The organism is Atopobacter sp. AH10, assembly GCF_003664595.1.
GTDB lineage: Bacteria > Bacillota > Bacilli > Lactobacillales > Aerococcaceae > Atopobacter.
In genome coordinates this window covers 1-115,343 of record NZ_QXPZ01000001.1, presented here as the reverse complement: position 1 = coordinate 115,343, position 115,343 = coordinate 1, and the positions used below count along the sequence as shown (strand labels likewise).

94 protein-coding genes, 1 CRISPR repeat array and 2 other annotated features (1 of these 97 running past the window's edge) are annotated in these 115,343 nt (G+C 38.7%); of the genes, 76 read left to right on the top strand and 18 right to left on the bottom strand.

Going from position 1 to position 115,343, the window contains the following annotated elements; all coding sequences use genetic code 11:
• A CRISPR array of direct repeats spans window positions 1-395; the repeat unit is 28 nt; unit sequence CTTTTACCCGCACACGCGGGGGTGATCC; it reaches 975 nt to the left of the window's first position.
• 181 nt (window positions 396-576) lie between these two features.
• The 4 genes from D3H64_RS00475 to D3H64_RS00455 all read left to right on the top strand — a co-directional run bounded on the left by D3H64_RS00475 (window position 577) and on the right by D3H64_RS00455 (window position 4,544).
• The gene (locus D3H64_RS00475) at window positions 577-882 is read left to right on the top strand and encodes a type II toxin-antitoxin system RelB/DinJ family antitoxin (RefSeq protein ID WP_121563760.1); all 306 of its coding nucleotides are present in this window, start codon (window positions 577-579) and stop codon (window positions 880-882) included.
• The gene (locus D3H64_RS00470) at window positions 879-1,049 is read left to right on the top strand and encodes a hypothetical protein (RefSeq protein ID WP_233554850.1); all 171 of its coding nucleotides are present in this window, start codon (window positions 879-881) and stop codon (window positions 1,047-1,049) included. The genes D3H64_RS00475 and D3H64_RS00470 overlap by 4 nt, the downstream gene beginning before the upstream one ends.
• A 724-nt stretch (window positions 1,050-1,773) precedes the next feature.
• Window positions 1,774-3,000, top strand: a complete 1,227-nt coding sequence (gene pepT / locus D3H64_RS00460) for a peptidase T (protein WP_121563758.1) — start codon at window positions 1,774-1,776, stop codon at window positions 2,998-3,000.
• 23 nt (window positions 3,001-3,023) lie between these two features.
• Window positions 3,024-4,544: a YfcC family protein gene (locus tag D3H64_RS00455; RefSeq protein WP_121563756.1), complete on the top strand. Its 1,521-nt coding sequence runs from the start codon at window positions 3,024-3,026 to the stop codon at window positions 4,542-4,544.
• Between the two features lie 486 nt (window positions 4,545-5,030).
• Here D3H64_RS00455 and D3H64_RS00450 read toward each other — a convergent pair whose 3' ends face one another.
• Complete coding sequence (locus tag D3H64_RS00450) at window positions 5,031-5,729, bottom strand: glucosamine-6-phosphate deaminase (protein WP_121563754.1); 699 nt, start codon at window positions 5,727-5,729, stop codon at window positions 5,031-5,033.
• A gap of 438 nt (window positions 5,730-6,167) precedes the next feature.
• On the opposite strand from D3H64_RS00450, the gene D3H64_RS00445 reads away from it, so the two are divergent.
• The 8 genes from D3H64_RS00445 (at window position 6,168) to D3H64_RS00410 (ending at window position 21,016) form a co-directional block, all read left to right on the top strand.
• The gene (locus D3H64_RS00445) at window positions 6,168-6,605 is read left to right on the top strand and encodes a PTS sugar transporter subunit IIA (protein WP_121563752.1); all 438 of its coding nucleotides are present in this window, start codon (window positions 6,168-6,170) and stop codon (window positions 6,603-6,605) included.
• Window positions 6,606-6,909: 304 nt separating this feature from the next.
• Window positions 6,910-8,145, top strand: coding sequence for a shikimate kinase (locus D3H64_RS00440; RefSeq protein ID WP_121563750.1), 1,236 nt, complete (start codon window positions 6,910-6,912; stop codon window positions 8,143-8,145).
• A 475-nt stretch (window positions 8,146-8,620) separates the two neighbouring features.
• The gene (gene uvrC / locus D3H64_RS00435; protein WP_121563748.1) at window positions 8,621-10,453 is read left to right on the top strand and encodes an excinuclease ABC subunit UvrC; all 1,833 of its coding nucleotides are present in this window, start codon (window positions 8,621-8,623) and stop codon (window positions 10,451-10,453) included.
• A gap of 591 nt (window positions 10,454-11,044) precedes the next feature.
• Window positions 11,045-12,832 (top strand): oligopeptide ABC transporter substrate-binding protein, encoded by a 1,788-nt coding sequence (locus D3H64_RS00430; protein ID WP_121563746.1) that lies wholly within the window; start codon window positions 11,045-11,047, stop codon window positions 12,830-12,832.
• A gap of 490 nt (window positions 12,833-13,322) precedes the next feature.
• Window positions 13,323-15,110: an oligopeptide ABC transporter substrate-binding protein gene (locus tag D3H64_RS00425; protein ID WP_121563744.1), complete on the top strand. Its 1,788-nt coding sequence runs from the start codon at window positions 13,323-13,325 to the stop codon at window positions 15,108-15,110.
• Between the two features lie 445 nt (window positions 15,111-15,555).
• Entirely contained in the window at window positions 15,556-16,326 is a 771-nt protein-coding gene (locus D3H64_RS00420; RefSeq protein WP_121563742.1) for a hypothetical protein, read from the top strand.
• 339 nt (window positions 16,327-16,665) lie between these two features.
• Window positions 16,666-18,447 carry an oligopeptide ABC transporter substrate-binding protein gene (locus D3H64_RS00415; RefSeq protein WP_121563740.1) on the top strand — a complete coding sequence of 594 codons (1,782 nt, stop codon included), beginning with the start codon at window positions 16,666-16,668 and terminating at the stop codon, window positions 18,445-18,447.
• A 781-nt stretch (window positions 18,448-19,228) separates the two neighbouring features.
• A complete protein-coding gene (locus tag D3H64_RS00410; protein ID WP_158589179.1) occupies window positions 19,229-21,016 on the top strand; it encodes an oligopeptide ABC transporter substrate-binding protein in 1,788 nt (595 codons plus the stop codon).
• A 426-nt stretch (window positions 21,017-21,442) separates the two neighbouring features.
• On the opposite strand, the gene D3H64_RS00405 is transcribed toward D3H64_RS00410, so the two are convergent.
• The 3 genes from D3H64_RS00405 to D3H64_RS00395 all read right to left on the bottom strand — a co-directional run bounded on the left by D3H64_RS00405 (window position 21,443) and on the right by D3H64_RS00395 (window position 23,401).
• Window positions 21,443-21,919 carry a nucleoside 2-deoxyribosyltransferase gene (locus D3H64_RS00405; protein WP_121563735.1) on the bottom strand — a complete coding sequence of 159 codons (477 nt, stop codon included), beginning with the start codon at window positions 21,917-21,919 and terminating at the stop codon, window positions 21,443-21,445.
• Between the two features lie 289 nt (window positions 21,920-22,208).
• A complete protein-coding gene (locus D3H64_RS00400; protein ID WP_121563733.1) occupies window positions 22,209-22,379 on the bottom strand; it encodes a YvrJ family protein in 171 nt (56 codons plus the stop codon).
• A gap of 140 nt (window positions 22,380-22,519) precedes the next feature.
• The gene (locus D3H64_RS00395) at window positions 22,520-23,401 is read right to left on the bottom strand and encodes an HAD family hydrolase (RefSeq protein WP_158589178.1); all 882 of its coding nucleotides are present in this window, start codon (window positions 23,399-23,401) and stop codon (window positions 22,520-22,522) included.
• 260 nt (window positions 23,402-23,661) lie between these two features.
• Between D3H64_RS00395 and D3H64_RS00390 the strand changes: the two genes are divergently transcribed.
• Complete coding sequence (locus tag D3H64_RS00390) at window positions 23,662-24,336, top strand: uracil-DNA glycosylase (protein ID WP_121563729.1); 675 nt, start codon at window positions 23,662-23,664, stop codon at window positions 24,334-24,336.
• A 243-nt stretch (window positions 24,337-24,579) separates the two neighbouring features.
• Here the strand turns inward: D3H64_RS00390 and D3H64_RS00385 are convergent, their stop codons facing one another.
• Together D3H64_RS00385 and D3H64_RS00380 are read right to left on the bottom strand one after the other, a co-directional pair.
• Window positions 24,580-24,912 (bottom strand): YtxH domain-containing protein, encoded by a 333-nt coding sequence (locus tag D3H64_RS00385; RefSeq protein WP_121563727.1) that lies wholly within the window; start codon window positions 24,910-24,912, stop codon window positions 24,580-24,582.
• A 38-nt stretch (window positions 24,913-24,950) separates the two neighbouring features.
• On the bottom strand, window positions 24,951-25,379 hold the full coding sequence (locus D3H64_RS00380) for an HIT family protein (protein ID WP_121563725.1): 429 nt from the start codon (window positions 25,377-25,379) through the stop codon (window positions 24,951-24,953).
• 471 nt (window positions 25,380-25,850) lie between these two features.
• Between D3H64_RS00380 and D3H64_RS00375 the strand changes: the two genes are divergently transcribed.
• Both D3H64_RS00375 and D3H64_RS00370 read left to right on the top strand, forming a co-directional pair.
• The gene (locus D3H64_RS00375; protein ID WP_121563723.1) at window positions 25,851-26,051 is read left to right on the top strand and encodes a DUF1659 domain-containing protein; all 201 of its coding nucleotides are present in this window, start codon (window positions 25,851-25,853) and stop codon (window positions 26,049-26,051) included.
• 16 nt (window positions 26,052-26,067) lie between these two features.
• Window positions 26,068-26,289, top strand: a complete 222-nt coding sequence (locus tag D3H64_RS00370; RefSeq protein ID WP_158589177.1) for a DUF2922 domain-containing protein — start codon at window positions 26,068-26,070, stop codon at window positions 26,287-26,289.
• 154 nt (window positions 26,290-26,443) lie between these two features.
• Here the strand turns inward: D3H64_RS00370 and D3H64_RS00365 are convergent, their stop codons facing one another.
• The gene (locus tag D3H64_RS00365) at window positions 26,444-26,824 is read right to left on the bottom strand and encodes a Rid family detoxifying hydrolase (RefSeq protein WP_121563719.1); all 381 of its coding nucleotides are present in this window, start codon (window positions 26,822-26,824) and stop codon (window positions 26,444-26,446) included.
• A gap of 408 nt (window positions 26,825-27,232) precedes the next feature.
• Between D3H64_RS00365 and D3H64_RS00360 the strand changes: the two genes are divergently transcribed.
• The 4 genes from D3H64_RS00360 to D3H64_RS00345 all read left to right on the top strand — a co-directional run bounded on the left by D3H64_RS00360 (window position 27,233) and on the right by D3H64_RS00345 (window position 31,852).
• Window positions 27,233-28,372, top strand: coding sequence for an amidohydrolase (locus D3H64_RS00360; protein WP_121563717.1), 1,140 nt, complete (start codon window positions 27,233-27,235; stop codon window positions 28,370-28,372).
• A 565-nt stretch (window positions 28,373-28,937) separates the two neighbouring features.
• Complete coding sequence (locus tag D3H64_RS00355; protein ID WP_121563715.1) at window positions 28,938-30,143, top strand: galactokinase; 1,206 nt, start codon at window positions 28,938-28,940, stop codon at window positions 30,141-30,143.
• A gap of 3 nt (window positions 30,144-30,146) precedes the next feature.
• Window positions 30,147-31,217, top strand: coding sequence for an aldose epimerase family protein (locus tag D3H64_RS00350; protein WP_121563713.1), 1,071 nt, complete (start codon window positions 30,147-30,149; stop codon window positions 31,215-31,217).
• A gap of 221 nt (window positions 31,218-31,438) precedes the next feature.
• The gene (locus tag D3H64_RS00345; RefSeq protein ID WP_158589176.1) at window positions 31,439-31,852 is read left to right on the top strand and encodes an OsmC family protein; all 414 of its coding nucleotides are present in this window, start codon (window positions 31,439-31,441) and stop codon (window positions 31,850-31,852) included.
• 95 nt (window positions 31,853-31,947) lie between these two features.
• Here the strand turns inward: D3H64_RS00345 and D3H64_RS00340 are convergent, their stop codons facing one another.
• Window positions 31,948-32,511 carry a chromate transporter gene (locus tag D3H64_RS00340; protein ID WP_121563709.1) on the bottom strand — a complete coding sequence of 188 codons (564 nt, stop codon included), beginning with the start codon at window positions 32,509-32,511 and terminating at the stop codon, window positions 31,948-31,950.
• Window positions 32,512-32,684: 173 nt separating this feature from the next.
• Window positions 32,685-33,260 (bottom strand): chromate transporter, encoded by a 576-nt coding sequence (locus D3H64_RS00335; protein WP_121563707.1) that lies wholly within the window; start codon window positions 33,258-33,260, stop codon window positions 32,685-32,687.
• Window positions 33,261-33,835: 575 nt separating this feature from the next.
• On the opposite strand from D3H64_RS00335, the gene D3H64_RS00330 reads away from it, so the two are divergent.
• The 3 genes from D3H64_RS00330 to gpmA all read left to right on the top strand — a co-directional run bounded on the left by D3H64_RS00330 (window position 33,836) and on the right by gpmA (window position 37,015).
• Window positions 33,836-34,810: a dihydroorotate oxidase gene (locus tag D3H64_RS00330; protein WP_121563705.1), complete on the top strand. Its 975-nt coding sequence runs from the start codon at window positions 33,836-33,838 to the stop codon at window positions 34,808-34,810.
• A gap of 108 nt (window positions 34,811-34,918) precedes the next feature.
• Window positions 34,919-36,079, top strand: a complete 1,161-nt coding sequence (rlmN, locus tag D3H64_RS00325; RefSeq protein WP_121563703.1) for a 23S rRNA (adenine(2503)-C(2))-methyltransferase RlmN — start codon at window positions 34,919-34,921, stop codon at window positions 36,077-36,079.
• A gap of 186 nt (window positions 36,080-36,265) precedes the next feature.
• On the top strand, window positions 36,266-37,015 hold the full coding sequence (gpmA, locus tag D3H64_RS00320; RefSeq protein WP_199700106.1) for a 2,3-diphosphoglycerate-dependent phosphoglycerate mutase: 750 nt from the start codon (window positions 36,266-36,268) through the stop codon (window positions 37,013-37,015).
• 121 nt (window positions 37,016-37,136) lie between these two features.
• On the opposite strand, the gene D3H64_RS00315 is transcribed toward gpmA, so the two are convergent.
• Both D3H64_RS00315 and D3H64_RS00310 read right to left on the bottom strand, forming a co-directional pair.
• Entirely contained in the window at window positions 37,137-38,894 is a 1,758-nt protein-coding gene (locus D3H64_RS00315) for an ABC transporter ATP-binding protein (RefSeq protein WP_158589175.1), read from the bottom strand.
• Window positions 38,887-40,641: an ABC transporter ATP-binding protein gene (locus D3H64_RS00310; protein ID WP_121563697.1), complete on the bottom strand. Its 1,755-nt coding sequence runs from the start codon at window positions 40,639-40,641 to the stop codon at window positions 38,887-38,889. Before D3H64_RS00310 ends, D3H64_RS00315 begins: the two co-directional genes overlap by 8 nt.
• Before the next feature lie 94 nt (window positions 40,642-40,735).
• Between D3H64_RS00310 and D3H64_RS00305 the strand changes: the two genes are divergently transcribed.
• The 3 genes from D3H64_RS00305 to D3H64_RS00295 all read left to right on the top strand — a co-directional run bounded on the left by D3H64_RS00305 (window position 40,736) and on the right by D3H64_RS00295 (window position 44,228).
• Window positions 40,736-41,521 carry a DUF4931 domain-containing protein gene (locus D3H64_RS00305; RefSeq protein WP_121563695.1) on the top strand — a complete coding sequence of 262 codons (786 nt, stop codon included), beginning with the start codon at window positions 40,736-40,738 and terminating at the stop codon, window positions 41,519-41,521.
• Between the two features lie 146 nt (window positions 41,522-41,667).
• Window positions 41,668-43,212, top strand: a complete 1,545-nt coding sequence (locus D3H64_RS00300) for a UDP-glucose--hexose-1-phosphate uridylyltransferase (RefSeq protein ID WP_121563692.1) — start codon at window positions 41,668-41,670, stop codon at window positions 43,210-43,212.
• A gap of 32 nt (window positions 43,213-43,244) precedes the next feature.
• A complete protein-coding gene (locus tag D3H64_RS00295) occupies window positions 43,245-44,228 on the top strand; it encodes a CPBP family intramembrane glutamic endopeptidase (protein WP_121563690.1) in 984 nt (327 codons plus the stop codon).
• Window positions 44,229-44,439: 211 nt separating this feature from the next.
• Here D3H64_RS00295 and D3H64_RS00290 read toward each other — a convergent pair whose 3' ends face one another.
• A complete protein-coding gene (locus tag D3H64_RS00290; protein ID WP_121563688.1) occupies window positions 44,440-44,736 on the bottom strand; it encodes a helix-turn-helix transcriptional regulator in 297 nt (98 codons plus the stop codon).
• A gap of 1,258 nt (window positions 44,737-45,994) precedes the next feature.
• Between D3H64_RS00290 and nrdD the strand changes: the two genes are divergently transcribed.
• The 6 genes from nrdD to D3H64_RS00265 all read left to right on the top strand — a co-directional run bounded on the left by nrdD (window position 45,995) and on the right by D3H64_RS00265 (window position 52,370).
• Entirely contained in the window at window positions 45,995-48,217 is a 2,223-nt protein-coding gene (gene nrdD / locus D3H64_RS00285; protein WP_121563686.1) for an anaerobic ribonucleoside-triphosphate reductase, read from the top strand.
• The gene (gene nrdG, locus D3H64_RS00280) at window positions 48,183-48,767 is read left to right on the top strand and encodes an anaerobic ribonucleoside-triphosphate reductase activating protein (RefSeq protein WP_121563684.1); all 585 of its coding nucleotides are present in this window, start codon (window positions 48,183-48,185) and stop codon (window positions 48,765-48,767) included. The genes nrdD and nrdG overlap by 35 nt, the downstream gene beginning before the upstream one ends.
• A 333-nt stretch (window positions 48,768-49,100) precedes the next feature.
• Window positions 49,101-49,277 (top strand): hypothetical protein, encoded by a 177-nt coding sequence (locus tag D3H64_RS10160; RefSeq protein ID WP_158589174.1) that lies wholly within the window; start codon window positions 49,101-49,103, stop codon window positions 49,275-49,277.
• Entirely contained in the window at window positions 49,261-50,172 is a 912-nt protein-coding gene (locus D3H64_RS00275) for a hypothetical protein (protein ID WP_121563682.1), read from the top strand. Before D3H64_RS10160 ends, D3H64_RS00275 begins: the two co-directional genes overlap by 17 nt.
• Window positions 50,169-50,636, top strand: a complete 468-nt coding sequence (locus D3H64_RS00270; RefSeq protein WP_121563680.1) for a hypothetical protein — start codon at window positions 50,169-50,171, stop codon at window positions 50,634-50,636. The genes D3H64_RS00275 and D3H64_RS00270 overlap by 4 nt, the downstream gene beginning before the upstream one ends.
• A gap of 24 nt (window positions 50,637-50,660) precedes the next feature.
• The gene (locus D3H64_RS00265) at window positions 50,661-52,370 is read left to right on the top strand and encodes an ABC transporter ATP-binding protein (RefSeq protein ID WP_121563678.1); all 1,710 of its coding nucleotides are present in this window, start codon (window positions 50,661-50,663) and stop codon (window positions 52,368-52,370) included.
• A gap of 251 nt (window positions 52,371-52,621) precedes the next feature.
• Here the strand turns inward: D3H64_RS00265 and D3H64_RS00260 are convergent, their stop codons facing one another.
• Window positions 52,622-53,320: a GntR family transcriptional regulator gene (locus D3H64_RS00260; RefSeq protein WP_121563676.1), complete on the bottom strand. Its 699-nt coding sequence runs from the start codon at window positions 53,318-53,320 to the stop codon at window positions 52,622-52,624.
• A 393-nt stretch (window positions 53,321-53,713) separates the two neighbouring features.
• On the opposite strand from D3H64_RS00260, the gene D3H64_RS00255 reads away from it, so the two are divergent.
• From D3H64_RS00255 to D3H64_RS00235, 5 genes are all read left to right on the top strand, one after another.
• Window positions 53,714-55,495 carry a glycoside hydrolase family 35 protein gene (locus D3H64_RS00255; protein ID WP_121563673.1) on the top strand — a complete coding sequence of 594 codons (1,782 nt, stop codon included), beginning with the start codon at window positions 53,714-53,716 and terminating at the stop codon, window positions 55,493-55,495.
• A 4-nt stretch (window positions 55,496-55,499) separates the two neighbouring features.
• The gene (locus D3H64_RS00250; protein ID WP_121563671.1) at window positions 55,500-55,979 is read left to right on the top strand and encodes a PTS sugar transporter subunit IIB; all 480 of its coding nucleotides are present in this window, start codon (window positions 55,500-55,502) and stop codon (window positions 55,977-55,979) included.
• Window positions 55,980-55,995: 16 nt separating this feature from the next.
• Entirely contained in the window at window positions 55,996-56,892 is an 897-nt protein-coding gene (locus D3H64_RS00245) for a PTS sugar transporter subunit IIC (protein WP_121563669.1), read from the top strand.
• Entirely contained in the window at window positions 56,879-57,712 is an 834-nt protein-coding gene (locus tag D3H64_RS00240; protein ID WP_121563667.1) for a PTS system mannose/fructose/sorbose family transporter subunit IID, read from the top strand. Before D3H64_RS00245 ends, D3H64_RS00240 begins: the two co-directional genes overlap by 14 nt.
• Before the next feature lie 227 nt (window positions 57,713-57,939).
• Complete coding sequence (locus D3H64_RS00235; RefSeq protein WP_121563665.1) at window positions 57,940-58,344, top strand: PTS sugar transporter subunit IIA; 405 nt, start codon at window positions 57,940-57,942, stop codon at window positions 58,342-58,344.
• A 207-nt stretch (window positions 58,345-58,551) separates the two neighbouring features.
• Here the strand turns inward: D3H64_RS00235 and D3H64_RS00230 are convergent, their stop codons facing one another.
• On the bottom strand, window positions 58,552-58,761 hold the full coding sequence (locus D3H64_RS00230; RefSeq protein WP_121563663.1) for a hypothetical protein: 210 nt from the start codon (window positions 58,759-58,761) through the stop codon (window positions 58,552-58,554).
• Window positions 58,762-59,429: 668 nt separating this feature from the next.
• On the opposite strand from D3H64_RS00230, the gene fabG reads away from it, so the two are divergent.
• From fabG to D3H64_RS00185, 9 genes are all read left to right on the top strand, one after another.
• The gene (gene fabG, locus D3H64_RS00225) at window positions 59,430-60,185 is read left to right on the top strand and encodes a 3-oxoacyl-ACP reductase FabG (RefSeq protein ID WP_121563661.1); all 756 of its coding nucleotides are present in this window, start codon (window positions 59,430-59,432) and stop codon (window positions 60,183-60,185) included.
• 391 nt (window positions 60,186-60,576) lie between these two features.
• The gene (locus D3H64_RS00220; protein WP_121563659.1) at window positions 60,577-62,010 is read left to right on the top strand and encodes a C69 family dipeptidase; all 1,434 of its coding nucleotides are present in this window, start codon (window positions 60,577-60,579) and stop codon (window positions 62,008-62,010) included.
• Between the two features lie 137 nt (window positions 62,011-62,147).
• The gene (locus D3H64_RS00215; protein ID WP_158589173.1) at window positions 62,148-63,071 is read left to right on the top strand and encodes a thermonuclease family protein; all 924 of its coding nucleotides are present in this window, start codon (window positions 62,148-62,150) and stop codon (window positions 63,069-63,071) included.
• 77 nt (window positions 63,072-63,148) lie between these two features.
• Window positions 63,149-64,081, top strand: a complete 933-nt coding sequence (locus D3H64_RS00210; protein WP_121563655.1) for an esterase family protein — start codon at window positions 63,149-63,151, stop codon at window positions 64,079-64,081.
• A gap of 95 nt (window positions 64,082-64,176) precedes the next feature.
• Window positions 64,177-64,401 (top strand): hypothetical protein, encoded by a 225-nt coding sequence (locus D3H64_RS00205; protein ID WP_121563653.1) that lies wholly within the window; start codon window positions 64,177-64,179, stop codon window positions 64,399-64,401.
• A 114-nt stretch (window positions 64,402-64,515) separates the two neighbouring features.
• Window positions 64,516-65,541 (top strand): substrate-binding domain-containing protein, encoded by a 1,026-nt coding sequence (locus tag D3H64_RS00200; protein ID WP_233554849.1) that lies wholly within the window; start codon window positions 64,516-64,518, stop codon window positions 65,539-65,541.
• A 42-nt stretch (window positions 65,542-65,583) separates the two neighbouring features.
• A complete protein-coding gene (locus tag D3H64_RS00195; RefSeq protein WP_121563649.1) occupies window positions 65,584-66,885 on the top strand; it encodes a sensor histidine kinase in 1,302 nt (433 codons plus the stop codon).
• A 45-nt stretch (window positions 66,886-66,930) separates the two neighbouring features.
• On the top strand, window positions 66,931-67,632 hold the full coding sequence (locus D3H64_RS00190) for a response regulator transcription factor (RefSeq protein WP_121563647.1): 702 nt from the start codon (window positions 66,931-66,933) through the stop codon (window positions 67,630-67,632).
• Window positions 67,625-68,896 carry an ABC transporter substrate-binding protein gene (locus D3H64_RS00185; RefSeq protein ID WP_158589172.1) on the top strand — a complete coding sequence of 424 codons (1,272 nt, stop codon included), beginning with the start codon at window positions 67,625-67,627 and terminating at the stop codon, window positions 68,894-68,896. The genes D3H64_RS00190 and D3H64_RS00185 overlap by 8 nt, the downstream gene beginning before the upstream one ends.
• 360 nt (window positions 68,897-69,256) lie before the next feature.
• Here D3H64_RS00185 and D3H64_RS00180 read toward each other — a convergent pair whose 3' ends face one another.
• Window positions 69,257-70,564, bottom strand: a complete 1,308-nt coding sequence (locus D3H64_RS00180; protein ID WP_121563643.1) for an ISL3 family transposase — start codon at window positions 70,562-70,564, stop codon at window positions 69,257-69,259.
• 715 nt (window positions 70,565-71,279) lie between these two features.
• Window positions 71,280-71,521: a binding site (T-box leader), on the top strand.
• 61 nt (window positions 71,522-71,582) lie between these two features.
• Window positions 71,583-71,819, top strand: a binding site (T-box leader).
• 101 nt (window positions 71,820-71,920) lie between these two features.
• Between D3H64_RS00180 and D3H64_RS00170 the strand changes: the two genes are divergently transcribed.
• The 16 genes from D3H64_RS00170 (at window position 71,921) to D3H64_RS00095 (ending at window position 91,626) form a co-directional block, all read left to right on the top strand.
• Window positions 71,921-72,781: a MetQ/NlpA family ABC transporter substrate-binding protein gene (locus D3H64_RS00170; RefSeq protein ID WP_121563639.1), complete on the top strand. Its 861-nt coding sequence runs from the start codon at window positions 71,921-71,923 to the stop codon at window positions 72,779-72,781.
• Window positions 72,782-72,799: 18 nt separating this feature from the next.
• Window positions 72,800-74,035: a M20/M25/M40 family metallo-hydrolase gene (locus tag D3H64_RS00165; protein ID WP_121563637.1), complete on the top strand. Its 1,236-nt coding sequence runs from the start codon at window positions 72,800-72,802 to the stop codon at window positions 74,033-74,035.
• Between the two features lie 6 nt (window positions 74,036-74,041).
• Window positions 74,042-75,019 carry a methionine ABC transporter ATP-binding protein gene (locus D3H64_RS00160; protein WP_121563635.1) on the top strand — a complete coding sequence of 326 codons (978 nt, stop codon included), beginning with the start codon at window positions 74,042-74,044 and terminating at the stop codon, window positions 75,017-75,019.
• A complete protein-coding gene (locus tag D3H64_RS00155; RefSeq protein ID WP_121563627.1) occupies window positions 75,001-75,678 on the top strand; it encodes a methionine ABC transporter permease in 678 nt (225 codons plus the stop codon). Before D3H64_RS00160 ends, D3H64_RS00155 begins: the two co-directional genes overlap by 19 nt.
• 514 nt (window positions 75,679-76,192) lie before the next feature.
• Window positions 76,193-80,023, top strand: coding sequence for an SHIRT domain-containing protein (locus tag D3H64_RS10155; RefSeq protein ID WP_158589171.1), 3,831 nt, complete (start codon window positions 76,193-76,195; stop codon window positions 80,021-80,023).
• Between the two features lie 449 nt (window positions 80,024-80,472).
• Window positions 80,473-80,907 (top strand): PTS sugar transporter subunit IIA, encoded by a 435-nt coding sequence (locus D3H64_RS00145; RefSeq protein ID WP_121563625.1) that lies wholly within the window; start codon window positions 80,473-80,475, stop codon window positions 80,905-80,907.
• An 18-nt stretch (window positions 80,908-80,925) separates the two neighbouring features.
• The gene (locus tag D3H64_RS00140) at window positions 80,926-81,420 is read left to right on the top strand and encodes a PTS sugar transporter subunit IIB (RefSeq protein ID WP_121563623.1); all 495 of its coding nucleotides are present in this window, start codon (window positions 80,926-80,928) and stop codon (window positions 81,418-81,420) included.
• A 16-nt stretch (window positions 81,421-81,436) separates the two neighbouring features.
• Window positions 81,437-82,282, top strand: coding sequence for a PTS sugar transporter subunit IIC (locus tag D3H64_RS00135; protein ID WP_121563621.1), 846 nt, complete (start codon window positions 81,437-81,439; stop codon window positions 82,280-82,282).
• 1 nt (window position 82,283) lies between these two features.
• A complete protein-coding gene (locus D3H64_RS00130) occupies window positions 82,284-83,117 on the top strand; it encodes a PTS system mannose/fructose/sorbose family transporter subunit IID (protein WP_121563619.1) in 834 nt (277 codons plus the stop codon).
• A gap of 442 nt (window positions 83,118-83,559) precedes the next feature.
• Window positions 83,560-84,819, top strand: a complete 1,260-nt coding sequence (locus tag D3H64_RS00125) for an extracellular solute-binding protein (RefSeq protein WP_370448422.1) — start codon at window positions 83,560-83,562, stop codon at window positions 84,817-84,819.
• Window positions 84,820-84,891: 72 nt separating this feature from the next.
• A complete protein-coding gene (locus D3H64_RS00120; protein WP_121563615.1) occupies window positions 84,892-86,199 on the top strand; it encodes a sugar ABC transporter permease in 1,308 nt (435 codons plus the stop codon).
• Window positions 86,200-86,211: 12 nt separating this feature from the next.
• Window positions 86,212-87,063: a sugar ABC transporter permease gene (locus tag D3H64_RS00115; protein WP_121563613.1), complete on the top strand. Its 852-nt coding sequence runs from the start codon at window positions 86,212-86,214 to the stop codon at window positions 87,061-87,063.
• Window positions 87,064-87,110: 47 nt separating this feature from the next.
• A complete protein-coding gene (locus D3H64_RS00110) occupies window positions 87,111-87,956 on the top strand; it encodes a hypothetical protein (protein ID WP_121563611.1) in 846 nt (281 codons plus the stop codon).
• 110 nt (window positions 87,957-88,066) lie between these two features.
• Window positions 88,067-89,368 carry an alpha-amylase family glycosyl hydrolase gene (locus tag D3H64_RS00105; protein ID WP_121563609.1) on the top strand — a complete coding sequence of 434 codons (1,302 nt, stop codon included), beginning with the start codon at window positions 88,067-88,069 and terminating at the stop codon, window positions 89,366-89,368.
• A 35-nt stretch (window positions 89,369-89,403) separates the two neighbouring features.
• On the top strand, window positions 89,404-90,480 hold the full coding sequence (locus D3H64_RS00100; protein ID WP_121563607.1) for a LacI family DNA-binding transcriptional regulator: 1,077 nt from the start codon (window positions 89,404-89,406) through the stop codon (window positions 90,478-90,480).
• A gap of 39 nt (window positions 90,481-90,519) precedes the next feature.
• The gene (locus D3H64_RS00095) at window positions 90,520-91,626 is read left to right on the top strand and encodes an ABC transporter ATP-binding protein (RefSeq protein WP_121563605.1); all 1,107 of its coding nucleotides are present in this window, start codon (window positions 90,520-90,522) and stop codon (window positions 91,624-91,626) included.
• 125 nt (window positions 91,627-91,751) lie between these two features.
• Here D3H64_RS00095 and D3H64_RS00090 read toward each other — a convergent pair whose 3' ends face one another.
• A complete protein-coding gene (locus D3H64_RS00090) occupies window positions 91,752-92,762 on the bottom strand; it encodes a LacI family DNA-binding transcriptional regulator (protein WP_121563603.1) in 1,011 nt (336 codons plus the stop codon).
• Window positions 92,763-93,480: 718 nt separating this feature from the next.
• Here D3H64_RS00090 and malQ point away from each other — a divergent pair.
• From malQ to pepF, 8 genes are all read left to right on the top strand, one after another.
• Window positions 93,481-94,989, top strand: coding sequence for a 4-alpha-glucanotransferase (gene malQ / locus D3H64_RS00085; RefSeq protein ID WP_121563601.1), 1,509 nt, complete (start codon window positions 93,481-93,483; stop codon window positions 94,987-94,989).
• A 103-nt stretch (window positions 94,990-95,092) separates the two neighbouring features.
• Window positions 95,093-97,363 (top strand): glycogen/starch/alpha-glucan family phosphorylase, encoded by a 2,271-nt coding sequence (gene glgP / locus D3H64_RS00080; RefSeq protein WP_121563599.1) that lies wholly within the window; start codon window positions 95,093-95,095, stop codon window positions 97,361-97,363.
• A 481-nt stretch (window positions 97,364-97,844) separates the two neighbouring features.
• Window positions 97,845-98,873, top strand: coding sequence for a lipoate--protein ligase (locus D3H64_RS00075; protein WP_121563597.1), 1,029 nt, complete (start codon window positions 97,845-97,847; stop codon window positions 98,871-98,873).
• A gap of 24 nt (window positions 98,874-98,897) precedes the next feature.
• Window positions 98,898-99,932 (top strand): tryptophan--tRNA ligase, encoded by a 1,035-nt coding sequence (trpS, locus tag D3H64_RS00070; RefSeq protein ID WP_121563595.1) that lies wholly within the window; start codon window positions 98,898-98,900, stop codon window positions 99,930-99,932.
• A gap of 212 nt (window positions 99,933-100,144) precedes the next feature.
• Window positions 100,145-100,543: a transcriptional regulator Spx gene (gene spx, locus D3H64_RS00065; RefSeq protein ID WP_121563593.1), complete on the top strand. Its 399-nt coding sequence runs from the start codon at window positions 100,145-100,147 to the stop codon at window positions 100,541-100,543.
• 170 nt (window positions 100,544-100,713) lie between these two features.
• Complete coding sequence (locus D3H64_RS00060; RefSeq protein ID WP_121563590.1) at window positions 100,714-101,457, top strand: adaptor protein MecA; 744 nt, start codon at window positions 100,714-100,716, stop codon at window positions 101,455-101,457.
• A 184-nt stretch (window positions 101,458-101,641) separates the two neighbouring features.
• On the top strand, window positions 101,642-102,655 hold the full coding sequence (locus tag D3H64_RS00055; protein WP_121563589.1) for a competence protein CoiA: 1,014 nt from the start codon (window positions 101,642-101,644) through the stop codon (window positions 102,653-102,655).
• 71 nt (window positions 102,656-102,726) lie between these two features.
• Complete coding sequence (gene pepF, locus D3H64_RS00050; protein ID WP_121563587.1) at window positions 102,727-104,544, top strand: oligoendopeptidase F; 1,818 nt, start codon at window positions 102,727-102,729, stop codon at window positions 104,542-104,544.
• A gap of 176 nt (window positions 104,545-104,720) precedes the next feature.
• Here pepF and D3H64_RS00045 read toward each other — a convergent pair whose 3' ends face one another.
• Both D3H64_RS00045 and D3H64_RS00040 read right to left on the bottom strand, forming a co-directional pair.
• On the bottom strand, window positions 104,721-105,482 hold the full coding sequence (locus D3H64_RS00045; RefSeq protein WP_121563585.1) for a DsbA family protein: 762 nt from the start codon (window positions 105,480-105,482) through the stop codon (window positions 104,721-104,723).
• Window positions 105,483-105,516: 34 nt separating this feature from the next.
• Window positions 105,517-106,104 carry a CYTH domain-containing protein gene (locus tag D3H64_RS00040; RefSeq protein ID WP_158589170.1) on the bottom strand — a complete coding sequence of 196 codons (588 nt, stop codon included), beginning with the start codon at window positions 106,102-106,104 and terminating at the stop codon, window positions 105,517-105,519.
• 237 nt (window positions 106,105-106,341) lie between these two features.
• Between D3H64_RS00040 and D3H64_RS00035 the strand changes: the two genes are divergently transcribed.
• From D3H64_RS00035 to D3H64_RS00005, 7 genes are all read left to right on the top strand, one after another.
• Complete coding sequence (locus D3H64_RS00035; protein ID WP_121563782.1) at window positions 106,342-106,974, top strand: GTP pyrophosphokinase family protein; 633 nt, start codon at window positions 106,342-106,344, stop codon at window positions 106,972-106,974.
• Window positions 106,975-106,989: 15 nt separating this feature from the next.
• The gene (locus tag D3H64_RS00030) at window positions 106,990-107,814 is read left to right on the top strand and encodes an NAD kinase (protein WP_121563581.1); all 825 of its coding nucleotides are present in this window, start codon (window positions 106,990-106,992) and stop codon (window positions 107,812-107,814) included.
• A gap of 25 nt (window positions 107,815-107,839) precedes the next feature.
• Window positions 107,840-108,751: an RluA family pseudouridine synthase gene (locus tag D3H64_RS00025; RefSeq protein WP_121563579.1), complete on the top strand. Its 912-nt coding sequence runs from the start codon at window positions 107,840-107,842 to the stop codon at window positions 108,749-108,751.
• A 123-nt stretch (window positions 108,752-108,874) separates the two neighbouring features.
• The gene (mgtE, locus tag D3H64_RS00020; protein WP_121563577.1) at window positions 108,875-110,251 is read left to right on the top strand and encodes a magnesium transporter; all 1,377 of its coding nucleotides are present in this window, start codon (window positions 108,875-108,877) and stop codon (window positions 110,249-110,251) included.
• A gap of 373 nt (window positions 110,252-110,624) precedes the next feature.
• A complete protein-coding gene (locus D3H64_RS00015; protein WP_121563575.1) occupies window positions 110,625-111,377 on the top strand; it encodes a copper homeostasis protein CutC in 753 nt (250 codons plus the stop codon).
• Between the two features lie 138 nt (window positions 111,378-111,515).
• Window positions 111,516-112,856, top strand: coding sequence for an FAD-dependent oxidoreductase (locus tag D3H64_RS00010; RefSeq protein WP_121563573.1), 1,341 nt, complete (start codon window positions 111,516-111,518; stop codon window positions 112,854-112,856).
• Between the two features lie 264 nt (window positions 112,857-113,120).
• Window positions 113,121-114,695, top strand: a complete 1,575-nt coding sequence (locus tag D3H64_RS00005; RefSeq protein WP_121563571.1) for a peptide chain release factor 3 — start codon at window positions 113,121-113,123, stop codon at window positions 114,693-114,695.
• Window positions 114,696-115,343 lie beyond the last annotated feature (648 nt).

The following is a 115,343-nucleotide window of genomic DNA, read 5'->3' as shown; positions in this document are numbered from 1 at the left end:
ACTTTTACCCGCACACGCGGGGGTGATCCTTGGTGCGCCAAGGCAGTTGATGCTTTGGCGGACTTTTACCCGCACACGCGGGGGTGATCCTGTGAACTACATTGATGCAGATGCTTACGCTGACTTTTACCCGCACACGCGGGGGTGATCCCGTTGAGACGGCGGTCGCTACTGTTCGAGCGAGCTTTTACCCGCACACGCGGGGGTGATCCCTTTATTTGTCAAGTTTTTTTAGAATAATCGTACTTTTACCCGCACACGCGGGGGTGATCCCTCCTTAGCAATGTAAAAATAGGAAGCATCTGCCTTTTACCCGCACACGCGGGGGTGACGTGAGATTCATTTTCTTTACCTCCTTTTTCGTGGCCTTTTACCCGCACACGCGGGGGTGACCCCGGATGACAATCGTTCGTCCTCGGTCAAGTCTGACTTTTATCTTACATTCTGCATATTTTATGGGCTACTAAAATTTGAATACCATAATATCTGGCTTAAAAGGATCTTTCTCAACAATCTATTCAAATGCTAACAATTGCAAGCAAAAGCGAACATAATTAAGAAAAAGGAGGAGATACTATGGCAAAGACATCCGCTGTTTATGCAAGAATAGATAGTAATCTCAAGGATAATGCTGAGAGCATTCTGTCTCAGCTTGGCATTTCTCCATCCAGTGCAATTCAGATGCTTTATAGCCAGATTGTATTGAAGAGGGGTATGCCATTTGAATTGAAACTACCTTCTTCTAATCCATTAGCTGTTGGGGCAATGACAAGAGAACAGCTTGATATAGAACTCCAAAAGGGTGTTGATTCCATCAAAGCAGGAAAGGTATATTCTGCAGATGAAGTTGATGCGGAACTTGCAAAGGAGTTTGGCATATGATAGATAGCTATAAGGTTAGCTATTCTGTAGATGAACTTGATGACTTACGTGAGATCTATTCATACATTGCCAAGAACTCCTTGTTCCGGAAACTGCTAGCGCTCATCTGGGGCGTATTCGAAAAGAAGTTCGTTCATTGGATTTCATGCCAGCTCGCTATGTGTTAGTCGAATAGAAATAAAAATATCGTAAACGATATTTTATGTCAGCCCCATTTATTAAGCACGAAGAGCGCAGATAGATGGATGGCTGCCCTTCTGCAGGGAATAAAAAATGATGAGACGAATAGGAGCATCTTTTTTATGAGTCGCTGAATGGGAACCTTGGCATTCGATGAAAATGCATCAGCTTCCGCTAGATAACTTTATTGTGTATTATCTGCTTGATGATGACGAAAGGACTGTTACAGTAGCTCGAATTTTCAACGGTGGACGTGATATTGAAGGGATCATAAATTCAAATAAATAAACAGTAATGGAGCTTTTGTTATAAAAACAAGGGATCCATTTTTATATGAAGAAACTCCCTCTTTCATCGTAGATAGAAGTAGCGTTATTGCTTTTACTAAAACAAGATCAGATGCAATAAAGCAAAATCTACGGCACGAGAGTTGTATAAAGCGATACCACTTACTGAAATCTACAATTTATTTATAAGAAATTTCCTAGCTTTAATGAGAAAGTAGATGGATTTAAAGAGAGTTCATTCAGAATTGATTGGCTTATTTGTGTCTTTCTTACGAAAAGAGCAATAATCGATGAGAAACAGAAAACGCTTCTCATTTACATGAAGAAAGATGGCAGTAAGTCACATTTTCCTAATGCTTAACCGCTTTTTTGAAAGAATTTTAGATGTTAGAATGAAACCACAAAAAAGAAAGGGGTTACAATCATGGAAAAAGAACTACTCGAACGTTTTATTCGCTATGCTAAGATCGAAACAAGATCTGATCCTAATAGTGAAACGATTCCTTCCACCCCAACCCAAACCGCATTTTTGGAAAAGTTAGGGGAAGAGCTGAAGGCATTAGGTTTAGAAGAGGTAGCATTAGATCCTTTTAGTAAACATCTGACTGCTACTTTGCCTGCGACATGTGATAAAAATGTACCAGTTATTGGCTTTATTGCGCATGTGGACACAGCTGATTTTAATGCCCATAATGTTTCACCTCAAATTCATGAAAATTATGATGGAGAGGCCATTGTATTAAATGAAGAAGAACACATTGTCTTGGATCCTAAAGAATTTCCTCATTTGAAAAATTATGTGGGTCAAACGTTGATCACGACAGATGGAACGACCTTGCTAGGATCCGATGATAAATCTGGGGTCACTGAAATTGTGACAGCTATGCATTATTTATTAGATCATCCAGAAATCAAACACGGTAAAATTCGTATTGCCTTTACTCCTGATGAGGAAATTGGGGCAGGAGCAGAAAACTTTAATGTAGAGGCTTTTGGCGCAGAATTTGCCTATACGATGGATGGAGGTCCACTTGGCGAATTACAATATGAAAGCTTTAATGCTGCAGAAGCTAAGATAAAGATCAAGGGGAAGAATGTGCATCCTGGTTCAGCTAAAGACATTATGGTCAATGCCATGGAAGTGGGGATAGCTTTCCATAGCAAGTTGCCTCAAATGGATCTGCCTCAACTAACAGATGGACGGCATGGTTTTAGTCACTTGATTCACTTTAATGGGACGGTTGAAGAAGCTGAAATGATCTATATTATTCGTGACCACGATCGTACCCTCTTTGAAGCCAAGAAAGATTATTTCCAACGTTTAGCGGATCACATGAACAAAGAATTCAAAGAAGAACGCATTTTCTTGACCTTAAGAGACGAATACTACAATATGGCTGAAGTCATTGAAAAAGACAAACGGTCGATTGAAATTGCTCAAGAAGCTATGGAAGATTTAGGCATTACCCCAGTGATTGAACCTATTCGTGGGGGGACTGACGGCTCTGTTATTTCCTTTATGGGCTTACCAACGCCAAATATTTTCGCTGGAGGAGAAAATTTCCATGGGCGTTACGAATTTGTTTCACTAGAAGCTATGAAGAAGGCAACAGATTTCATTTTGCATATCGTTGAATTAGTAGCAAAGTAAATAGCGAGAAGGAGTGGAAGTTAATGGAAGTGACTGAAAGTAAGCTGCACAAGCCGAAAAAATCAGGAAAGAAAAAATTCACTATGCCGTCGTCCTTTACGGTTCTCTTCATATTGATTATTCTTTTAGCTATTTGTACTTGGTTTATACCAGCGGGTCAATATGATGTGAATGATGCAGGGCGTTATATTGCAGGAACTTACCACCAAGTAAAGGCAAATCCTCAAAGTGTTTATGATGTATTGATGGCGCCTATGTATGGGATGGTTGGGAATAAACTAACATCTGGTGCCATAGAAGTCGCCTATTTTATCCTAGTGATCGGTGGATTTTTGGGAGTGGTGAACAAGACAGGCGCCTTGGATGCAGGGATTGCTTCCGTCATTAAGAATAATAAGGGGAAGGAAAAGATCCTCATTCCTCTATTAATGATCCTCTTTGCTTTAGGGGGATCAACTTATGGGATGGCTGAAGAAACAATGGCCTTTTATCCGCTATTGATTCCAGTCATGATTAGTGTGGGTTTTGACTCTGTTACAGCAGTTTCCATTATTTTAGTGGGGACACAAGTGGGTTGCTTGGCTTCGACAGTTAATCCTTTTGCTACAGGGGTAGCTTCTGATACAGCAGGGATTTCTATCGGTGAAGGGCTCTTTTGGCGACTCGTCTTCTTAGTGGTTATGACTGGTGTATCTATTTTCTATACCTATCGTTATGCATCAAAAGTGGAAAAAGATCCGAAAAATTCTCTAGTGTATGACCATTTTGAAGAGGACAAGGCCTACTTTAAAGTTCGTGAAACTGGTGGTGAATTGACCAAGAAGCAACGTCGAGTACTGACGATTTTTATGTCGTCTTTTGCCTTAATGGTCATTAGTTTGATTCCTTGGGGTAAATTCAACATTCATATTTTTGAACAATTGAATGAATTCCTGAAGGGACTACCAGGTTTAAACATTTTGTTTAAAGATGCCAGTCCTTTAGGGGAATGGTACTTCCTAGAAATTACTATGCTTTTTATGGCGGTCTCTATTTTGATTGCGATTGTTTATGGAATGTCTGAAAAAGATTATATCGACTCCTTCATGAATGGGGCTGTTGATATGATCAGTGTAGCCTTGATTTGCGGTGTTTCTCGTGGGATTCAAGTCATAATGAATGATGGGTTGATTACGGCTACTGTTCTCCATTGGGGGGAATTGGGCTTAAGAGGTCTTCCACCACAACTCTTTATCTTGTTGACTTACATTTTCTACTTGCCAATGGCTTTTCTTATTCCAGGGACATCTAGTTTGGCAGGGGCTACTATGGGACTTTTAGCTCCACTTGGTGAATTTGTAGGGGTTAAAGCACATTTGGTGATCACAGCTTTCCAAGCAGCTTCTGGTGTATTAAATCTTCTGACGCCAACATCAGGAGTTATTATGGGAGCTTTAGCCATTTCGCACATTTCCTTAGCAGCATGGTGGAAATTTGTTTGGAAATTGTCGGCGATAATCATTATTCTTAGCGGTGCAATTTTAGTCTTGGCCTCTTGTTTTTAAATGATTGTTATTCGATCGATTAATCGAAAGACTTTTCTTGACGTCTTCCCTTAAAAGGGTGGAACAAGTGATTGATCGAGAACTAAGTCTATCCATCCAATAGAAAAGACCCTCACTTGCCAATTGGTGAGGGTCTTTTCGTCATGCGGGTGCAGAAAAGCAGCTCGAGCGTCCACTTCAGCTTTATCCAAGGAGTGTGGTTCACTCGCTTGAGAAAAGCTTCCAGTGATCTCGAGCTAAACGCTTTTCTTTACACATGATAGTTAGGTGTAGAAAAGCAGCTCGAGCGTCCACTTCAGCTTTCTCCAAGGAGTGTGGCTCACTCGCTTGTGAAAAAGCTTCCAGTGGTCTCGAGCTAAACGCTTTTCTTTACACATGATAGTTAGGTGTAGAAAAGCAGCTCGAGCGTCCACTTCAGCTTTATCCAAGGAGTGTGGTTCACTCTCTTAGAAAAGCTTCCAGTGGTCTCGAGCTAAACGCTTTTCTTTACACATTAGTGAGCTTTGCGGCGGCTGCTTTGTCAACAATTACTGTGACATCTGGGTGGTTTTGCAAAATAGTTGCAGGAATGTCAGTGCTTGCTTGGTCGTTGAAGAGGGAGTAGATAGCATCTTGCTTTGCTTCACCGAAAGCCATCAAAATGATGGATTTAGCAGACATAATCGAAGCAAGACCCATGGTGTAAGCGTAGCGTGGGACGTCTTCTTCTTTTTCAAAGAAACGTTTGTTAGCTTGGATAGTAGATTCTGTTAAGCTAACTTTATGTGTCCGGCTGTCAAAAGCTGTTCCAGGTTCGTTGAAAGCAATATGTCCATTGTTACCTATACCTAAAATTTGTAAATCGATAGGGTGAGCAGCAAGAATTTCTTCATAGCTACTAGGATCATCCGATAAACCATCTGGAAGATAGGAAGCTTTAAAAGGCTTATCATCGAAGAGGTGTTTTTTCATAAAGTAGTGGTAACTTTGTGGATTATCTGGAGCTAGGCCAACATATTCGTCTAAGTTAACGGAAACACAGTCAGAAAAATCTACATCACTTTCTCTTAAGAGTTGATAGACGCCTTCTGGAGTTGAACCTGTAGCTAATCCAAATACCTTAGCTCCAGAGTTTTTGGCGGCGATAATTTGTTCAAAAGCTTTTTTTGATCCTTCTGCTTTGTTGGATACGATAATTAATTCCATGATTTCTCCTCCTTTAGTCTTTTCATCCTTATTCTATAGGACTTCTTGATCAAAATGCAATCTGGTGAAGTCTTTTTATGAAAAAGAACCGCAAGAGAGCATGTTTTGCTAAAATACGGTGATATCAATAAATGAGAGGGCTTTTTTTTATGTGAAATGGTTTATCTAGGATGCTGAGAAGGATTTAAAGGCAAAAATAGAATATTTTAATGAGGTCGAATGGGGGAAGTAGAATTTCTAGGTCATAGAAGGTGTGTAGAAAAAACGATGATTTAGCGTAACTTTTATAAGCGGTAGGGTCAAGAAAGAGGAGGAGAAAAAAGAATTAAATCAAGCTAATTAAGTTGATAGATCAAGTTTTTTAAGGCTATACAAGTGGAAGAATCTGGGTAAATATGGTACGATTGCATAAGTGAAGCATGGAGGAGGTTCATAGCGATGATAGGTATTGTTGTAACTGGGCATGGTAATTTTCCATCCGGTCTGGCCCAAGCAACCGAGATGATTGCTGGATCCCAAAAAGCTTTTGAAGTGGTCGGTTTACAGGAAAGGGAGTCTTTAGAATCCTTAGAGAGTCGTCTTAATGAGGCGGTCAAGGGAGTTTGCGGAAGTGATGGCTGTGTAATTTTTGCTGATTTGATGGGTGGAAGTCCATCGAAAGAAGCCTTAGATATTGCCGCAAATAACGACAATATTGAAGTGGTTGTGGGGGTCAATTTACCTATTTTGATAGAGGCTACTCTTGCTAGGCAATTCATGAATAGTCCCCAAGAATTGGCCAAATTAGCCATACAATCTGGTCAAGCTGCGATAGCTTATATGAAAGAAATCATCAATAGGCAATCTCCAGCAGCTTTTTCTCTTGCTGATGATTAGGAGGCTCATTTTTCCGCTCATGTGACAGGTCAATTGAGAGACCAGCATGAGCGGTCGTTTTTCTAAAGGGAGAGCTAGCTGACTCTTCTACTAAAGAGGTTATTCTTTTCGGAGCTTGTTAAAGGGAATTCTTTCTACTAAAGAGGTTATTCTTTTTTAAGCTTGTTAAAGGGAATTCTTTCGTCTTTTAGCAATTGAAGCAAGAGCAAAGAATAGGTATGATAAGAAAAGCAATTTCCTTGTTCATCAAAAATTAATGCATAGGGGACATATTTTTCAGTGAGGAGGTGACGGATTGGCATCAATGTATTTTCCTGTTTTTTTGAAAAAAAGTGATGAAAGTAGATTGTTAGAGGGACTTTTACGGATTATTGGAGAAGTATCTGCTTTCCCTTTGGCAATTGAGATGAAAGACGAAAAATTTTTCAGAGAAATGCCTGAAGATGGGGCTTATGTGGAACGAGCGGATAAAATTTTTATCAAGCGAAGCGAGGAAAAGCGTGCCAATAAACTCCCAAATAGAGATCAGGCTATCCAACGATTTTTAGAGAATTTTAAGCCCTTATGTGCCAAAGAAGTTCATATCATTGGTAGAAGCTTTTTAGCGGAGGCCTTTGTTCGCGATTGTTGTGAGCAGAATGTCCGTCATTGCCATGTTTATCGGGAAGATTATCGGAGTAAAAAACATCCTAATGATCAAGTCCTTTATCAAGATATTAGTGAATTGAAGCCTAAAGTAGGAGACTTGTGCTTGTTTGTGGATAAGGCTGGATATAAGTCTTGGCAGTTGAATAAGCTTTTAGGTAAGGGTGAAAATGCTCTAGTAACCGCAAGTATTGCCCATTATCGGGAAGATTCTTTTCTTGGGGAATCTTTAAAAGCTGAACGTTTAGAGTGGCTAATGAATTTGTTGATTCCTCTATTAGAAGATTTGAAGAAAAAAAGAATGGTCAAGCCACTTAGAGACAAAATTTATGCGGAATTGCGGGAAATAGATTTAACATCCGCTCCAATTTTCTTAATTGGTTTACCTGCTGTTGGGAAGTCTTCTGTGGGGCAGGCTTTAGCGAAATTCTTAAATTATGGCTATTATGATTTAGATAAGGCTATGATGGCGAAAACAGGCCTATCCATTACGGAACTTTATGATCAAGATGAGAAGGCCTACAGGGATTTAGAGGCCAAGCTCCTTCAACAATTAGGGCAAAGGCGTAGAGCTATTATTTCGACTGGGAATGGCGCTATTTTGAGGCCGGAAAGTCGTGATTATTTGTTGGATAAATTCGTCGTTCATTTGGATCGCCCGCAAGAATGGTTGGATGAAGGAGTAAGTACACGTAATCGGCCACTTTTGCGTGGGAATCCTGGTTTAGTGAAACATTTGAGGAAGGAAAGGCACTTCTATTACCATTCGGTCAGCAATTGTCGTGTGGTAAATTATCACCGCATCAAAACAGCCAAACTTCTTCAAGAATTGATTCAGCAGCGGCAAAAATTACAAGCTTTGATTCATAGGGAAATTTCCCGTCTGAGTCGATAATAGCTGAATACATAGTTGCTAGATGGGTCTAGTAACCATTTAAGAAAGCAATTAGTCTTTTCTGAGTCGATGATAGTTGGATCAATGAGATGCTAGATAAAGCGAGAAACGATTAAAGGAAGCAATTAGTCTTTTCTGATGGGGTGCTTTTAAGTGAGCTAGTTTAGAATACTCACTTATAAGGCTCGATGGGGTCAGTTATAGTAGACTAGTTGCTTTATTTTTTTGATCAATTTCTTCTTGATCAATAGTTAAAGTCCTAATGCTTTCTAAGCTCTTGGTTGGAGAAGCAGGCTTGTCTGTGCTAGGATAAAAGTAAATTGACGGATGTTTTCATTGGATTATTAGGAGTAGGCTGTCTATAGTAGGATAAAAGGGCAGTTTAGAGAGAAGCATCTTGAGAAGATTAGGCTCCTTGCGTTAGAAGCTAAAGTAGAAATGTGAGGGCTAGATGAATGAAAAAAGGGGGGATGAGATGCCAGTTTATCTAAATAAAGAGTGGATGAATAATCAATTGGCTGTGTTACCTGAAAAGCCAGGTTGCTATATTATGCGTAATGAAGCTGATGAAATTATTTATATTGGGAAAGCCAAGAATCTAAAAAATAGAGTGCGTTCTTATTTCAGATCGCAACATACAGGTAAAACAGAACGTTTAGTGAAAGAAATTCATCATTTTTCGACCATTGTGACGCAGTCGGATAAAGAAGCTTTTTTATTGGAAATTTCTTTGATTCAACAGTACAAGCCTCGCTACAATATTCGTTTGAAGGATAGCTCCATGTATCCTTATCTAAAAATTACCAAGGAAAGGGATCCCCAATTATTCATCACTAGTCATGTGGAAAAAGATGGGGGGCTCTATTTTGGACCTTATCCAAATGTTTATGCGGCAAGTGATACTCTCCAATTTATCCAAAAGATTTACCCCCTTAGACGTTGTGGAAAGAATGAAACGAGGGCTTGCTTTTATTACCATCTGGGTCAATGTATTGGCTGTTGCGATCATGAGATCCCAGAAGAAGTTTATGCCGATAGGATTCGTAAAATTTCAGATTTTTTAAATGGCCAAACGGGTGAAATTAAGGCCTTGTTGATCGAAAAGATGGAAGAGGCTTCAGCAGAAATGAATTTTGAAAAGGCGGCAGAATATAGGGATCAAATCCGCCATATTGATGCTACTGTGGAACGGCAAGATATCCTGTCCCTTGATTATACCAATAGGGATGTTTTCCACTATGTCATTAAGCGGGGATATATGGCGGTTCAAGTCTTTCTTTTACGTCAATCAACTATTATTAAGCAAGAAGCGGCGATTTTCCCGATTTATGATACAGCTGAGGAAGAATTTTTGTCATTTATCCTGATGTTTTATCAAGATGATCAGCATATTTTACCTAAAGAGATTCTTTTACCTGAAGAGATTGATCCAAGTATTATAAAGGAGAGTTTATCTGTGGCGGTGGCTCAACCTAAACGTGGGAAGAAAAAGCGTCTAATGTCTTTAGCCGAGCAAAATGCAAGAATTGCTCTGGATCAACGGCTAACGATAGAGGATAAACGATATGAAAAAACATCGAAGGCTAGTGAGGATTTGGCTAAGGCTTTGGGAATTCCATCAGCTCATCTTATAGAGTCCTTTGACCACTCCCATATTCAGGGGGTTTATCCTGTGAGTGGTATGGTCGTTTACAAAGATGGGAAAGCTGATAAATCACAATATAGAAAATTTCATCTTAAAACGGTTGTGGGAGCCAATGAGTTTGAATCGACTAGAGAAGTCATTCGACGCCGTTATGGAAGATTGTTAAAGGAAGGGAAACGACTACCTGATTTGATCTTAATGGATGGAGGAATTATTGAAATTCGAGCAGCACTGGATGTTTTAGAAAATGAGTTGGGCTTGGACATTCCAGTGGCTGGAATGGTGAAAAATGATAAACACCAAACTGCTTCTTTAATTCTGGGGGAAGAAGGGCGACCGATCCCTCTTCAAACGTCTGATCCTGCCTTCCAGCTCTTGCAACGGATTCAGGATGAAGTGCATCGCTATGCTATCACTTTCCATCGTAAGACAAGGGATAGGGGGAGTTTAACCAGCCAAATTTTATCGATTGAAGGGGTAGGCAAGAAGACACAAATGAAACTATACCGGGAGTTCAAATCCATAGAGAAAATGGAAGAAGCTAGTGTAGAAGATTTTTGCCAATTAGGGATCCCAACTAAAGTAGCCCAACGTTTAAAAGAGTACTTTTCTTTGAAAAAAGCTAACCGTCAATTGAAAAAGATGACGAGTGAAGAGGAGTAAAGGGAGAATAGTTTTTTATGTCTTAGAAGGCAAAGGATTTATGGCATTAAAGCTTTTGTTAAAGTTAGCAATGGACTAAAAGATGAGATGATGGATGTTTGCAAACTGATGATGAATAATGAAAGGACTTTGAGGGCTCATTCAAGGTCCTTTTTATGCTTTAGGGGTGATATGTCTTGCTTCAATAGGGGCAGATAAGCGGAAGGCTGAAAAAGCTTGGCAGAAGCTAGGTCTTTATTAAAGACGAGATAGAAAGGCAAAAGCTGGGGAATGAAATAAAATTTTAATTGGTAATTTTGCTAAAATAAGGAGAGTTTGCCCGCTAGAAATAAAGAACTTTTTAATGAGGTATTTCTTTACCTATTCTAGAAATAATAAGAAAGCTTGATGTTATAAGCTAAAAAGTCTAACAGATTAATAAGAACAATAGGATTAATTCTCATATGGAAACTCTCTATATGGTCTATAAATTAAAGAAAATTGTAAGCGGTTAGAATTGATCTTTATGTGAGATTGCGCTTACATTTCTTTTGTGATAATCTTTAAGTGTCGTTAAAAATATTGCATAAGTATTAAACGGAGGCGACATGAATGAAAAAGGGATGGAAACTTGCGGTACCACTACTAGCATCTGTGACGTTATTAGCTTCTTGCGGTAATAATGGAAATAATTCAAATAAGAGTTCGTCAAATAAAGCAAGTACTACTAACGAGATGGTCAAAGTCAAAGATACCATTGAAAGAAAAGGAAAAGAAATTAAGGGTGGAACTTTAAAATATGCGATTGTTTCTGATTCTCCAATAAAAGGGATTTTGTGTCCTTCTCTATATCAAGATGGGACAGATGCAGACGTTTTACAATTCATGGAAGGGGAGTTGTTTACGAAGGGGGATGACCTTCACTGGACGAATGATGGGTTTGCTAAACAATATATTGATCCTGAAACGAAGACGGTTAAGGTAACTTTCCCTAAAGATGCAAAATGGAGCGATGGGAAACCAATGACCATCGATGACTATATCTTTACCCATGAATTTATTGCAAATAAGGATTATCCTGGTGTACGTTACCCTTCCTATGTTGGAGCAATTGAAGGGGCTGAAGAATATCACCAAGGAAAATCAGATCATATCTCCGGTATTGAAAAAGTGGATGATCAAACCGTCATTTTGCACTATAAAGAAATGACACCATCTATTAAGATTGCAGGTGGTTCACTTTTAGGTCAATGTATTCCTAAACATATTTTTGAAAAAATTCCAATGGATAAAGTGATGGAAAGCGATGCTGCTCGGAAGAATCCAGTCGGTTTTGGCCCATATAAGTTGGAATCGATGATCCCAGGGGAATCTTTTACTTTTGTGAGAAATGAATACTACTATGCTGGCAAGCCAACCTTAAATAAAGTGATCGCCGAAGTGGTTTCTTCTAAGAATATTGTTTCTGAAATGGAAAATGGGAACTATGATATAGCAGGGATGCCATCGGATAAATTTGATTCTTATCAAAATGCTAAGGCCTTTGATATTCTAGGGACTAAATCACAAGCTTGGAACTATATAGCCTTCAAGTTTGGGAAATGGGATAAAGATAAAGGCGAAGTGGCTCCTGATCCTGATGCTAAGATGAACAACAAGAGCTTACGTCAAGCTATGGCGATGGCTGTTGATAATGACTTGATTGCAGCTAAGTTCTATAAAGGAACTCGTACAGGTGGTAATTCCTTAATTCCGCCTTTCTTTGCAGAAAACAATGGGCAAGAACCTATTAAATTTGATCCAGAAGGGGCTAAGAAACTTTTAGATCAAGCTGGTTATAAAGATAAAGACGGAGATGGCTTCCGTGAAGATCCTAATGGGAAGAAATTGGTTATTCACTATGCAACCATGGCTGGTGGTGAAAATGATCAAACCTTATCTTTGGCTTATATAAAATGGTGGAATGAGATTGGTTTGGATGTGAAGTTGACTTCTGGACGTCCAATTGAATTGAATTCCTTCTACGATAAAGTAGAACATGACGATAAGGATATTGATCTATATGCAGCTGCTTGGGGCTCTGGGAATGACCCTGATCCTACTGGCTTCTGGGGACGTAGGAGTCAATTTAATATGTCTCGTTATGCCTCAGAAGAAAATGATCGCTTGCTAGCAGATATTTCTTCTCAAGCCTCTTTCGATGATAAACACCGGATGGAAGCTTTTGATAAATGGCAACGCTTTACCAAAGACGAATGCTATGCTTTCCCAACTGCCTATAAGATTTCTCTTACTGCAGTCAACAAACGGATCAAATACTTTGATGTGAAGAAGGATAACTATCCAGACAAGGGGTCATGGGAAAATATTACTTTCGTTCAAAAAGATCGGGTTAAATAAATCGTTTGCCCATCCATCTCATCAGTTAGTCGTCCAATCTTTTGGAGTCACAACTAATCAGTTGTGGCTCTTTTTTTGACTGGATAAGTAGCTTATCGACAGGGATGTTTCCTTTTTTGAGTGGATAAGTAGCTTGCTACAGGGATTTGTTCTCTATTTGACTGGATAAGTAGCTTACCGACAGGGATTTGTTCCCTATTTGAGTGGATAAGTAGCTTTCTACAGGGATTTTTTCCTCAGTAGTTTCCTAATGCGGAATGCTATAGGCAGCTTCTGGCCTATTTTATTGACGTAAGGGGCTAAAATTAGCTAAAAAACTTCTATAATCAGTAAGTGTATTTTAATCTGTTTTAATGATAAATTCATGAGAAATAAGAAGTTAATGAGTAATCAAATAAATACATACGATAAGATTGCGCTTACATTCTAATTGTGGTAACATTTTATGTAGTTAAAAAAGTCACACAAATGGTAAATGGAGGCGTGTTAAATGAAAAAAGGATGGAAGTATTCTTTGCCAATATTAGCGTCTGTAGCATTGCTGACGGCTTGCGGTAATGGTGGTAATAAAACGGATAGTAAATCTGCCGGAAAAACTCCTAGCCAAAACAAGCTAATCGAATTTAAAGATACAGTAGAAAGAAAGGGGAAAGAAATTAAGGGCGGAACTTTAAAATATGCTGTTGTGACTGACTCGCCAATTAAAGGGGTTTTGAATCCAGCTCTTTATACAGATGGGTTGGACGCAGAGGTGCTCCAATTCTTAGATGGGGATCTCTTTACTAAGGGTGAAGATTTGCGTTGGACGAATGATGGTTTTGCTAAGCAAGAAATCGATCCAAAGACAAAGACCGTAAAAGTGACTTTCCCTAAAGGAGCTAAATGGTCTGATGGTAAGCCGATGACTATTGACGATTATATTTTCACTCACGAATTCATTGCCAATAAGAACTATCCAGGGGTTCGCTATCCATTCTATGTGGGATCTATAGAAGGGGCGGAAGAATATCACGTGGGTAAAGCCGACCATATTTCTGGTATTGAAAAAGTTGATGATCAGACGGTTATCCTCCACTATAAAGAAATGACTCCTTCCATTAAAATTGCTGGGGGAACGCTTTTGGCCATGTGTATTCCTAAACACGTTTTTGAAAATATTCCAATGGATAAGGTTATGGAATGCGACCAAGTACGGAAAAATCCAGTTAGCTTTGGCCCATACAAATTAGTTTCCATGATCCCAGGTGAATCTTTCACTTTTGAACCAAATGAATATTTCTACGAAGGGAAACCTACTTTGAAGAAGGTTATTGCAGAAGTTGTTTCCTCTAATAATATCGTTTCAGAAATGGAAAATGGGAACTATGATATTGGGGCTATGCCAGCCGATAAGTTCGATTCTTATTCTAAATCACCTGCCTTTGATATTTTAGGTGGGAAGTCCTTTGGCTGGAACTATACAGCCTTTAAGTTTGGTAAATGGGATAAAGCCAAGGGTGAAGTGGCTCCAGATCCTAATGCTAAGATGAATAACAAGAGCTTACGTCAAGCTATGGCGATGGCTGTTGATAACGACTTGATTGCGGCTAAGTTCTATAAAGGAACTCGTACAGGTGGTAATTCCTTGATTCCACCAGTATTCGCTGAAAATAACGGACAAGATCCAATCAAGTTTGATCCAGCAGCTGCTAAGAAATTGTTGGACAAAGCAGGTTATAAAGACAAAGATGGTGACGGCTTCCGTGAAGATCCAAATGGTAAGAAGTTAGTCATTAATTATGCGACCATGGCAGGCGGGCAAAATGACCAAACAATGGCTTTGGCCTACATTAAATGGTGGAATGAAATCGGCTTGGATGTGAAATTAACCACTGGACGGCCAATCGAATTCAACTCCTTCTACGATAAGGTCGAACATGATGATCCGGAAATTGATGTCTATGCCGCCGCTTGGAACTCGGGGAATGATCCTGACCCACAAGAATTCTGGGGACGTAAGAACCAATTCAATATGGCACGTTATGCTTCTGAAGAAAACGACAAGTTGATTGCGGATATTTCTTCTGAAAAAGCCTTTGATGATAAATTCCGGATGGAAGCTTATGACAAGTGGCAACGTTTTGCTAAGGAAGAATGTTTTGCTTTCCCAACAGCTAACAAGATGTCTATTCTTGCTGTGAACAAACGGGTGAAATACTTTGATGTGAAACATGATAACTTCCCAGACAAAGGCTCATGGCAAAATATTACTTTTGTTCAAAAAGAACGGGTGAAATAAGCTGAATGCTGACTCGTAAGTTGAGTTTCCTTTAGCTAGTTGGATAAAAAAATAAGCCACGGTTTGGCGCCTTAGCTAGCTTGAAATAGCTAATAGCGCCTTGCTGTGGCTTTTTTGTCGTAACTTAAGTATAGAGCCTTTTTTTGTATGGTCTAGTCATAACTTTTCCAAATAACTAAAATAAATTATATTGCCTGCTCTCAATAGCGTTTAAACTATGATAGAATAAACTTGTAAGGGGCACTGGATTCATACTGCTTAAACTTCTGCTATAGAAAGCTAATAAATATTTTTAAGAAGTTGGGAATTTATGCCTGCTTAGGCCATAAATAGGAGGGCGGAGTCTGGTTGACCAGTGATGTAACAAGAATCGTTATTTTTTTCTAAAGTGCTTGCTTTAGAAGTAAGAGATAGATAAGGGATAATGGAAGGGGAGATGAGGAAAATGGAGAAGAAACTAACTTGTTTGTGGAGCAAAAAATGCATTATTTTATTGATAGCTTTTGTGGGCTTTTTACTGATGCCTCAAACGATTAGAGCTAAGTCGTCTGAAGCAGGTGAAAAGATTGTGTTCCAATGTCAAGGGATGAATATTCCAACGGTTATTGAAGTCTCTCCAAGTTCAAAAGAAATTAGCTTGAGGTCTAGTAATGGTGGGAAGGCTGTTTATGCCTATAGTGTTCAAAAAATTCCATCTACAAGTGTGCCGGTATGGATTGCAGGAAGCGAGGGGCAAATGCAAGCGTCTATTCAGCTGACTATTCTTGATCATCTAGATGGGAGAGAGATTGAGGATATTAAATCGGGGGAAACTCGCTTTTATATAGGGCAAAGTGGTGATGGAAAGACGGGCTTAGCTACTTTGAATTTTGCTGGGAATGTTGAGCCTGGTCAAGAGCATATTGATCTGTTCTATGATTTAACGAGTGGGTCTATTCAAGACCTTTCATTAGAACCAGTAGCTAAGGCCGAAGACAAAGAACAAGATAGCAAGACAAATACAAGAACTGATCAAAAGGAAGAGAGTAAATCCAAAACTATCAGTTCTGAGCCTGCTAAACAAAGTAAAACTAGTCCAGAGCAAGAAAAAGAAAAGAAGAAAAAAGGTTTTATTCCATCTAGTGGAGAACGCTTGCTACCCTATGCCAAAATGTTAGGGGGATGTTTAGTCTTGCTTGGTATAGCGTTAGCCTTGAAAAATCGTAACAAGCGCTAAAGGGAATCTTATGTTTAATAGGTCGAAAGTAAAAAAAGGAGAGTTAGCCTAAGCTAGCTCTTTTTTTATTAAGAGGAAAATCGGTCAGGTATTTTAAGAAAGATAGGAGAAAAATAAAGTTGAAAAGTTCAAGTTTTTATAGCTAGTATCCTATACTATGTGTCTATATAATAGAAATGTAAACGATTTAAATAATTTCACTATGTTCAAATTTGATTAATGATACAGTGATCGCTTTATTGGATGATAAAAATAAAAGTATAAAATAGTTTGAAATATCATGGTTGACGTGATAAAGTATTGATTATAATTTTATTTTTTCATTCAGGAGGCGTGTTTATGAAGATGACATTTGGGAAATATCTACCTTTAGTAGCTGCGGTTACTTTATTAGCTTCTTGCGGTAATAACAAAGCAAGTGCTGCAAATAAAAAAGATGAGTCAGCTAATAAACAGATGGTCTACAAGAAAGAAGTCAAACAAAAAGGTAAGGCAATTAAAGGGGGAGAATTAAAATATGCCCTCGTTTCTGATACGCCGATTAAGGGGATTTTTAATCCATACTTGAGTGTTGTGGCATCAGATTCAGTAGTTACCTCATTTTTCTCTGAGGATTTGTTTACAGTTGACAAAACGAAGCATTTCACAAATGATGGTTTTGCTAAATTTGATGTGGATGAAAAGAACAAAGTGGTGACAGTTAAATTCCCTAAAGACGTGAAATGGTCTGATGGTAAACCGATGTCTATTGACGACTACATCTTTACGCATGAATTTATTGCGAATAAAGACTATCCTGGTGTTCGTTATCCAGCTTTTGTTGGAGATATTGAAGGGGCAGAAGAATACCATGCTGGTAAAGCAGACCATATTTCTGGGATTGAAAAAGTAGATGATCAAACAGTTAAGTTGCATTACAAGAAATTGACTCCGGCTATTAATATTCCTGGTGGGCAATTAGTTTCTGGCTGCTTGCCAAAACACGTCTACAAGGATATCCCAATGTCTAAAGTAATGGAATCTGATGCCGTTCGTAAAAATCCTGTTAGCTTCGGTCCATTTAAGATCCAAAGTGTGATTCCAGGAGAATCAGTGACTTTGGTGGCTAATGAGCATTATTATCTTGGCCGTCCAAACTTGGACAAGGTGACGGTTGATGTTGTTTCTACTAAGAATATTGTTTCTGAAATGAAAAATGGGAATTATGATATTGCTTCTATGCCTGCTGATAGCTACGATAGTTACAAAGACGCCAAGAACTTTACTGTTTTGACGGCTCCTGAATTGTCTTATAACTATATTGCCTTTAAGTTTGGGAAGTGGAATCCTGAAAAGAAGGTCAACGAAAGCAATGAACATAGCAAGATGAACAATAAAAACTTGCGTCAAGCTATGGCTTACGCTATTGATACAGATAAGATTGCTAAAAAATTCTACAATGGCACACGGGCTCAAGCGAATAGCTTAATTCCACCTGTATTTGACGAACACGATGACAAGGTAAAGCCTTATCAATACAATCCGAAGAAAGCTAAACAATTATTGGACGAAGCTGGCTACAAAGATAAAGACGGGGATGGCTTCCGTGAAGATCCAAAAGGGAAGAAACTTGTTATCAATTACTTGACGCCTGCTGGTGGTGAAAACGACCAATCTATTGCATTAGCTTTGACGCAATGGTGGGAAAAAATTGGCTTGAAAGTGAAATTGGTATCTGGTCGTCCTGTAGAATTCAATTCTTACATTGACAAACTTCGTGGGGATGATCCTCAAATTGATGTTTATGCTGGGGCTTGGGCTTTATCTGGCGATCCAGATCCATCAGATATCTATGGCCGTCATGCCGAGTTAAATGTCGCTCGCTTCACTAGCGAAGAGAATGACAAACTTTTGGCAGATATTTCTTCTGAAAAGGCTTTTGATCAAAAATATCGTAAAGAAGCCCTACAAAAATGGCAAGAATATGCGGCAGAAGAAGCTTTCGTGGTTCCAACACTCTACCGGACTGGCATTACTGCTGTGAATAATCGTATCAAGTACTTCGATGTTAACGTGGATAGCTTGCAAGATGCAGGTTCTCTGAACAATTTAGCATTTGTGTCTAAAGATCGTGTGAAATAGCATTTTAAATGAATTGCTTTCTCAAACTTGATCATTAATCGTTGAATTAAATAATGAAAGAAGTGTCACTCAGACTTGCTCGAAAAAGTTGGACAAGAATCTAACTTTATCAAGATTTCTGCTGAAGTTGACACTTCTTTTTTGCTTTTTACTCTAGTCGTCTGCATTAAATAGATAGCCATTTTCTTGAGTGCTCTAATATCCTAGTCGTTTGCATTAAATAGAGCCCCATCTTTTTGAGCTAGCCCAATATCATAGTCGTATGCGTTAAATAGAAAGGGGAAAGAAAGACCTTGATTGCCTAGATAATAAGAAGAAACAGGGCAAGCAAGAATTTTGGAGTTAAAGGAGTAAAAGCATAAATCGCTTAGTCTTAAGGAAGAGATAAGAATGAAAAGAAGAATGAAATAAGGAAAATCTCATGTAAATGTTTATTTCGTATACTTTTAAGGAATAGATGTCATACATTTAGGGGCGTTCAAAGAGAATTCTAAATTTTTTATCAAGATGATATCTGTATTTAAAAAAGCTAATATTTTTTAGGTTCAGCTATTTTTATTTGAGAAAAGCTATTCTAGAAAGCCTATTAAACAACAAAAAAGAGGGATGCGATTTTACTACTAATAAAATATTTCGATATATAAAGATCTAAATAATGCTATTTGAAAAGGCTTTCTCAAAATAGATAATAAGAAAATAATTAAAAAATAATTGCCAAACTCATATAAAGGTGTTATGATAAATGCAAGAAATTCTTAGAAAAGGATTGGAGGAAATGATAATGAAAGAGGCGCTAAAAAAAGTACTTCCCCTAGTGGGTTCAGTGGCGATGCTTGCCGCTTGTGGTAACGGAGGAAATAAGGCCAATAAAGAGGCTGGTAAGACTGACCATAATGGTGTAGCTAAATTTAACATGAAAGTAGAGCATGAAGGTAAACCGATTAAGGGTGGCGAGTTGCGCTATGCACTTGTTTCAGATGACCCAATTAAAGGGCTTTTCAACCCAGCTCTATGCCAAGACCAAAGTGACCAAGATGTGGTTAACTTTATGTTTGATGATATCTTTATCGTGGATAGTAACAACCACTTGACTAATGATGGTTTAGCTAAATATAAAGTGGATAAAGATGCTCGCACTGTGACTGTAACCTTCCCTAAAGGGGCTAAATGGTCTGATGGTCAACCGTTAACAGTGGACGACTATATCTTCACACACGAATTTATTGCGAATAAGGATTACCCAGGTGTTCGCTACCCAAGTTCTGTAGGACCTCTTGTAGGGGCTGAAGAATACCACTCCGGTAAAGCAGCTAATATTTCCGGGATTGAAAAGAAAGATGACCAAACAGTTGTCCTTCATTATAAACAAATGAACCCATCCATCGAAATTTCTGGTGGGGATCTATTGAGCTACGTTATCCCTAAACACGTCTATGAAAACATTCCAATGAATAAGGTCATGTCTCATGATGCAAGCCGCAAGAATGTCGTAGGGAACGGGCCGTTCAAGATTGAATCTCTTATCCCAGGGGAATCCGTTACTTTAGTGGCTAACGAAAACTTCTACAAGGGTCGTCCAAAAGTTGATAAGATCACTATTGATGTTGTCTCTTCTAAGAATATCATTTCTGAAATGAAGAACGGGAACTATGATATTGCGGGTATGCCTGCTGACCAATATGATGCTTATAAAGATGCAGCTAACTTTAGTGTCATCGGAAAACCTGCTTACTCCTACTCCTACATTGGATTTAAATTAGGTAAATGGTCTAATGAAAAAGGCGCCAATGTCATGGATCCAAATGCTAAGATGAACAATAAGAAACTTCGTCAAGCGATGGCTTATGCTTTGGACAATGACCAAATTGCTAAGAAGTTCTATAAGGGGACACGTTTCTCTGCTAATAGTTTAATTCCTCCAGTATTTAAGGAATACAATAAAGACACTCCAGAATACAATTACAATCCTAAGAAAGCTAAGAAGTTATTGGATGAAGCTGGCTACAAAGATAAAGATGGGGACGGCTTCCGTGAAGATCCTAATGGTAAACCATTAGTGATCAAGTATGCAACGATGGCTGGTGGACAAAATGACCAAACTTTAGCTTTAGCTTATGTGCAATTCTGGGAAAAGATTGGATTGAAAGTTGAATTAACGACAGGTCGTCCAATCGAATTCCAAGCCTTTTATGATAAGGTAGAACATGATGACCCAGAAATTGATGTTTACTCTGCTGCTTGGGGGACAGGTACTGACCCAGACCCATCCGGCTTGTATGGGGAACATGAAAAATTCAATATGACCCGCTATGTGTCTGATGAACATACAGCTCTCTTAAAGGATATTTCATCTGACAAATCCTTTGATGAAGCACATCGTAAGGCAGCTTTCGATAAGTGGCAAAACTTTGCTCACGAAGAAGCTTTCGCTATTCCAACTCTATATCGTACCGGTATCACAGCTGTTAATAAACGGGTGAAATACTACGATTTAGTCTCAGGTTCAGAAGATACAAAAGCACGTTTATACAACTTACAATTGACACAGTCTAAACCTGTAGGTGAATAGTTTCTTTGACATGAGATACTAACTTAGCTCAGTCTAGAGCCTCTAAAAGGGGTATGGGAAATGATCTTGAGGAGCGCTTTCTCATCCAAGCTCCTGATTTGGTTACGCCTCTAAAATAAACTTTTGCCAATGGTTTATAGATTCTTTGCCATTTTTCTAGCATTGAGCCCTTCGTACGGCTAGCTAACTTTCAAGAGTAGCTAGCCGTTTTTTGTAAAAAAAGGGTATGGGACAAAAGTCAGGAAAATGAAAAAAGTACGTCAATCGAAGCTTTGATAAGCTTTAGATTGACGTACTTTTTATTGGGTTCACTCAATTGACAGACTTTTGTCAAAGTCCCCTGTAGTCTTAAACTAGTAAGAAAGCTAACTCATGCTAGTAAGAAAGCTAACTTATGCTAAGAAGATGGTTAACTTTTCCTCTTCATCACTTCAGGTAGTCACTTAGCCCTTCGATCAAACTTTGGGAACTGGAATAAATCTTTCCATTTGCTTTAATTAAGCCAACTGTATAAAGGTTGACATAAGCAAATTGAGATTCTGCGACTTCTTTTAAGGCGTCTATTTTTTTAGGGTTATCAGCCCCTTGTTGACGAGAGTCAGTGAATAGACCAATCACTTTAATACCCGCTTGATAAGCGACGCCGATCTCGCTAGCGACGCCTGCATCGATATGAATGCCGTCGAGTAGGGCAATCATGAGCTGGCTAGAAAGAAGTTCTTTTGTATCGTACATAGCGATAGCTTGGCTGTCAGCATAAGCGCTTTTATCGTTGATTTCGCCAGCTTCTTGTGGCAGGTAGACGGTTACTTCAGGATACTTATCTCGGATTTCTTTCACTAATTTGGCGTTATAGAGTTGGTCAGCTTCTGAAAAAAGAGGAGCTGCAAAATATATTTTCATCATGAAACCTCCTAAAATACTTTAAGCTTAGTATAGCAAGCTAGATGGTCTTTCCTCAATAGTTAAATAAAGGAAGGGCTTGACTTTAAAGAAGGGAGATTTAATGCGGTCGACTGTATATAGACTTTAAAAAGCAAAGGCTTTTGAATAGCTAACTGATTGTAGGTAAAAGCTAAATTCGCCAAAATTTAGACAATGCTTAAAATGGTGGACAAATTTTGGGGATTTTAGGGTAAAAAGGATAAAAGGCTCGCCCAATTGACTTAGGGTGAGCCTTTTTAGAGAAATGTTATGCAGGTGTTTTGGCTTGTAATAATGGAAAAAGTTGTTGAAGGCCGTCTTCTAATAAATGAATGATTTTATCGAGTCGTGTTTCAAAGCGAAAGATTAAGTAAAAAACAATCACTATTGGAAAACCCAAATTCCCGATTAAATCAATGTAGATACTTGGATCTGGCATCGCCTTACCTCCTTTCAATGATAAACACGTTAGAAGGCGGTAGACTGTGCCAGAGGATAGCTAGACCTTTTTCAAGGGATAATGTGGCTTTTCTTGATTGAGGCGTTTCATTTAAGTTGCGATAGTCAAATCATCAGCTACTAAGTGTTTTCAATTCTACTCAGGGCGTCTAAGATAGCGTAGGCTACACCATCTTCCTTATTACTTTTTGCGAGGAATTGAGCAGCTATTTTGGTTTCTTTAGCGCCGTTAGCCATTGCATAAGAATGACCGCTTACTTTTAGCATGGAGATGTCATTAAGGTTGTCACCAATGGTCAAGGTGTTTTCTAAGTCGTGCCCAAATTTCTTGGCAAAATAAGTCAGAGCCGCGCCTTTTTGGCCTTCTTTGGAGTTGATCTCTATATTACCGATGCCAGAACTCGTGACTGAGACCATCGAAAAGCGACTAGCCAAGTCCCTTTGTAGAGCTTTTAAGACAGCAATAGAATGTTGAGGGAAGACGGAAAGCTTTAAGAGGTTAAGGTCTTCTTGATCCAAGAGGGTATCAAAGTCAGCTTCATATTCAAGTCCAAAAGTTTGTTCGAGGTCTTTCAGAGAGTCTAAAAGTTGCTCATGGGGGATATGTTGGTTAGAAAATTTGAAGTAGGACTTGAAGGATTCTATTCGAGCTTCTCTAGTTCGCATATAGATACCTTTGTCGGTAATGAGTTCTACAAAACATAAAGAGCTCTCTATCTCTTTGATGAGCTCTCGGCCAATTTCTTTAGGAATAGTGCTTTGATGTAAGAGTTGATTGTTTTCATCGTAAATTTGAGCACCATTTAAAGCGATGATCGGGCAAGAAATACCCTGTTCATTTAGAGGTCCTCTAGCTTGCGCAAGGGTTCTTCCAGTGCAGGCTACAAAGCTGATGCCTTGCTTTTGGATACTTTTAATTGTTTCAGCGGAAAATTGGCTAATGGAATCACGATCTTTTAGTAGGGTGCCATCCATATCAGAGGCAATAAGGGTGATGGGCATAGGAAAGCCTCCTTGAATATTAAATAATTTTTGCATACACTAAATAAAGAAAATAGTGTGCAAATTGCCATAATATCTTGACTAGTTGCAAAAGAAATAACTAGCGATTGACTAGTTGCAAAAGAAATAACAATCGATAAGTTTCCTTGATGCAATAGTTCTTTTAGACGGTTTATAGATTCTTTTGGTTTTTGAACTCTTGCAATTAGTTTAGCATAATTGAGTGAAAAATAGCTATAGAAGGGTAAAGGAGTAGAAAAATGTCTATTGAAGTTCAAAATGATTGGCAAGCGATTTTGACGAGTTTGTCTGAAAGACCAAGTTATCAACAATTGAGACGATTTTTAGCCCATGAATATCAAACTGAAGTGGTATATCCTAGTATGGATCGTCTATTTAGAGCCTTTCAACTGACTTCTTATAAGGATGTAAAGGTCTGTATTTTGGGGCAGGATCCTTATCATGGTGAAGGTCAAGCGAATGGCCTAGCCTTTTCTGTTGCTAAAGATCAAGCCCTACCTCCTAGTTTGAAGAATATTTACAAAGAATTGGAGGATGATTTACATCAGGGGGTGCCTAAAGATGGAGATTTATCTCATTGGGCGAAACAAGGGGTTCTCCTGTTAAATACAGTTTTATCGGTACGAGCCCAAAAAGCGCATTCCCATCGTCAGCAAGGTTGGGAAGAATTTACAGACGGGGTAATCTGTGCCCTGAACGCTCGAATTGAACCGATTATCTTTGTCCTTTGGGGCAATCCTGCCAGAGCGAAAAAGAAATTGATCGATGGGCACCATTATATTATTGAAGCTCCCCATCCCAGCCCTTTATCAGCCCATAGAGGTTTCTTTGGTTCTAAACCTTTTTCCAAGGTGAATGCTATTTTAAAAGAATTGGGAGAAGAGCCCATTGACTGGGTGGGAGGAAAGAGCTAGATATTTTTTAGCATCTGTTGCTTTTTGAAAGTAATTGCTCTAAAAATCTAGAAAAGCCCACGAGCGATCTCTGATTAGGGATCTCGTGGGCAAATGGTCATTGACTATTAACAGAAAGAGTGGCTTAGGATATGCCTAGCCTTAGTATATAGCAAGCCTTGTTAGCTTATGAGCCTATATTTTCTAAGGCCTAGGCACTAAGGCTAAAATTGCCATGGATAAGTTTATGGCAAGGATTCTTTCCTATGGCAATTGATCTAGCCTATCTTGTAAGTTAGTGACGGCTGTTTTAAGGCGGTTGATTCGGCCCTTGTTTTCCAGCTGGAAGTTGATTAGGCTTTGCGAAAAATCTTCAGTAAAGAGACTGAGGCTTTTTAGTCCCTCTGTTTTGAGGCGATCTATAGAAGAGTGGAGGGTATGAGTTGATTCGTTCAAGTCATTGATAGTTGAATGGAGCTGATTTATTTTATCAAGCAAGACTTTTCGATTGCTCTTTCCATCACGAGGGTTGATTAAAAGAGTAATTGCACCACTTGTTAGGGCGCCAAATAAGAAGCCAGAAAAGAATTTTTTCATATTTAAAGCCTCCTTCTTTAATAGGTGATCGGGTAATTTTAGTCTTTGATGGAATTGTGAATCTGTTGAGCGATGCTAGCTAAATCTTCTTGGCTATAGTTTTCGCTGTTGTCTGCCCATTTGAGTCCAAAATCATCGCCCTCTGTGTAGCGTGGAATCAAGTGAATGTGGGAATGGAAGACTGTTTGAAAGGCTACTTCCCCGTTGTTGTTTAAAATGTTTAGTCCCTTCATATCAGGGAAAGCTTGACGTAAGCCACGAGCAATTTTAGGGATACGAGAGAAGACTTGACTAGCGAGTTCGTCAGAATAGTCAAAAATGGTGGCTTCATGGTGTTTAGGAATCACAAGTGTATGTCCCTTAGTTACTTGTGAAAGGTCTAGAAAAGCAAGAACATATTCATCTTCGTAAACGATGTGGGCAGGAATTTCACGGTCTATTATTTTTTCAAATACAGTTTTAGTCATAATAAGCCTCCTTAAATTTACTAGGCTTATTATATCACAAAAGAAGAATGACAGTAGTGGCTGGTCGATTCGTATATGTATAATGTTTGTCGCTAGCAGAAAAAAGTAGACAAAAAGAGAAGAGCCTTTACATTAGAAGTTGGTACAAATCTGAACGAAAGGTCTCTTCTCCATGAACATTATAGCAGACATCCTAGAATTAATAGATAAATCAATCTCTCTTCTTGAAATAGAAGAACAACTTGTCAAGGTTTTTACCACCACTGCTTGTTAATGAGCAATATTCAATAGTTTATCCCCAAAATAAAAAGAGTAGTTTGCTTGAAAGATCCCTTTCGTAGAGTCTAAAGCCAATGCCCCCAATGTTGGACGATATGGTCTAACTTTGGGGGATTTTTTTGGCACTTAATGAAAGACTGAAACGTTATTATAGTTGCCTTCCGGAAAGGCAATAACAAAGGAGGAAACAGAATGAAAACATATAAAAATGGCAAGTTATCTGTGGAATTAAGCAAAGATAAAAGTAAAGGAATTACGCAACAGGTGAAAGATATTAAGCTAACAGCGTCTGATCAAGATCTCTATGCTGTGGCTGAGGCGATAGGCACTTTATCGGCTTTACCACTTAAGAATGTGATCTTACATCAATATTATGCTATCGAAAAGGCCTAGCTAAAGGAGGATGAAAATGAAAAGAACAAAAAATTTGGTATTAAAATTTAAAAATGCTAAGGGAAAGCTGACAAATTATACCATTCGATCTCCCAAAGAGGGTCTAAGTGAACAAGTTGTTCGACAAGCTATGGAAAAAATTGTAAAAGCTAATATTTCAAGCAGTGAAGGACAGGCTGTGTTTCTAGGAACAGAAGGGGCACAATACACCGAAAGAATTGTTAGCAAAATTTTCTAAGCCTTTAATTAACTGCTAGGGTGTATTCTTGATCAAAGGAAGAGGAAAGTTATAAAAAAAGAGGCCAGTCTCTATGGGAGGGACTGGTCTCTTTTTTTATATTGACACGAAAAAAGAATAGTTGAAGTATATTGAGATCAAGTAGACGGAAAAACTAGATGATCTCTGCAATAACCTCGATTTCAACTAAGGCATCTTTTGGTAAGCGAGCGACTTCTACAGCAGAACGTGCTGGAACGGCATCTCCTTCAAAAAAAGTACCATATGCCTCGTTGAGTTTAGCAAAATCATTCATATCCTTGATGAAGATGTTGGCTTTTAAGACATGGGCGAGGTCTGAGCCATTTTCCTCTAAAATAGCTTTTATATTGCTCATTGATTGCTTAGTTTGAAGAACAATATCCGCTTCAACCAATTGATTACTTGTTGGATCAATGGGTAGTTGACCTGAAGTAAAGATGAGGCCATTCGCTTGTGTCGCAACGGCGTAAGGGCCAATGGCAGCGGGAGCATTTTTACAAGTTAATCGATTCATTTGATCAGTCCTTTCACAATTCTCTTTTAAGTATAAGCGCTTACAAATCTGAGGTCAAGTCTGTTAAAAGATTATTTTAATGACTGATAAAGCATTAAGTTAGAGAAGTTATTGCCCCTTAAAAGGACTAGATCTGACCGTGTTTTGAGATAAAATGCAGCTGACTTGTCAAATAAGATAGCCATTAATCACAAAAGGCACGTCTTGAGATTAAAAATTTAAATTGCTTCACAAATAGGAGAAAAAAATATTAATGAAGAAGAATATCTGTGAAATAATAGAAATTTCCAATAAAAGAGCTTGTAAGATCAATGATATCTCTTTATATTTCTTCAAAGTTATAGTAGAATGAGAATGTAAGCGTTTTAATAAGTTCATTCATCATTATGAAAGGGAAGGAAGTAAGTCATGAGAACATATCAGGATATAAAAGAACAAATCATCGCTTATCGCCATCATTTTCATCGCTATCCTGAATTAGGAAATGAAGAAATTGAAACCACTGCTTTTATCGAACAAGTTTTAAAAGAACATGCTATTCGTATTTTACCCAATCAACTCAAAACTGGTGTCTTAGCTAGTGTGGGTAAAGGGGAAAAAGTGATTGTTTTACGTTGCGATATTGACGCTATTGCGATTGACGAAGATCCTAATATGGAACTTGTGTCTTTAGTTCCTGGAGTTTCCCATGCTTGTGGCCATGATATGCATATGGCCGCACTTTTGGCAGCAGCTATTCTATTGAAAGAGAGGGAAGAAGAGTTAACTGTACGGATTCTTTTCCTTTTTCAACCTTCAGAGGAGAATAATGAAGGAGCACAGGAAGTTATAGATTCAGGTGTATTGAAGCAAGCGGATGTGCTGATTGGTTGGCACAATGAACCGGACTTACCATTAGGCGTATTGGGTTTGACGAATGATGTTTTTATGGCTGCTGTGGATCAACTCACTGTAGAAATTAATGGTGAAGGTGGCCATGCAGGTTATCCTCATATTACTAAAGATCCTACTATAACAGCGGCTTACGTCATGATAGAAGCTCAATCGATTATCTCTAGGAAGCTTAATCCGATTGAAGCAGCTGTTTTGAGTTTTACGACGGTGCATGGGGGAAGTAGTTGGAATTCTATCCCTACTCAAGTCAGATTGGAAGGGACGATTAGAACTTTCTCGGAATCGGCTCGTGAATTATTGAAAAGAGAAATTCGTCAATTAGTCATGCGTGTTGCTGCTAATTATGATTGTGAATCGGAAGTAGAAATTTTCAGTGGGCCAGCAGCTGTTAAGAATGATTCAGAAATGGTTGAATTACTCATGCCGGCCTTGGAGAAAAAGATGAGGGTAATTGAACCAGATAAGGTTTTTGCAGGGGATGACTTTGGCTTTTATCAAGAAGTCTTACCGACTTTGTATGCTTTTGTAGGAACTGGATGTGGAACAGATTGGCATAGTCCGAATTTCCTAGTGAATGATGAAGCGCTTGAAACAGCGGTTAATTATTACCTGACATGTGTGGAAACTTTACAAGAGTATTGGCAAAGCAACTAGCAGGTATTCATTAGTGGGAAAAAGGAGACATCTTTATAGATGGATAAAACTAGCGACTGGAGATGGGGAAAACTAGCGATTGGATGCTTAAAGCGTTATGAAAAGAATAGAGGCCAAAATAGCCGGTCTACTACTAGTAGTGAGTAGTGGATTGGTTATTTTTGTTCTTTAAATAGATCACAGAATAAGCTCCGATTGAAAGATAGATCTTAGGGCTACTTTATGAGCAATGAGTAATTTTGCATTAAAATGATCATCTTTTTCATTTAGAGTAAAAAGGCTTACATAAGATATAAAAGTGAAAAAGATACCAGCTTAATAGAGGATGTTGAAGGGGAATTTAAAAGTTTGCTTTTAAGAAGAAAGTTAATATACCAACGAAATTGGCTTTTATAGGGATAGCTAAAGCAAAATGAAAATAGGAAATCCTATAGCATTTGTTAAGGAGTGGTACTTTTTATCGAAAAGTGAAGGTTTTCACTTTTTGGCTTAGAAAGGAACAGGTATAATGGAAACGTGTGCGTTAGATGGAAAGTAGCTATCAAGAAAGCAGGTGACGTCCTAAATGAAAGATCAAACCAGTTTATTAGCAGGTATTCGTCAACGTTTAAGGGAATTATCTCATCATGAAGTCTGTGCGACCTATTTTGCCCCTGGACGAGTCAATTTGATAGGAGAACATACAGACTATAATGGAGGGCATGTCTTCCCTTGTGCCATTAGTCAAGGAACTTATGCGGTTATTGTCCCTAGAGAGGATAAAGAGATTCATTGCTATTCTGAAAACTTTGCTGATCAAGGGGTGCATGTTTTTGACCTAGAGAGTAACTTGATTTATCGAGAAGAAGACGATTGGTCGAATTTTGTCAAGGGTGTATTTCTTTACGTGATGCAGTTTTTAGGAAAAAGTCCAGCTGATCTGCCACATGGGTTAGATATTGTTCTGGAAGGGAATATTCCAAATGGAGCAGGTTTGTCTTCTTCAGCTTCTATTGAATTGTTGATAGCTTGCATGATGAATGATCACTATGCCTTAAATATAGACCGCTTGGATTTAATTAAGATCGGCCAAAAGGTAGAAAATAAGTTCATTGGTGTGAATTGTGGGATTATGGATCAATTTGCGGTTGGTATGGGGAGGATGGATCAGGCGATCTTTTTAGATACCAATTCATTGGCTTATGATTTAGTGCCTGCTCAATTTGGCGATTACTTGATTTTGATCATGAATACGAATAAGCAAAGGCGTTTGGTAGATTCTAAATATAATGAACGGCGTCATCAATGTGAACAAGCTCTTTCCTTGATACAAGAAAATATAGAGATTGAGAGTTTGGGCGATCTAACGCCAGAAATGTTCGAAGAAGTAAAGGGGAAACTGACGGATCCTCTTCTAGTCAAAAGGGCTAAACATGCGGTTTATGAAAATCAACGGACTATAGAAGCGAAAGAAGCCTTGTCGTCAGGAGATTTAAGAACTTTTGGCCAATTGATGAATGCTTCTCATATCAGTTTGCGTGATGATTATGAAGTGACAGGTATTGAATTGGATACTCTGGCTGAAACGGCTTGGACTTGCGAGGGTGTTCTTGGTGCAAGGATGACTGGAGCAGGCATGGGGGGCTGTGCCATTGCATTAGTTCATAAGGAAAAAGTGGAAGAAGCCATGAAGCGAATTGACAAGGTTTACATCGAAAAAATCGGCTATGCTCCAAGTTTCTATTTAGCTCAAATAGGGGATGGAGCCAAAAAGATGGATAAGGGAGTTTAGATAATGGATATTACGACAAGATCTTTTGGAAAGTATAAGGGTGTAGAATATACTGAAATTATTGTTAAAAATGATGTTGGAGATTGCCTTATTTTTTCTGATTTAGGCGCTCGGATTAATCAATGGTTAGCCAATGACACGATTAATCAACCTCGTTCCATAGTGATCGGTTATGATAATGCGGAACAAGTTTTTGAATTAGACAGTTATTATTATGGTGCAACAGTTGGACCTGTAGCCGGGCGGATTAAAGACGGCCGTTTTGATAACAATGGCGAAATGGTTCAATTGGATTGCAATGATGGTAAAAATCATCTACACGGAGGACGTAGTTCATGGGCTTTTCGAAAATGGGACTATTCCTATAAGGTTGAAAATGGAGAAGCTATTGTTATGTTTACCCTAGTAGACGACGATAAAGATTCGCCATATCCTGGGAATGTGAAAGCAGAAGTCACTTATCGTGTGACAAACATTCACGAATGGTTTATAACCTATCGAATTGTTAGTGATGCAAGAACTTTGATTAATCCAACTAATCATGTTTACTTTAACTTAAATGCGGCTTTAGACCGACCAATTGATAATCATTCATTATATGTTAATGCAGAACGTTATCTCCCAGTTGATGAAGAACATCTGCCAACTGGTGAAAAACTTCCTGTTGAAGGGACGCCATTTGACTATCGAACAGATCAAATTTTAGCGCCATGGTTAAATGCTAATCACCCTCAAACTAAAGGGGCTAATAATGGCTTGGATCATGCGTTTGAATTAGCTTCTGGTGACGGTGTTAAAGCATGGCTATATAGTCCAACTACTCATTGGTCTATTGAAGTCTTTACAGATCAACCTTACTTAGTGGTATATACGCACAATTATGTGGATCAAGAAGGAAAGATAGCAGGTATTCCACGTTTGAAACATGCTGGGATTACATTTGAAACGCAAGCGGCGCCAGATGCTATTCACCATAAAGATTTTGGGAAAGTAGTTTATGAGGCTGGAGAAGTTTATGAATCCACCACTTGCTATCGCCTCTATCGAAATGTGAAAGTTTTAGATGAAGATTAAGAAGATAAGCTTTAGCTAATAGGCATAGAATAGGGCAATTCAAATGAGAAGAAGCAAGTTTCTTGAACTTTATTTCGTTCAAGAGACTTGCTTTTTAAATATATAGGTAAATTTAGGGTATAAAACTTGCCAATAAGCCTACACTTTTCTTACAATAGTGTTATAAGGAGCTAGCTTTACGTTTTGCTATTGCTCAAATGCTTGACTGGGAGGGAATAGATATGTCAGAACAAAATGTGGATTTAACCATTAAACGTGAAGGGGAAGGCTTTGTCCTCCATGAAGAAGGCCGAGAAGAATGGCACTTGTTAAAAGATGCAGGGGGATATTCTCCAATGGAAGCCGTTGAAGCGGCTGCTGCTGTATGTGGATCATATGTTCTAACGAGTATTTTGAAGCGGTCGCGTTTAGAAGCTACAGTGACCTCTGTTTCTGTTAAAGCAGAGCGGGCTAATAAAGATGGGGTTTATGGCTTTGCGAGCCTCTCTATTTACTTCCTTGTGGATGCAGATGAGAAAGATCACGAACGTGTGCAACAACTTGTCCCAATGGTGAAGAAATATTGCCCTGTCATCCGTTCTTTGAATCCAGATATTGCTATTAAAGAACAGCTTGAATTTGTTTCCAAAAAATAAGTCGTGCCTTTTTAGGCCTATAGTATAAGTCAAAAGAGAAGCAAGTCACTCCATTTAGGAAGGGGCTTGCTTTTTTCCTTAGAGTCTAGTCTTCGTTAATGGACTAGGAGCTTAAAAAGAAGATTGGCCAAGCCGGTCAATACAATAATGCGGATGGCAGGGGCTTTCTTTTTGATAAGAAAGTAGAGGGCGACTAAGAAAAGGGAGAGTAAGAAAAAGTTAGCTTGGAGCCAGTGGAAATTTGTGTTTGACCCATATAAAGCCTGCTGGAGAATGATGGCGCCAGAGCTAGCTATCATGGCGACTACGGCAGGTCGTAAAGTTTTGAGGAGAATTTGTAGGGCGGGAATTTTTCGGAAACGTTTATAGAGATAAGCCAAAAAGCTTACTAAGATACAAGAAGGGAGGATACAAGCAAAAGTAGCGACACTTGCTCCAGCTATTCCAGCAATCTTATGACCGACGAAGCTAGCAGAGTTGATAGCGATAGGCCCTGGTGTCATTTGAGAGATGGTTATCAAGTGGGTAAATTCTTCCATACTGAGCCAATGGTGCTGAATGACCGCTTCTTGTTGGATTAAAGGCAAAGTGGCGTATCCTCCACCGAAAGAGAAAGCACCGATAAGGAAAAAACTTTGAAAAAGTTGCCAGTAAATCATATTCAGACCTCCAAGGGTATAAAAGATTAGTGGACAAGAAAGCTATAAAAGACGGATAGATCTACAAGTCTCAAGGGTTAACCCATGCGTGGCGTTCTGGACAAGAAAGCCATAAAAGACGGATAGATCTAAAAGGCTATAAAAGATTAGCAGGATAGGATAGGCATAAACTTTTATGGCAGCGTATGGCTTTTTTCTTTCCAATAGAGGATAAGGGAAAGGCCTAGACAAGACAGGAGAATAAAGACGAGAGAAATATTGAAGCAATAGTTGGCAAGAAAGGCTAATAGCATAAGTATTTTTAAAAGGAGACTATCCGAATGTAAGATAGAAGATCCCATGTCGAAAACGACTGAGGCAATGACGGCGGCGACTCCAGCTTGCATCCCCTCTAGGAGCCAGTTGATATAGATACAGCGACTGAAACTTTGGTAGCTAAGGGCGATCAGATTGAGTAAGGTAAAAGGGGGAAGAATCGTCCCAGCTATGCTAACAAAAATACCTAAGATGCCGTAGACTTGATAGCCTAGAACAATAGCTCCATTGATGGCTATAGCTCCTGGAGATGATTGGGCGATGGCGACCAAGTCTAACATTTCCTCCTCTTCTAACCAATGCCAGTCATCGACAAAACGTTTCTTCATTAAAGAAACAATGACATACCCGCCTCCAAAGGTGAAAGCACTTAAGCAAAAAGAAGCGAGAAAGAGGTTAGTGAGAGACTTTCTTTTGTGAAGGGACTGACCCATTTTTTCACAGCCTTTCCAAAATGAAATGAGCTTATGACAAGATTGATGTGGTTAAAGAAAAAGAGCAAGGGTAATTTTTGAAGAATAGAGCCTGAACTACTTTGAGATGTAGGACTAATTAGTTCTAGTGAAGCAAAGATCGAACGATGAGGATCTTTCCCGCAAGAATGAAAAGATACTTCTCCTATAATGATAAGCAAGATGTAGGGAAAACACAAATGACCTTAGGATACTTTATAATGATATAAAAGATGATTAGGAGACTTTTAGTATTTTTTAGGGGAAAGAGGGGATTGCCCATGTGTTTGGGGGCTTTTGCTTTCTTGTGCGCTTAGCCCGCCAGCTTGTACCAGACTTGCCCCTATATTTGGGGATTTTTCTTGTCTTTGCAAGCTTTTTATGCCTTTCCCCTACCATATTGCCTGTAAGTTTGGTACAATAAATCAGGTTTCATGGGATTCTTTCACACTTTTAAGATTAGTGAAATAGACTGCTTATTAAAGTGCAATATAGGAAGATGCCCGTCTTGATGGAAGAATCTGTTATAAAGATAGTGACTGAAAAGGAGAGAGAACATGGATTTTACAACACGCTTTCATGGACAAGAGTTTGCGAATCCTTTGATGAACGCATCAGGGGTTTGGTGTTATGATGACGAAGAATTAGATGCCATGGGGTCTAGTGCTAGTGGGGCAGTTGTGACCAAAAGTGCGACAACGAATTTTAGAGAGGGTAATCCAGAACCTCGCTATCAAAGTCTGCCTTTGGGGAGTATTAATTCCATGGGCTTACCTAATAAAGGCCTTGACTTTTATTTGGATTATGTGATTCGTCAACAGGAATCATCGGCAACAAATGCTCAAAAATTTCAATTTGTATCTATCGCAGGGACTAGTCCAGAAGAAGATATTCTCTTGCTGAAGAAAATTCAAGCGAGTGACTATAAGGGCTTTGTGGAATTAAACTTATCTTGTCCGAACGTTCCAGGTAAACCACAAATGGCTTATGATATCGATGCAACTAGAGCTTTATTGGAAGAAATTTTCAGTTTCTTTGATCAACCTTTAGGGATTAAATTGCCACCATTCTTTGATCTAGTGCATTTTGATTTAATGGCTGATGTATTGAATGATTTTCCTTTAGCTTTTGTGAACTGCATTAACAGTGTAGGGAATGGCTTAATTGTAGATGTTCATACAGAACGGGTCGTTATTCATCCAAAAAATGGATTTGGCGGTATTGGGGGACCATATGTCTTGCCGACTGCTTTAGCTAATGTTCGTGCTTATGCCGAACGCTTAAAACCTTCTATCCGTATTATCGGAACGGGTGGTGTTGAAAGTGGTGAAGAAGTTTTCTTACACTTATTATGTGGGGCTGACATGGTTCAAGTTGGCACACAGTTACAAAAAGAAGGGCCAGCTGTTTTTGATCGTCTCTTGAAAGAATTGGGTCAAATCATGGAAGAAAAAGGCTATAAATCCATTGATGAATTTAGAGGTAAAGTAAGAAATTATGCTGGGGAAAGCAATCCACGTCCTTTGGCATAAATGGAATGAATAGGCAAGGCTTCTTGGCTTTCTCTTTTTTGGGAGAGGCTAGTTGAGTGTAAAGGCGTCCATTGATTTGGCGCCTTTCTTCTATGGAAGGGAGATAATATGGAAGAAAAAGAGCAACATAAGGGAAGGCGGTTAACTCCTGCTGAACGCCCGTTAGAAGTGGATGAGCGGCAATCCATTTATGGCTTAACACGTCAACAAATGGAAAAATTCTTTATTAGTCATGGGCATAAAGCTTTTCGGGCTAAACAAGTGTGGGATTGGTTGTACCGAAAACGTGTCAGATCTTTTGATGAAATGACTAATTTGTCGAAAGATTTAATTCATTTCTTGAACGAGACCTTCCAGTTCAATCCATTAAAGGAAATCATTGTTCAACGAGCAGCAGATAAAACAACCAAGTACCTCTTCCAATTAGGGGACAACTTGATGATTGAAACCGTCTTGATGTATCAAGAGTACGGCTTGTCAGTTTGTGTGACTTCTCAGGTAGGTTGTAACATTGGTTGTACTTTTTGCGCGAGTGGCTTGATTAAGAAACAAAGGGACTTAACAGCCGGAGAAATTGTGGCTCAAATCATGCAAGTGCAACACTATCTCGATGAACGTGGAGAGGGCGAAAGAGTAAGTCATGTAGTCGTTATGGGGATTGGAGAGCCTTTTGATAATTATGACAATGTGATGAGCTTTTTAAGGGTCATCAATGACGACTTAGGTTTAGCTATTGGGGCACGACACATTACCGTGTCCACATCTGGCTTAGTGCCAAAGATTCGGGAATTTGCCGATAATGGGCTTCAAGTCAACTTAGCGATTTCTCTTCATGCTCCAAATAACGAAGTAAGGTCAGCTATCATGCGGATTAACCGGCGCTATCCTATCGAAGAACTTATGGCGGCGATAGATGACTATATTAAGAAAACCAATAGACGGGTTACTTTTGAGTACATCATGTTACGTGGAGTGAATGATCAATTAGAGCATGCTGACCAACTAGCCAATCTTTTAGCCAATAAACGTAAATTAGCCTACGTGAATTTGATCCCTTATAATCCTGTTGATGATAATGACTACCAACGTAGCCGTCCAGAAGATGTATCGGCCTTTTTTGATCGCTTGATGAAACGGGGAATTAATTGCGTCGTTCGCAAGGAACATGGAACAGAAATCGATGCAGCTTGTGGTCAATTAAGAAGTAATGAAATGAAACGTAGAAAAAGAGAGAAGAAGGCTAAGAACACAGGTAAAGTAGAAGAATAATGAGCCTTTATGGATAAGTAGGATCCTTACTTTTTAAGTGAGGGTCAGTCCTACTTTTGTTAAGAAAACGTTTACGCTATAAAAAAACCTTTATGTTAGCGTTTTTATACACAAGCTAGTGTAAATATTCTATACAGGGCAAGCAAAATAGTGTAAAGTAATAGAGTACAATAAAAGGAGGTTTCAGTGATGCAATTAGTATTGATTCGTCATGGTGAAAGTGAATGGAATCGTTTGAACTTATTTACAGGTTGGACAGATGTTCCATTGTCTGATAAAGGTAGAGAAGAAGCTAAGCAAGGGGGCCAACTCTTAAAAGAAGAAGGCTTCGACTTTGATATTTGCTACACCTCTTATTTGAAACGTGCTATCAACACATTGGATCTCGTTCTTAGTGAAATGGATCGTACATGGTTGCCAGTTATTAAAGATTGGCGCTTAAACGAACGTCATTATGGGGCTTTGCAAGGCCTTAACAAAGCTGATACAGCTGCTAAATACGGTGAAGAACAAGTTCTCGTATGGCGTCGTTCTTTCGATGTAACTCCTCCAGCTTTGGATCCAAGTGATGAACGTAACCCTCAAAATCAAGCACAATATCGTGCTGTGGAAGACAAATCAGTTCTTCCTTTGACAGAAAGTCTAGAATTGACCATTAAACGGACAGTTCCTTTCTTTGAACAAGAAATCAAACCTCGTATGGAAAAAGGTGAACGCGTATTAATCGCCGCTCATGGGAACTCTTTACGGGCTTTGGTGAAATACTTCGAAGGTCTTTCTGCTGAAGAAATCATGGGTGTTAACCTACCAACTGGTGTGCCATTGGTTTATGACTTCGATGACAACTTCAAAGTAATTGGCAAACGCTACTTAGGCGACCAAGCTGCTATTGAAGCTAAAATGAACGCAGTTAAGAACCAAGGGAAAGCTAAATAGTTTTCTGACTAAAAATTTGAACATCATAAAAAAGTCCAATCCTTCAGATGAAGGGTTGGACTTTTTACTTTTTCAATTCCTATCGTGCCATTTTGACTTGTAGCTATAGGACTTGAGTCAGTTAGGCTTCGTTCGCTTTCTCTTGCCGGCTAGTGTACATTTTATAGTAATGCCCTTTTTGAGATAAGAGATCTTGGTGATTCCCGGATTCGATTATTTTCCCTTTTTCTAAAACGATGATCCGATCGGCTTTTTCAATGGTAGATAGGCGGTGGGCGATGACAATGCTGGTTCTGTTTTTGGTAAGTTGATCAAAGGCTTTTTGAATAATAAGCTCTGTTCTCGTGTCGATAGATGAAGTAGCTTCGTCTAAGATGAGGATAGCAGGATTACGCAAGATCAGACGAGCGATGGAAATAAGCTGATCTTGTCCTTTTGAAAGACTAGTTTCTCCCTGTCCTATTTGGCTGTCATAGCCATGCGGAAGTTGGCGGATAAAATCATCAACATTTAGTGATTTTGTTACTTTAAGTAGGTCTTCATCGCTGATTTCTTGACCCATACATAAATTGTCCCGAATACTGCTTTCTTTGATCCAGGTATCTTGTAAAACCATGCCGACTGTTTGGTAGAGTTCTTTTCGCTTGATATCGCGAATATCTATCCCATCAATAGTGATTTGCCCACTGGAAACTTCGTAGAAGCGCATCAATAAATTGATTAAGGTGGTTTTCCCAGATCCGGTTGATCCGACAATAGCAATAGATTGACCGGGCAAAATGTCTAGGCTGAAGTGGTCGATAACATTTGGACCAGAAGGATAGGCGAAAGAAACATCTTTGAATTGGATGTGGCCAGCTAGAGGCCTTTTGAGTTGCTTTCTACCTTGATCGGCTATCGGACTTTCTTCAATTAAACGATAGATCCTCTCGGCAGAAGCTAGAGCGTTTTGCCCTTCTGTTAATACTTCGGACAAATCATTGAAAGGTTTTGTATATTGGCTGGCATAGGCTAAGAAGCTGGTCAGACTGCCTATGCTTAAAGGACCAGAAAGGCTATCAGTAGATTGTTCTAGGACTAGGTAGGCACCTATACAGGCTACTAAGGTATAAATGCAAGAATTAATGAAACGAGTGACAGGCATTGCGGCGGAAGAAACGAAGATGGCACGAGTCCAGGAGCGATTGAGTTCTTGCAAAATGCTTTTTAGGCGGTCAGAGGCTGGCTTTTCTTCTTCCTGACTTTTGACTGTTTCGGCCTCGTAGAAAATTTCTTCACTTAAGTTGCTCATCTTACTTCGTAGGCTAGCAGTTTCTTTAAAATAGTGGAAACTCCATTTAGCGATAAAACGGGCACTTAAAAGAGAGAGTGGGGTTAATAAAAGAACAATTAGGCTTAATTTGTAGTTGATTTTCATCATAAAAACAAGGGTCACTAAAATGGTGAGACTGCTTCTGAAAGCTTGACTTAAGCCTAATAAAAGTCCATCAGTGAATTGGTCACAATCGGTAATAAGAGTAGAGATGAGCCCGCCGTTCCCTATTTTATCGATAAAAGCAATGGGTACTTTTGTGATGGCGTCCATTGTATTTAGACGTAGATCTCTGCTGACTTGTATGCTGACCCTTTGGAAAATTAGAGACATAGCCCATTCTAGGATAACGGTTAAGCTAACTATTAGACCCATTTTTTGGAGTTGTTTAAGGAGTAGTGGCCAATGAATAGAGTGAGGGCCAAGGAAAAGATCGACGGCTTGACCGATCAGAATGGGTAGATAAAGAGTGAGTCCTACCGTTAGAATGGTGATGGAGAAGGCTAAAAGGAGTTGAAAGGTGTAAGGTCGTAGGTTATGTCCGATACGCTGGTATAACTTAGGCATAAGACATCTCCTTTCGATGTTGACTCGCATAGATTTCTTGGTAGAGAGGACAAGTTGCTAATAGGTCTTCGTGGCGGCCACTGGCAATGAGTTGCCCATGATCCATGACTAAGATGATATCGCTATCTTCGATCACTTGAAGGCGTTGAGAAATACGGATGATGAGTTTTTTACTTGGCCATTGCTGTAAACGACTGTTCACTTGGCTAGCTGTTTTATAGTCTAAAGCAGATAAGGCATCATCAAGGATAAGGATGGGCTTTTCTTGGCAAAGACTTCTAGCAATGGAAAGACGTTGACGTTGACCACCGGAAAAATTTTTTCCGGATTGGCTAACAGGAAGCTTGAGCCCATCTATCGTTAAGGGGATAAAGGAGTCTGCAGCTGCAGCTTTTAGGGCCGAAAAGGCTCTAGTCAGTCTATCTTCTTTATTTAAAAGGAGATCTTCTTTTGTTACATGCAGTTGCTCGGCTAGGATACCTTGGAATAGGACGGATTTTTGTAGTACGATGCTAGTGTAATGGGATAAACTTTTTGGATGGTAGTGACTAAGATCGTGGCCATTGATTAAAATTTTCCCACTTGTAGGATGTAGGAGATTAGCTAGAAGATGAGCGATAGTAGATTTACCAGCTCCAGTCCCCCCAATGATGCCTACTGATTGGCCTGCTTTTAAGCTGAAAGATACTTGATGCAAGGCAGGCTGACTAGATGCAGTATAGCTGTAGCTAACTTTCTCAAATGTGATAGTATGGAAATCTTCCTCTAGAAGGCTACGTTCTGATGGCTGATTGGAATTGGGGCTTGCTTGACTTGTTAAAACTTCTTTTACACGTTTAGAAGCACTAATTCCTCTAGCTATGCCCATGACACAGGTAACTATCTTCATCAGTTCGATAAGGAGTTGACTTAAATAGTTCACTATGGCGACTACTTGCCCTTGAGTCATATGCCCTTGATCGACCAAAAAACCAGAGCGATAGAGGAGGAGTAGTAAGCCTGCGTTTAAAAGAAGATAGGAAGAAGGATTGAGCAAGGCGTTGATTTGGCTAAGATGGAATTGGATGTTAGTGAGTTTGCTTTGAGATAGCTTAAAAGCATCTGCTTGTTTTTTTTCTTGCCCAAAACTCCTTAAGACACGAACCCCGGAAAGGCTGTCTGTTGCTAAGCTAGTCAGTCGATCTAATTTAGCTTGGACTTTCTCATAAAAGGGGAGGGTTGAAGCGAGTAAAGCAAAAATGAGGGTTAAAAGCAAACAGGATAAAATGAAGAAAGAAAGCCCAGTTTGGGGATGAATTTGGTAGCAGGCAAAAATTGTGCCAAGTACGAGGAAGGGACTCCTTAAGAAGAGACGGAGGAACATATTTAGACCCGTTTGCATTTGGTTGATATCATTGTTTAGGCGTGTGACTAAACTAGCTGGGGTAAAGGACCTTCTCTCTTCTAAGCTTAAGTTATTGATGTGTTGAAATAAGGCCAAACGGATAGCAGAAGCAAAGGAGAGGGCAGTTCTTGCAGAAAAGGCCTGGGCTATAACGGAGAAAAACACACCAAGGACAGCAAAAAGCAATAAAAGGCCTCCCTGATAGATAATGATATGGACTTGCTCTTGTCTTATCCCCTGATCAATGATTCGGGCGATGAAGAGAGGAACAACAAGTTGGGTGAGAGCCTCGAACCACTTGAATAAAGGAGCGAGAAAGGCTTCTTTTTTGTAAGGTTTAAGGAAAGACCAAAATATTCCCATACTTTTCTCCTTTCAGACGATATTATTGTATTTTGTGTTAGTATTACTATATTACCACTATTAGACAGAACTAATCACCCAAGGAGGGGATTAGATGGAAAAAGCTTGTTTAACTTTTTTACCAAATGTATCTCTTTTAAAACCCAATGACGTTTTAGGGCAGTCAGCTTGTCCATTTTGTCAGTTGACTGCTCTAGAAAAGATACTTCTAGAAGAAGGGGATGCTTTATGGGTTGAAAATAAGTATCGCACCCTAGAAGAGACCTATCAAACAGTCTTAATAGAATCTAAGGCTCATGACTTTAATCTAGCCTACTGCTCTTTAGAAAAGCTAAAAGATTTATTGGAGTTTATCTTTGCTTGTTGGGAAAAATTAGCGGCAGATAGTCGCTTTTCTTCGACACTTTTTTTGAAAAATTACGGGCCATGGAGTGGGGCAAGTTTAAGACATTCCCATAGTCAATTAGTCGCTTTAAAAAAATGGGATGTGACAAAACAAGCGGATCCTATCCATTTCGCTGGACTGGATCTTTATCAAGGAGAAGGGGTATCCGCTACTCTTTCTACTCAGCCAATTATGGGCTATACCGAGTTAAATATCTCTTTTGAACCCAAGGGATCGGTTGAGGAATTAGCCGAACTCTTGCAAGCTTTAGTCATCTTTATTTTAAATCAACAAGCCGATAGAAAAGAAGGCTCTTATAATCTGTTTGGCTGGAGATATTTAGACCATTACCAATTTAAACTCGTCCCACGTTATATTGATTCAGCCTATTTTGTAGGTTTTGGGATTGCCCAAGTTTTCCCCATGGATAAGTTAGAAAAAATGGCTGAAGATATTCGTTCCCATTATTTGAAGGAACTACTGAATAGGCAATAGAGGGGATTTAGAAATTAGTTGAAAGCTAGTTTTGAAATGACTAAGAGGGGATTTAGAAATTAGCCGAAAGCTAGCTTTGAAATGACTAAGGGGAATAAAGAAAACGATAACGAGACAGAAGGCAAGTCATCATAATGGAGGAAAGTATGGAAGAGATTGTAGAGAAGTATCTTAAAACTTTTGTTTGGAAAGCTATTGATCTAGGATTGTTGAGAGAGATGGATCGAGTCTACTGCTTGAATCGTTTAATGGATAGACTAGCTTTGGATGTCTTAAGTGATAGGGTTAAAAGTTTTCAAAATAGAGAGAAATATCGTTTGAAAGATTTAGCAGAGTTTTTGATAGAGAATGCCAAAAAAAGGGGTTTATTGGAAGATTCTCAAGTTGAAGCTGATATATTATTAGGGCAGTTGATGGATAGCGTAATGGATCGTCCCTCTCTAATCGATGAAACCTTTTGGCAATTATATAGAGAAGATCCTAAAAAGGCGACAGATTGGTTTTATGATTTCAGTCAAACGGTAGACTATATTAAGACAGATCGGATTGCTCAAAACATCAGTTATAAGCATCAATCGAAATATGGAGAAATTGATTTGACGATCAACCTGTCTAAGCCGGAGAAAGACCCTAAGAAGATAGCGGAACTTCAGAAAATAAAGAGTATGGACTATCCTAAATGTCCCCTATGTATTGAAAATGAAGGATTTCGTGGTAATGCTGGGCATGCCCCTCGTGCGAACCACCGAGTCATTCGTCTAAAAGTATTGGAAGAAGATTGGGGCTTTCAATATTCTCCTTATAGTTACTTTAATGAACATTGTATCTTCCTTTCACAGACTCACCATCCTATGCTGGTTAATGGGAGGTGTTTAGCTAAATTGCTGTCGATTGTTGAACAAATGCCTCATTATTTTGTGGGATCTAATGCAGGTTTACCAATTGTCGGAGGGTCTATCTTAAGCCACGATCATTACCAAGGAGGACGTTATCACTTTGCCATGGAAAAAGCTAAAGTGTTAAAAAGCTACACTTGGCCAAATTATCCTGAAGTATCTGTGGAACAACTTTATTGGCCTTTATCTGTTGTGCGTTTGCGTTCTGTTCATAAGGAGCAACTTCTCGAAGCTTCCGAAAAAGTAATGACAGACTGGTCGAATTACTCAGATCCAAGTCAACATATTTTTTCCAAGACAGATGGTGTTGACCATAATGCTATTACGCCAATTGTTCGTAAAAAAGGAGAGGCCTTTGAAATGGATCTTGTCTTGCGCAATAATTTAACGACTTCGGAATTCCCAGATGGTTATTTCCATCCGCATCCAGATGTGCAACATATTAAGAAGGAAAATATTGGCCTGATTGAAGTCATGGGTTTAGCTGTTTTGCCGGCTCGCTTGAAGAGAGAAATAAAAGCTCTGACAAAAGCTTTATATCAAGGGACTGAAGAAGTGGACGCCAAGCATCTTAACTGGTTAAAGGATTTAAAAGCAAGTTACCAGCCTGAAAGCTTGGAAGAGGCAGAGGCAATAGTTAAAAATTCAATGGGGGATATTTTTATACGGGTCTTGGAAGATGCAGGGGTATTTAAGCAGACTAATGAAGGACAGCTAGCTATGCAGGAGTTCGTTGAAAGTTTAGGAGCACATTTATTAGATCTGGATCAAGAGACTGATGAAGAGGCTATTTAAGTTCATAAATCGTTGGAAGAGGAGGGGGAACTATGCAGGAAGAACATATAGAGAAGGCGAAAAAAGAAGGCATAGAAGGCCAGTCTAAGAAAGAGGGGGAAGACTTATTATGCCAAGAGGGAGATAGTCATCAGCCTGAAGTTATTAAAGGCAAGGGTCTCCAGTCTTCAGACGACTCGATTAGAAAAGACTTGGATAAAAAAGAGTCAATAAGAGATGAAGAGCTAGACAACTTAGGGGAAAATTGTCATAAAATGAGTGGGAAAGAGTCTATCCCCTTAGAAAGAAGACTTTCTTTTCAAGAAGACCCATCCATTAAAAATGGCCTGAAAAAGCTGCTCAAATGGTTGTTTATGTTTTTCCTGTCTCAACTACCAATGATTGGAATCATCATGTTGATGAAGCTAGTGGGTAAGATTTCAGGGGGCGTCTTATTTTTATTAACGGCTAGTTTAATTTTACTAGCTTTTTTACTAATGAAGTTTATGTGGAAAGGCTATGTAAAAGAAACAAGAAATAAGGACAATTTTGCCCCTTTGACATTTAGAGACTTCAAAGCAATTCTTGTCTATTTTCTTCTGATGAGGGTATACGTCCTTGCTCTTTCTAGTTTTAATCAGTTGATTTTTAAACAAGGCGTATCAGCAAATGATCAGGCTATTTATGCGATCAGTGGTCAAAATAACCCAGTATTTTTGCAAGTTACCTTTTTCTTTTTTATTGGACTTGTGGCTCCTTTAATGGAGGAAATGGTTTTTCGTGGGTATTTGACAGGTCTTTTCTTTAAAGTGGATGCTTTTTTATTGCCCTTAGTGGTCAGCTCGTTTATATTTGGACAACTTCATGCTAGTCACAATATAGTGGAAGTTTTGATGTATTTCGGCCTTGGTGTAGGATTATTTCTGGCTTATCATAGAAGGCGAAATTTAAAGGACGCTATGCTACTTCATTTCTTGAATAATGGGACGGCTGTCTTAGTTCTTTTATGGGTTTATTTAAAAGGCCTTTTGATGTAGAGATAGATCATTTAAGGGGATTGTTTAAAGTTCTTAAGCAATAGTTTAGAGTGAATTTGTGTTTTTCAAAAAAGAATAGGCATAAGAAAAATTAGGCAACAAAAAAAGTAGCAGCTCTATGATCTGCTACTTTTTTTAAAAGATTCTTGTCACCTCCCCAGTAACAAGAATCTAAATAAGTCAGTTGCTATTTGATGGCTTCGGAGAGGAATTAAGATGGAAACAATTCCGTTCTGCGACTGTGACGTTTGCGTACTTTCACACGAATGTCAATAGTGCCACCAGCAGCTGTTACAATTTGATGTAAAGTTTTCAAGCTGATATTTTGCTTACCTGTTTCGATCTTAGCAATGTAAGATTGGTTTTTGTTGCAGGCTTTCGCTAGTTCTTGTTGAGTAAGACGTTTTTTACTGCGAAGTTCTAATAAAACATTGGCAGCTAGTTGATTAGCATAAGCTTCGTCATCCATAGCTGTGTTAGTGATGTTGTTTGGATCAACTGTTGTCATTTGTTATCGTCCTTTCTTTTGTTAGCAGACTTTCTAGTTAGTTTTTGATAGGATAGCACTATCAATTTTCTAACTATTCATCTGTGTCCATCTAAAGCAACTACCATATCACTTATATAATAGAACGAGAGAGTGAAAATTTCAACACCTATTTAAGAAATATGATAGAAAAATTCCATAACTTTACTCTTAAAGAAAAGAAAACGCTATAAAAAGCTTTCTTCTCTATTCGTATTATAACAGAACAAGTATACAAAGGCGACAATTTTTAAAAAAATTAACTAATTAATCGTCTAATCTAGTTGGGCATAGGGATTAAGCATGCTGAAGTCATGTTTCCTTTTAAAAAAAATCATCAAAAATTCAACGAATGGGTCTATTCGGAAAAGACTAGTTCAAATGGATTTTGACTTTAAGGAAGCTTTTATAGGAGATATAGCTGTAACAAAAAAGTAACTTGCGTTTGTATTGTTCGCTCAAAATGTTATATAAGGTCATATGAGTGATGGGAGAAGTAAATCTTTTAGCAATAGCTCCTGTAGAAGGGGAGTAAAAATAGCGTAAGCGATATTTTTACGTCAGCCCCATCTATAAGTTCGAAGTGCACAGATAGATGGATGGCTGCCCTTCTGAAGGGAAAAATGATGGGACGAATAGGAGCATCTTTTTTATGAGTCGCTGAAGCACAAGTTTTATCTAACTCGACCAGCTCTAATTGGTCTAGTTGAAACTGGTAAGCATGCCGTTTTGTTTCTATAAAAGCGCATTCTTCCATCAAGCGGACTTATGTATTCTAACAGTCTGATTACTACTAATGCAAGTTAAATGATGAATTGAGCGGATTACTTTTATCACCTGCTGGATGAAAGGACTTTTGATAGATAAATAAGACTTAGTTGAAGAAAGGGAGCTAGTTGCCAGCAGAATTCGTTGCATGACATGGATCAATTGATATGGTCCTGTCGTCTTTCTACTCTATCTAGGGGCAAATGTGGGGGAGGACTTTGTGAGAATAAAGAAATTCTTTGTGTTCGGTAAAAAAAATCTAAAATGTGCTTAGCTCTTGTAAAAGCTATTGGGACGCTAAAAATGAAAGATTTGATTTGAAGGTTTTAAACAGCTCGAAAATAAAGATAGCGATTAAAAGCCCATGCCTAAAGGGTTTTCACAATATCTAGTGGTTTTAAAATAATTATAGCCCTAGATATTGTGTTACACCTATAAACTTGCTACAATGGCACTATAGGAGGCTGAGTTTATGGAACAAACCTTAAGCAATTATACACGTGAAACGAATTCTCATCTGGCGGTCATCAAAAGAGATGGTCGGATGGTTCCTTTTAATGATGAAAAAATTTATAACGCAATTATAAAGGCAGCTCAACAGCTTTATCCACGAATCGATGCTATTTTGATGAATGAAATTAACGACGTGATGGATGATGTTAATGAAGAAATTGCCTCAAGATTCCACGAAGATATTAAAATTTACGAAATTCAAAATATTGTTGAACACACCCTTTTGGAGCATGGCAAGACCACTTTAGCAGAAAGTTATGTGGGTTATCGCTTGAAACGTGATGTTGAACGAGCCAAGGCTACGGATGTCCGTTACACTATTCAAAAGCTCTTAAAGAAGGACGCTACTGTTGTGAATGAAAATGCTAATAAGGACTCCAAGGTCTTCAATACCCAACGAGACCTTACAGCAGGGACAGTAGCTAAGGCTATGGGCTTGAAGATGATGCCTAAGCATGTGGCCAATGCTCACTTAAAAGGGGATATTCACTACCACGATTTAGACTATCAACCTTATATGCCTTTAACCAATTGTTGCTTGATTGACTTTAAGGGGATGTTTGAGAAGGGCTTTAAGATTGGGAATGCTGAAGTTGAATCTCCACGTTCTATTCAAACTGCAACGGCTCAAATGGCGCAAATTATTGCCAACGTGGCTTCTAGTCAATATGGAGGCTGTTCTGCTAACCGTATTGATGAAGTTCTAGCTCCTTATGCACAAATTAACTACGAAAAACATTTAAAAGACGCTAAAGAATGGGTTGATGGCGAAGAAAAGCAAAAAGCCTACGCTAAGAAGAAAACACAAAAAGATATTTATGATGCGATGCAATCCTTAGAATATGAAATTAACACCTTGTATTCGAGTCAGGGGCAAACACCATTCACAACATTGGGTTTTGGCTTAGGTACATCTGAAATCGAACGTGAGATTCAAAAATCTATCTTAAAGGTTCGGATTAAAGGGATTGGTAAAGAAGAGCGTACAGCCATCTTCCCTAAATTGATCTTTACTTTAAAGAGAGGATTGAACTTAGAGCCAGGTGATCCTAACTATGATGTCAAAGAATTAGCCTTAGAATGTGCAACCAAACGCATGTATCCAGATGTGCTTTCGTATGATAAAATCGTTGAATTGACTGGAAGTTTCAAAGTGCCTATGGGTTGTCGTTCTTTCTTGCAAGGTTGGAAAGATGAAAATGGCAAGGAAGTTAATTCTGGTCGGATGAATTTAGGGGTAGTGACCCTTAATTTGCCACGGATTGCCTTAGAATCTAAGGGGGATAAAGAAAAATTCTGGTCTATTTTTGAAAGCAAGATGAAAATATGCCACGATGCCCTTGTTTATAAGGTGAATCGCACCAAGGAAGCTACACCATCTAACGCACCGATTCTTTATCAATATGGAGCTTTTGGGAAACGACTTGCTCCAACAGACGATGTGGATGAATTATTTAAGAATGGGCGGGCGACAGTTTCATTAGGCTATATTGGTCTTTATGAAGTAGCGACAGTTTTTTATGGTCCGGAATGGGAGCATAATGCAGAAGCTAAACAATTTACTTTGGATATTGTCAAGTCTATGAAGGAACAATGCGATGAATGGAGCGAAGAATATGGCTACCATTTCAGTATATATTCCACACCAAGTGAAAGTTTGACCGATCGTTTCTGCCGTTTGGACACGAAGAAATTTGGATTGGTTCCAGATATTACTGACAAAGAATATTACACGAACTCCTTCCACTATGACGTTCGGAAACAACCTACTCCATTTGAAAAATTGGATTTTGAAAAAGATTATCCGAAATATTGCAGTGGTGGCTTCATTCATTACTGTGAATATCCGGTTTTAAGGACAAATCCAAAAGCTTTGGAAGCTGTCTGGGATTATGCCTATGATCGTGTGGGATATTTGGGAACCAATACGCCTATTGATAGATGTTACAAATGTGGATTCCAAGGGGAGTTCAATCCAACTGAACGTGGCTTTGAATGCCCTAAGTGTGGTAACAATGATCCAAAGACTTGCGATGTGGTTAAACGGACTTGCGGTTATTTAGGTAACCCTCAAGCTCGTCCTATGGTTCACGGTCGCCATGAAGAAATTCGCCATCGGAAGAAACATATGAAGGGCCTGGAAAATAATGATACGCAATCCCTTGCCACAGGAATGGCTTAGTAAAGATTATTCTCAACATAAAATAGCGGATTACAAACCTTACAATTTTGTTGATGGAGAGGGTGTCCGCTGTAGCCTGTATGTTTCAGGTTGCCTATTTGCCTGCCCTGGCTGTTACAACAAGGTAGCGCAAAATTTTAACTACGGTCATCTCTATACAAAAGAATTAGAAGATCAAATTATTGAGGATTTGAAAGCCCCATACTGTCAAGGTTTGACCCTCTTAGGTGGAGAGCCATTCATGAATACAGAGGTTTGTATTTCCTTATGTCAAAGGATTCGGAAAGAATTTGGGAGAGACAAGGATATCTGGTCATGGACGGGTTATACCTGGGAAGAAATGATGTTAGAATCTGAGGATAAGTTACAACTTTTATCCTTGATTGATATTCTTGTGGATGGGCGATTCGCCTTGGAATTGAAGGATTTAACGCTTCAATTCAGAGGATCTGCCAACCAACGAATTATTGATGTCCCAAAGTCCCTTGAAAAAGGTGAAGTTGTGATATGGGACAAATGTGTCGATAGTCAGAGGTACTTTAAATTATAAGCAATTTATCAACTTTTATTGTTGGTAAATTCTTCAGAAAAAAGAAAGGGCGATGAAACTTAATCGCCTTTTCTTTTTTTAATAAAAACCTAATAAAAAGAAGGACGCTATGGACTAAATTGCTTTTTTCTACGACGATAACTAGAAGAATATTTTACAGATATATAAAAGGTTTATCGGGATAGAGAATCGGCGTATTAAACATGGTTATAGTGACACTTATTTTATGATAATCTAGTTAAAAATAGAATGGATATTTTTTATAAATCCATTGACAATATAAAAAAAGAAGAGTAACATATCATTGAAATCAAATATGGAGGAGGAATATTTATGATTAAATTTGATAAAGAAAAGAAATTGATAACAATTGGCTTGGAAGATGAAGAAAAAGAAAAGAGCCTTGAAAAATGGACCTTTATTCAAATATACAAATCTTCTTCAAATAGATATATAGATGTTAATCTAGGGAAAAAGAAAGAAAATATACAGCATGTGGCTTTCGAATAGAAAAGAAAAAAAGAAATGGGGGGAAGAGCTAGAACAATTATTGGATACTTTTTTACCCCTATTTTCTCGTATGGATGACAAAGACTATGAAAAAATGAATGCTGAATTAGTTTTTGCTAGTATTTTCTCGAAAAAGCCATCTGAAGACGAGCAAGGGACGATAGAAGAATTTTTTGAAGAAGTAAATGGTCGTTCGATTAGTGAACTTGATCCAGCTATTCTTATGCTTCTCAGCCTTTATCGGCAAAGGTTTAAGTCAACTGGAATCGACCAGGGAGCCGATAACCCAAACGGACAAGAGACTTATAAGCAAGTTATTCCATCTGATGGGCGATCTTTTCAAGATAAATTCTCTCTAGACGGACAGGAGCGTTATAGTTTAGATATTTCTGTAAAAAACTCCTTCAATCAAGTGGAATTAATGACCTATCAGTCTATGCTTGAGAAGAAATATGCGTCTAGAGTAGAAGAGTTTTTAAGATCCGATATCTATGATCGAGTGAAAGATGGTCTTATAGATAGAGAAGAAATGTATATCCTGACGCATTGGGTCTTTTATTTATCTTATTTAAATGAGTTTCCTGAATTTTTCTCTTACTTCCCTGAAAAAGGGCAGAAACTGCTGGAGCAACGTTTATCTAGCTACACTGTCTCATGCTTAATTAAGGAAGATTATGACTTATTGGCTGAACTATTGCTCTGCTATCTTTTAATGGGACAGTCAGTAAAAATGACATATGATTCCATTTTTAAAAAAGCGTTTCGTCAGTTATACCATTTCATGAAAAAGTTGGAAGAAACTACCAAATCGCATGAGTTGAGTGAGATAAGTGGTTATTACCATACGGTTCTCGTCTTAAAAATGGTCAAGGACTTAATAGAGGTAAGTGAATGAACGACTATTGGGGAAAAAACTTAAGAGAAAATAGCTGTCATCTTTTAAAGAGAGCGCTAAAGGAACATACAGTAGAAAGTTTACTCTTAGCGTATTTTTTTTACTCTTTAAAAGAGAAAAGGGAGCAATTGAAGGCACATTGGGAGCCACTCACCTACAAGATAAATAAGTTATCGGTGAATGTGGTGGATATTGATCCACTGGAATATCAAAGCATCGTGGAGGAACTCCTTAAAAACTATATTGTTTATGACTATCGGCCAAGTGAAATAGAGTGCCGGCTATTAGAGGGCATGGCGCTGAGCCTCTTGAGTCAAGAGGATGACAGATGCTTTTTTAATATTGCCTTGCTTTTACTGTTTGAAAAAAATTCGAGTATCAACTGGAAGTCATATGTAAGGAATAGAAAGAAAGAAGACGATCTTGTGGCACTTGCGCAAGGGATTCTGCAAATTATTGGCTAAGGCCAAGCTGTAAGGAGGGGTTTCATGAATTCGTACCGTCAGTATAGAAAGTTATTTTTTAAAAATAATCGTTTAGTGGTTTTTTTAACAGTTGTGATCTATATTTTTACCGCACTTATTAATTTAGGGATTTCTGTAGGGCTACAACTTGTTTTTGATTATATGGCTGGGAAAAGTAGCTATAGTTTTTTAATGATTTTATTAGCTTTTGTGGGTTTGCTTTTTGTGACAGGAGTGAAGGCTATAGGGGAATATCACTTCTATCCTAGATTTTTGGAAAAAGCAATGAATCAGTACAAGGAAGTCTTTATTCGACAATTGTTAGAGAAAAATTTAGCAGACTATAACGCTGCTAATTCTGCGACCTATTTGTCTATTTTTACGAACGATTGTGAGAGAATTCAGGAGAATTACCTCAAGAAAATTTTTGATGCGATCCTCCAAGTTGTGATGTTAGTGGGATCTTTATCTTTAATGCTTTACTACAGTCCTTTATTAACCTTAATAGCTATCCTGATTTCGATGGTTCCAGTCTTTGCTTCTGTTTCCATGGCTAATCAGTTAGCTGAAAGAGAAGAAACGGTTGCAAGAAATAACGAAAATTATGTATCCCTTACGAAAGATATTCTCAATGGGATGTCAGTGGTGAAAAGCTTTAAAGCAGAAGAGGAAGTAGCAGGCTTATATGAAGATCGGTCCAAAACACTTGAAAAGGTGAAAAAGAATCGAGAACAAAGTCGAATTCTTGTCAATAGCTTAGGGGAAGGGGCAGGTTTAATTGCCCAATTTGGTGTTTTGCTGGCTGGGGCTTGGTTAGTGCATCAGCAATCCTCTACTTTAACAGCAGGTATGGTCTTAGCTTTCACGAATTTAATGAATTTTGTTTTGCAACCTATTTCTGTCTTGCCACAATTGATCGGACAAATGAAGGGCGCTCAAAAGCTCATAGTTAAAATGGCTGATCAAATTGGCTCTACTAAAAGAGATGAGGATAAAACAGATTTATTAGAACTAGGAGAAGGAATACGTTTAGAGAATGTGTCTTTTGCTTATACAAAAGACGAGCATTTGGCTGTAGATAGTTTGAATTTAAATTTACTGGCGGGGAAATCTTACGCGATTGTTGGGGGATCTGGTTCAGGGAAGAGTAGCTTGATTCATTTGCTAATGGGTTATTATACTGATTATCAAGGGCAAATTCTGGTTAATGGTAAGGAACTACGTCAAGTGAGCAAAGAATCTCTTTATGATAAATTGACCTTGATACAACAATCCGTCTTTATTTTTGATTCTAGTATAAAAGACAATATTACTCTGTTTAAAGATTTTCCGGCATCGGAGATCGATCGTGTCGTTGAATTGGCTGGGCTATCCCCATTAGTTGAAGAAAAAGGATTAGCTTATAGCTGTGGTGAAAATGGGAACCGACTATCTGGTGGTGAAAAGCAACGTATCGCGATTGCTAGAAGTCTACTCAAACATGCTGAAGTTTTGCTAGTTGATGAAGCCACCTCAGCTCTTGATAATGAGACAGCTGCTACTATTAATCAATCTATTTTGGATTTGAAGGATATGTTACGTGTGGTGATTACCCACCGTTTGGACGAACAAAGTCTCAAGCAATACGATCAAATTCTCGTCATGAAAAAAGGGCGCTTGATTGAAGTGGGTAGTTATGAAGAATTAATGGCAGAAAAAGGCTACTTCTATTCCTTATATACTGTGTCGAAGTAGTATGGTTAGAAGCATTTAAGAAGATGTTAATGGAAATCTGGGCTACATATCTTGTGTGGTTTAAAGTGTCTTGGATACTTAAACGGCAAGTGTAAGCTAGAGATAAATAAGTTATATAGGGAAAGCCAGGGATTAGGAAAGCTTTAGTCACTAATCTTTGGCTTTTTTGGCACTTTGTCAAATTCACCAACAACAAAAAGTATAGAGCCCAAAAAGTATAGAGACGAAAAAAGGCTAGGTTCAAGCTGAACCTAGCCTTTTACTTTGAATTTGTAATAATCCCAACGTTTATGGGTGATGATATATTCAAGGGGTTTGTCATTAAAGGATGAACGGGTGAGTTTGACTTGTTTAACAATAGGGTCATTTGAGGGGAGGTCTAAAAGAGTAGCGACTTCTTTAGGTGCAGGGTAAAGAATTTCATTAGTTTCCTCGTAAGGTTCTTCAGACATATGGATGCCGAAGTCAACTTTGATCCGATTGTAAATAGATGAGTAAGCATTTTTTGGAAGATTGGTATTGACCAAATGACTGTTGAGGTAGGTCTTGTGGTAAATGAAAGGAGTGCCATTCACTGACCGAATACGACGGATGCAGTAGTAGTGATCTTTAGCTGTTAATTCTAATAATTGGAGGATTTTTGGGTCGTCTCCCTTGTCAATAGACAGAACGGTTACTTTTTCTTTTTCAAGGGGGTAAACTTCAAGATCCGAAAACTCGACAAGGCGTCCTTTCCTTGAGCGAGAAATAAAAGTACCTTTCCCTTGATAGCGGACGAGATAACCTTCTTGAACCAATTCGTTTAGAGCTCGAATGACCGTAATGGAGCTCACTTGGTAGAGGTGAACTAGCTCAGCCTCAGTGTAGAACCGGTCTCCACTCTCAAATTTTCCCGATATAATCTCACTTTTGAGCTTGTTTCTGATAATTTGGTATTTTGGTAATCGCATTATTTGACTCTCTTTTCCTATGGTTGCTTAAAATAGTTTATATTCGCGTTTTTTTGTAAAAAAGTTTACTTCATTATGGCTTGCGTATAATCGAACAAAGGACTTGATAAAAAATAAATTTAAAAGTTGGGAAAAAGCTTTAAATATCAATAAAATCAAGCTTCTTTAATGGCTCTTGCTTTTTTGATCTAGGAATATTTCACAAGGTTTGATATACTAAATAAGTGGACATCAATAGGTATTTTTCCTGTTTTTGTGGCTTGTAATTTCTTTGCCTCTTGTCCCGTCTAGTCCTATTCTAGCATATTTTACCTGCTAAAAAATCCTTGACTTGTCAAAAAAAACAACTTAATATATTAATATAATGAAAGCGGTTTACAAGGAGGGGTGATAGTGGATAAATTTGAAATCCGAGAAGATTTTCTTATGAATGGAAAAGCTTTTAAGATTCTCTCTGGAGCTATTCATTATTTTCGAGTGCCGAGAGATGATTGGCAGCATTCTCTGTATAATTTGAAGGCACTTGGCTTTAACTGTGTGGAGACTTATGTGCCATGGAATCTTCATGAAGCAGAAAAAGGGCACTTTGATTTTGAAGGAGCTTTAGATCTGCCGGCGTTTCTAAGTCTAGCAAAAGATATGGGGCTTTATGCCATTGTAAGACCTTCGCCTTATATTTGTGCAGAATGGGAATTTGGTGGCTTTCCAGCTTGGTTATTACAAGAAGATTGTCACATTCGTTCTTCTGATCCCAAGTATCTAGCTCATGTTTCTGCTTATTATGATGAGCTACTTCCACGTTTAGTAAAACATCAGCTAGACCATGGAGGCAATATTCTCCTCTTTCAAGTGGAAAATGAGTATGGATCCTATGGGGAAGATAAAAAATATCTCCGCCTTTTAAGTCAAATGATGAGGGATAAGGGATTGACGATGCCCTTTGTCACATCAGATGGCCCCTGGAAAGCTTGTCTAAGAGCGGGTAGCTTAGTGGAGGATAATATTCTTGCTACTGGAAACTTTGGCTCTAGGGCAGCTGAGAATTTTAGAGAGCTGAGAAATTATTTAGAAGAACATGGGAAAAAGTGGCCTTTGATGTGCATGGAATTTTGGGATGGCTGGTTTAATCGATGGAATGAACCACTTGTCACAAGAGATAAACATGAATTGGTGGATGCCGTGCGAGAAGCTATTAGCCTTGGTTCGATTAATCTCTATATGTTTCATGGAGGGACAAACTTTGCTTTTATGAATGGTTGTTCAGCTCGAGGGAATCACGATTTACCACAAGTGACTTCCTATGATTATGGGGCACCATTGGACGAACAAGGTAATCCAACGGCCAGCTACTATGCTTTGCAGGAGATGATGAAGAAAGACTTTCCTGAATATCCTACTATGGAGCCACGGGTGAAAACTTGCCTATCGCCTAGGACATGGTCTTTAACTGGCAAAGTTAATCTCTTTTCTACATTAGACAAGATTTCTCAACCGATTCATTGCCTTTATCCCAAAACGATGGAAGAGTTAGGACAAGGCTATGGTTATCATCTCTATAGAACTCATTTTCAAAAGGACGCTGATCAAGAAAAATTACGCTTGATCGACGGAAGAGATCGAGCCCAAGTCTTTCTTAATGGCAAGAAAGTCGCTACACAGTATCAGGAAGAAATTGGCCAAGAAATTGTATTGGATCTTATTCAGGAAGAGAACCAATTAGATGTCCTCATTGAAAATATGGGACGGGTCAATTATGGAGCTAAACTTTTAGCAGATACTCAGCGAAAAGGGCTCAGACAAGGAGTGATGTTAGACTTGCACTTCTTGCAAAATTGGCAACAATATAAACTACCCTTTACTGATGATTCTCAGATTGATTTTGATGGCGAATGGACAGTTGGTCAGCCTGCTTTTTATCGTTTCGAAGGAGATCTTGAAGAAGTAGCTGATGCCTATCTTGACCTATCAGAATTTGGAAAGGGATTTGTTTGGGTGAATGGCATCAATATTGGACGTTTTTGCCAACTAGGGCCGACCTTGTCCCTGTATGTTGCTAAAGGATTTTTGAAAGAAGGGAGAAATGCGATCGTTATATGTGAGACAGAGGGAATTGCTTCAGATGTCTTAAGATTTTTAGACAAGCCCTTATTAAAAGACATGCATAAAGGAGAATGATTTTATGGCTATTATTGGTGTACGTATCGATGGACGATTGATTCATGGACAAGTGGCAAACTTGTGGACAACAAAATTAGAAATTAGCCGCATCATGGTGGTGGATAACCAAGTAGCAGAATCCGCTGTAGAAAAATCCGGTTTGAAACTCGCTACTCCAGCTGGGGTTAAATTGTCTGTCCTGCCAGTGGAAAAAGCTGCAACGAATATTTTAGCGGGCAAATATGACTCTCAACGATTACTCATTATTGCTAAGCGCCCACAAGTATTGTATGAATTAGTAGAAAAAGGCGTTCCTATAGACACGATCAATGTGGGTAATATGTCTCAAACAGATCAAACAAAGCATATTTCTCAATCGATCAATGTTTTACCTGAAGATGTTGAAACTTTCCAAAAATTACGGGACAAGGGTGTTAAATTAACAGCACAAATGGTTCCAAGTGACGATATTAAAGATTTATGGACTTTATTAGAAAAATAGATAGGAGGATGGAATCATGAGTATTCAATGGTGGCAGATCTTATTACTTTCTTTATACGCCGGCTATCAAATTTTAGATGAATTACAAATTTACTCCTCACTTAGCGCTCCAGTCTTTGCTGGTTTGTTTGCGGGTTTGGTAATGGGCGATGTCAAAACAGGACTTTTTATTGGCGGTAGCATGCAATTAACCGTTTTAGGGGTTGGGACATTTGGTGGTGCTTCCCGTATTGATGCCAACTCTGGTACAGTACTCGCTACGGCCTTTGCAGTAGCGACAGGCATGGATCCACAACAAGCCATTGCTGCCATTGCCGTTCCAGTAGCTGCCTTGATGATTCAATTGGATATCTTGGCTCGTTTTGCTAATACGTATTTTGCTCACAAAATTGATAAAAATGTTGAAAACTTTGAATACAAGGCTATTGAACGCAATTTCTTGCTAGGGGCTTTACCATGGAGCTTGTCACGTTTAATTCCTGTATTCTTAGCCCTTGCTATTGGTGGACCATTCGTTCAAAAAATTGTAGATGTTTTGAATGGACCGTTAGCTTGGTTAGGGAATGGATTAACGGTTGCTGGGGCTACTTTACCAGCTGTTGGGTTTGCTATTTTACTACGTTATTTACCAGTCAAAAAACACTTGCCATATTTAATTCTAGGCTTTACCCTAACAGCTTTGCTCACAACTGTATTCGGAAATATTCAAGTGCTTGGTTCTGGTGTCGCTTCTGTTGCTAAGGATTTCCATCATGTCTTTAATGGTATGCCAATGCTTGGGGTGACTTTGCTAGGTTTTGCTTTAGCCTTTATTAGCTATAAGAGATCTATTGAAAACAAACAAGCTGCGGCATTTAAGCCAAGTCAAGCTCAAGTCTCTGAGGAAGGAGAGATTGAAGATGATGAACTCTAATCCTAATACTAGACCAACAACTGGTTATAAACTCACTAAAGAAGACTTTAAGCAAATTAACCGCAGAAGTTTGTTCGGCTTCCAATTAGGTTGGAACTATGAACGGATGCAAGCTTCTGGTTATCTCTACACGATTTTGCCACAATTGCGTAAAATTTATGGGGATGGCACACCTGAATTGAAGGAAATGATGAAGACCCATACACAATTCTTCAATACTTCCAACTTCTTCAATACTCTTGTGACAGGGATTGACTTAGCTATTGAAGAAGATAAGGGGATATCTGGTAAAGAAACTGTCGCTGGTTTAAAAGCTGGTTTGATGGGGCCTTTCGCCGCTATTGGGGACTGTATCTTTGCAGCCTTGATTCCTGCTATTTTTGGTGCCATTGCTGCTAATATGGCTACACAAGGGAACCCATTCGGTATTTTCTTGTGGATTGCCGCTCAAATCGCTGTAATGGCCTTTCGTTGGAAACAACTAGAATATGCCTACCATGAAGGGGTAGATTTGGTGACCAATATGCAAGACCGCTTGCATGCGATTACCGATGCGGCTACTTTGTTAGGGGTATTCATGGTTGGGGCTTTGGTTGCAACGATGGTTAATGTGCACTTTGCCTTCACTCCAAAGATTGGGGATGTCACCATTGACTTCCAAAACTATCTGGATATGATTATGCCTCGCCTTTTACCTGCAGCTATTGTAGCTTCTATCTACTGGTTGCTTGGGAAGAAGAACATGACTTCAACAAAAGCTATCTTTATTGTTTTGATCGTATGTATCGTTTTAGGTGGCTTGGGCATTATTAGTAAATAAGCTTTGAAATTGGAGAAAAGGGGGGAATAGGAGTTCCTCCCTTTCTTTATCTTAGTTATAGTAAGTCTTGGGGGAAAACTGACAGATTTTAAAAATAATTGGAGAAGCTATGGGCTTAAAAAATGGTAAAATAAAAGAGCGGAAATATTAACCGCCCGTCTAATGTATACAGGATTTCAAAAAAATAAGCATTAGTCGATTATAAAAGATAGAAAAGAGGAAATAATATGAGTCGTTCTCTCGTTTTAATCAGCCACGGTCGTTTTTGCGAAGGTTTGAAAGAAAGCACTGAAATGATTATGGGGCCACAAGACAATATTTATACCGTGGCTTTACTTCCTTCAGAAGGTCAAGATGATTTCCGTAAGAAATTTGAAGATGTGACCAAAGATTTGGACGATTATGTTGTTTTTGCGGACTTGATGGGTGGAACCCCTTGCAATGTGGTTTCTCGCTTGATTTTAGAAGGTAAAAATATTCCTCTTTATGCGGGTATGAACATGCCAATGGTTATTGGTTTCATTAATGCTGAGCTCATTGGGGAAGAAAAAGATTATATCAAGGCAGCTACTAATAATGTCGCCTATGTCAATGAAGTGATTTCCAATGTAGATGATGACGAAGATGAGTAGGAGCAATAAGTCTAGCAAGTCCTACTTTATAAAGATAGCTATAAAAAGAAACCCGAGATCCAGCAGATGGATTTGGGGTTTCTTTTTCATGGAAAAGTTTAAAAGGAGCCAAGAAAGCTATCAGTCTCGTCCCTTAAGTATAGAGGACTCTTTATGTAAAAGTTAGGACGAGAAAAGGAAGCTATAGAGAAAGGGATCTTGAGAAGATTAGCGCTTGTTATAAAATACCAATACAAGAAAGATCCCGAAAATGATTAGTTCAAAGATGGCTGCAAGGATTAAATAATGACGGAATTGCTGAACAATTCTTTGCTGAGCTTTGGCGTTTTCTGCTTTAGCCATTTGAACAACATAGTAGAGAGAAAGGAAAAGAGGCAGTAGAGCTAGGAGAGGGAGGAGAATAAGGTAGGAAAGCATAGAAGACCTTCTTTCTTTAGATATAGTGTTGGCTACTTGTAGAAAAATACTTAGCTAGAAATGACTGGCTACTAAAGTCTGGCACTGAATTTGTCAATGGCTTTTGCTGGATAGAAGGAAATAAATTATTGTGCTGCTTACACTAGGGAAGAACAGCTATAGAAAAAAATGTGCTGTTGACACTAGGAGAGAATAGCTATCGAAAAATGTGCTGTTGACACTAGGAAAGAACAGCTATCGAAAAATGTGCTGTTGACACTAGGAGAGAATAGCTATCGAAATATGTACACTTAGAGGATAGAAGAAAGGGAAACTACAAAAAATGCTCAAGTTAGACGATAAAAGAAAGGGAAACTACAGAAAATTCTCAAGTTAGACGATAAAAGAAAGGGAAACTACAAAAAATGCTTAAGTTAGTCGATAGATGAAGGGGATCTTTAGAAAAATCTAAAGTTAGTTGACAGTAGAAGAGGGAATCTATCAAAAAACATACTGATAGTATACTTCATCTGACAAAAGACCACAATTCTATGTCTATATAAAGTTCATTAGTTCACAAAGTAACTTTTTTGTGCCATAATAATAGAAGAGGAAGAAAAGAAGCTAAAGGCATCAGAAATTCTTGTTGAGCTCTGACAGGCTAAATCAAATATTAGAGAGGTGTTAGCATGTTTGATTTAAAAGGACAAATTGCTATTGTTACAGGTGGCGCGAATGGTATAGGAAGAGGGATTGTGAATTGCCTCAATCAAGCTGGAGCTAAAGTGGTGATTGCTGACCTTGACCAGTATAAAGGCAAAAAAGTGGCTGAAGAAGTAGATGGTGATTTTATTTCAGTTGATGTGACAGTGGAAGAAGAGATGAAGCATCTTTTCAAAACTGTTAACGAGCGATATGGCAAGATAGATATATTGTGTGCCAATGCAGGCATTTTTCCTCAAGTAGCTCTTAGCGATATGACGGTAGAAGACTTTGATAAAGTATTGAATGTGAACTTAAAAAGTACTTTTTTCAGCGTGAAATATGTTGCGCCTTATATGAAAGAAAGAGGCTATGGTCGTATTGTGGTGACTAGCTCTATTACAGGTCCAATCACCGGCTACCCAGGATGGGCTCATTATGCGGCAAGTAAAGCTGGGCAATTAGGCTTTATTCATTCAGCTGCTTTGGAATTAGCTCAATATGGCATTACGATCAATGCTGTTCAACCAGGCAATATAAAAACTGAAGGCTTGATTGCGCAAGGGCAAGCCTATATGGATGGGATGAGAGCTAACATACCTCTTCATGAATTAGGTGAGCCAGAAGATATTGGTGTGGCTGCTTGTTTCTTTGCTAGTAGAGAGGCTAAATTTATTACGGGGCAAAATTTAGTGATTGATGGGGGACAAATTCTTCCTGAAGATCCAGGAGCTATTCTATAAAAGTAGGAGAGATTTTTTGACTGACGTGTTCAAAAAAGATGATGGATGGTTATATGTTAGCTACTTTGGACTAGGATTTTGCCTAGTCCATTTTTTCAACAGGAGTAGGAAAAATATTGCTAGAAATTTTAGGGAAAGAGTGCCAAAAATCCCGAAATATTAATCTTTAATGAGAGTTTTAAGTTGACTTAAAAAGCTATTGATTTTTGAAAGTAAGCGTTTTACAATGGGGTTGGTGAGCCGGACTAGCTTCTAGTGAGAAGAGTTCTCTTTAGAGTGGGACGGCCAAATACCTATCCTACTGCTAAGAAAGACGTTGCTTGATTTAGATGAGGTCTAAGGATGGGCTAACGGAAATCTTACAGGGGATGAAATGAATGGAGGAAATGGAATGGAAAAAAGTTCATGCACGACGATTTTAGTAGGTAAGAATGCCTCTTTGGATGGGTCAACTATCATTTCTCGTAATGAAGATGGTAGCGACCAACCAAATCCTCAACGTTTTGTGGTAGTGAATCCAGAAGACCAACCTAAAGTCTTCTATACCTGCCAAGGGAAAACAGAAATTCCTTTGCCAGATAACCCATTGCGCTATACCTCTACTCCAGATGCTAACCCTCATGGGGTTTGGGCTGGTGCTGGTATCAACAGTGAAAACATTGCTATGTCGGCTACTGAAACAATCACAAGCAACGCACGTGTATTAGGGGCTGACCCATATGTTGAAAATGGTATTGGTGAAGGGGATATCCCAACACTAGTTTTACCTTACATTCATTCTCCTAGAGAAGGGGTTTTACGTTTAGGGGAATTGCTTGAAACTTATGGGACTTATGAACCAAATGGGATTGCTTTCTCTGACGTGAACGAAATTTGGTATATGGAAACTTATGGCGGTCACCACTGGGCTGCTGTTCGTATTCCTGATGACGCCTTTGTTGTGGCACCAAACCGTTTGAATATTGATACCTTCGACTTTGATTCTGAAGATGTGCTTTACTCTAAGGATTTGCCAGACTTCATTGAAAGAAATAATTTGAACCCTGACTTTAAGGGCTTGAATTTCCGTCATACACTTGGTAGTTCTGATTATAAAGACCAACAATACAACAACTGCCGGACTTGGTATGTTCAAAAAGCTTTATCAGACACTAGCCGTCCATTCAATGAAGAATATCCATTTGTGGACTGCCCAGATTGCCCAGATTTGCCATTCCTCTGCTATCCAAAACGCAAGATTTCTATCGAAGATATCAAATGGGCACAATCCTCTCACTATGAAGGAACTAAGTGGGACGTTTATGGGAAATCTTCAGAAGCTGATCGCAAGAAATATCGTGCTATTGGCTTGAACCGGAACATGGAATTACACATTATCCAATTACGTCCAAATGTTCCAGAAGAAATTCAAGGGATCCATTGGTTAGCCTTTGCTTCTAACCCTTATAACAATGTTGTTCCATTCTACGCTAATGTTACGGATACTCCAGTATCTTATCGTGACACGAAGGGAACATATGACCCTAACTATTACTACTGGGTAGTTCAAACTTTAGCAGTTATTGGTGACCACAACTTTGATTTATATGGTAGCTTCTGCTATGACTTCACTAACGATATTGCACCTAAGATGCGTGAACAATTGATCGCAACAGATAAACGCATTATTGAAGAAAAATTGACTGGTCGTGAAGCACAAAAAGTTTTGGAAGAAGCTAATGAAAAGATGGCTGACGAAATGTTCAAGAAGACAGTTGATCTCTTGGGTAAATTCGTTTGCACCGCAAGCCACAAGATGGAATTACGTTACTCTTTGGCTGACTAAGCTAGTCCTTAAGGAAAATATTTAATAGTAAAAAGACAGGTGGACTGAAGAAAAGCCACCTGTCTTTTTGGCTTTTGAAGAATAAAGTCAAGTCGGTTATACTATATTCAAAAGATTTAAAGAAAAGGGGTGAGCTAGTGAAGAAAATTCAACAGACCTGTCTTTTAGGCTTTTTAGCCCTATTTTTATGGGGGAGCAATTCTATTGTAGCCAAGGAAAAGGTTAGCAACTTTCGGAATGGAAAAGAGAGTATAATTTATGGCGTTAAGTCTCTTCAGCTAGAAAAAGGTCTTCAATCGCATGTCAAAAGGGATCTTAAATCTGGGGGAAAAAGAAGATTTGTAGCAGGTCTTGAGCAAAACCATAAAACTCTTAAATCTGGGGAAAAAAGAAGATTTGTAGCAGGTCTTGAACAAGCCCATGTAACTCGAGTAGTTGATGGGGATACCATTGTCGTTGATCGAGGGCAGGGCCAAGAAAAAGTTCGTCTAATTCTTGTGAATACGCCAGAAACTGTCCATCCTAATAAACCAGTGGAATATTATGGTAAAGAGGCTTCTGATTTTACGAAAGCTCAATTAACGGATAAAGAGATCTATTTGGAAAAAGATGTGTCCGACAGAGATCGTTATGGGCGATTATTGCGCTATGTTTGGCTAGATAGACCTGAAAATAAAGAGGATTTAGAAAAGAAATGTTTTAATGCTATTTTACTCAAAGAGGGTTATGCCCAATTATCTACCTTTCCACCTGATGTGAAATATGAGCATGAGTTTTTGACTTATCAACGACAAGCTCGTGAAGCTGAAAAAGGTTTATGGTCGACTAAAAAAGAAAGCTCAAAGACAGAAGATAGAATTTCTAATGCAGAGGCTGAAGAGGGTTCTGGCTATGGCTTAGCATATGAACAAGCTAATGGGCGAATTATTGCCAATAAACGGTCAATGATTTACCATACAGCAAATGATCAAGGCTATCAGAAAGTTAAAGCTAAAAATGCTGTCTATTTTACTTCAGAGGAGGCAGCGAGACAAGCTGGATTTCGACCAGCTAAACGATAAAAAGCAGAGGGATATTTTCTCATTTTAGCCAAGGGGTTGGTGAATGGGGGAATAATGAGCGGAAAGTAGGCACATCGATGAAACGAATGGAGAAAAAATGGGGACTTGTCATAGCCTTTGCCCTCATCATAAATCTTTTTTTACCAGGAAGAGTATATGGAGAAGGTAACAGTCAGGTCTTGAAGCAAAAAATATATTCCTCCTATTTAGAAAGGTATTGGCCTTATAAAGTCTATCTTCCAGCTTCATATGGGTTAAATAAAAAAGAGCGCTATCCAGTGCTCTTCCTTTTGCATGGTTTATATGGAGATGATAAGAGCCTTTTAAATCAAGTGGCCGCAAAAGAACAGTTGGATCGTTTGTCTGAAGAAATCGGTCAAGATAGTATTGTGGTATTTGTGAACGGCTATGATAGTTTCTACTTAAATCAACCGCTTGGCTATCAAATGGAAACAGCCTTAATGAAGGAACTTTTACCTCAGATTGAAAAAGACTATCGGATTGATCCACGAGTGACCATGCATGGATTAGGTGGTTATTCGATGGGAGGCTATGGATCTGCTCGCTTAGTCTTGCGCTATCCGGATTATTTTCAAAAAGCACTTCTCATTTCGCCAGCAGTTTGGGATGATCAAGCCTCTAAAAGTCAAATTGGGAAAAACTTCCGTGTAATTAGTAGAGATTATCTGAAACTATCGAAGCTTGCTTATGAAAGCTATCTGCCAACTGTTGATATGGATAAAGATCCCTTGCATCGGGCTAGTTTTTATATAGAAAGTGGCGACAAGGATCCAATTATTCCTATTCAAGATGTAGAGGATTATGCGCTGGCTCTAGAAAGAACGGGCTATGATGTGACCTTTTTGCAAGAAGCTGAAGCAAAGCACAATTGGACTTATTGGCGAAAAGCGTTTCCGAGAGCTTTTCGTTGGTTCTTAGAACGAATCAAGGAGGATAAGGATTCGTGTCTAGAAGTTGCCACCAGGACTCCTCTTAAATCAATAAAATAAAGGATCGCCCATTATTAGGAAGGATAGGCCAAGTTGAAATGGATTTTTCATAGCTTTCAAGCTGTAAGCCTTGTTTCCTAGGGGAGTAAGAGAAAATGGATGACTTGCCTTTTGATAAGATGGAAAGTATCCCTGTAGATAGATTTGAAGGGGTACTTTTTTTGAGGAAAAATAAAAATAAACTTGGAAGGGTAAGTGATCAATTCTGGACGGGAATATACGATAAGAAATATCTTACAACTAAGGGAATTAGAATTTTAATGCGACTATCAGCTTTTTTCTATTGCTTGACTGACTTATCTTTACTAAAATGGAATTAAAGGTCTGATATGTTATGTTTCAGTTAATGCAAGTTTTTTATATCGTAGAGAAGCCGTTCTTAAAACGCTGACCTTTAAGCAAGGAAAATAATGAATCTCAGGGGGCAGAATACCGTGTCAACGAGATGGACCAAGATATTGATCTCTCTTTTGTTACTTTTATCTCTAAGTTTTATTATTGGGATTTTTTCAGATCATCTGATTCCCAAACATCGGTCGATCAAAATTGGGGCAAGCTATATGACCATGAACAATGAGTTTTATAAGATTTTAAATGCGGAAATCGAAAAGTTTGCTCAGGAAGAAAATTATAAATTATTAGTTCGTGATCCCGAATTAAATGAAGAAAAGCAAGCCCAGCAAATTGAAAGTTTTATCGAAGAAGGGGTTTCCCTTATTGTTTTAAATCCGGTGAAAAATAAAAGCCAATTAGTAGACAAGGCTTTAAAAAAAGCAGGAAAGGCAAATGTTCCTGTTGTCGTGGTTGATGCTCCTGTTGAAACAAAGGAAAAGATTGCTACTACAGTGATGTCTGATAATTATCAAGCAGGTAGATTGCTTGCTCAGCATTTGTTAAAGACTAGAAAGAATGCCCAAATTCTTATTTTAGAACATAAAGATGCGGCTTCTGGTCGAGATAGAATTCAAGGTTTTGAAGATGGGTTAAAGGGCAAGACTAATTACCGGATAGTTGGGCGTTTGGAAACTTTTGGTCAAACAGAAATAGCGATGCCACAGGTGGAAAAAGCCATAGATGAAGTTAGGCGAGTACGAAGGTTTGCATCGGAAGTGGGGCCAGATAGACCGGATTATCGGCAGATTTCTGATGAGTTCGATATGATCATGTCATTGAATGATCGAGCAGCTATAGGGGCTTTAGCTGCTATTGAAGATCGGAAGGCCAGCGAAAAAATAGGTATTTATGGAGTGGATGGATCACCGGAATTTAAACATTTCTTAGGGGAGAATCCCCATGTGCTTGCTACAGCTGCTCAATCTCCAGTTAAAATGGGAAGACAAACGGCTAAGGTGATGCAAAAAATATTGGATGGAGAAAAAGTAAAAGATTTGTATAAAATACCTGTCCAACTCGTCACTGCCACGAATGTCCAAAAAGTAGGAAAGTTGGAATGGCAATAATTTTGATAGATTCCCTATGCAAAATAATAGAAAGGAGAAGCTATGGTCGATCAAAAAAATGTATTTTATAGTCAGGTTGCCTTAGCTTTGATTAATTTCATAGCCATTTGCTATTATGGAGGCATTTTCTATTTTGGGACACAGTTGGCAGCAGATTTAGGCATGAGTCAGACTTTATTGGAAAATCTAGCTGTAGTACCAATGGATCCTCATGTGGTTTTATCAGGTGCCTTGTTGAGTTATTTTTTCTTATTATATGTCATCTACAGAAGAGAAAATCGTCCCAATGCTTGTTCGGTCTACTCTTTTGAAACCATTTTAGAACTTGTATTAATGTTTGCAAATTTGTATTTCTTGCAATTTTCATATAATGGGGTCATTTTACTGGTCATGATGGATGTTATTTATGGCGCTAAAGAATTTAAAGTGGTTGTGGGTGGGCAAAAGAATTGGGCTATATTCGTACTTTTGAGTCTATTGACCTTTTTCTTAAGCGAGGAAACGTCTATGGTTTCCTTTGTTCGTTTGCCATCTATTGAGGCCTACATTCATATGTATCCTAAAGATTCTCAAGCATTTTTGTCTTTTGGGAGGCAGATGATTTTTTCGATTAATTTAATTGCTTTTATGATATGTTTACTTTTGTATATTCTTTTGTCGGTTAAACAAAGGCACGAAATTGAGCAACAATTACAAATGGCTTCTCAAGCGAATCGCGATTTGGAAAGTTACTTGGCTCTATCGGAAAAAATTGCAGAAGATCGGGAAAGGAAGAGGATAGCTCGAGAAATCCATGATACCTTGGGGCATGCTTTAACGGGTATTTCTGCTGGGATTGATGCGGTGACTGTTTTGATGGATAGAGATGTGGACTTGGCCAAGCAACAATTAGGGAAAATATCAAGAGCTGTTCGAGAGGGGATTCGCGATGTTAGACGCTCCTTAGCCAAGATGCGGCCGGGAGTATTAGAAAATGCTAGTTTAGAAGATGCTTTGAAACAAATATGTGAAGAATACCAAGCTTTATCTTATTTAGACATCCATCTCCTTTATGAGTGGGGGGATGTCGATTTTGATGTGGTGAAAGAGGATGCTCTCTTTAGGGTGATTCAAGAAACCATTACCAATTCAGTGCGTCATGGGCATGGGAAAAATTTGTGGATCCATTGTTATCTAGATAATGATTATCATTTGTTAATGCGTGATGATGGCGTGGGCTGTGACCATTTGAAAGCGGGTTTTGGCTTGAAACAAATGGAAGAACGGGTGATGGCTTTTGGGGGCAAGATTAAATTTTATATGGATAAGGGTTTTGTCACTGATATTTCCCTACCGAAAGACTAAAAGACGCTCATCAATTTTGGGATAGGGATAGTGGAGGATTAATGAATGAAAGTAATAATTGCTGACGACCAAACGCTCGTTAGGGAATCTTTAAGTATTATTTTAGCTGCTCATGAAGATATTGATGTGATTGGGACAGCAAGTAATGGGAAAGAAGTATTGAAGCTTTTATCCAAAAAATTACCCGATGTGATCTTGATGGATATCAGAATGCCAGAAATGGATGGTGTCTTGTGTACAAAAGAGGTGAAAGAACGCTATCCATCGGTAAAAATTATCATTTTAACGACTTTTGATGATGATGAGTATATTTATTCGGCTTTGAAATATGGGGCATCTGGCTATGTTCTTAAAGGGGTTTCAACAGAAGAACTCTATCATGCAATATTGACCGTTAATAAGGGTGGAGCCATGATTAACCCTAATGTTGCTACAAAAGTGGTCAAACTTTTTTCACAAATGGCTCAATCTAACTATACGATCAGCGTGCCGAAAGATATCGTGGATTCTCTCTCTGAAGTGGAATGGAAGTTAATCCAACAGGTTAGCTGTGGCTATACGAACAAGGAAATCGCAAACAACATGTACTTGTCTGAAGGGACGATTCGGAACTATCTTTCTATTGTTTTATCCAAGTTGCATTTACGTGATCGTACCCAATTAGCGATATGGGCGGTTCAAACTGGCGTTAATCTCAGCGACTATCCAAATGTGGAGGAAAAAGAAGGGGAAGTTGGATATGATTAAGTGGAAAGATCGTCTATTCCAATATGTTATAGCTTTTTTTCTCCTCTTTGCCCTTGTATGGCATTTTCCTTTTCAGCAAAGAAAGACAAGGCTTTATTTTGGCGTTATTTCTGGGAATAAATGGAATGTGCCAAATTCTTCGACCCAACAGGTTTTAGACCAAGCGATTAAAAATTTTGAAAAAGATCATCCAAATGTGCAAATTGTTTATGAGTCAGGTATTCAGCAAAAAGATTATGGGGAATGGCTATCCAGGCAGTTGTTACGGGGGAAGTCTCCGGATATTTTTTGGGTTCCTGAAGAAAACTTTACACGTTTAGCGAATCAGGGAGCTTTGAAAGACATCTCTTCCTATTTGAAAAAAGACCAGATCAATGATTACTATCCAGTAGCCATACAGGCGGGTTGCTATAGAGACAAAGTTTATGCTTTACCACTTACAATTAATCCTGTCATGATGTGTGTGAATAAAGACTTGTTAAAAGAGTCCAATATTGATGTCCCGCAGACGAATTGGACGGTTGAAGATTTTTCTAAAATTTGTCAACAAGTGAATGATCTAAAACGAGAACGTTATGCTGTAACAGATTATAACTGGGAGCATGCCTTTATAGCCTATGGAGGTGTTTTAGAAGGCCCTAATGGGATGAAGGTGGATACGAAAGAAATGCATGAGGCGCTCAAGTTGATTAATTTCTTACATAGTTTGACCCCTAGTCAGCATATTAGACCAGAGGATTTTGATGAAGGGAAGGTAGCCTTTTATCCAATGACTTTGGCGCAGTATCGCACCTATCGACCTTATCCTTATCGAGTGACCAAATATTCTAATTTGAATTGGACCTGTATTCCTATGCCAAGTAAAGACAGTAAACATCCAGCCACGCAAATACGAACTTCTTTGTTAGCAGTATCGCCAACTAGTAGGCAAGTCGATTTGGCTTGTGAATTTGCGCTTTACCTTTCGCAAGATCCTAACGTTCAAAAACAGTTAATGATTAAATCTCCAGAGGCCTCTGTTCTCAGGTCTGTGGTCAAAAGTAGAGCCATTCAAGACCAACTCAAAAAAGAGGGAACAGGGCTGGATGTATTAACGACAGAGCGTTTAGATGAGATGCTCTTACATGGAGAGTTAACGGTTGATGACAGATATGATCGACAAAAAATTGAACGCCTAGATTATTTGATTCAAAGAGCCTTAGAGAGTAAGGAAATCAGTAGTGTTTTACCATCTATTCAAAAAGAAATGAATGAAAAGTGGTAAAAAATCTCGGCACTTTGAAAAGTCTTTTAGTGTAGCTAGTAAATATTTGGAGACTATTTGTTTCTTAGGATCTTAAATCCCCTGCCTTATAACCATGTTATTGGTCGGGGAATTCAGGATCTATGAGAGACAAGTCGTCTCCTTTTGGCACTTTGTCAAATTTTTTTGTTGGTAAATTTTGGCACTTTGTCAAATTTTGTTGTTGGTAAATTTTTTAGAGAAAATCACTCTTCTTCGGGGGAGTGGTTTTTTATATTACAGATAGTATTTCCCCTACTTTTCCCTAAACAAGCTCTATGCCTATTAGAGTTAGTCTGGATATAGAGCATTCATTGGAAATAGTAGCAGTGCGTGAGAGATTTACACAGCTACTGACAAGCGATTCATCTTTAGAAAGCATCTCTTCTTCAAGTGTTCGAAATTGCGAAAGCCATAGGCGGTCTTCTTGATGGTTTTTATTTGATTGTTCCACGCCTCTAAATGACCGTTGTTATAAGAGTAACTATAGGCGTTGAGAATGAATTCCTTATACTTATTAAATGTCTTTAAAGGCCTGTTAAAGTGTCTAAGAGCTCCTTCGAGTTTGTAAGAAAATAAATGATCCAACGGATATTTTGACAATCGTTTGAAAATGAAGAGACCTTCTTGATAAATATCATAAGCCTTCTTTAAGGTATCAGAATAGCTTAATAGCTGGTCAACGACTTGAGATTGATTGAGTAAACCTTCAAATAATGAATAATTTTTATATTCACTTTGCTTGAGTTCAAAACGATTTTTGATCAGTAATTTCCAATAACGCTTAATCCTTCTATAGCCTTTCTTATCTTCTGAATTTCCTTTATTTAATTGATTCATTATTTCTATTCTGACTTTAGTAAAGGCTCTTGCCCAATGCTGAATAATATGGAATCTATCTAAGATAATTTTGGCATTGGGGAAAACTTTGCTCACTAAAATCATATAAGGTGAGTAGATGTCCATCGTTACTGTTTTAACTTGTAGCCTGACAGATTCTGGATATTGAAGGAAATAATGTGTAAGAAACTGTAGTTTTCTATCTGGTAATATATCCATTGGTCGATGAGTTTTGGCATCGCTAAAGATAAAACTCATCGCATTAGGTGAACCATTACCTGCGTTGAATTCATCAAAGGACAAATGATGAGGGAGATAAGATTTGTGTTTTCTAGGTGTAGGTAAATCCTTATCTAGCACCCTAACAACCGTTGAAGGTGAAACATTGACTTGTTGAGCAAGGTCTTTCGTGGAAATGTTTTTAGTTAGCTCCATCAAAATTTTACGACGAATATTTTCTGATATATTACAGCCTTTTTTAATGAAGGATAGCTGAGGAAGAGCAGTATGCTGACAACCTTTGCAAAGAATACGTTGTTTAGTCGCACGAAGTGCCGTTTTATAGCCATTGGTTTCTAAAAGACGTATAGTAGAGACACTTGTCCCATGCTTTATCATATTCTCTCCACCACAAGAAGGGCATTTAGTTTCGTTGAAAGGAGCATATCCCTGCAATAAAATTAATTGATGCCCGAACTTGTCTTTTGTAATGGTCTTAAACCCTGTAGACGGAAATTGAATTTCATTTGGGTCTATTCCAAAAAGTTGATTTATTTCTAAAGATTGAGTATTATTGGTGTCACAAGGCATATCTAAATTCCTCCCTTTTAGTGTCGTAACTTAAGTATAGAGGAATTTGGATGTGCCTTTCTATCTATACTTAGTTGTTGGTGAATGTAACAAGCACTGATGAATAAAAGCTCAGTATGACCGAACTGGAGGAAAGAGTCCTTCATCGGGAGCAGCGTAAAAGGAAGTCAAGCGAATTACTTGCTGTGCCGAAAGGCTTACAGCAAGTTTCGATGAGTTTCTTTGCGAGGAACGAGCATTAGAAACTTATGTGCGTAACAAAGTGGAGCTGAGACTGACTAGCTGGGAGACCAAGGCTCCCAGTGGTCCCGCTGCATTTTCCCGGATGAAGGTAACTCTTATCCGAAAGAATCGGTCATTTTTGTGCTTTATATGGCATAGACAGACTACAGTCTGTCTCTTTCACCAACATCAAAAAGTATAGAGCCCTCCTTTTTTAGTGACTGTTGACAGGAAAGAATGATCCTTTTAGGACAAGTATGAAAAGGAATGACTAGTTTTTATTTTGGCACTGCTTTACTAAAATAGGGCGGATGTTGATATAACTGGTATATTCATATTTCCTTAATTTGCCGTTAAAATAGCATTTTATCCTTGTTAAAGTATTATTTATAAAATAATATCTCTAGACAGGAAAAAGTGTTTTCTTCAAAATAATGTTTTAAAAAGTGCATTGACAAGAGTTTTTTGTTTAGTATAATAAGCATTAATTCAATAGTTGACGTAGAGAAGTAGAGTAACTGATGAATACTATCTTAGAGAGTCTTCGTTTGGTGAAAGAAGATATAGTCTTTATGAGTGAAAATGAGCTTTGAGTATCTAAATTGTGCAAGCAATTTGGACGGCAGGTGACCGTTAATGTACCGAGTTTCCATGAATTCATGGGTACTGACAGAGGTCTTGTCTGAGAAGGCAAGATGAAAAAGGGTGGTAACGCGGAAAAACTTCGTCCCTTTACTAATGAATAGTGTCATTGGTAAAGGGAGGAAGTTTTTTGTTTTCTCTTGAATTAAATAATCATATTGCTTTGAAAAGTAGAGTAACTAGGGGATCGCCTTACAGAGAGGCTTGGGTGCTGAGAAAAGCTGGTGGAGAACTTAGTGAAAATGAGCTAGGAGCTTTTGTCTTGTTGACGCAAGGCAAACGGTCGTCCCCGTTATCGGACACAGTCTCCAATAGTTTGGGTACTGGCAGAGGTTTTTCTAGTGATGGAAAGATAAAAAAGGGTGGTAGCACGGAGCGATTCGTCCCTTAATGTAGTGGATTAACATTAAGGGAGGGGTCGGTCTTTTTTTAGAATAAGGGATAAATAGTTTAAAGAATGAAACAAAGGATAAAAGGAAAGGAAGATAGAATATGAACAAACAAATTAAAAAATGGGTATGGACCTTAAGTGCTCTTGCTTTGCTAGGATTAGCTTTCGGGGGAAGTGTAGAGGCAAGTGCTAAAGCATCAAAAGGAAAAGTAGAAGACAAAAAAACAATTACGGTTGGGGTAAATCCATTAAGAGATCAAATATTTGAAGCAGTGAGACCTTATTTTAAAAAGGCTGGTTACCAATTAGATATAAAAGTTGTGGCGGATCCAGCTCAATTAAATGAGGCAACTAATGATGGAAGAATTGATATTAATTTCCAACAACATGAAATTTATTTAAAGCAGTTTAATAAGAATCGTCAGGGAGACTTGGTGGTAGCCGGCGATAAACTGTATAACCAAGCTGTGGGTTTGTTTTCAAAGAAATACCATGATTTGAAAGACATTCCAAATGGGGGAGTCATTACCTTACAGAATGATCCGACTAACCGTGATCGTGGCTTAAAAGTTTTAGTAGATGCAGGCTTGGTTTCTGTTCCAAAAGATAAATTAAAGGGGGATGCGCCACTAACTTTATTGGATATCACGGATAATCCCAAGAATTTGAAGTTCGTAGAAGTTTCAGGGGAAAATTTGGTGAAAAGTCTACAAGATACAGATGGGGCGGTCTTAAATGGTTTCAATATTGCTAAAGCTGGCTTGAAAGCGAAAGATGCTCTTGCTCTATATAAACGGAAAGATAATGAAAAATACGCCATCATTTTAGCGACGAAAAAGGGCAATGAAAAGCAAAAATGGGTGAAAGTTGTAGAAGACTCGCTTAAAACAAAAGAAGCCGTGAAGACAGTCGATAAAATATCTAATGGGGCAGTTACTCCTCTATTTGAAGGCAAAAAGTAAGGAAGAAGGGGGGATTATATGGGGATTAGGGATAGGATCAGTGAAGTGGAAAGTCGTTATCATCAAGAATTTGTGGATGCTCTAGAATATTTAACGGAGCATCCAGAAGTCGGTTTGGATGAGCCTTTAGCCGTTTCGTATTTAACTAACTTGCTTAAAGCACATGATTTTGATCTTCAACGACCTTTTGAGGGACTAGACTCCGCCTTTACTGCAGAATTTCGGACAGGGGAAGGGCCTAAAATTGCTTTTTTAGCGAAATATGATGCTTTGCCTCATTTTGATAAAGATGGGAAAGATGCTCATGGCTGTGGACATAACTGGGTAGCTGCTTGGGCAGTTGGGACAGCCATTTGTTTAAGTCAATTGGCTGACTATTTTAAAGGAACCATTGCAGTCGTAGGATCTCCTGCTGAAAATTTTTATGGCCCAGAAGTGAAATCTTTACGATCGGATTATTATAAGACTTGCGATTTGGTTTGTTCGACCCATCTGGCTGAAGAAACGCTTCTGCATTCTTTTGCCCGTCCGATTACAGCCTTGACTTTAAGGATTGGTGGCTTGGCTAAACAAGCTTTTTCTTGGCCGGAAGAGGGGATTAATTCGGTAGATATTTTAGTGGAAATTCTTTCTCGTTTTAAAGACATCAAGGACAAAGGGCAAGAGGATGACCGGATTAACTATCTTATTTTGAATGATGAGACGAATATAAGTATGCTTCCATCTAGATCCAAATTACGTTTAGCTATTGGTGCTGTGGATCAAGCTAGAACGGATAGTTTAACAGAAGAATTGCTGATTGAAGCTCAAAAAATATGTGATAAATATGGGGTTGATTTTACCTATGAAGTCAATAATCGTTTTGAAGCCTTGCATAATATCACTGATTTACAGGAAGTCATCCAGTCTAGTTTTGAAGACTTTCAGTTAGATTATCAGCTTTTACCTAAAAAGTTGGGTAGAACACAATTGGATAATGCAGCTATTGGGCGTATAACGCCACTACTATATTTTTTCTTTGGAGTTCCTCACTTTAGCTCACACCAACCTAATGTCGGTAGAATAGCAGCTTCTCACTCCAAAGAAGCCAAGGAACAACTGGCTAAGGCCATAAAGATTTTTGCGGATACAAGCATTAAAATATCAGAGGATAAGGCACTTAGACAAAGAATAAGGAAAAAGTTTGAAGCGAAAGATTTTTATCATTATACGGATGTGCACCAGTTTAAACCTTATAAAAGGGAGGAAGGATAGAAGGAAATGTCAGATGCGATTGTATCGATACAGAATTTAAAGAAAAGTTACGGAGATTTAGAGATCCTTTCTGATATCAATCTAGAGATAGAAGCGGGGAAAATTTATGGTCTTATTGGCTTAAGTGGAGCAGGGAAGTCTACCCTATTACGTTGCATTAATGGCTTAACAGATTTTCAAGAAGGTCGGCTGCTTGTTAATGGGCAAGATATGACCCGTTTAAGTGAAAAAGACTTACGCCAGTTAAGAAAAAATATTGGGATGATTTTTCAGAATTTTTCCTTAGTTGATCGTCTGTCCGTCTATGATAATATTGCTTTGCCTTTAAGATTGTGGGGCGTGGAGGCTAATCAAATAAAGGAACGGGTCAATAAGCTGTCCGATTTAGTGGGCATAGGGGATAAGCTCTTTGTTTATCCTAGACAACTATCAGGAGGTCAAAAACAAAGAGTAGGTATAGCACGTGCTTTAGCCTTGGAACCTCAAATTTTGCTGTCGGATGAGGCGACTTCAGCCTTGGATCCCTTGACCACTCAGCAAATATTAAAGCTATTAAGAAAGATCAATCAGGAACTTGGCATCACTATTATCGTGGTGACGCATGAATTAGATGTGGTTAAAACGATCTGCCATAAAACGGTTTTGCTTGAAAAAGGACGTATTTTGCTCAATGGAGAGACCGAGAAGGTATTTTTTGATCAACCGAAAGATTTGCAGACTTTAACTGCTGATCAAAGGCACTATCAAAAGGCAGATAATACTGACTTAATCAGTCTTCATTTTTACGATTATCAAGAGGAAGAAAATTTCTTATCAAAGCTTGCTTTTTCAACAGGGATAAATTATAAGCTTAAAGATTGCAAAATTGAAGAAATAAATGGGAAAATAGTCGGTTTTTATGTGCTAGAAATTCCGAGAGATCAAGTAGTTTTGTTAAAGAATTTTTCCGAAAAAAGAAAGATAGAATGGAGGTTATTGCAGTGAATGTGGAGAGTTTAGAAAAACTCAGTCGAATTGTATGGCCGGCTTTAACCGAAAGTATTTACATGGTAGGGATTACCGTTCTTTCGTCTATTATTATCGGAGCTATTTTAGCGACCCTACTTTATCTAACGGACGCCAAGGGATTGCATCCTAACCTTCTAGTCAATCGCTTTTTAAATATTGCCGTTAATGTGGTGAGATCATTCCCTTTTGTTATCCTTATTGTGGCTTTGATGCCATTAACCAGAAAATTGACAGGGACTGTTATTGGCAGTACGGCAGCTTTAGTGCCCTTGATTATTTCTAGTAGCTCACTAGTTGCAAGAATGATCGAGGCCTCTTTTAGAAATGTTCCTTATGAAACGATTGAGGCGATTAAATCGTTCGGAGCCAGCAATTGGCAAATTATGACACGAGTTGTGTTGAAAGAAGCCGTTCCTTCTATGGTTTCTGGGCTTACAGTAGCTGTGATTGCGATATTAGGATCTAGTGCAGCAGCAGGAGCTGTGGGAGCAGGAGGTTTAGGTGCAGTAGCTATTAATTATGGTTATTCCAGTTTTGACGATACTATCATGTATGGAACGGTATTGATTTTAATCCTTCTAGTTCAGGGGATTCAAGCTGTTGGTAATCAGCTGTTTAAGAAAAGTTTACGATAAGAATGGACTGTATTGGCAAAAGAAAAAATCTAGAAAAGTTGTTTCACTGTATAGATAGCAGGAGAATGGACGGATGCGTAAAGAAAATATCTAGACTTTAGTTTATCTCTACTTTCATCCTGCTATAAATCTTTTACATATCAATTGAAGATAGATCCCCCTTGAGTACTGGCAAAAAAAGACTGAGGGGGATTTTTTATAGGTGATTTGATACGAAAAATAATGGATAAACTTTTGATAAAAGTTTATATTACTCCTGTAAGATACAGGTGATTAGTTCATATGTGAGCTTGAATAAATAAAAAAAGCACAAAAAAGCGAATCGTGTTAAAATTTAATGAATTCTAATTTTAAAAAGCTAGAATATTTTCTCGATAATTATTATAATGAAAGCGCTAGCCCAACTTGATTAAGTAAGAGTCTAGAAGGATGCTGCTAGCCTTTATTTAAGTCTAAGAGAGGCGTCAGTCAGAGTTCAGTTGTAAATGTAGAGGAAATTAAGGGGAGTGAAGTCGTGTATAACAAAAAAAGATTAGCTGGATTGGTTTTATCGTCGATGGTAGTCATGTCTGTTCTCAGTAGCCGAGAGCTACATGCTTCAGAAAAAGGCTTGGTTAAAAATGAAAGCGATAAGCTAATAGAGGAAGTTGTGCTCAAAGAAAAGGTAGAGAAAAATGGAAAAAATGAAGTTATAAAAGAAGATGGGAGCACGACAAATTTAGAGAGAGCTACAGAGCAAGAGGATAAGAAGAATGTTCCAGACTCCCTTTTTTCTAGCAATAATGAAAGGGTTAACAATCAGTCTGAACGCCCGACGGAAGCTGTAGAACGATCAGCTCAAGATGATCAAGAAGAAACAGTTCAAATTAACTACCAATTCGTTGGGACAAAGGGAGAAGATGCTTCGGAGCTTTATCCCTATCTGCCGAGGACCTATGCAGTTAAGAAAGGGGAGAAAGTATCAGCACCTCATCTCTATGAGGGAACGGTTGAGGGAAAAGAGAACTTATGGATTTTTGAGGGCTGGGATAAATCGGAAGAGACAGCTAGTGATTCTCCTGTGACTTTCCAAGGTAAATGGAAGAAATTTCCCAAGTATGTTAAAGATTATTTAGCGGATAAAAGAAAAATAACTTATGATTTTTATTCGATAGATGCAAGCAAAACTTTACCCCAAAAAGTACGGGATCAATTGCCAACAAATCAGAGTGCTATTGGCTTCTATGAAGAGGATCATCGCTATTTTAACTATCATGAAGTAGAGGATGAGGCAGGAATATGGACTTTTACGGGTTGGAAAAAGACTACATATACGCCTAGTCAGGAAGAAATTGAGAAAGATGAGGGGAAAGAATGTGCTCAATATATAAGTTACAAGGGAGGGTGGACCTATAGACCTTATAATCACTTGCCTGTCTTAGAGCTAGATAAGAGAAAGGACATATCTTTAGATGAAAACTTTGATCCTAAGAGTTTAATTGTGACCGCTAAGGATCAAGAAGATGGCACTGATCTTAAGGATAGGGTGGAGATCATAGGCTTAGTTAATAGAGGGAAAATAGGGACATATCAACTAACTTTTCGCCTGAGAGATAGTAAGGGAGCTGTGATTGAAAAGCTAGCGACAATCGCTGTGACAGAGCAGGGGCTAAAATTAGTAGGATCTGCTCCTGATTCGAATCGAACCGCTACTGTAAATCAGCCAAGTAAAGCAATAGACGAGCCTAAAAAAGAGAGAAGTAAGCTGTACAAGAAAAAGGAGTTTCCATCTTTTAAAGCTGAGGGAATGAATAGATCGGAGATTGACAGAAGCTTATCGACTGCTGATCAAGAAGAATATGTTACTGTCCGTTATAAATTTGTAGCACAATTAGGCATTGATCAAGATCACTTACCGCTTAATTACTTGCCTCAGTCTTATCGGGTTAAAAAAGGGACGATTGTCAGACCGCCTAAAATGTATCAAGGCGATGTAAGAGTATGGTCTGAGTATGGACATGTGTATGGTTTTCTATTCCAATTGTGGGATAGAGAATCTGCTGTGGCTGATAGGGATATTGTTTTTGTAGGGCAATGGAGGCACTACCCTGTTAATGTGATTAGACCTTCTCTATATACAAAAGCATATACAGAGTATCGTTTTAAGTCGAGTGATTCTAGTCGTGTCTTACCAGAAGAAATAATGAAGCAAAAGCCTAAGGATGAAATGCTCGATATAGGTGTTATGCCAGACCGTCCCAACACTTTTTTTAAAAAACGCTTGAAAGTGACTGGAGGAACATGGACTTTTGAAGGATGGAAACCATTAATTTCTATGCAAGATAGGTTAGGCTTACTCATTAGAAATCAAGAAGGAAAGAGAGTCGAAGTAGAGGTAGATCTTGAGAACGGTGTCACTTATTTTTATGATGAGGCAACTGAATCATATGAAATAGTGGATAAAGAGGGCAATCGTTATAATCTGAATGACGAGCTTCTTGGAACGATAGATGAAAAGGGGAATCGTTACGATAAGAATGGTACATGGATAAGTAAAGATCTAGTAACCGTCAAACAATTACATGAATACTATGAAAAAAAGATACAGATGATGTACGAAAATCCGGATGTCGGTAACGCTGTTTGCTATGAGGGAGTATGGACCTTTACTCCTGATCAAATGAGTCCCCGAAACGCTAGTCCAATTCTTAAAGTTAAAGATAAAAATATAACCGTTGGAGAAGTTTTTGATCCAAAAGAATTGATTGAAGAGGCATCAGATCAAGAGGATGGAACAAATCTCGTTAAAGATGTCAACGCCTTTGCAGTGATTAATACGGAAAAAGTGGGAAGTTATCAAATTCATTATCGGTTGACGGATAAAGAGGGCGCTAGTGTGTATAAAACAGCAAGCTTATTTGTCAATCCAAAAGCCTCGTCGATCAATAAAGCGCCAAATCTTTTGCTCAAGGATCTTGAAATTAAAGAAGGCGAGTCTATAAATTTAATGGATATGATTGAAAGTGCCAATGATCCAGAAGACGGGGACTTAAAAGAAAAAGTTAAAGTAGTTGATCAGTCTGGCTTAGATACGAATAAAGTGGGAAGTTATATAGTAACCTTTAAGTTGGTAGACAGTAAAGGAGCGAGTGTAAGTAAAACGGCTACTGTAAATGTGAAGGAAAGGGTAAGCTATCACATTACTTATGTTTTCAAGTCTCTAACAAAAGAAAAAGAGTTACCTGATGTCGTGACTAAGTTAAGACCAACAGATGGCAAAGCCAAAGAAGGCGATAAAGTTAGCCCAGTTGAAGACAAATTTAACGATGTTGCTGTTCAAGGTGGCAAGTGGCACTTTAAAGGCTGGACACCATCTAGCGAGCAAACAGTAGCTGATAAGGATCTGACTTTTGTTGGTCAATGGGAATTTATAGCAAATGAACGCAAGGTGATTTATGTCTTTAAATCTGCCACAGCAGGCAAAGAATTGCCAAAAGAAGTGACCGAGCAAAAACCAACAGATGGCAAAGCCAAAGAAGGCGATAAAGTTAGCCCAGTTGAAGACAAATTTAACGATGTTGCTGTTCAAGGTGGCAAGTGGCACTTTAAAGGCTGGACACCATCTAGCGAGCAAACAGTAGCTGATAAGGATCTGACTTTTGTTGGTCAATGGGAATTTATAGCAAATGAACGCAAGGTGATTTATGCCTTTAAATCTGCCACAGCAGGCAAAGAATTGCCAAAAGAAGTGACCGAGCAAAAACCAACAGATGGCAAAGTCAAAGAAGGCGATAAAGTTAGCCCAGTTGAAGACAAATTTAACGATGTTGCTGTTCAAGGTGGCAAGTGGCACTTTAAAGGCTGGACACCATCTAGCGCACAAACAGTAGGCAAAACGGTTCTGACATTTACAGGGGAATGGGAATTTGTAGCGACAGCAAAACCAGATCCAGCACCAAAACCAAACCCAGCACCAAACCCAACTCCAGAGCCAAAACCAGATCCAGCTCCAAAACCAGAGCCTAAGCCAGAACCTAAGCCAGAACCTAAGCCAGAACCTAAGCCAGAACCAAAACCAGATCCAAAGCCAGAACCAAAACCAGAGCCAAAACCAGATCCAGCTCCAAAACCAGATCCAGCTCCAAAACCAGAGCCAGCTCCGAAACCTAACCCAACTCCAGAACCAAAACCAGAGCCAAAACCAGAACCAAAACCAAATCCAAAATCTGAAACACTGAGTTCTCATCATGATGGACATAAATTGCCTCAAACAGGTGATAATCACAGAGTAGCTTCATGGTTAGCTCCGATCTTGATGTCCTTGGGCTTAATAGCGCCATTAGCTAAAAAGGACAAAGAAGACTGATAGAATGAGAATTTTGTAAGAGATCCTGAACGCTGGAAATGTTTAGGGAGATCTGTCGATTTAATAAGTCTTTATCTAGTTAGCAATGATAGCTAGGCAAAAGTTAGAAATACAATATATAAAACTTTGTTAATAGTCGTCAAAAAAAGGACTTAGTTTAATCAAACGAGGTCTTTTTTCGTTAAAGGGAATGTGAGGGACAGTTGATGATGGAAAGACTTTTGAAAATGGAAATTTCATTTGCTTTAAGATGCTGTAAAGTTTAAGGAATAAAGCTGAGCGATAGGAGGGTTCTATGAAAAAAAGATAGGATTCGGACGGTTTATTTTCATAAGAATATGAAAATTTTCATAATGTGACAAATGTCATTTCGAATTTGTGACAATGGGCAATTTTGAAAACGTTCGCAATTATATAAGCTGAAATCATCCAATGAAAGGGGTGACGATATGACACATGTATTGTTAGTAAGTCACGGTAAACTTGCTGAAGGTTTATTGGATACCTTGAGCTTGTTCGCAAAAGATAGTGTTAGTGATGTCTTGGCAATTGGTTTAAGAGATGGTGAAGACGTCAGTTCATTTAGTCAGCGAGCAGAAAAAGAGCTTATTCCTTCTATTCGAGAAGATGAGCGTCTTATCGTCTTGGCGGATATTGTGGGAGGAAGTCCGTTAACAACGGTATCTGATCTTCTAAATCGTGAGGGGTTATTGGATCGGACAATCGTTATTGGTGGGATGAATTTATCGACTGCCTTAACGGTTTTGTTGCAAAAGGATGGCCTAGACCATCAAAGTTTAGTTTCTACAGCCTTGACAGAGGGGAAAGCAGCTTTACAAGAATTAAAGCTTCTTGAATCTGATGAGGATGAGGAAGATTTATAGGGGAGAGGAGGATAAAAGATGAGTGTAACTTTTGTACGGATTGATGACCGGATGATTCATGGGCAAACTGTCACTCGTTGGGCCAAAGAACACCCTTGTGATGGTTTAATTGCAGTGAATGATCAAGCTGCTGGAAATCCTGTTTTAAAAAATGCTTACAAAGCTGCTTCAGATAAAAAAACTTTTGTATGGACGAAAGAACATTTTTACGAAAAAATCGATCAGGTCTTAGCTTCAGAAAAACGCTATTTTCTCATTACTAAAAACCCAATAGACATGAAAGAAATTTTAGTCGATCATGGGTTGAAATTAAATAATATTCAAGAAGTTATAGTCGGACCTGCGAATGATCGTCCTGGTTCAGTGAAATTGGGCAATAATCAATCGATTACACAAGAAGAAGCAAAAGCAATTCAAGCCATTGAAGATGCTGGTTATAAGGTGAAATTCCAATTATTACCAGATGTATCAATTGGCTACTGGGATTCTTTCAAGGGAAAATTTAACCTTTAATTGAGGAGGAAAAATCATGAGTATTTCATGGCTACAGGCCGCTATTTTAGGGCTCTTTGCATGTTTGTCTTCCATGCCAGGTTTAGGTGGTACGAGTATTGGGAACTATACTTTAGGGCGACCACTTGTTGGGGGCTTGGTATGTGGCTTGGTATTAGGTGATCTCAAGTTAGGGATTATTTGTGGTATTGCCATGCAATTAGTGTATATTGCTTTGGTTACACCTGGTGGTACCGTTTCTGCTGATGTTCGAGCTGTTTCTTACATTGGTATTCCTTTAGCAATGGTGGCGATTCGTTCTCAAGGGATTGATATTCATTCTGCGGCCGCAGCCGACTTAGCGAAATCCATGGGGACTTTGGTAGGGACTGTTGGGACAGTTCTCTTCTATGGAACAGCAACGATGAACTTGCTATGGCAACATATTGGTTGGAAAGCCGTTGAAAAAGGCGACTTCCGTAAGATTTACACAGTTGATTTTGGCTTACCTTGGATTTCTCATTTTATTTTTTCATTCTTACCAACTTTAATCATGTGTAAACTTGGTGCAGATGCCGTTACAGCTTTGAAAACAGCTTTACCTTTAGATGGTATTCCAATGAAGACTTTGTTCACAGTTGGTTCTCTTCTTCCTTGTGTGGGGATCGCCATCTTGTTGAAACAAATTGTTGAAAACTTAGCTGACTTTATTCCATTCTTTGTTGGGTTTACATTGGCGGCATCCTTGGGCTTGAACTTAGTGTCTTGTGCAGTTGTATCCCTCATCTTTGCTGTACTCATTTACGAAATCAAACTCGCTCAAACGAATAGTGCAACGGCAGGAGCAGCTCTATCGGATGACGATGACGAGGAGGATATCTAAAATGGCTAACAAAATTTCTCGCAAAACTTTAATGAAATCGTTTCATCATTGGTATTATGGGAACTTGACATGCTTCTCTCAAGAACACATGCAAACGTTCGGTTACCTTTCTGCCATGTTACCAATTGTGGAAGAATTGTATCCTAAAAAAGAAGACCAAGCAAAGGCGATGAATACCTATACAGCTTTCTTTAATACAGAACCTCAAATTGGGGCTATGGTGGTAGGGATTACTGCCGGCTTGGAAGAAGCTCGCTCTAATGGGGCTTCTGGAGTGACTGCTGAAACCATTAACGGCTTACGGGCAGGTTTAATGGGACCTTTAGCGGGTATTGGGGATTCCTTAATCGTTGGTACCTTGATTCCGATTATTTTAGGGATTGGGATTGGTTTATCTAAGGGTGGATCTCCTCTTGGGGCAATCTTTTATATCCTTGTTTGGAACTTATTAGCCTACTTTGGTATGAAATTCGCTTACTTCAAAGGCTATACTTTAGGGGATAAAGCTGTTGAATTCCTTGTTGGAGCTCAAGGTCAAGCGATTCGTAAAGCTGTCTCGGTTGTTGGTGGGATGGTCATCGGTGCCGTTGCAGCAACTTGGGTACCAGTAACGACTGCTTTTCAATTGAAAAATGCTTCTGGGAAACCTTTCTTAGTTCTTCAAGATCAATTGAACGGGGTCTATCCTGGATTCCTAACGGCTTTCTTTGTGGTTTTCTGCTGGTGGTTAATGGCTAAGAAGAATCTTTCACCATTGAAAGTCATGGGCTTATTGGTCGTTATAGCTTTCGTTGGTGTCCTAGTTGGCTTCTTTAACCCTGGCTTGAAGTACTAAGTCGCCTGTCACTATGTAAAAGTGATTTGAAAATTTTTTCTTAACACCTTTTCCTTTTATAGGGAAAGGTGTTTTTGACAAAGAAAAAATGAGCTAATTCAAAGGATCTTTCTAAAGGAGAGTCAGACCTATCAATGTAAACTTAGCGTATTTTTTTCATGAACTATAGAAATAGCGCAAACGGTTTTCTTGCTTTTAGGATAGGCAGATGAAGATTGCAGTAATTCTAGGAAAAAGTTTAGAAAAGGAAAATAGGCATATGAAAACAAAAAAATCTATAAATAAAGGTAAAAACAAGAAAAGATTTATCAGTAACTTAACATAAAGTTGATATAGGTAAGAATTTCAATAAAAAAAACTAAAAAAAACACTTGAAATAACGTTTGCATAGTAGCATAATAAGATCGTAAAGTAAAACCGCTTTCAGAAAAGCTGAGGAGGAATTAAAATGGGATGGAAAAAAAGTCTTGCAGTTGGGTTAGCTAGTGTGGCTCTTTTAGCAGGTTGCGGCAATAGCGGCAGTAACAATGCTAAAAAAGACGACGGCGATGCTGGTGGCAAGCCGGTATTGAAAGTCACTGCAGATGCTCAATGGCATGATTTCTTAAAAGAAAACAAGAAGGATTTCGAAAAAGCCAATGGTTGTAAAGTGGAAATGGTCGATAAAGACATGTTTGAAGCTTTGGAAGCTTTACAATTAGATGGGCCAGCAGGAACCGCTCCAGATGTTTTAATTGCACCTTACGACCGTATCGGTATTTTGGGCCGCACAGGTCAATTAGCTGAAGTTAAATTGAATGAAGAAGCTAAATACGACGAAACAGATAAGAAACAAGTTACAGCTGATGGAAAGATCTATGGGGCTCCAGCAGTTATCGAATCCTTGGTGATGTACTACAACAAAGATTTAGTTGAAAAGGCACCAACTAGTTTTGATGAACTCGAAGCTTTAGCCAAAGATTCACGTTTTGATTTCCCAGATGAAAAAGGAAAGAACACAGGTTTCTTAGCTAAATGGACAGACTTCTACTATGCTTATGGTTTACTTTCAGGTTATGGGGCACACCTATTTGGCGAAAGTGGAACAGATACGAGCAAGGTTGGTTTAAATAGTCCAGAAGCTATTCAAGGGATTGAATATGCAACAGGTTGGTTCAAGAATGTATGGCCTAAAGGGATGAAAGACGTTAAAGGCGCAGGTGATTTTGTCACTCAATCCTTCATCAAAGGCAAAACAGCTGCTGTTATTGCAGGACCTTGGGATGCTAAGACCTTTAAAGAAGCTGGTGTCAAATATGGCGTAGCTAAGATTCCAACTTTGAAGAATGGTCAACCATACAAACCATTTGCTGGTGGTAAAGGTTTTGTTCTTTCTAACTATTCTAAACAAAAAGAATTAGGTCAAAAATTCTTAGACTGGTTAACATCTAATGACATCCAACAAAAGATGTATGCTAAATTAAATGAAGTACCAGCTAATGAAAATGTACGTGCAAGCGTTGATAAAAATGATGAATTGACTCAAGCTGTTATCAATACTTACAAAGATGCTGTTCCAATGCCTAACATTCCAGAAATGAATGAAGTTTGGGCAGGTGCTGAAAACTTAATGTTCGATGCGGCTTCCGGAAAACAAACGGCTAAAGAAGCTGCCAACAACTCTGTGAAAACGATCGAACAAGCTATTCATGAAAAATACTAATTCAGGAGTAAGACAAACTGGTGGCCGTAAAAGGGTCACCAGTTTGTTTAAATAGAGAGAGGAGTAGGACCTATGCAGTCTACACACTCGGTTAATCAAGATCCGAAAAAAGCGGGGCTCTTATCCCTTGTTCCCGGACTTGGCCAGTTTTATAATCATCAAGCTATTAAAGGGATAGCTTTTCTGTTGATCTTTGTAGCCTTCTTGTATGAAATGGCTTCCTTTGGTATTTCTGCCATTCAAGGTTTTATTACACTGGGATCAACGCCAATGCAAGATCATTCCCTCTTTATGTTGATTAGAGGGACTTTGCAATTGATCGTCATTCTGATATTTGCTTGTTTTTACGTACTCAATATACGTGATGCTAGACAAGTGGCAAAGAATTGGCGGGACGGTAAGAAAGTCAATACGGATATAAAATCTATTTTGAAGAATGTCTATGAAAATGGATTCCCTTATTTATTGATTATTCCGTCATACATATTCATGGTTTTTGCCATAGTTTTCCCTGTTTTGGTCACCTTGTTTATTGCTTTTGTTAATTATGATTTCCGTCATATTCCTCCAGCATTCTTGTTGGATTGGGTAGGGATTAAGAATTTTTACGATATTCTCTTCCTTTCAAGTTTCCGTTCAGCTTTTACAGCGGTATTTTCTTGGACCTTAATATGGACTATTTGTGCAACTAGCTTACAAATTTTCTTGGGTGTTCTAACGGCTGTGGTGGCTAATCAATCCTTTATTAAAGGGAAAAGAATCTTTGGGGTTATCTTCTTGCTTCCATGGGCTGTACCTGCATTTATCACGATCATGAGTTTTTCGAACATGTTTAATGACTCGATCGGGGCTATTAATACGCAAGTCCTCCCAGTTTTAAATCGCTTGATCCCATTTGTTGAATTACATGCGATTCCTTGGAAAACGGATCCTTTCTGGACTAAGGTTTCTATTATTATGATTCAAGGATGGCTAGGCTTCCCATATATCTATGTTATGGTAACGTCTATTCTTCAATCCATTCCAGAAGATTTATACGAAGCGGCTAAGATTGACGGGGCAGGAGCCTTTAAACGCTTTACTGCGATTACTTTACCAGTTATTCTATCCGTTGCTGCTCCAATTTTTGTTACTCAATACACAGGGAACTTCAACAACTTTACCATGATCTACCTGTTTAATAATGGTGGCCCTGGTAGTGTTGGTGGCGGAGCAGGTGCGACTGATATTTTAATTTCTTGGATTTTCAAACTAACGACAGGAACATCGCCTCAATTTTCTATTGCGGCGGCCTTGACTTTAGTCATTTCTGTATTAGTCATCTCGGTTTCCATGCTTGTCTTTAAACGGTCTGGAGCCTTTGATATGAAAGATGTGTAAGGAGGGGAGCTTATGAAAAATTGGTTAAGTTCAGCGAAAGGGCATCGCTTCTTGTCCCACGCTTTGACGTACTTTTACCTCATCTTATTATCTATTGTGATCATTTATCCCTTGCTTATCACAATTAGTTCAGCCTTTAAAGCAGGGAATATTACGGCTTTTGCTTTGGAATGGGATACGAAATGGACCTTGGATAATTTCAGGCGTCTCTTTAATGAAACCAATTATTTGCTGTGGTATAAGAATACTTTAGTGGTCGCTTTAACAACTATGTTGGCTCAAGTTTTCTTAATTACGATAGCAGGTTACGCTTATAGTCGGTATAACTTCCTTTTCCGTAAGCATAGCTTGATTTTCTTCTTGATTGTGCAAATGGTGCCTACTATGGCAGCTTTAACCGCCTTCTTTGTTATGGCGATGCTTTTAGGCGCCTTGAACAAGTTCTGGTTCTTGTCACTCTTGTATATTGGTGGCGGTATTCCAATGAATACTTGGTTAATGAAGGGGTATTTTGATACGGTACCATATGATTTAGATGAGTCTGCGAAGTTGGATGGAGCAGGACACTTCCGTATTTTCTGGCAAATCGTCTTGCCTTTAGTTCGTCCGATGATTGCTGTTCAAGCCTTATGGGCTTTTATGGGACCCTTTGGAGATTATATGTTATCTAAGTTCTTATTGCGGACAGAAGAGAATTATACAGTCGCAGTAGGTTTGCAAACCTTTATCAGCAATGTGCGTGAACAAAAGGTTGCGCTCTTTGCAGCTGGGGCAATCCTCATTGCTTTACCAATCTCCTTCTTCTTCTTCCTCCTTCAAAAGAACTTTGTTTCAGGATTATTATCAGGTGGGACTAAGGGTTAGTATTGACCCACACTGTTAGAAATAGGAACGAGAACAGGAGGTGCTTGATGACTTTTCCTTTACGATTTTTTCGCAACAGCCTCTCTTTTGTCAGGATTTTTAAAGAAAAATCGAGTTACCGCTGGGGGCAATTAATCGTCTTGTGGGGTTTAATGACAGCAATAATTATGTGCCCTATGGCCTATATTCTTGCTCGTCATCCTAACTTAGCTCTGGAAGATTTTCAAGCTCGTGCGATTCAATTAGTCAATCAAGAAACAGTGACTCGTCTTCAACAATTGACCGTTGATGAAAAGGGCCTTCTATCTATTGAAAAAGAAGAGAGGATTGACCAAGGGAAGAAGGGGCAAGTTATTTTTACCCCAAGTCTTCAAGAGAAAAGCTTGAAAGATGATCGACCTGTTCTTGTGATAGCAAAAAGTGCTTTTCTATTAAAAGAACCAGATCGGCCACTGACGAAAGTGACTTATTTAACCGACAATCAGTTAACGAAGAGTCAAAATGTCAAGGCAGTTCGAAATGAATTATCTAGAATGTGGCTAGAGACTAACCGAGTGAGTCTTTTAATGGCGCGCTTGTTAACTGTTTGGGTCTTGATTTTCGTCAATGTAGGTCTAATGCTTTTAGGGGCAGGAAGTTTACTTTCTCTTATGCGATTTTACCCAGCCTTTGATCTCAAAACAGTGAAAGAAGGAGTGGGGCTTGTCAGTCAAGCTTTCTTTCTGCCTAGCTTATTGGCGATGTGTATAGGTTTCTTGACGGAAAATCCTTCCTTGATCTTGATCACTGTAACAAGTGGGTTAATCCTTGTCCTTTTAGCTGTTTTTTGGAAGACACATTTCAATTATGGCTATATTTCCAAAGAAAAGAAGGATAGAAATAGAAAAGTTTAGACGAGAAAAATAATTTTTATGTTGGAAGGGCTAGTATCAGTCTTCTTTAGCTTAAATAGTTCAGGATAGATAGGATATTTTTCATTAGCCCGTAAAGGAGTTATAAACGCATGGCAAAAGATACAGTAAAAGATGTACTGCACCAGACTATATATCAAGTGTTTGTTCGTCAGTATAGTGAAGAAGGTAGCCTAGTCAAAGTAACTGAAGATTTGGAAAGAATCGCTGATATGGGCTATGACTATATTTACTTTGTTCCTCTTTATCCAATTGGTGTGGAAAATCGTAAGGGAACATATGGGTCTCCTTATGCCATAACAGATTATAGAGGAATTAACCCTGATTTGGGGACATTAGATGATTTTAAATATCTCTTAAACAAAGCACACGCACTTGGTTTAAAAGTGATGATGGATATTGTCTTTAACCATACGGCCTATGATCATCCTTGGAGGCTTAGTCATCCAGAATATTATTACCATAAAGCTAATGGCGATTTTGGTAATCGTGTAGGGGACTGGACAGATGTTATCGAGCTAGATCTGTCTAATATGGACTTAAGAAAAGAGTTAATAGATATTTTAGTTTATTGGACATCTTTGGGTGTAGATGGCTTCCGCTGTGATGTAGCTAGTTTACTGCCTTTAGATTTTTGGTTAGCTGCAAGAGAAGCTATTAAGAAAGTAAATCCTCATGTGATCTGGTTGGCCGAAAGTGTGGAAACAAACTTTATTACTGCTTTGAGAAGCTATGGGATGCATCCGGTAACAGATGCAGATCTTTATCAAGCCTTTGATGTAGAATACGCTTATGATATTCTCAACTATTTCTATAAGGCTTTAGAAGGGAAAATGCCATTAGAAGTGTGGAAGAACTTGCAAAATATGCAATTAGCTCTTTATCCAGAGAATGCTGTGAAATTATGGACTTTGGAAAATCATGATCAAGAGCGCATAAGAAATCGGGTAAAGAGCCAACGAGCTAACTTGAATTGCTTGGCTTATAGTTTCTTTTCTAAGGGAATGGCCTTTGTCTATGCTGGGCAAGAAGTAGAGTATAGAGGGAAAAGAGATTTATTTGAAAAGACACCGATTCAATGGCCAAAAGAGACAGGTCCTTATCAAGAATTGCTAAAACGCTTGATAGCCTTTAAGAAAGAAGCCTTTTTTAGCGACCATCGTCTCTTTTATGTCGTAGAAGATGAACAAGAAGCTATGGAATTACGTTATGAAAGAGAAGACGAGCAAATAATCGGCCTGTTTGATATCAAAGATGTGGCAGGGCTTTATCGGATCGATTTACCAGATGGTATCTATAAGGATCTTTTAAGTGAAAGAGAAATTGCGGTGAAAAATGGGCAGGTGGATCTAGGACTAGCGCCGTTTGCCTTTAAAGCACCACTTAAAAAATAAAGAAAATAAAGTATGACGAGGAAAGGAGAGTAGGGATGCGATCGACAATTAAAGATGTGGCGAGGTTGGCAGGTGTCGCTCCTTCTACCGTATCTCGTGTGATTCAAAATGCTAGTTCGATCAGTGAGCCAACCAAGAAACGTGTTCGTCAGGCTATGGAAGAATTATCCTATTATCCTAACCAATACGCTAGAGGACTCGTTAGTCGAAAAACCCAAGCTATGGGCTTAATTTTGCCTAATGAATCTGCGGCTTTTTACAGAAATCCTTTCTTCGCTGCTTGTGTGAAAGGAATAAATGATGAAGCTAGCCAATGTGGCTATACGATAACATTGAGTTCAGGATCAGATTTAAATTCACGTATTGAAGGGGTCAAACGATTGGTTTTAGGTCGGCAGGTAGATGGGCTTATCTTTCTATATTCCGATACAGAAGATCCCATCTTGAAATATGTGATTGATCAACATTTCCCTAGTGTTGTTATTGGGAAACCTGATTCTTATTACATGAGTTTTGTGGATAATGACAACCAAAGAGCGGCTTATGATGCGACAAAGGCACTCATCGAAAGAGGGGCTAAACAGCTGACCTTTATTGGTGGGATGAGCTCCTTAGTGGTTGTTCAAGATCGTTTAGCAGGCTTTAAAAGAGCTATGGAAGAAGCCGGACTTGAAGTGAAAGAGGATCGTATTATTAGTGATTTTCGTTTTGCTTCGTCAGTAGGGGAACGCTTGGCTAAGGAAATGGTTGAAGCTAAACGTCATGATGCCTTTCTGTTTGTAGATGAATTGGTTGCTCAAGGTTTTCAACAAGCTTGGTATCAATTGACTGACCTCCCCCTTTTAGCGGTAACTTTTAAGTCTTTCCCAGCAGAGCCTTTCATTACAGGGTCTTTTCTCCCTTACGTAGATATTCATGTGAATGACTTGGGGAGAACAGCTGTCAAATTACTCAAACAAGTGATTAGTGATGGGGAAGATGGGGTTTATCGTTATTATCATGAAATCATCCCGCATGATTTCGTCCTTTCAGGTAGAGATCTATGCCACTCGAAAGCGGGATTGAAGAAGAAGGGGCAGACAGACTGTCCTCTTAAACGTAGAACATGCTAAAATAAATAGAGAGTTAGAGTGAGGAAAGAGGGAAAAACTATGGTAAAAATTGATTTAAATCATATCCATAAAAAGTATCCAAATGCAGATACTTATTCCGTTACGGACTTCAATTTGCATATTGATGATAAAGAATTTATCGTTTTTGTCGGGCCTTCTGGTTGTGGTAAGTCAACAACATTACGGATGATTGCCGGTTTAGAGGATATCAGTGAGGGTGAACTTTTAATTGATGGTCAAGTCATGAACGATGTGGAACCGAAAAATCGAAATATTGCCATGGTTTTCCAAAACTATGCGCTCTATCCTCATATGACTGTGTTCGATAATATGGCTTTTGGCTTAAAACTAAAGAAATATCCAAAAGATGAAATAAAAAAACGTGTAGAAGATGCGGCCCTTAAATTGGGGCTTTCAGAATATCTTGAACGGAAACCGGCTGCCTTATCAGGTGGGCAACGGCAACGGGTAGCCTTAGGACGGGCTATTGTTCGGGATGCGAATGTTTTCTTAATGGATGAACCTCTGTCTAACTTGGATGCTAAATTACGGGTTCAAATGCGTGCTGAGATTGCAAAACTTCATCAATCTTTAGGGACTACAACTATTTATGTTACACATGACCAAACAGAAGCAATGACTATGGCGACTAGAATTGTCATTATGAAAGATGGGATTGTACAACAAATAGGCACACCGCAAGAAGTATATAATCGCCCGGTTAATATGTTTGTTGCAGGCTTTATCGGTTCCCCAGCAGCCAATTTCTTTAAAGTTCGTGTGGAAGACGACCATGTTGTCAGTGAAGATGGCTTGTCTTTGAAATTGCATGAACCAGCAACTGCTTTGTTGGCTGATCGTGGCTATAATCACAAAGAAGTTATTATGGCTATTCGCCCAGAAGATATTCAATCTGAACAAATCTTTATTGATAGTAATCCTGACAAACTCGTACAAGCGAAGGTTGTTGTTGCAGAATTATTAGGGTCAGAAAGTATGCTATATTCTATGATTGGGAAAACAGAATTTGTGGCCAAGGTTAATGCTAGAGAAAACTTCAAACCAGGGGACGAAATTACACTTGGTTTTAACATGAACAAGTGTCACTTCTTTGATCTTGAAACGGAAAAAGTGATTCGGGCTTAGCTAGGTTCACAACTAATACATGTGAAAGTAAATATATAATATAAAAAGCCGATATTTCCCTTAATAATTTAGGGAATGTCGGCTTTTTTTTTATGACTTTTGTCCCAGCCACTTCTAGAGGTTAGCTATTGTTGATTGAGACCGGGTATTAATTCAGATTTGACAATTTCGTGGATATACCGTTGCCCCTTGTTTTCTTCATCGCGAAGAACGTCGAAAAGAATATAAACAGCTTGTTCTCCAAGGGTTTGACCATGTAAATTCATACAAGCTTCGGTGGCATGGCCGGTATAAAGTGAAGGAGCGTAGGGTTTAAAGGTGATCAGAGGAATGTCAGCTTGCTGAGATTGGGCAATAGCGTGTCGTACCCCTCTAGCAACAAGTTGGTCGGCAACGACGAACCCATCCGCTTCTCCTTTTGCTAATATTTGTTTGGCTAGGGCATAGCCTTCATCTGGCATAAAAGATTTAGGATGGAAAGAATTTTGATGATCGCTTGGTAAATGGGCTTCTTTTAAGGCTGCCTTAAAGCCTAACTCCCTATTGTGGATGAAAGGTTGTTTTTCGTCACCACCAATATAAACAGGCTTGCGACAGCCTTTTTCGATGAGGGCTTTTGTAGCTTGCTTTCCGATGAGTTCGTTATCGTTATCGACAAGATTGACTTGAGAATTATCTGGACTGCCGATGACCACAACAGGAAAATTAATACTGGAAACAAATTCTAAAATAGGGTCATTGACCATGGCATAGAGAAAGATAAGTCCTTCAACTTGCTTACCGTAAACCATGCGTTGAATGTGGCTCAAACGATCTTCTTCATTTTGCCCAGTAGAAATCAATAGACCATAACCCTTGCTAGAAGATGCTTCGTTAATTCCTCGCATAACTGTAGGGAAGAATGGATTTTGGTAAAAAGCATCAGAAGCTTGTGGTAAAACAAGACCAATTGTTTGAGATTTTTTGCTAGCAAGTGAACGAGCAGAAAGGTTAGGGTAGTAATTGAGTTCGTCCATGATACGCCGCACCCGACGTTTGGTAGCAGTACTAATAGAAGGGTTATCGGCAATAACTCGGGATACGGTTGAAGGAGAGACATTTGCTAGTCGTGCAACATCTTTAATGGTAACAGCCATAAGGAACCTCCTAAAAATGAATAATGGGAGTTAAGTGAAATAAGCTAACTAAGTCTAGATGTTTTGGGATGATCAATCCCTTAAACTAGGAGAGCAAATGAGTCGATTTCTTTCAAATGATCACTCATCTGCTAAAAGAAGAAATTTTAGACACAATAGTCAGTCAGCTATTTCATGACTTAGCTCAAAAGGAATAAAAACCCTTAAAAAAGGGCCTTCACCCTCTTATAATACTAAAAAAGTCAGTAAAAAACAGCTCTTTAGCGAAAAAATGTTTCTATACAGAAGCTTTGAAGAAGTGAACATATGATTTTTTCGAAAGGTCTATAAGATTTACTATTAAGGCATACGACTCTTTCCTTACTGCAAGAATTACTTTTAGTGGGAAGTGTTAGGGAATTTTATTGGACTTTGAGGCTCTTTCTTGTGAATAATAATGTCATTTTTAAGAGAAGATAGATTAGCTTAAAATATCCAAAATTTTAATCATGCTATTTTCTTTCTTTTGATAACAAGGGGGAGAAAATAAAAGTGGAGGATGATAGTTGTTGTTAAGGGGATTTTTAACTCATCAGGCTATTAGCGCAAACCTTTTCTCTCAATAAATAGTCAATGGTTTCATTAGTTATTGATGTGAATTAACAAAAAAGTTACGAAAACGATTGCGTTAATTGGAGAAGAAGTTTATAATGAGGTCGAATAATAGGAACGGAGGCATATTATGAAACGATCAAGTGGGGTATTGATGCACATTTCTTCTTTACCTGGTCCTTATGGCATAGGAAGTTTTGGGAAAGAAGCTTATCGATTTGTTGATTTTTTAGTTCGGACACGCCAAACTTATTGGCAAATTTTACCCTTAACGACCACTAGTTATGGAGATTCTCCTTACCAATCCTTTTCAGCATTTGCTGGGAACCCGAATTTTATTGATTTAGATGTATTGAAGGAAGAAACTTGGCTAACGACTTGTGAATTAGAGCAATTTAAAAAGGAAGTGTCTTCGGATCCTGAAAAAGTTGACTATGGACAACTCTTTAAATCTCGTAGAGAAATTTTGGACAAGGCCGTCGCTCGTTTTGTTGCATCAGGTGGGAAAGAAAGATCAGATTATCAAGACTTTGTGAAGAAAGAATCTGACTGGCTAATGCCTTATGTGTATTATATGACGGTCAAAGAAAGTTTTTCTTTAGTGGCATTTACAAAGTGGCCTGAAGACTTTCGTAAGTACGATCATGACAAAGTTGTTGCGCATTGTGAAGAGCATAAAGAACAGATGGATTATCATTTGGTAACGCAATTCTGGTTTTTCCAACAATGGAGTCAATTAAAACTTTATGCCAATGAACAAGGTATAAAAATTATTGGAGATATGCCAATTTATGTGGCACATGATAGTGTAGAGATGTGGACGCATTCAGAATTGTTTAAGGTGAATGAAGAAGGGGAACCTCTTATGGTAGCTGGAACTCCACCAGACAATTTTTCTGATGATGGACAATATTGGGGCAATCCTATCTACAATTGGGATTATATGAAGGCTACTGGCTATTCTTGGTGGATAGAACGGATGAAAGCAAGCTTTAAATTGTATGATATGATTCGGATAGACCACTTTAGAGGATTTGAATCGTATTGGGAAGTTCCTTATGGCGCTCCAAGCTCTGCAGATGGGCATTGGACAAAGGGACCGGGGAGTGAGCTTTTTGATACTTTAGAGAAGGCTCTGGGACAGTTACCAATCATTGCTGAGGATTTAGGCTTCATGACGCCGGAAGTTATAGCTATGAGGGAGCATACTGGTTATCCAGGTATGAAGATTTTGCAATTTGCCTTTAATGGTGACAGCGAATCAGATGATATGCCACATAACTATGATGCCAATACAGTGGCTTATGTAGGAACACATGATAATGAAACTGGTCGTGGGCATTATGAAGATACTTGCAGTCAAAAAGAACGTGACCAAGCTGATCATTATCTCAATCGACAAGAAGGAGAAAGTCCTGTTCATGCCTATCATCGTGGCATTGCCTCATCGGTGAGCCGATTGGCCATTTATACTATGCAAGATTTATTGAACTTAGATAATCGTGCACGGATGAATGAACCTTCTACTATTGGCGGGAATTGGCAATGGCGAATGAGAGAAGATGCTATCACTAAAGAAGTTGAAGATGATTTACTAGATTTGACTTTAACTTACTATCGTGCGCGTTTTGAGTAAAAAAATAGACGAAGGGCAAATGATTGCCCTTTAAAGTTTAACCAAGTGACATGAAATAAAATAGGGGAAGTTTTTCTCTTCCCTTTTTAAAAGGAGTAGTAAAATGAAAGATTTATCTCAATTAGCAGAAAAACATTTCCAGAAAGATTTAGAACATTGTACAGATAATGAATTGTTACAAGTGGCGATGACGCTTGTAGATGAACGTTTGCAAGCTATGCCTTTAAACCAAGGAAAGAAAAAGTTATATTATCTGTCCGCTGAATTTTTAATGGGGAAATTGTTGACAACTAATCTCATTAATTTAGGCCTATACGATGAAGTGAAGAAAGAACTGGAAGAGCATGGAAAGAGCTTGAATGATTTGGAATTAGCTGAGCAAGAACCATCTTTAGGGAATGGTGGTTTGGGTCGTTTAGCTGCCTGCTTCTTGGATTCCATTGCTAACCTAGGCTTAAATGGGGATGGGGTTGGTTTGAATTATCATTTTGGACTTTTCCGTCAGTTCTTTTGGGAAAAGCAACAAAATGCTCGTCCTGATAAATGGTTAGATCAACCGAATTTCCTTCATAAGGAAGATCGGTCCTATGAAATATCCTTTAAAGACTTTACATTTAAATCTACTTTATACAGTTTAGATATTCCTGGTTATAAAAAATCTAAACGCAACCGTCTACGCTTGTTTGACTTAGATCTAGTGGATGAAAGTATCGTTGAAAAAGATTCGATTCGTTTTGATGCTAATCGAGTACAAGATGCTTTGACCCTCTTCCTTTACCCAGATGATTCAGAACATAGTGGACGTCTCTTGCGCATTTATCAACAATACTTTATGGTATCCAATGCAGCCCAACTTTTGATTGATGAGGCTTTGGAAAAAGGTTCTAATTTGCACGATTTAGCGGATTATGCTCTTGTTCAAATTAATGATACCCACCCAGCTTTTGTTATTCCTGAATTGATTCGTTTGTTGACGACAGTTCATGGGATGGAATTTGAAGAGGCTGTCTCCATTACTAGTCAAATGGTGGCTTTCACCAACCATACCATTTTAGCTGAAGCTTTAGAAAAATGGCCAATGGAAGATGTGGAAGATGTTATTCCAGAGATTGCTGCTATTTTGAGACGTTTAGACGAGTCAGTTCGTGCAAGCTATCCTGGTAAAGAAAGTGTCTACTTGATTGATAAAGAAAATCGTGTGCATATGGCTCATTTAGCGATCCACTTTGGCTTTAGTGTAAATGGTGTGGCCAAGTTGCATACCGATATTTTGAAAGAATCTGAACTAAAAGATTTTTATGAAATTTACCCTGATAAATTCAACAATAAAACAAATGGGATCACCTTCCGTCGTTGGTTAATGGCATGTAATCCAGACTTATGTCACTTATTGGATCAAGAGATTGGTGACGAATGGCGACAAACTGAAGATTTAACTGCTTTATTAGCCAAGAAGGATCAAGATGATGTTTTGTCTGCTCTAAAAGTTATCAAAGACAAAAACAAAGAAAAATTGGCAGGCTTTTTGGCAGAACATCAAGACACTCATTTGTTGGACGGGGCGATTGTTGATGTACAAATCAAACGGATCCATGAATACAAACGTCAACAAATGCTAGCTCTTTATATCATTCATAAATATCTCGCCATTAAAGCAGGAGATAAACCAGAAACACCAATCACGATTATTTTTGGTGGTAAGGCAGCGCCAGCCTATATTTTGGCACAAGATATTATTCACCTTATCCTTTGCTTGAGTGAATTGATTAAAAATGATCCAGAAGTTAGCCCATATCTTCAAGTAGTTATGGTGGAAAATTATAATGTCACTGCCGCTGAATATTTGATTCCTGCCGCTGATATTTCTGAACAAATCTCCTTAGCTTCTAAGGAAGCATCAGGAACAGGGAACATGAAATTTATGCTCAACGGTGCCTTGACTGTTTGCACTATGGATGGAGCCAATGTGGAAATAGCAGAATTGGTTGGCAAGGAAAATGTTTATGTATTTGGTCAATCTAGTGAAAGCATTGTAGAACTTTATGAAAAGGCTAGCTATAACCCACAAGATTACTATAAACTTCCTCAAATCAAACGCTTGGTAGACTTTATCGTTGGTCCAGAGTTAGTGAAGATTGGGAAACAAGAACGTTTGGAACGCTTGTACAAAGATATCACAACGAAAGACTGGTTCATGGCTTTGATTGATTTAGAAGATTTCATTGCTATCAAAGAAAAAGCTTATGCGGATTATGAAAACCAACAAGAATGGATGGAAAAAGTCCTAATCAACATCGCTAAAGCTGGATACTTCTCTTCAGACAGAACCATTAAGGAATACAATGACGATATTTGGCATTTACCAAGAGACTAAGCAGTAGAAGTATAATGGATAAACCCCTGTATAAATAAATTTGAAATGAATCGAGTGAGCGACTTGCTTGCTCGATTTTCTTTTCCAAAGCCATTTTTTGATAAGCAAAAGATGGGTAAAAAGAAGTAAAGCTCCTATTAGAAAGGGTTGGCTGATTTAGCTAGGGGAGTTTTCTTTAAGTAAAGGGGTGAAATCGTTTTAAAAAAAGTGCAAAGCCAATAAAATTTCAAGCAAAATATGTTAAGATAGTGATTGGGAAATTAGTACGGTTGTGAATGAAGAGGAGCTAGATAGGATGAGTGAATGGTCAACTGGCCTAGTAGCAATTCGTTGAGTCAAGCTTTTCTAATAGCCTTTTTTCTTTTAAGTGGTAGAGAAAAAATGTTATTTCATTGACGGACTATCTTTCTCATTTTGAAAAAAGTTTGGTGTTTTTCTATTTTGGATTTGACAGCAAATAAGTGAAAAGGAGTCAAGAATTATGTACTATGTAAACAATGAACGCAAGGGTAAGAAAATAGTGGATGCAGCAACTAACTTGGCTATTGAGTACTTTTTGTTAAATGAAAAGCATCTTGACGAACCGATCTTGCTTTTCTATACCAATGAAAATGCGATCATCATAGGGAAAAATCAAAATACTTATGAAGAAGTTCAACAAGATTATATTGATGAACACCATATTGAAGTCGTTCGACGTTTTTCCGGTGGTGGGGCAGTTTATCATGATATGGGGAATGTGTGCTTCTGCTTTATCACAGATGATGATGGGGAAAGTTTCCGGAACTTTGCTAAATTTACACAACCAGTAATAGATGCTTTGCATAAGATGGGAGCTACTGGGGCTAAATTGGAAGGCAGAAATGATTTGTTGATCGATGGCAAGAAATTTTCTGGGAATGCCATGTATTCCAATAAGGGGCGTTTAACTGCTCATGGCACAATTATGTATGATTTGGATACTGAAGTAGCCACCCATGCCCTTCGTCCAAAACAAGACAAGATTAAATCTAAGGGGATTAAGTCTATTCGCTCACGGATGACCAACATCAAACCTTATGTGAATGAAGAATACCAAAACATGGATATTTTTGAATTCCGGAATGTGTTATTGAAGAATATTTTTGGTGTTGATTCTATCGAAGAAGTGAAACAATATGTGTTGACAGATGAAGATTGGGAACGTATTGAGGCTTTTAAGGCTAAATATACGGGTAACCCTGATTGGAACTATGGGGCTAATCCTAAGTTTGATATTCACAATTCTAAACGAACGACAGCAGGACAAGTTGACTTTAGCTTAAATGTGGTTAACAATAAGATAGACACTGTTAAAATCAATGGAGATTTCTTCGGCTTGGGAGAAATTTCTGATGTTGAGGACAAATTGCTAGGCACACCATATCGCCGTCAAGATTTGATGGAAGTCTTTGAGTCTGTAGATTTGAAACACTATTTTGGGAATGTGACAGCAGAAGATTTGACGAACTTGATTTTAGCAGAAGATTAAGTATGACAATAAAGGACTGACAGCATGGAAAATAAAGAAGCCAAAGAGATTATTTTAACAGGAGACCGTCCAACTGGGCCATTGCATTTAGGCCACTATGTAGGGTCTTTAAAAAATCGTGTTCTTTTGCAAGATAAGCCAGGGCATACCTCTTATATTATGATTGCCGACCAACAAGCTTTGACTGACAATGCCGATAACCCGAAAAAAGTGGTAGAAAATGTGATTGAAGTTGCCTTAGATTACATGGCTTGTGGACTTGATCCTAAAAAGTCAACAATTTTCATTCAATCCCAAATTCCAGCTTTACCCGAACTGACGGTATATTATTTGAATTTGGTAACGGTTAATCGCTTGAAACGCAATCCGACCGTTAAAGCAGAGATTCAACAAAAGGCATTCGGTCAATCTATTCCAACTGGCTTCTTTGTTTATCCTATCAGTCAAGCTGCCGACATTACAGCTTTTAAGGCAAGCTTGGTTCCAGTGGGTGATGATCAGCGACCAATGTTGGAACAAACTCGAGAAATCGTTCATAGCTTTAACCAAATTTATGGGAAAGGCAAGGATATCTTAACGATGCCGGATATTTTATTGGCTAAAGAAGGTCAAGGACGTATACCAGGTATCGATGGTAATGCTAAGATGAGTAAGTCTTTAGGCAATGCGATCTATTTGAAAGATTCGATGGATGTTGTGAAGAAAAAGGTCATGTCGATGTACACAGACCCTAATCACATTCGAGTAGAAGATCCTGGTCAAATTGAAGGAAATATGGTTTTCACCTATTTGGACATTTTTGCTGAAGGGGATCCTCTTGTTGCTGAAATGAAGGAGCATTACCAACGTGGTGGCCTAGGGGATGTGAAAGTCAAACGTTATTTGATTGATATTTTGGATAGTGTGTTGACGCCTATTCGTGAAAAACGACTTGCTTTAGCAAAAGACCCAGCTGCTGTATTGGAAATGCTAAAAGTTGGTAGTGAACGGGCTCGAAAAACAGCTGATGCGACTTTGCAGGAAGTTCGGCAAGCTATTGGGGTTAATTATTTTGGCTAATGATTAAGAAAGGGTTCTCCTAAGAGATGCGAGTCATTTCTAGGAGAACTTTTTTATAGCAGAATAAAATAATACAGATCTATTCATTTTCAAAACAGAATAAATAATAAAGAAAAATAAGGAAAAAGGGCATAAATTAGCTTTAAATATGGGGATGGTTTTGTTATAATGATTACAGGTTAGCAAAATATTGATAAAAAGGAGTGAACCAGATGGTAACAGTCTACATCTCTCCAAGTTGCACCTCATGTCGAAAGGCGAAACAATGGTTTGAAGATCATAACATTCCCTATGAAGAACGGAATATTTTTTCAGATCCTTTAACAGCTGAGGAAGTCAAAAGCATTTTGCGAATGACTGAAGATGGAACTAGCGATATTATTTCCACTCGGTCTAAGGTTTATATGGAACTTCATGACGATTTAGATAATTATCCTTTGAATCAAGTAGTTGATTTAATCGTTAAGGAACCAAGTATTTTAAGACGACCAATTATGGTCGATAAGAAACGGATTCAAGTCGGTTATAATGAAGATGAAATTCGTCGCTTTTTACCACGTTCCTTGCGTATACAAGAATTGCGGGATGCTACTCAATTTGTGGCTATGTAAAATAAAACTAGCTCTTATGGGGCTAGTTTTTTATTGTTATAAAGATAAATGTGAGCGTTTTTATTGAGATCAATGGACTTTTATTGAACTTGTTTAATTTGTCTTTTTTAAAATTTTGCGTTATACTGAAGCTTGATCAGTAACAGTCTTAGTGAAGAGAGGTGAATGTGATGGAAGTTGAACGAATTAATGATCGAACGATTCGTGTCAGTATTCACAAAGACGATCTAGAAGGACGAGGAATCGAATTTCTAGACTTGTTAGGTGATCACAAGCAGGTGGAGCAATTCTTCCATAGCATCCTTGAAGAACTCGATGAAGTTGAGGATTTTACATCTTCGGATGCCGTCACTTTTCAGGTCATGCCTAGTAGCGATGGTTTAGATTTATTGATTACACATCGTGATTTTGATGAGATGGGTCAAGAAGAAGAGATGGAACATTTCTTAGAGATGTTACAAAACCAATCGAAGCAACTGGGATTCTTTTCTAAAGAAGGTTTATCAGGTTTAGAAAAGAGTCAGTTGGGCAAGTTGGAAGAAAAGCTAGATGATGAGAAAAAATCTTCTGATGATGAGATGAAGCGGAAAGTTCAAAGGGATCTCCAGCCAGAAAGCTTTACTTGTATGACGACAGATATTGAGCCCTTGCTCGCCATGGCAAGAGATAGGCTGGTTCCAGAGGCAGATACTTCCTTATATGCGCTTCCAGAGATGTCAGGATATGCCTTGCTTGTTACGTTGAATCCTGAATACTTTAGTCCAGGTTCTGCTCAATTAGTATCTTTACTCTTCTCAGAGTATAGCCAAGCATCATCGCTTTCAAAAGAATGGCTTGATGAATATGGCAAACTATTGATTGAACGGGATGCTTTAGCTTCTTTAAGGCGAACCTTCGATAAAAAAAGAAAATAGTTAGTCAAAAAAGCTCAGAGTAATCTGGGCTTTTTTTGGGCGCTTTGGCAAATGCTGTTGGTGAATTTTAAAAAATTATCAGATCAATTCTCTTTAAGTTAGCGTATATTGATGTGATGGGTTAATGTCTACACATTTATGAGAGAGTGACAGTAATAAATATTTCGTCACAGTGGAGGAGAATATGCGCTTAGCAAAGAATAGTCAAGGAGAGTGGGTTTCGGCTGATTGGGTTCAGGAGAAAGACACTTTTTTTTGCCCTAATTGTCAGGGTTTGCTTGAATGGCGAAAAGGAGAAAAGGTCAAAGCTTATTTTGCCCACGTTAGGAATAGAAAGGGAAAAGGCGAATCGCTTGAACACCGGCAGGCTAAGACCTGGTTGAGGGGGCAGTTTAAGCTTTTGGGCTTTCCAGTTGAAGAAGAGGTTTCGCTAGCTTTTGATCAGAGAGCAGACGTTTTAGTCGACCTCTTAGGTAGGAAACTTGCTGTGGAGTTTCAGAAAAGTCGCCTAAGTCCATCTACTTTTAAAGGGAGAGTTGAAGGCTATAGAAAATCCCACTTACTACAATGGTGGATTCAAAATGATCGGGCTCATTTGCCTTATGTGAATAGAGAAGAATTATTGCAATATGCTCGTTATCATCCAAGATTAGGTTGTTATCAATGGCTTTTAGACCAAGAATCACAACAATTAATTTTGCAGTATGATCTGCATATCAATTGGCGTAAATCACGTCAGGTGATTGGTCGAAGGCTTTTCTTTTCGGAAGTTTTAGAGGCCTTAACTTGTTTAAAAGATACAAGGGAGGGAAAGGGACAGTTTATTGGCCATTGGGAAACTAAAAATTCTGTAGATTATTTAAAAGATAAAGAGCAGAAGTTAATGAAGGCTAAACAGGTAAAAAGTTGTTATCAACGTTATTTTCGAAAGAGTAAAAAAATTTTGGATCAATCTTTTGCGAAAAGTCTGTATTATCACAGACAAGCGATTGAGGATCTGCCACTTATTTGCTTTTGGCCACCCATTCACCATCTCTTTTCAACTTTTCCCTTGGTTTATGCGAGGTATCTATTGCTAAAAGGGAAAGAAATAGATCATTTTTTAGATCTACTGCCTTGTTTTAGTTTGCCTTTCATTCCTGATAGCAAAGCTTATATTCGTCAAGACTTAAATAAGTGGGCAAAGACCTTTCTGTAAGGCTTTTAAATAAGCGATAAATTTGCTAGGATGGGAATAGGATATTTTATGATAGAAAGGGGAATGGGTAGATGAGTGACGGACAAGTGAAACAACGCTCTCGTGAGGAAATGGATCCTGCCTATACTTGGGATTTAACACCTATTTTTTCTAGTGATGAAGAAATGAAGCTTGCCTTGAAAGAGGTTGAAGCAGATGTAGACAAAATAAAGGTTTATGAAGGTAGACTCAATGAGTCAGGCCAAGTTCTTTTGGAAGCTATTGAAACATTGCATAATGTGGAAAGACGATTCTTTAAAATATACAATTATACGAATTTGAAGAAAGACCAAGATACAGCTAATAGCCTTTCTCAATCTCACTATCAAGAAGCTGTGGCAGTTTGGACTTCTATCCAAGCAGTTAGTAGTTATTTTACGCCTGAATTATTAGCCATTAGTGATGAAGATTTAGCCAAACGTATAGAAGAGGAAGATGGCTTAGCTCTTTATCGGCAATTTTTTGATGCTTTACGCCAAAATAAGGCTCATGTATTACCGAAAGAACAAGAAGTATTACTGGCCAAAGCTTCTGAAATTTTCTCAGGGGCCAAAGAAGCTTATAGCAATCTAACAAACGCTGATATGGATTTTGGAAGCATTGAAGATGAAGAAGGACATTCTGTTCCATTAACAGAAGGTAGCTTTATTTCCTACATTCAATCGACCGATCTTCGGGTAAGAACTCAGGCTTATGAACAACTTTACAGTCACATCAGAGGAGTTAAGAATACTCTCTTGACGACTCTCAAGACACAAATTAAAACGCACAATTTTGAAGCCGATGTTAGAGGGTATAAGTCTGCTCGTCACAAGGCTTTGAGCGAAAATCATGTGCCTGAAAGTGTTTATGACACATTGGTGAAAGAAGTAAATGACCACTTACATATTTTGCATCGCTACGTTTCTTTACGGAAGAAGATGCTTGGCTTAGACAATTTAAAAATGTCGGATATGTATGTACCTTTAGTGGCAGAAAGTAAAGAGAAGGTGCCTTTTGAAGAGGCTAAAGCACAAGTCTTAGAAGCTGTTAAACCTTTAGGGGAAGACTATTTGGCTATTATAAACCGTGCTTTTGAGGAAAGATGGATTGACGTATACGAAAATAAGGGCAAACGTTCTGGGGGATATTCTTCAGGGATGTATGATACCAATCCTTACATTTTGTTGAACTGGCATGATGACGTGTCCAATTTATTTACCTTGATCCATGAATTAGGTCACTCAGCTCACTCTTATTATACTTGGCATAATCAACCATATGTTTATGGGGATTACCCTATTTTCTTAGCTGAAATTGCTTCTACAACAAACGAATGCTTATTGACAGAGTATCAGTTAGCTACTGAAACTGATCCAGTGAAACGCTTAGGCATCTTAAACTATGCGATTGAACGTTTCAAGAGTACAATTTTCCGTCAAACCCAATTTGCTGAATTTGAGCAATGGGTGCATAAGGCGGACCAAAATAAAGAAGCGCTAACGGTAGATAAATTAGTCGAAGCTTATAGCGAACTAAATCGCCGTTATTATGGGGAAGAAGTGGATTACGATGATAATATCGGTTATGAATGGGCACGCATTCCTCACTTCTACTATGATTTTTATGTTTACCAATATGCAACAGGTATGGCCGCTGCAAGTTCTTTAGCGGATAAGATTCTAAATGAAGAGGGCGGAGTAGAACGTTATAAGAATTACCTAAAAGCGGGTACGAGTGACTATCCAATTAATGTGATGAAGGCTGCTGGGATTGATATGACCAAACCAGATTACTTGCGTCAAGCTTTCAAGGTGTTGGAAGGATATATGGATCAATTAGAAGATCTTTTAGAAGAAATAAAAGCTTAATTACTAATGCTCAAACGAGAAGAGAAGGCGGATAAGATAGCCTTTAAACAGTTTTAGACCTTATAATCTCTAATCTTTGAGTGTTATTTAGATAATAAAAAAGACATATAAGACCGGTCGGAACAATCGATCTTGTATGTCTTTTTTTGCTCGTTAACGAGGGGATTGTTGTGTTATTACGGACACTGAGGAAAATGCAGGATCTTCCCCTTGTTTTTCTTTTCAAAGAGAGCTTGAGGCTTAGATGTTTTAGCGGGGATATTTCCATTAAAAGTCAAATTGTTTTTTTCGATACTTTCTTTTTGGCTTGTGGAGTTTTGGGATGTGCGATAAGAACGACAGATTTCTTGTAGGGATTTCTCTGTAATGCACTTATCGATCAACATGCCATATTCATCTGTGTAGTTATGGCAAATGACTAAACTAGGTACTTGGGTAATACCCCATTGAGCGCCAAGAATTTGATCTTCTTCATAGGCTTCCTTAACAGTTAGGGAGCGACAATCTTCTAGAAAATGTTGGGGGTCGAAGCCAACTTGTTTAGCTGACTGAAGGAGAAGGCCTTCCGATAATTTCTCTTGATGAATGAGGAGAGCTTTTTGAACTTCCATTAAATAAGCTCTTGCTCGTCTTTGCCCATAAAAAAGGGCAGCTTTGTAGGCTACAGAGACTTGGTAAAGATCTAGGCAGAGGTCATTTCGCAAAGAAGCGCAACAAGGGTTCATCCCTTGCTGGCGCATAAAGGTCACTAGAGAAAGGAGATTATGGTGAGGGATCATGCGGAAATGAATATTTGCCGATGAGCCCTTAATGAATTTTAAAATTTCTTTTTCGGCTTGAAAAGAAGCGGGATCTAAAGGATTGATAAAGAGGAAAAAATCAAAAATATCATTCCTTGAAATAGCGTCTTCTTGACACATGAAATCTTCGTCAGCCACACTCTCCCTCCTTTCACCAGGGTAATTGTTGCGATTAGTTTTTTGCTTTATAATGTATAGCACGTGCTAGTTTGTTAGGAGCAGCTTGATAGTCAGTATCTAGGTCTTTTAGTAAATGTTGGAAGTAGGCTTTTCCTTTGATGAGGTCGTTTACTTCACATTCTAATTCTAAATCACGAGCGCCATTTGAATAGTGGACTTCATCTAAGACGATGAGGGCTTCTGGACATTCTTTTTCATAGCGACAGGTTGTAAAAGATACTTTTTCTTGTAATTCAGCTAAGTCGATCCCTTGTTGGTGTAAATATTGGCGTAATTCACTAGGAAGACGTAATTGCTTTTTATCGATGATGGCCTTGGCTTCTTGTGCATCTAAAGGGAGGGTCGTTTCTCTTTTTTCATTGGGACCTAAGCTTTCTTTTAGCGTTAATTCGGCTATTTCTTGATTGACCATACGAATCCTCAGTGCCTTATCTGCTTGTGAAAGAATCCCTTGCCAATCATAGTAAACATTTTGTAAATAGATTGGGGAAAGACCAGTCATCCAAAGTTTTAACCCTTCTTGATAGGCTTTTTCACTGAGTAAGCATTTAAATTCTTTTTCGACGGATTGTTCAGTCATGTTTTTTCTCCTAACCATCTGTTGTTCAATTCTAGTATAGCAAAAGTTGATCATCGATGCTTGGCATTTGATTGATAAAGAGAGAGTGAAAGAGGTCGACTTCGTTTTACTTTTATAAAATAGCCTAGTGAGCTTAGCTATAGATAAGCTTTAATATTGAAAGAAGTCGTGTCGTTTTACAACTTTAAAGTATTCTTACTTGTGGTAAAATGAATAAGCGAGGGAGGAATCATGCAAATGGAGCCATTTACAGCGGATCAGATTCAAAATTGGGAAGAGTTTCTCGCTCCCTATGAACAAGCCGTAGCAGAGCTAAAGGTTAAACTGAAGGGGATTCGTAACGAATATCGCAGAAACGAGCGACATGCCCCGATAGAATTTATTACAGCTAGAGTAAAAACTGTTAATAGTATTGTTGAAAAAGTAAACAGTAAGCACATTTCTCTCTATGAACTAGAAGATATCGGAGGATTAAGGATTATGTGCCAATTTGTCGATGATATCTATGAAACAGTAGCTTTGTTGCGTCAAAGGAAAGATTTTGTTATTTTAGCTGAAGAGGATTATATTGCTCGTGAAAAAGCGTCTGGCTATCGGTCTTATCATGTGACGATTAAGTACCCCGTTGAAAGAATGGAGGGGCTAACCGAAGTGGTGATTGAGATTCAGATTCGGACCTTGGCGATGAATTTCTGGGCGACTATCGAACACTCCTTGAATTATAAGTACAAGGGTCACTATTCCAAAGAATTGCAAGACCGCCTAAAACGTGCAGGAGAGGCGGCTTTTCTTCTGGACAATGAGATGTCTGCTATAAGGGAAGAAATTCAAAAAGCCCAACAATATTTCCAACGCTACCGAGAAAAGTAAGAAGGAGTCTCTTTCATGAAAATTACGGTAATGACACATCAAACGAATGATAAAGTGAAGGCGATTTGTCAAAAACTCAATGAACTTTGCCAAGAAGACGGTTTTATCTGGGATGATCAGATGCCGGATGTGGTTATTACGATTGGCGGAGATGGGAGTATGTTATCAGCTTTTCATCGCTATAGAGATCAATTGGATCGTATTCGTTTTTTAGGAGTTCATACTGGGCATCTTGGCTTTTATACAGACTATACGGTTGACCAAGTGGATGAACTTATTTCAGATTTGAGGCAAGATCATGGGGAGGAAGTTACCTATCCCTTGTTAGAAGTTAGTTTACATTATGAAGATAAGCAATTATCGCCTCATCACTTTTTGGCTTTAAATGAAGCGACCATTAAACGGATTACTGGCACCTTTATTTGTGATGTGTATATAAACCGCTACTTATTTGAGAGTTTTCGTGGGGATGGCTTATGCGTCTCTACTCCGAGTGGGTCGACAGGTGTTAATAAGTCCATTGGTGGAGCTGTTTTACATCCGAGTCATTCAGCTATCCAGTTAACGGAGTATGCTTCTTTAAATAATCGGGTCTTTCGAACCTTATCTTCTCCACTGGTATTAGGGATAGAAGATCAAATTACCTTTAAGCCCAAAAATTGTGACCGTTTGTTGGTGACTTATGACCATTTAGCAATGAAGGCCAATCAGATTGAAGAAATGACCTGTCGAGTAGCAAAAGAAAGAATTCGTTTTGTATCTTACCGCCATATGCCTTTTTGGAAAAGGGTATCTCAGGCCTTTATAGGTGATTTTTCAAAAGATTTAGATAGTGAATAATAGTTGAGGGGATGAAGAGGTTGAGATGGAATTTATTTGGATAAGCGATCACGAAGAACCATTAAGCATGAAGGCTTTTTTAAAGAGGCAAGGGGTAAGTCGCAAATTTTTAACCCATGCTAAATTTCATGGACAAATAACCCTTAATGGGGAATGGGTCACTGTTCGTGCCAGCGTCAAAAAAGGCGATCGAGTAGGATTGATAGTTGAAGATGAAGAAGGGCATGAAACGGTTCGCCCTTCTTATGAAGACATCCCGATTGTTTACGAAGATCGGGATCTTTTGGTGGTGAATAAGCCTGCTGGTATTTCCTCTCTCCCAAGTAAAGCTCATCCGGATCGGTCTTTGGCTAATCGCATTCGCGGCTATTATATGAAGAATAATTATTCGGATCAGGTCATTCATGTGGTCACACGTTTGGATAAGTGTACCTCTGGAGTTGTTTTGGTGGCTAAGCATCGTTTTGCGCATGCTTTATTGGATCAGGCTTTAGGGCACAGTGCTATCCATAAACGCTACTTTGCTATTGCCTATGACCCTCATCATATCTTAAAGGCCCATGATCAGATTAATCGTCCAATTGGTCGTAAACCTGGTTCGATCATCGAACGACAAGTGATGCCAGAAGGGAAGATTTCTTTAACAGAGTATTGGTTGAAGAAACGTCTGGGGGACTATGCTCTCTTGAGTCTTCAGTTACATACAGGGCGGACTCACCAAATTCGTGTACATTTACAATCTTTAGGTTGCCCTTTATTGGGAGATGACCTATATGGAGGCCCCTTGGCCTATGGGTTAGAAAGGCAGGCTTTACACTGTCAGCAACTTAGCCTGACTCATCCCTTTACAGGAGATCCACTGATTGTTGAAACGCCTTTAGCGGAGGATTTATCAGAGGCTTTAGTCCGCTTAAAAGCAGATCAAGACAAAGGGTAAGCAAGTAGTTTTGAAATATGTTTAGCTCGATAGAGACAGGCGGAGCAGGAGAAAAGCTCTGCCCTAGCAGAATATATTTGAGTGAATAATCGCCTGTTTTGGGCAGAAAGTGGAAGGTGAATCATGACGGATAGCCAAGAATTAGATGAATTACGTCTAGAAACATTGAAAGAGGCCCTCCACAGGGAGACGATGGCGGAAGTTCGTGCCATTTTCTTAGAAGCTCATCAATATGACCAAGCACAGATGTATCAATTACTAACACCAGAAGAACGAATGATACTCTATCGCTTTTTATCGCCAAAAGAATTAGCGGAGATGTTTGAGATTATCGAGGAAGATGAAAAAGACGTCAAAAGCTATTTGAATGAAATGGATGATCGATATGTCTCATTAATGTTGACGGAAATGTTTGCGGATAATGCGGTTGACTTGCTGAAAGAAATGGATGTGAAGGAAGTCCGCAAGTATTTACGCTTAATGAGTGCAGAGGATAGGGCAACCATTCAACGACTTTACTACTATGGAGAAGATACAGCAGGGTCTTTGATGACACCAGAGTTGATTGCTATTCAAAGCCATCAAACGGTAAAGTCAGCTTTAACATTGATTAAAGAATTGGCTCATGATGCGGAAACGATCTATTACATTTATGTCGTAGATGAGGGGCAACATTTAGAAGGGGTTCTTTCTTTACGGGATGCCATTATGAGTAATGATGACACCATGGTTTATGATATTATGGTGGATCATGTGGTAACTGTAGATGTCAATGACGACCAAATGACAGCAGCAAGAAAAGTTCAAGATTATGACTTTATTGCTTTGCCCGTGGTGGATGAAGAAAATCGTATCGTTGGGATTATTACAGTCGATGACGTGATGGATGTTCTGCAAGAAGAAGCCAGTAGCGAATACTCTGGTTTGGCAGCCGTTGACGTAGAGAGTGGTGCTGAAACAACCAATCCTTTTGAAGCGGCGGTGAAACGGCTACCATGGCTCATTACCTTGCTCTTTTTAGGAATGGGAACTTCTAGTTTGATTAGCCGTTATGAGAATTTGATCGCTAAAGCCAGTATCCTTTCAGTCTTTGTCACCTTGATTACTGGGACAGCGGGGAATGCGGGAACCCAATCTTTAGCGGTTGCTGTCCGTCGTCTATCTGGGGATGATATGGATAATGACCATTTTATTTCTATTATGCTTAGAGAATTGTTAACAGGTTTGTTGACGGGTTTGGCTACTGGTTTGACCATTACTCTGGTGGTTGGAATTTGGCAAAATAATTTTATGCTAGGAGCTATTATCGGTGCCGCAATGCTTGCAGCAATTACTGTAGCCACTTTGGCAGGAAGTTTTATTCCCCAATTAATGGAAAAGATTGGTGTAGACCCAGCTGTGGCATCAGGTCCATTTATTTCTACTTTGTCGGATTTAACTTCTGTCTTGATTTATTTTTCTATTGCTAGTTATTTTATTGCTTCCTTCTTGGACAAGTAAACAATTGACCTCTTAATCTGTTGAATAGGTCTTTTCTTGAAGAGAGAAGAAAGTTTGGCCTTGTCGCTAGTGAGAAGTATAGAGAAAATTTTTAATGTCCCCTCTTTAGGCGTATAAGTTCTAAAGAGGGGTTAGCTATTTGGATAAAGTAATAAGTCTACAAGGTTTTCTTTAATCGTGAGCGCATGTTGAAGACCATGCTTCTTGTTGAAAAGCTTTTACATTTTGAATCGTGACCATTGTAAAAAAGCTTTTACATTTTTGAATCGTGATATTGTTGAAAAGCCTTTACATTTTGAATCATGACATTGGATAGAATTCATCTTATAATGGAGATGGCAGAAAAATTCAAGATAGATGGAAGGGGCAAACCATGAAATTAGAAGTTTGTTGTGGGAGTTACCAAGATTGTCTCAAAGCGCAGGCAGGAGGAGCAGATCGCATCGAATTAAATGGAGCTTTAGAACTCGGTGGTTTGACCCCATCCTTGTCTACTTTCCGTATGGCAAGAGCGGAATTGACGATTCCAATTATTGCTATGGTTCGACCGAGAGGAGGAGGCTTTTGCTACAACAAGCGTGAATTGCTAGAAATGCTCCATCAGGCGGAAGATCTCTTGGCAGAAGGAGCGGATGGCTTGGCTTTTGGAGCTTTAAGTAGGGAATTAGAGCTTAACAAGGAGTTCATTAAAGAATTGACCGATTTGTGTCATCAAGCTAAGGCAGAAGCAGTCTTACATAGGGCTTTTGATATTTCACGGAATCCTTTTGCTGTGGTGGAATCGTTAATCCAAATAGGGGTCGATAGAATTTTAACTAGTGGGCAACAAAGCACAGCCTTGGAAGGGGCTAGGTTGATCAAGGCTTTGCATGAGCAGTATGGTAAGCGCATTGAAATATTGCCTGCAGCAGGGATTAAGGTCTCCAATGTGATGGCTTTACTCAATCAAACACGAGTTCATCAGGTGCATTCATCTTGTTCCAAGAGCGTTGAAGATGGAGGGAACCACAATCATGGGGTGAGTTTTGCCATGAATGAGCAAAATAGCTACAAGCTTGTTAGTCAAACGGAAGTAAGGCAATTGAAAAATTTTATTAGTATATGGGCGGATAATAGAAAAGATTAGGAAAAAAGCTGGATCTTCTTTAGTAGGAGGTCCAGTTTTTTTAGGCGAAAGATGAAGACGTTTTATTTGACTTGAAAAATATAATCATTATAAAATCTAGATAGTGAAAATAATCACTTGTATTTAAGGAGGCATATGATGAAAGTTGTAGTGATCGGTTGTACACATGCTGGGACGGCGGCAGTAAAGACTATTTTAGCTGACCATCCAAGTGCTGAAGTAAAAGTTTATGAACGTAATGATAATATTTCCTTCCTATCTTGTGGGATCGCCTTGTATATTGCTGGGCAAGTGAAAGATCCTCAAGGGCTATTTTATTCTAGTCCAGAAGAATTGAAAAAGCTTGGAGCTCAGGTTCACATGCGGCATGATGTGTTAAATGTAAATGTTGCAGATAAAACAATCCTTGTCAAAGACTTGCTTTCTGGGGAAGAGTTTGTTGAAAATTATGATAAATTAATCGTGACGACAGGGTCATGGCCGATTATTCCTGATTTAGATGGTTTAGATTTGGAGAACGTGCAACTTTGCAAAAACTATCAACATGCCAAAGATATTTTTTCTCGTCAAGTGGGAAAGAAAAAGGTTGTTATCGTTGGCGCAGGCTATATTGGGATAGAACTAGTGGAAGCTTTCCGCCGTCAAGGGAGTGAAGTGACCTTAATTGATGCCCAAGAACGCATTTTAAATAAATATTTAGATAAAGAAATCACAGATATCCTAGAAGCCAAGCTGATAGAAGAAGGGGTTCAGCTTAAATTGAACGAAAAGGTTAAAGCTTTTCTTGGGGAAAAAGGAAAAGTTTCTGCTGTTCAGACTTCAAAAGCTAGCTATCCTGCTGATCTTGTTGTCTTGTGTATCGGTTTCCGCCCGAATACAGACTTGGTAAAGGGGCAAGTAGAGACATTAGCTAATGGGGCTATTATTGTGGATGATTACATGCAAACTAGTGTGAAGGATGTCTATGCTGCAGGAGATAGTTGTGCTGTTAACTACAATCCTAATAATGGGCATGCCTATATTCCTTTAGCCACAAATGCTGTCCGGATGGGCTTTTTAGTGGGAAAAAATATAGTGGGTGAAAAGATGAAATATCGTGGTACCCAAGCAACTTCTGGTTTGTACTTGTATGGCTATAATATAGGAGCGACAGGGGTGACGGAAGCTTCCGCTCGTGAGTATGGACTTGATGTAGATTCTGTTTATTTAGAAGATAATTATCGACCAGAGTTTATGCCAAGCACGGAAAAAGTCTATATGAAGCTAGTTTATGAAAAAGAAAGCAAAAGAATTGTCGGAGGTCAAATGATGTCCAAGTACGATGTGACTCAATCGGCAAACACTTTATCTCTAGCTATTCAAACTCATCAAACTGTCGAAGATTTAGCCCTAGTAGACTTTTTCTTTCAACCTGTCTATGATCGACCATTTAATTACTTGAACATCTTAGCTCAAGCAGCATTGGCCAAAGAAAATTAAGCCTGTTTTTTGAAAAGTTTTGATTAATTAATCTACGATAGAAGAGATGAAGCTTGTGGGATTTCTATCTTTAAAGCATAAGATGTAAAGGAACAAAGCTAGAAAAATAGGGGGGAAGGCTCTTTTCCTTTCCATGCCCATATTGGAGTAGAACCATCTTTAGTTTAATTAGGGATGGTTCTTTTTCTATATCCTTTAAAATCTCTTGGCGGACGAGAGACTTTTCGTTATAATACGAGGGAATGAGAAAAAAAGAGGGATGACATGAGTCAATTAGCTAAAGAAATTCAAAAACGAAAGACCTTTGCCATTATTTCCCACCCGGATGCTGGGAAAACGACTATCACGGAGCGTTTGTTACTCTACAGTGGAGCGATTCGTTCAGCTGGTACTGTTAAAGGGAAAAAGACGGGTAGATATGCCAAGTCTGACTGGATGGCAATTGAAAAGCAACGGGGAATATCTGTTACTAGTTCTGTGATGCAGGTGGACTACGATGGCTACCAAGTGAATATTGTGGATACACCAGGTCACGAGGACTTTTCTGAAGACACTTATCGGACCTTGATGGCAGTGGATGCAGCAGTCATGGTTATCGATTCTGGTAAAGGGATCGAACCACAAACAAAGAAATTATTTGAAGTCTGTGCGATGAGAGGTATTCCAATCTTTACCTTTATGAATAAGTTGGATCGTGATGGTAGAGAACCTTTGGAATTAGTTGCAGAGTTAGAAGAAATTCTAGGTATTGATGCCTATGCTATGAACTGGCCAATGGGGATGGGAAAGAACTTTTACGGCCTATATGACCTTCATAATAAACGTGTAGAGCTAACGGATGTGACTGGTCAAGAAGAAGGGACTTTGATTCCTTTGAATGAGGATGGGGAAGTTGAAGGAGACTATAGTTTTAAGGATTCTTCTATTTATACCCAAGCTTTAGAAGATGCCCAACTCCTTCAAGAAGCTGGTAATGCATTCGATGAAGAAGCGATACTTTCTGGGAAATTAACCCCAGTGTTCTTTGGGTCTGCTTTGACTGGGTTTGGCGTCCAAACTTTCTTGGATGCTTTTGTGGATTACGCTCCGTCTCCTGGTTCGCACGTGACGGAAGATGAAAAGATTGTAGAAGCAGATGATGAAAGGTTAACAGGATTTATTTTTAAAATTCAAGCTAACATGAATCCAGCTCACCGAGATAGGATAGCCTTTCTTCGAATTTGCTCTGGACGTTTCCAAGCTGGAGAAGATGTGATTTTAAAAAGGTCAGGGAAGAAGATTAAATTAAGCCATACGACTCAATTTATGGCAGATAAGAGGGAAACGACAAGAGAGGCTTTGGCAGGGGATATTATTGGCTTGTATGACACCGGTAATTTCCAAATTGGAGATACGCTATATCAAGGCAAGGAAGTGATTGGCTATCCACCAATGCCTCAATTTACCCCTGAAATCTTTATGAAGGTTCAAGCTAAAAATGTGATGAAGCAAAAATCTTTCCACAAGGGGATGGAACAATTAGTTCAAGAAGGGGCTATACAATTGTACAAGACTTTCCATACCAACGATTACATTATCGGGGCAGTTGGGCAGTTGCAATTTGAAGTTTTCCAATATCGCTTGAAGGAAGAATACAATTCAGAGGTTATTTTAACGCCAATGGGCTCTCGGGTTGCGCGTTGGATTGATCCAGAAGATTTGGATTTAAAGCTATCGTCTAGCCGAAATCTGTTGGTGAAGGATCGTTTCGACCAACCGCTCTATCTATTTGAAAATGAGTTTGCTTTGCAATGGTTCAAGGACAAACATCCAACTATTGAGTTAAAGAAATTGCTCTAGTATAAAGGCAGCTAATCATTGGATTGGCTGCCTTTTAAGTACATGCTAGAAGGATAAGTCGATGGTAAAAATTGAGGCTCTATACTTTTTGTTGTTGGTGAAAGAGACAGACTGTAGTCTGTCTATGCTATATAAAGCACAAAAATGACCGTTCTTTCGGATAAGAGTTACCTTCATCCGGGAAAATGCAGCGGGACCGCTGGGAGCCTTGGTCTCCCAGCTAGTCAGTCTCAGCTCCACTTTGTTACGCACATAAGTTTCTAATGCTCGTTCCTCGCAAAGAAACTCATCGAAACTTGCTGTAAGCCTTTCGGCACAGCAAGTAATTCGCTTGACTTCCTTTTACGCTGCTCCCGATGAAGGACTCTTTCCTCCAGTTCGGTCATACTGAGCTTTCTATTCATCAGTGCTTGTTACATTCACCAACGACTAAGTATAGATAGAAAGGCACGTCCAAATTCCTCTATACTTAAGTTACGACACTAAAAGGAAGGAATTTAGATATGCCTTGTGACACCAATAATACTCAATCTTTAGAAATAAATCAACTTTTTGGGATAGACCCAAATGAAATTCAATTTCCGTCTACAAGGTTTAAGACCATTACAAAAGACAAGTTCGGGCATCAATTAATTTTATTGGGGATAT

Coding starts and splice junctions, on each gene's coding strand:
- D3H64_RS00385 (WP_121563727.1), bottom strand. CDS start 24,912: ATGAAAAAATTCTTTTCTGGCTTCTTATTTGGCGCCCTAACAAGTGGT.
- D3H64_RS00240 (WP_121563667.1), top strand. CDS start 56,879: ATGATGAACTCTAATCCTAATACTAGACCAACAACTGGTTATAAACTC.
- D3H64_RS00395 (WP_158589178.1), bottom strand. CDS start 23,401: ATGCCCATCACCCTTATTGCCTCTGATATGGATGGCACCCTACTAAAA.
- D3H64_RS00455 (WP_121563756.1), top strand. CDS start 3,024: ATGGAAGTGACTGAAAGTAAGCTGCACAAGCCGAAAAAATCAGGAAAG.
- D3H64_RS00315 (WP_158589175.1), bottom strand. CDS start 38,894: ATGCCTAAGTTATACCAGCGTATCGGACATAACCTACGACCTTACACC.
- D3H64_RS00165 (WP_121563637.1), top strand. CDS start 72,800: ATGGGGATTAGGGATAGGATCAGTGAAGTGGAAAGTCGTTATCATCAA.
- nrdD (WP_121563686.1), top strand. CDS start 45,995: ATGGAACAAACCTTAAGCAATTATACACGTGAAACGAATTCTCATCTG.
- D3H64_RS00220 (WP_121563659.1), top strand. CDS start 60,577: ATGGAAAAAAGTTCATGCACGACGATTTTAGTAGGTAAGAATGCCTCT.
- D3H64_RS00380 (WP_121563725.1), bottom strand. CDS start 25,379: ATGACTAAAACTGTATTTGAAAAAATAATAGACCGTGAAATTCCTGCC.
- D3H64_RS00185 (WP_158589172.1), top strand. CDS start 67,625: ATGATTAAGTGGAAAGATCGTCTATTCCAATATGTTATAGCTTTTTTT.
- D3H64_RS00075 (WP_121563597.1), top strand. CDS start 97,845: ATGTACTATGTAAACAATGAACGCAAGGGTAAGAAAATAGTGGATGCA.
- D3H64_RS00155 (WP_121563627.1), top strand. CDS start 75,001: ATGGAGGTTATTGCAGTGAATGTGGAGAGTTTAGAAAAACTCAGTCGA.
- D3H64_RS00100 (WP_121563607.1), top strand. CDS start 89,404: ATGCGATCGACAATTAAAGATGTGGCGAGGTTGGCAGGTGTCGCTCCT.
- D3H64_RS00180 (WP_121563643.1), bottom strand. CDS start 70,564: ATGCCTTGTGACACCAATAATACTCAATCTTTAGAAATAAATCAACTT.
- fabG (WP_121563661.1), top strand. CDS start 59,430: ATGTTTGATTTAAAAGGACAAATTGCTATTGTTACAGGTGGCGCGAAT.
- D3H64_RS00340 (WP_121563709.1), bottom strand. CDS start 32,511: ATGATTTACTGGCAACTTTTTCAAAGTTTTTTCCTTATCGGTGCTTTC.
- D3H64_RS00425 (WP_121563744.1), top strand. CDS start 13,323: ATGAAAAAAGGATGGAAGTATTCTTTGCCAATATTAGCGTCTGTAGCA.
- D3H64_RS00470 (WP_233554850.1), top strand. CDS start 879: ATGATAGATAGCTATAAGGTTAGCTATTCTGTAGATGAACTTGATGAC.
- D3H64_RS00010 (WP_121563573.1), top strand. CDS start 111,516: ATGAAAGTTGTAGTGATCGGTTGTACACATGCTGGGACGGCGGCAGTA.
- D3H64_RS00190 (WP_121563647.1), top strand. CDS start 66,931: ATGAAAGTAATAATTGCTGACGACCAAACGCTCGTTAGGGAATCTTTA.
- D3H64_RS00195 (WP_121563649.1), top strand. CDS start 65,584: ATGGTCGATCAAAAAAATGTATTTTATAGTCAGGTTGCCTTAGCTTTG.
- D3H64_RS00430 (WP_121563746.1), top strand. CDS start 11,045: ATGAAAAAGGGATGGAAACTTGCGGTACCACTACTAGCATCTGTGACG.
- D3H64_RS00135 (WP_121563621.1), top strand. CDS start 81,437: ATGAGTATTTCATGGCTACAGGCCGCTATTTTAGGGCTCTTTGCATGT.
- D3H64_RS00350 (WP_121563713.1), top strand. CDS start 30,147: ATGGATATTACGACAAGATCTTTTGGAAAGTATAAGGGTGTAGAATAT.
- D3H64_RS00110 (WP_121563611.1), top strand. CDS start 87,111: ATGACTTTTCCTTTACGATTTTTTCGCAACAGCCTCTCTTTTGTCAGG.
- D3H64_RS00475 (WP_121563760.1), top strand. CDS start 577: ATGGCAAAGACATCCGCTGTTTATGCAAGAATAGATAGTAATCTCAAG.
- D3H64_RS00250 (WP_121563671.1), top strand. CDS start 55,500: ATGGCTATTATTGGTGTACGTATCGATGGACGATTGATTCATGGACAA.
- D3H64_RS00160 (WP_121563635.1), top strand. CDS start 74,042: ATGTCAGATGCGATTGTATCGATACAGAATTTAAAGAAAAGTTACGGA.
- D3H64_RS00205 (WP_121563653.1), top strand. CDS start 64,177: ATGGATGACTTGCCTTTTGATAAGATGGAAAGTATCCCTGTAGATAGA.
- D3H64_RS00035 (WP_121563782.1), top strand. CDS start 106,342: ATGGAGCCATTTACAGCGGATCAGATTCAAAATTGGGAAGAGTTTCTC.
- D3H64_RS00445 (WP_121563752.1), top strand. CDS start 6,168: ATGATAGGTATTGTTGTAACTGGGCATGGTAATTTTCCATCCGGTCTG.
- D3H64_RS00145 (WP_121563625.1), top strand. CDS start 80,473: ATGACACATGTATTGTTAGTAAGTCACGGTAAACTTGCTGAAGGTTTA.
- D3H64_RS00090 (WP_121563603.1), bottom strand. CDS start 92,762: ATGGCTGTTACCATTAAAGATGTTGCACGACTAGCAAATGTCTCTCCT.
- D3H64_RS00030 (WP_121563581.1), top strand. CDS start 106,990: ATGAAAATTACGGTAATGACACATCAAACGAATGATAAAGTGAAGGCG.
- D3H64_RS10160 (WP_158589174.1), top strand. CDS start 49,101: ATGATTAAATTTGATAAAGAAAAGAAATTGATAACAATTGGCTTGGAA.
- D3H64_RS00040 (WP_158589170.1), bottom strand. CDS start 106,104: ATGACTGAACAATCCGTCGAAAAAGAATTTAAATGCTTACTCAGTGAA.
- D3H64_RS00005 (WP_121563571.1), top strand. CDS start 113,121: ATGAGTCAATTAGCTAAAGAAATTCAAAAACGAAAGACCTTTGCCATT.
- D3H64_RS00170 (WP_121563639.1), top strand. CDS start 71,921: ATGAACAAACAAATTAAAAAATGGGTATGGACCTTAAGTGCTCTTGCT.
- glgP (WP_121563599.1), top strand. CDS start 95,093: ATGAAAGATTTATCTCAATTAGCAGAAAAACATTTCCAGAAAGATTTA.
- D3H64_RS00330 (WP_121563705.1), top strand. CDS start 33,836: ATGGATTTTACAACACGCTTTCATGGACAAGAGTTTGCGAATCCTTTG.
- nrdG (WP_121563684.1), top strand. CDS start 48,183: ATGATACGCAATCCCTTGCCACAGGAATGGCTTAGTAAAGATTATTCT.
- D3H64_RS00355 (WP_121563715.1), top strand. CDS start 28,938: ATGAAAGATCAAACCAGTTTATTAGCAGGTATTCGTCAACGTTTAAGG.
- uvrC (WP_121563748.1), top strand. CDS start 8,621: ATGCCAGTTTATCTAAATAAAGAGTGGATGAATAATCAATTGGCTGTG.
- D3H64_RS00210 (WP_121563655.1), top strand. CDS start 63,149: ATGAAACGAATGGAGAAAAAATGGGGACTTGTCATAGCCTTTGCCCTC.
- D3H64_RS00025 (WP_121563579.1), top strand. CDS start 107,840: ATGGAATTTATTTGGATAAGCGATCACGAAGAACCATTAAGCATGAAG.
- D3H64_RS00015 (WP_121563575.1), top strand. CDS start 110,625: ATGAAATTAGAAGTTTGTTGTGGGAGTTACCAAGATTGTCTCAAAGCG.
- D3H64_RS00290 (WP_121563688.1), bottom strand. CDS start 44,736: ATGACAACAGTTGATCCAAACAACATCACTAACACAGCTATGGATGAC.
- D3H64_RS00405 (WP_121563735.1), bottom strand. CDS start 21,919: ATGAAAATATATTTTGCAGCTCCTCTTTTTTCAGAAGCTGACCAACTC.
- mgtE (WP_121563577.1), top strand. CDS start 108,875: ATGACGGATAGCCAAGAATTAGATGAATTACGTCTAGAAACATTGAAA.
- D3H64_RS00375 (WP_121563723.1), top strand. CDS start 25,851: ATGAAAACATATAAAAATGGCAAGTTATCTGTGGAATTAAGCAAAGAT.
- D3H64_RS00440 (WP_121563750.1), top strand. CDS start 6,910: ATGTATTTTCCTGTTTTTTTGAAAAAAAGTGATGAAAGTAGATTGTTA.
- D3H64_RS00235 (WP_121563665.1), top strand. CDS start 57,940: ATGAGTCGTTCTCTCGTTTTAATCAGCCACGGTCGTTTTTGCGAAGGT.
- D3H64_RS00295 (WP_121563690.1), top strand. CDS start 43,245: ATGCAGGAAGAACATATAGAGAAGGCGAAAAAAGAAGGCATAGAAGGC.
- rlmN (WP_121563703.1), top strand. CDS start 34,919: ATGGAAGAAAAAGAGCAACATAAGGGAAGGCGGTTAACTCCTGCTGAA.
- D3H64_RS00115 (WP_121563613.1), top strand. CDS start 86,212: ATGAAAAATTGGTTAAGTTCAGCGAAAGGGCATCGCTTCTTGTCCCAC.
- D3H64_RS00105 (WP_121563609.1), top strand. CDS start 88,067: ATGGCAAAAGATACAGTAAAAGATGTACTGCACCAGACTATATATCAA.
- D3H64_RS00140 (WP_121563623.1), top strand. CDS start 80,926: ATGAGTGTAACTTTTGTACGGATTGATGACCGGATGATTCATGGGCAA.
- spx (WP_121563593.1), top strand. CDS start 100,145: ATGGTAACAGTCTACATCTCTCCAAGTTGCACCTCATGTCGAAAGGCG.
- D3H64_RS00415 (WP_121563740.1), top strand. CDS start 16,666: ATGAAGATGACATTTGGGAAATATCTACCTTTAGTAGCTGCGGTTACT.
- D3H64_RS00400 (WP_121563733.1), bottom strand. CDS start 22,379: ATGCCAGATCCAAGTATCTACATTGATTTAATCGGGAATTTGGGTTTT.
- D3H64_RS00130 (WP_121563619.1), top strand. CDS start 82,284: ATGGCTAACAAAATTTCTCGCAAAACTTTAATGAAATCGTTTCATCAT.
- pepT (WP_121563758.1), top strand. CDS start 1,774: ATGGAAAAAGAACTACTCGAACGTTTTATTCGCTATGCTAAGATCGAA.
- D3H64_RS00265 (WP_121563678.1), top strand. CDS start 50,661: ATGAATTCGTACCGTCAGTATAGAAAGTTATTTTTTAAAAATAATCGT.
- D3H64_RS00060 (WP_121563590.1), top strand. CDS start 100,714: ATGGAAGTTGAACGAATTAATGATCGAACGATTCGTGTCAGTATTCAC.
- D3H64_RS00450 (WP_121563754.1), bottom strand. CDS start 5,729: ATGGAATTAATTATCGTATCCAACAAAGCAGAAGGATCAAAAAAAGCT.
- D3H64_RS00245 (WP_121563669.1), top strand. CDS start 55,996: ATGAGTATTCAATGGTGGCAGATCTTATTACTTTCTTTATACGCCGGC.
- D3H64_RS00365 (WP_121563719.1), bottom strand. CDS start 26,824: ATGAATCGATTAACTTGTAAAAATGCTCCCGCTGCCATTGGCCCTTAC.
- D3H64_RS00300 (WP_121563692.1), top strand. CDS start 41,668: ATGGAAGAGATTGTAGAGAAGTATCTTAAAACTTTTGTTTGGAAAGCT.
- D3H64_RS00335 (WP_121563707.1), bottom strand. CDS start 33,260: ATGGGTCAGTCCCTTCACAAAAGAAAGTCTCTCACTAACCTCTTTCTC.
- D3H64_RS00270 (WP_121563680.1), top strand. CDS start 50,169: ATGAACGACTATTGGGGAAAAAACTTAAGAGAAAATAGCTGTCATCTT.
- D3H64_RS00360 (WP_121563717.1), top strand. CDS start 27,233: ATGAGAACATATCAGGATATAAAAGAACAAATCATCGCTTATCGCCAT.
- D3H64_RS00230 (WP_121563663.1), bottom strand. CDS start 58,761: ATGCTTTCCTACCTTATTCTCCTCCCTCTCCTAGCTCTACTGCCTCTT.
- D3H64_RS00410 (WP_158589179.1), top strand. CDS start 19,229: ATGAAAGAGGCGCTAAAAAAAGTACTTCCCCTAGTGGGTTCAGTGGCG.
- D3H64_RS00095 (WP_121563605.1), top strand. CDS start 90,520: ATGGTAAAAATTGATTTAAATCATATCCATAAAAAGTATCCAAATGCA.
- D3H64_RS00275 (WP_121563682.1), top strand. CDS start 49,261: ATGTGGCTTTCGAATAGAAAAGAAAAAAAGAAATGGGGGGAAGAGCTA.
- trpS (WP_121563595.1), top strand. CDS start 98,898: ATGGAAAATAAAGAAGCCAAAGAGATTATTTTAACAGGAGACCGTCCA.
- pepF (WP_121563587.1), top strand. CDS start 102,727: ATGAGTGACGGACAAGTGAAACAACGCTCTCGTGAGGAAATGGATCCT.
- D3H64_RS00370 (WP_158589177.1), top strand. CDS start 26,068: ATGAAAAGAACAAAAAATTTGGTATTAAAATTTAAAAATGCTAAGGGA.
- D3H64_RS00345 (WP_158589176.1), top strand. CDS start 31,439: ATGTCAGAACAAAATGTGGATTTAACCATTAAACGTGAAGGGGAAGGC.
- D3H64_RS00305 (WP_121563695.1), top strand. CDS start 40,736: ATGGAAAAAGCTTGTTTAACTTTTTTACCAAATGTATCTCTTTTAAAA.
- D3H64_RS00390 (WP_121563729.1), top strand. CDS start 23,662: ATGTCTATTGAAGTTCAAAATGATTGGCAAGCGATTTTGACGAGTTTG.
- D3H64_RS00055 (WP_121563589.1), top strand. CDS start 101,642: ATGCGCTTAGCAAAGAATAGTCAAGGAGAGTGGGTTTCGGCTGATTGG.
- D3H64_RS00420 (WP_121563742.1), top strand. CDS start 15,556: ATGGAGAAGAAACTAACTTGTTTGTGGAGCAAAAAATGCATTATTTTA.
- D3H64_RS00310 (WP_121563697.1), bottom strand. CDS start 40,641: ATGGGAATATTTTGGTCTTTCCTTAAACCTTACAAAAAAGAAGCCTTT.
- D3H64_RS00120 (WP_121563615.1), top strand. CDS start 84,892: ATGCAGTCTACACACTCGGTTAATCAAGATCCGAAAAAAGCGGGGCTC.
- D3H64_RS00260 (WP_121563676.1), bottom strand. CDS start 53,320: ATGCGATTACCAAAATACCAAATTATCAGAAACAAGCTCAAAAGTGAG.